This window comes from Pseudomonas sp. 21LCFQ010, assembly GCF_024129905.1.
GTDB lineage: Bacteria > Pseudomonadota > Gammaproteobacteria > Pseudomonadales > Pseudomonadaceae > Aquipseudomonas.
The window spans coordinates 1-115,343 of sequence record NZ_JAMYDZ010000015.1 but is presented as its reverse complement, the minus strand read 5'-3'; the positions used below and the strand labels follow the sequence as shown (position 1 = coordinate 115,343).

Here is a 115,343-nt window from a genome sequence, read left to right as displayed (position 1 = left end):
CCGCTGGCACCGATGCTGCGCGATATCCCGGCGGCACGGCTGTTCGAAGAGTCGCTCAAGCTGTTTCTGTCCGGGCATGGCGAGATCACTTTCGAAATGCTCGTCGACCTTGAGCTGTTCGACCCGCTGTTCCCGGCCACCGCCAAGGCGCTGGAATACAACCCGACCTACACCCATACGCTGATCAGCAAAGCGCTGGCCAACACCGACCTGCGGGTGCGCCAGGAGAAGCCGGTCACCCCGGCCTTCATGTTCGCAGCGCTGCTCTGGCCAGCCTTGCCGGCCCGGGTACTGCGCCTGCAAGAGCGCGGTACGCCGCCGATCACCGCGATGCAGGACGCCGCCCACGAACTGATCGTCGAACAGTGCCGCAGCATTGCCATCCCCAAGCGTTTCACCCTGCCGATCCGCGAGATCTGGGACATGCAGGAACGCTTGCCGCGCCGTTATGGCAAACGCGCCGACCAGTTGCTCGACCATCCGCGCTTTCGCGCCGGTTACGACTTCCTGTTGCTACGTGAAACCGCTGGCGAACAGACCGATGGTCTGGGCCAGTGGTGGACCGATTATCAGGACGCCAACGACAGCCAACGGCGGCACATGATCAGCGATCTGAGCAGCAAGTCCGACGAAACCGGCAACGGCCCGCGCAAGCGCCGCCGCAGCGGTTCGAAACGCAAGCGCGGCAGCGACGATGCAGACCTGTTCAATGACTGAACGCGCCTACATCGGCATGGGCAGCAACCTGGCCGACCCGGCGGCGCAGTTGCGCAACGCCCTTGAAGCCATGGCCCGGCTGCCCGACACCCGGTTGGCTGGGGTATCGTCGTTCTACGTCAGCGACTCATTGCTGCCCGGCCAACCGCGCTACACCAATGCGGTGGCGGCACTGGATACTGATCTGGCGCCCTTGCAATTGCTCGACGCTCTTCAGGCCATAGAACTCGATCAAGGCCGCGAGCGTCTGGAGCGCTGGGGGCCACGTACGCTGGACCTGGATATCCTGTTGTTCGGCAAGCAGTTGATCGACGTGCCGCGCCTGCAGGTGCCGCATTACCACATGCAGGCCCGGGCGTTCGTGCTCTATCCGCTGGCCGAGCTGGACGCCGACCTGCAACTGCCCGACGGCCGCCGCCTCGACCAGATGCTGGCCGCCTGCCCCTTCGAAGGCCTTGAGCGGCTGCCAGCCTTGCAGTAGCAATCCTTTAATGCCCAGAGGGCGCTTATAAAAGAAGTTTTTAGAAGCGTCCTCGTAACGGGTAACACCTCCAATTGACTTCACACTCCCGCCTCACGAAGATAGGCCTCCCGCGCCGGCTTGCTGGCGAATGGGCACAAGACAGGCCTTTGCAAAACACCGCGACACGACGGTGTGCCTGCTTTCCAGGATAAATCCCAAGGATTTACAGCGCCTGGTGATGGAGGAACTCTACATGCCGGTTACAACCGTTACGTCGTTGCAGTCGCTCAAGCAAAAGGGTGAAAAGATCACCATGCTGACGTGCTATGACGCGACTTTCGCCCATGTCGCCAGTGGGGCGGGCGTCGAAGTCCTGCTGGTCGGTGACTCGCTGGGCATGGTCCTGCAGGGCCATGACAGCACCCTGCCTGTTACTGTCGCCGACATGGCGTATCACGTCGCCAGTGTCAGCCGTGGCAATCAAGGCGCGCTGGTGCTCGCTGACCTGCCCTTCATGGCCAACGCCAGCATTGAGCAGACCCTGCTCAACAGCGCCACGCTGATGCGGGCCGGCGCGCACATGGTCAAGGTCGAAGGTGCTGCCTGGCTGGCCGACTCGGTACGCCAGCTCACCGACCGCGGTATTCCGGTGTGCGTACATTTGGGCCTGACCCCGCAAACCGTCAATGTGATGGGCGGCTATAAAGTCCAGGGCCGGCTCGAAGCCCAGGCCCGACAGATGCGGGCCGACGCCATTGCCCTTGAACAGGCCGGCGCAGCGATGATTCTGCTCGAATGCGTGCCCACCGAGCTGGCCCAGGAAATTACCCAGGCCGTCCAGGTGCCGGTCATCGGGATCGGCGCCGGCAGCGGCACCGACGGCCAGGTGCTGGTGCTGCACGACATGCTCGGCCTGTCGATCAGCGGCCGGGTCGCCCGCTTCGTGCGCAATTTCATGGTCGGCCAGCCGGATATCCCGTCGGCCATCAACGCCTATGTAGCCGCAGTCAAAGACCTCAGCTTCCCTGCCCTTGAACACGGATTCCAGGCATGAACACAGTCAACAGCGTTCAGGCACTGCGTGCAGCCATTGCCCAGGCACGTAAAGACGGTAAACGCATTGCGCTGGTGCCGACCATGGGCAATCTGCACAGCGGCCATACCACTCTGGTGGCCCGCGCCGCTGAACACGCTGACTTCGTGGTGGCGAGCATCTTCGTCAACCCGCTGCAGTTCGGCGCCAATGAAGACCTGGCCAGTTACCCGCGCACCCTCACCGCCGACCAGCAAAAGCTCCAGCAGTCTGGCTGCCACCTGTTGTTCAGCCCCGGTGTGGACGAGATGTACCCCAACGGCATGGGCGAGCAGACCCGGGTCAGCGTACCGCTGGTTTCCGAAGGTCTGTGCGGTGCCAGCCGGCCCGGGCATTTTGAAGGCGTGGCCACGGTGGTCAGCAAGCTGTTCAACATGGTTCAGCCGGATGTCGCGGTATTTGGCGAGAAGGACTTCCAGCAGCTGGCGGTGATCCGCGCGATGGTCCGCGACCTGAACATGCCAATCCAGATCATTGGCGAACCCACCGTGCGCGCCGCTGACGGCCTGGCGCTGTCGTCGCGCAATGGTTACCTGAGTGATGAGCAGCGCGCCCAGGCGCCGGCCCTGTACCGGGTACTGCGCTCGATAGCCGATGCCCTGCAAGCCGGTGACACCCGGTTCACAGCCTTGCTCGACAGTGGCCGCGACGAGCTTGCGGCAGCTGGCTTTCGCGTCGATTATCTGGAGATTCGCGAGGCTACCAGCCTGCGCCCGGCCACCGCGGCTGATCGCGATGTGGTGGTGATTGGCGCAGCGTTGCTGGGCAAAACCCGACTGATCGACAACCTGCACCTGAGCCGCTGAGGCGTCATTGGCTACTGCAACGGCGCCCTGCGATGAACTAAGCTGGGACAGCAGTGCCATAGCCCTACAGATTGGCGTGGTAATCGATGGCACCCTGGCGTGAAATGCCCGTACATTGAGCAGCGCCCCCAATGTCGAGCCTGCGCTACACAACGGCCGCCGCAGCTGCGGCCCTGACATGTCCACTGGCAGTTCAAGTTAAAGGAAACCCCAAGCGATGGCGTACTACCGCAATCCTTCCGATGTGACCGCTCTGCCCGCCTGGCAGGCATTGAGCCAACACCGCCAGGCAATGCAAGACTTCAGCATGCGCGATGCATTCGCCGCTGACCCGCAGCGTTTCAGCCAGTTCACCCTGAGCAGCAATGGCCTGTTTCTCGACTACTCGAAAAACCTGATCACCACCGAAACCCGCGAGTTGCTGGTCAATCTGGCCAAGGAAGCGGGCCTCAAGGAAGCCATCAAGGCGCAGTACGACGGCGAGCTGGTCAACGCCTCCGAAGGCCGCCCGGCGCTGCACACCGCGCTGCGACGCCCGGTGGGTGACAAGCTGCTGGTCAACGGCACCAACATCATGCCCGAAGTGCACCGGGTGCTGAGCCAGATGACCGAACTGGTCGGCCGGATCCATGACGGCCTGTGGCGCGGCTACACCGAAAAGCCGATCACCGACGTGGTCAACATCGGCATCGGTGGCTCCTACCTGGGTCCGGAGCTGGTCTCCGAATCGCTGCTGGCCTACACCCACAAGGGCGTACGTTGCCATTACCTGGCCAATATCGACGGCAGTGAATTCCACGAGCTGTCGATGAACATCCGTGCCGAAACCACACTGTTCATCGTCTCGTCGAAATCCTTCAGCACCCTGGAAACCCTCAAGAACGCCCAGGCGGCAAGGGCCTGGTATCTGGCTCAGGGCGGCTCGGAAGCCGAACTGCATCGTCACTTCATTGCCGTGTCGAGCAACAACGCGGCGGCGGTGGCATTCGGTATTCGTGAAGAAAACATCTTCCCGATGTGGGACTGGGTCGGTGGCCGCTATTCGCTGTGGTCGGCCATCGGTCTGCCGATTGCGCTGGCCATCGGCATGTCCAACTTCAAGGAGCTGTTGTCGGGCGCCTACACCATGGACCAGCACTTCCAGAGCGCGCCGTTCGAGCAGAACATGCCGGTGCTGCTGGGCCTGCTCGGGGTGTGGTATGGCAATTTCTGGGGCGCACAGAGCCACGCGATCCTGCCGTACGACCATTACCTGCGCAACATCACCAAGCACCTGCAACAGCTGGACATGGAGTCCAACGGCAAGAGCGTGCGTCAGGACGGCAGCCCGGTATCGACCGACACTGGCCCGGTGATCTGGGGCGGTGTGGGCTGTAACGGCCAGCACGCCTACCATCAGTTGCTGCACCAGGGCACCCAGCTGATTCCGGCCGACTTCATCGTGCCGATCGTCAGCTTCAACCCGGTTGCCGACCATCATCAGTGGCTGTACGCCAACTGCCTGTCGCAGAGCCAGGCGCTGATGCTGGGCAAGACCCGCACCGAGGCCGAAGCCGAACTGCGTGAAAAAGGCGTGCCCGAAGAGCAGATTCAGAAGCTGGCGCCGCACAAGGTGATCCCCGGCAACCGGCCGAGCAATACCCTGGTGGTCGAGCGCATCAGCCCGCGCCGGCTGGGTGCACTGGTCGCCATGTACGAGCACAAAGTGTTCGTGCAAAGCGTGATCTGGGGCATCAACGCCTTCGACCAATGGGGTGTGGAGCTGGGCAAAGAGCTGGGCAAAGGCGTCTACCAGCGCCTGACCGGCGGTATCGAAGAGCCTGCCGAAGATGCCTCTACCCAGGGTCTGATCAACTACTTCCGCGGCCGTCATCGCGGTTGATCCCCTTGTAGGGACGACCCATGCGGGAACGACCTTGGTCGTGAAAGCGGCGTGATATTCACAGCAGATAGTGTGAATGTAACGCCCCCTTCACGAGCGAGCTCGTTCCCACTGAGGTAGCAACTCAGATCTGTGAGAACACCCTCTGTGGGAACGAGCTCAGATCGGTAACACCCGCGCTATGCCTACCGGGATTGAACCCTCCTCCCCCTTGCCGCTCCTATTCTTGTAGAGACCCAAGAACAAGGAGCATGGCATGTTGCAGCTCAGCGATTTCCCTCAAGCCGATGCCGTACGCCGCGCAGCGCGCCTGAGCCCGGATGACTATCAGCGCCTGTATCGGCAGTCTATCGAGCAGCCGGAACAGTTCTGGGCCGAACAGGCCAACGCGTTTCTCGACTGGGATGCACCCTGGACCCAGGTCTGCCAGGCCGACCTGCACACCGGCCAGGCGCAGTGGTTCAAGGGCGGCAAACTGAACGTCAGCTACAACTGCATCGACCGCCACCTGGCCAGCCGCGGCGATCAGCCGGCCATAATCTGGGAAGGCGACAACCCCGGCGAGTCCGCCGAAATCACCTACAAGAAGCTCCATCACCATGTGGCACGGCTGGCCAACGTGCTCAAGCAACGTGGCGTGAAAAAAGGCGACCGGGTGTGCATCTACATGCCAATGATCCCCGAAGCCGCCTACGCCATGCTCGCCTGCACGCGCATCGGCGCGGTGCATTCAGTGGTGTTTGGCGGCTTCTCTCCAGAAGCGCTGCGCGACCGGATACTCGATGCCGACTGCCATACCGTGATCACTGCCGATGAGGGCGTGCGCGGCGGCAAGTACATCCCGCTCAAGGCCAACGTCGACAAAGCGCTGCAAAGCTGCCCGGCGGTCACTACCGTACTGGTGGTAGAGCGTACCCAAGGCGAGATCAACTGGGTCGAAGGCCGGGATATCTGGTATCACCTGGCGCTCAAAGGGGTCGATGACCATTGCCCGCCCGAGGCGATGGACGCCGAGGACCCGCTGTTTATCCTCTACACCTCCGGCAGCACCGGTAAACCCAAGGGCGTGTTGCACACCACCGGCGGCTACCTGTTGCACGCGGCGCTGACTCACAAGCTGGTGTTCGACTACCAGGATGGCGAAGTCTACTGGTGCACGGCGGATGTCGGCTGGGTCACCGGCCACAGCTACATCGTCTACGGCCCATTGGCCAACGGCGCGACCACCCTGATCTTTGAAGGCGTGCCTAACTACCCGGACAGTTCGCGCTTCTGGCAAGTGATCGACAAGCATCAGGTGAACATCTTCTACACCGCACCAACCGCACTGCGCGCCCTGATGCGCGAGGGTTCCGGTCCCTTGCAGAGCACTTCGCGCAGCAGCCTGCGGGTGCTGGGCAGTGTCGGCGAGCCGATCAACCCCGAAGCCTGGGACTGGTACTTCCGCCAGGTCGGCCAGGCGCGCTGCCCCATCGTCGATACCTGGTGGCAGACCGAGACCGGCGGCATCATGCTCAGCCCACTGGTGGGTGAGGCGCGGATCAAACCCGGTTGTGCCAGCCGGCCGTTGTTTGGCGTGCAGCCGGTGTTACTCGATGACAAAGGCCAGCCAATCGAAGGCGCGGGCAGTGGCTTGCTGGCGATCAAGGCCAGTTGGCCAGGGCAGATCCGCAGTGTGTACGGTGACCCGCAGCGGATGATCGACACCTATTTCAAGCCTTACCCCGGCTATTACTTCACGGGTGATGGTGCGCGCCGCGACGAGGACGGTGATTACTGGATTACCGGGCGGGTCGATGATGTGATCAATGTGTCCGGGCACCGGATCGGCACGGCGGAGGTCGAGAGCGCGATTGTGCTGCATGACAGCATTGCCGAGGCGGCCGTGGTCGGTTATCCGCATGAGGTCAAAGGCATGGCGATCTATGCCTTTGTGACCCCGGTCAAGGGCGTGGAACCCTCTGATACGCTGAAGCAGGAGTTGCTGACGCGGGTCAGTGGCGAGATCGGCAGCTTTGCCAAGCCTGAGCTGATCCAGTGGACGCCAGCGTTGCCCAAGACCCGTTCGGGCAAGATCATGCGACGGATCCTGCGCAAGATTGCCTGTAACGAGCTCGACAGCCTGGGGGACACCTCGACCCTGGCCGATCCGGCGGTGGTGGATGAGCTGATCGACAAACGGATGAACCGTTGAGAGGGTTTATCCGTTAAATGCGACCCGGCGCTTGAGCATCAAGGCGCTTAGCCTTCATTATTCGCGAGCAAGTTCGCTCGGGGTTATGCTCCGGCCCGTGGATCAGCCTTAGGCGTTATATGGAATTCATTCGCCGTCGTATCGAAACGCAGGTTCTGAGCCTGACCGGCCTGGCGCTCGGTCAGCTCGACCTGGAGAACCCCAAGGGTGACCCTGGCCTGTTCGGCCCGCAGGCGGTGTGCTGGCGGGTCAATGGGGATTTCACCAGTATGCTGATCGGCGGTATCAGCGCGCTGATGCTGCAGACCCTGCATCCACTGGCATTGTCCGGGGTCTGGGATCATTCGAGCTTTCGTCAGGACATGCTCGGTCGCCTGCGCCGCACCGGGCAGTTCATCTCAGGGACCACCTATGGCTCGACGCAGGATGCCCAGTGGCTGATCGACAAGGTACGGCGTATTCACCTGCAGATCACCGGCACTGCACCGGACGGCCGGATTTATGCGGCCAGCGATCCGGCCTTGCTGACCTGGGTGCATGTCGCGGAGGTCAGTTGCTTCATGGCCGCGCACCTGCGTTACCTCAACCCGCAGCTGTCGCCAGCCGAGCAGGACGCCTATTTTGCCGAAACCGCCCTGGTCGCGGAGCAACTGGGTGCCCGCAACGTCCCGCGCTCACGCCAGGCGATTGCCGAGTATCTGGACAATATCCGCAGCGAACTGGTCTGCGACCAGCGCAGTCATGAAGTGATCCGCCTGCTGCTGGCGGAGCCGGCGCCCAATCGGCTGGTCAAACCGTTCGGCGCGCTGATGATGCAGGCCGGTATCGAGCTGTTGCCCAACTGGGCCAGCACCATGCTCAGCCGCCAGCAGAGCGCGCCCAAGCGCGCCCTGATCCGCACCGCCGTGCGCAGCGTGGCGCCGGTATTGCGCTGGGCAGTGCGCAACGGCTCGGTGCACCGCGCGCGGCGGCGCATGGGGGTGCAATAACCTGATCGCGCTGCACAAATCTTCTAGATAGCCAGCGGCCCGGAAGGACGATAATGGCGGCGCGAATGAACCTGCGGGCACCCTTGACCGATCATGCCGACCACTAGCTGGATCACCCTCAAACTGGATGCCGAAACCGGGATCGAGACCATTCGGGCGCACTTTACCGGCCATGCCTACGACCCGCACTGGCACGACTGTTATCTGGTGGGCATTACCGAGCAGGGTGTGCAGCAATTCAACTGCCGGCGCCAGTTGCACAGCAGCACGCCAGGCCAGGCGTTTTTGCTGGAGCCCGGCGAAGTTCATGACGGCAATGCGCCGCTGAGCGGTGGTTTTACCTATTCGACCCTGTACCTGCAACCGCATTGGCTTGAAACCCAGATGCAGGCATTGTTCGGCGACGCCCCGGCCAACAGCCTGCCCGGCTTTCGTCAGACCCTGGCCCACGAGCCGGCGCTGGTACAGCGCATCGCCCAGGCCTTTGTCGCGCTGCATCACCAGGATCTGCGGATTGTTCGCCACGCGGCGCTGGATGCTTTGCTGGAAACCCTGAGCGCCACCCTGCACTGGCGTCAGGCCGAACCGGGCAGCGCGCGGCTGCCGCAGGTGGCTATCCGCGCACGCGAATACCTGCACGCCCACGTCGAGCAGGATATCGGCCTGGATGAGCTGGCGCGGGCCAGCGGCGTCGACCGCTTTCGCCTGTCACGGGCGTTCAAGGCGGCTTATGGGCTGGCGCCGCATGCCTATCTGGTGCAACTGCGCCTGAGCCTGGCACGCAGGCTGCTGCATCAGGGTTCGACGCCTGCCGATGTCGCCGCCGCGCTGGGCTTTGCCGACCAGAGCCATCTGGGCCGCTGGTTCCGCCGCGCCTACGGCCTGAGCCCGGCCGCCTACCGCAAGCACTGCACAAACCTTCCAGACCGCTGAGCGACAGGTACGGACAATCGGCAGCTCCAAGGAGCTAGCCATGACCCACTATCTGCCCTTCATCCTGTTCGCCTTCGTTGCCTCGATCACACCCGGCCCGACCAATATTCTGGTGCTGAGCAACAGCGCCCTGCACGGCCTGGGCGTCGCGCTGCGCATTGCGTTGGGTGCCAGTGCCGGTGCGGCGCTGATTGTGTTACTCACCGGGCTGGGCCTGGGCGAGTTTCTCCAGCGCCTGCCCTGGTTGCAACAGCTGATGGGCTGGCTGGGTGTGGCCTGGATCAGCCTGCTGGCCTGGCAACTGTGGCGTGCGCCCGCCAGCGTGCTGACAGCCGACAGCCAGAGCAAAGCCATGGGCGCCTGGGCCGGCGCAGGCCTGCAACTGATCAACCCCAAAACCTGGCTGATGGCCCTGGCGGTGGTCAGCGTGTTTACCGGCGCACAGGCAAGCGCAGGCGATTACGGGCTGTATGCCGCGATCTTCTTTATGATCGCCACTCCCTGCCTGCTGGTCTGGGCGTTGCTGGGGCGCGGGGCGGCTAGTCTGCTGACAACCGCGCAAGCCATGCAGCGCTTCAATCGCGGCATGGCCTTGCTGTTGTTGGGGTCAGCCTGGGGCGGGCTATTCGTTTGAGCTTTGCAAACCTCTGTGGTCGCGAAAGGACCAGTACATTCGCCGCAGGTGCTGTGACTTCATAGGCCTCTTCACGAGCAAGCTCGTTCCCACCGTATTTCAAGGCTGAGTTGAGGTGGGAGCAAGCCAAGCGCCGGTCCAAGCCAACAGTCCTGGTTTCAGGTCTTTTCCTGAGCCTGTGCAATGACATTCTCGGGCTGCTCATGCCGCCCGGCAACGAAGATGCCGATCAGCGAGATGGCCAGCGCCAGGCAGATGGTCGAGGTGATTTCCGCGCGGTGATCCGGGGTGATCATCATCACCACCAGCGCGGCCGAGATAAACAGGATCACCGCATAGGTCAGCCACGGGAACAGCCACATCGGCAAGGCAATCTCGACTTTCTGCCGGGTCAGCTTGCGGCGCATGCGCAGTTGCGAGATGGCGATCACCAGGTACACCAGCAACGCGATGGCGCCGGAACTGGCCAGCAGGAATTCAAACAGCCCGGACGGCGCGAAGTAACTGACGACGGTGATAATGGCACCGAGCACGACACTGGCGTACACCGCCATGCGCGGCACACCGACCTTTGATGTCTTGCGTACTGCAGCCGGTGCTTCGCCGCGCTTGCCCAACGAGTAGAGCATGCGCGAGGAGATATAGATCGACGAGTTCATGCAGCTACCCACCGCGACCAGCACCACCACATCGACCATGAACTTGGCGAACGGGATGTCCATGATCTCCAGCGCCCGCTGGTAAGAGCCCACCACGGTCAGTTGCGGGTCGTTCCATGGCACCACGGAAATGATCACGAACACCGACAGGATGTAGAACACGCCAATGCGCCAGATCACCGAGCGGGTGGCCCTGGCGATGTTGCGTGCGGGGCTGGCGGACTCAGCAGCAGCGATGGTCACCGCTTCAGTACCGATAAAGCTGAACATCACCGTGATGAAGGCCCCGACCACTGTCGACCAGCCGTTGGGGGCAAAGCCGCCATGATTGGCCATCAGGGTGGTCAGGCCGCTGGCCTCGCGGCCCGGCACCCAACCGAACAACACCGCAAAACCGAGGCTGATGAAACCGATGATTGCGGCAACCTTGAACAGCGCGAACCAGAACTCGAACTCGCCGTACTTGGCCACGCTGAACAGGTTGGTCGCGGCCAGCAGCACGATCGACAGCAAGGCGAACAACCAGGCATCGACCTGCGGGAACCACTGATGCAGCACATGGCCGGCGGCCAGCGCTTCGATGGGGATGACCAGCACCCAGAACCACCAGTACAGCCAGCCGATGGTGAAACCGGCCCATGGCCCGATGGCCTGGTCGGCGTAGGTGGAAAACGAACCGGTGTCCGGGTTGGCCACAGCCATTTCGCCGAGCATGCGCATCACCAGCACGACCAGCAAACCGGAACACAGGTAGGAGAGGATGGTGGCCGGGCCGGCGGCGGCGATGGCGTGGCCGGAGCCAACGAACAGGCCGGCGCCAATAATGCCGGCAATCGATAACATCGTGACATGACGCGGCTTGAAACCTTGCGCCAGTTGACCACTGGAGTCGGGGCTGATCATGGTGCTTGTTCTTCTCTTTTTTGTGTCGACGGGTACAGGCTGGCTACCCTGGAAACGGCGCACCTTACACGCTGAGGCACATCGGGAGTAACTACAACGCACGCCAATGAAAATGCCCCGCCACCTTACCCTTGGGCTGCATGGGGTCTATTACCCGATTGCGCCCCGACCAAAGCCAATCACGACATGGGTGTCGCAACCACGACAGCGCTGCGCCGGGCGGTCGCAGGCACGCCGTCAGGGACGTTTTTTGATCAAACGGCAGGCGAAAAAAATGGCCGCGGCACAGGCTGCGACCATCAAAAGAGGAGGTTAAAGCGATAAAGCAGAATCAGGCGAACACGAAATACTTGCGCACGGTTTCAACCACTTCCCAAGTGCCCTTCATGCCGACTTCAACAATGAACTTGTCACCGGCCTTCAGATGAATCGGCTCCTGGCCATCGGGGGTGATGATGCAATAGCCTTCCTGGAAGTCGCAGTATTCCCACTTCACATACTCCACGCGCCATTTGCCCGGCGTGCAGACCCAGGTGCCCATGATCTTCGAGCCGTCCTCGGAGGTGTAGGCATTGAGGTTGACGGTGTGCGGCTCACCTTCGATGCGCTCCCATTTGCAGGCATCGACAACGGGCAAGGGAGTGGTGTCGCGCAGGACGGTGATCGGTTTCTGGCTCATCGGAGGACGCCTGGGTGGTTGAGAAAGACACCGCAGGGTACGGGGGTGGGGCGGGGGGTAATTGTCTGGATGAGACGTTGGGTTTGCTGATTGCGCATCAAATAAATGAAAAAGCCCACGACCAGCGTGGGCTTATTGCATCTGAAATTTCAGTTGGGCTGAAAGATCCGCACTTATGACAACATCAAGCAAATTTGCCTCAGTTGCAAAGTTTCGGGGTAGCAGTGGTACAAGTACCAGTCACAGCCCAAGTTGTGCCCGAATCGGTAACAGTTGGGGTGAGAACATAAGTGCGCTCATCAACAGCTGTAGTTCCGGTCGCAGTAATGGCGCCGTCAGTTGCCGTCAAGGAAGCTAGAACACCTTGTGCTGCTGCTGGTGCAGCAGGGATACCATTAGTACCGGTTGCGCAACCAGTCTTGGTGCCCAACGCCTGGATGCACAAGCCAACTGCCGTCTTGTAACCATTGGCGATCGAAATCACCTCAGTAAAGCGCGATTTCTTGGTGTAGTTCTGGTAAGCGGGTAGTGCAACTGCGGAAAGGATACCGATGATCGCCACTACGATCATCAGCTCGATCAGGGTAAAACCTTTTTGTGCATTCATCTGCGCATCTCCAGGCGTCAAGGAAAAGGTGCCTGACTGGGTCAAAGCACAGGGCATGCCAAAGTGACAGCCATCACAATTTCGGCGCAAAAACGCCAGCTGAGCGCAGCAAAGCCTCCAACAATCCGCACAAACTGACATTTTTTGTCACTCGGCACATCCTCATTTGGCAGTACCGCCTGACTGCGATATAACCGTCACACTGTCTGTGTCTGGTGGTGTTATGTCTGATGTTGTCCTCAGCGGTCTGGCCAAGCAACTGGTCGCTTCCGAGCTGTTAACCGAAAAAGCCGCCCAGCAGGCCTCCCAGCAGGCGCGCCGCGACAAGGTGTCGTTGATCACTTACCTGGTCCAGCACAAGCTGGTGAAAAGCCTGACACTGGCCGAGATGGCTTCCGAGCAGTTCGGTGTGCCGTTCATGGACCTGCACAGCCTCGACAAGGACGGCCAGCCCAAAGGGTTGGTCAGCGAAAAGCTGGTGCGCCAGCATCACGCCCTGCCGCTCTGGCGGCGCGGCAACAAACTGTTCATTGGCGTGTCGGACCCGACCAACCATCAAGCCGTCACCGATATCCAGTTCAGCACCGGCCTGAACACCGAAGCCATTCTGGTTGAAGACGACAAGCTCAGCGATGCCATCGAGCGCCTGTTCGATACCGGTGGGGGCCTTGCAGAAATTGGCGACATTGATCTGAGCGGCGAGGTCGAGCCCACCGAAGCCCTTAAGGAAACGTCGTTAAACGCTGATGTTGATACCGACGACGCGCCGGTGGTGCGCTTCGTCAACAAGATGCTGCTCGACGCCATTCGCCTGGGCTCTTCGGATCTGCACTTCGAGCCCTATGAAAAGAGCTACCGGGTACGCTTTCGCACCGATGGCATCCTGCATGAAGCCGCCAAACCGCCGATTCAGTTGGCCGGTCGGATTGCCGCACGCCTGAAGGTGATGGCCAGCCTGGATATTTCCGAGCGGCGCAAGCCGCAGGACGGGCGGGTCAAGTTGCGCATTTCCAATAACAAGGCCATCGATTTCCGGATGAACACCCTGCCCACCCTGTGGGGCGAGAAGATCGTGATGCGGATTCTCGACTCTGCCAGTGCGAAGATGGGTATCGACGCCCTGGGCTACGAACCGGATCAGAAAGCCCTGTACCTGGAAGCGCTCAAGCAACCGCAAGGCATGATTCTGGTCACCGGCCCGACCGGCTCGGGCAAGACCGTGTCGCTGTACACCGGCCTGAATATTCTCAATACCGTGGGCATCAATATTTCCACCGCCGAAGACCCGGTGGAGATCAACCTCGAAGGCATCAACCAGGTCAACGTCAACCCGCGCCAGGGCATGGACTTCGCCCAGGCCTTGCGGGCGTTTTTGCGTCAGGACCCGGACGTGATCATGGTCGGCGAGATCCGCGACCTGGAAACCGCCGAAATCGCTATCAAGGCCTCGCAGACCGGCCATATGGTGCTCTCGACCCTGCACACCAACAGCGCGGCAGAAACCCTTACGCGCCTGCACCATATGGGCGTGGCTTCGTTCAACATTGCCACCGCGATCAACCTGATCATTGCCCAGCGGCTGGCCCGCAAGCTGTGCAAGCATTGCCGTAAAGAGATCGAAGTGCCGCACGACACCCTGCTTAAAGAAGGCTTCAGCGAGGCGCAGATCGGCAGCTTTACCCTGTACGCGCCGGTCGGTTGCGAGCAGTGCAATGGCGGCTATAAGGGCCGGGTGGGGATCTATGAGGTGGTGAAGAAAACCCCGGAACTGGAACGGATCATCATGGAAGAAGGCAACGCCCTGCAAATCGCTGCGCAGATGCGCAAGGACGGCTTCAATGACCTGCGCACCTCTGGCCTGGTGAAAGTGATGCAGGGCGTTACCAGCCTGGAAGAAGTCAACCGGGTGACCAAGGACTAAGCATGGCCAAGAAGGCAGTCAAACTCAGTACCTTCAATTGGGAAGGCCTGGACCGCAAAGGCGCCAAGGTGCGTGGCGAGATGGACGGTCACAACCCGGCACTGATCAAGGCCCAGTTGCGCAAGCAGGGCATCAACCCGACCAAGGTGCGCAAGAAATCCACCTCGATCTTTGGCAGCCGGGGCAAAAAGATCAAACCGCTGGATATCGCCTTCTTCTCACGGCAGATGGCGACCATGATGAAAGCCGGCGTGCCGCTGCTGCAGTCGTTCGACATCATTGCCGAAGGCTCGGAAAAACCGGCCATGCGGGTGCTGGTCGAGTCGCTGAAGCAGGACGTGGCAGCCGGTAACAGCTTTGCCACCGCACTGCGCCAGAAGCCGCAGTATTTCGACGAGCTGTATTGCAACCTGGTGGACGCCGGCGAACAGGCCGGTGCCCTTGAAGCGTTGCTGGACCGGGTCGCCACCTACAAGGAAAAAACCGAAGCGCTCAAGGCCAAGATCAAGAAAGCCATGACCTATCCGGCAGCGGTGATGATAGTGGCGGCCATCGTCTCGTCGATTCTGTTGATCAAGGTCGTGCCGCAATTCAAGTCGGTGTTCGAAGGCTTCGGTGCCGAGCTACCGGCCTTTACTCTGATGGTGATTGGCCTTTCCGAAGTGTTTGAACAATGGTGGTACATCATCCTCGGCGGGCTGATCGGCGGGATTTTTCTGTTCCTGCGCAGCTACAACAACTCGCAGAAATTCCGCGATACGGTTGACCGTTTTCTGCTCAAGCTACCGCTGGTAGGCCCGCTGATCTACAAGTCCTCCGTGGCGCGCTATGCCCGTACTCTGGCCACGACCTTTGCCGCCGGCGTGCCGCTGGTCGAAGCGCTGGACTCGGTGGCCGGTGCGACCGGCAACGTGGTGTTCAAGAATGCGGTATACAAGGTCAAGCAGGACGTGGCGACCGGTATGCAACTGAACTTCTCGATGCGCTCGACCAATGTATTTCCCAGCCTGGCGATCCAGATGACCGCCATCGGCGAAGAATCCGGCGCACTGGACAGCATGCTCGACAAGGTCGCGACCTACTACGAAGACGAAGTGGACAATATGGTCAATAACCTGACCACCCTGATGGAGCCGATGATCATGGCGGTACTGGGGGTGATTGTCGGCGGCCTGGTGATCGCCATGTACCTGCCGATCTTCAAACTGGGGGCGGCGGTCTGACATGTCACTGGCCGAATTTCTGGCCGCCTCCCCGGCGGCCTTTATCGTCTGCACCCTGATTCTTGGCCTGCTGGTCGGCAGCTTCCTGAATGTGGTGATCCACCGCCTGCCGAAGATGATGCTGCGCGACTGGCAGACTCAGGCCCGTGAAGTGCTTGAGCTGCCCGCAGAACCGGCCCCGGCGCGCTACAACCTGATCCTGCCGCATTCCGCTTGCCCGCATTGTGAACACCGTATCCGCCCCTGGGAAAACGTGCCGGTCATCAGTTGGTTGCTGCTCAAGGGCCGCTGTTCCAGTTGCCGGGCGCCGATCAGTAAACGCTACCCGTTGGTCGAGCTGGCGTGCGGGGCATTATCGGCCGGCGTCGCCTGGCACTTCGGCTTCGGCTGGCAATGCGCAGCAATGCTGGTGCTGGGCTGGGGTCTGTTGGCCATGAGCCTGATCGACGCCGATCACCAGTTGCTCCCCGACAGCCTGGTGCTGCCGCTGTTGTGGCTGGGCCTGATCGTCAACAGCTTCGGCCTGTTCACGACCCTCGGCGATGCGCTGTGGGGGGCGGTGGCCGGTTACCTGTCGTTGTGGACGGTGTTCTGGCTATTCAAGCTGCTGACCGGCAAGGAAGGCATGGGTTATGGCGACTTCAAGCTATTGGCCATGCTCGGCGCCTGGGGCGGCTGGCAGATCCTGCCGCTGACCATTTTGCTGTCGTCACTGGTCGGCGCGCTGCTGGGCATGATTTTGCTGCGTCTGCGCCGCCATCAGGCGGGCACACCCATGCCTTTTGGTCCTTATCTGGCCATCGCGGGGTGGATCGCTTTGCTATGGGGTGGTCAAATAACCGACTCCTATCTGCAATTTGCCGGTTTTAAATGACCCAACCCGTTAACACCCCCTGGATTCTCGGCCTGACCGGCGGTATCGGCAGCGGCAAGAGCGCTGCGGCGCAGTGTTTTATCGACCTGGGTATCCATACCGTCGACGCTGACCACGCCGCCCGCTGGGTGGTCGAACCCGGCCGCCCGGCGCTGGCAAAAATCGTCGAACACTTCGGCCCGCAGGTGCTGCAAGCCAGTGGCGAGCTGGACCGTACTGCATTGCGCCGTTTGATATTCAGCGACCCCGAACAACGCCGCTGGCTCGAAGCACTGCTGCACCCGTTGGTGCGCGAAGAGATCGCCAGCTACCTGAGCCGCGCCGAATCGCCCTATGCCATTCTGGTGTCGCCGCTGCTGATCGAGTCCGGGCAATACCAGACCACCCAGCGCGTGCTGGTGATCGATGCGCCCGTCGAGCTGCAGATCGCCCGCACCATGCAGCGTGATGCCAGCAGCGCCGAACAGGTGCAGGCCATTGTCAAGGTTCAGGCCCAGCGCGAGGAGCGCTTGCGCCATGCTGACGATGTACTGGTCAACGACCGCGACCCGGCCTGGCTGAAAAGCGAGGTCGAGCGCCTGCATCACTTTTATCTGACCCTGACAGGAGGCCACTGATGAGCCAACCCATGACCGTACAGTGCCCCACCTGCGGCGCCCCCGTTGAATGGAGCGCCGCCAGCCCGACCCGGCCATTTTGTTCGGAGCGCTGCAAGCTGATCGATCTGGGCGCCTGGGCGGCTGAAGAGCACGCCATCCCGGTGGCACCGGATGCCGAAGACGAACTGTTCTCTGCCGACCTGGAAAGGCCGTTTCGCGAACATTGATGGTGAGGTGTCCGTAGGCTTTAGCGCGGCAAATCCCGTAGGAGCGGCTTCAGCCGCGAAGCTTTAGCGGCGAAGCCTTCGCCGCTAGCTTTCGCCGCTAAAGCGGCTCCTACGGGCATCAGTGTATGGGCTGTTCCAATGCCTTGCGCAGCGCCTGGGCATCACTGAACTGCTGCTGGCTGAGCAGCTTGCCGTCACGCAATTGCAGCCACAGGACTTTATCCTCGTCACCGGCATAGCGCGGCACGATCTGTGATTCGCGGTCCAGCATCACCCGGTAGGAGTAGTCGCGCATCTTCGGGATGGCGAACATTTTGGCGATGATGGCCGGCATTTTCTGAATGTCAGCGACAAACACCGTGTTACGCGCCTCCAGATAGCCCTTGGGCTTGCCCTCCAGCGCCGCATTGACCAGTTTGGCGGCGTCCATGCTGCGCGCCACCAGCAGGGTCTGGGCCTGGTCGGTCAAGGTATAGGGCTGATCGTATTGGTCGAGCAGCGTCCAGGGTTGCAGACGCTCGCCAACTTCGACGGCCTGAGCAGCCAGAGGCAACAGGGCCAGCAGCAGGATGGGCAGGATTTTCAAGGCGTTATCCTCAAGGCAATGAATGACGGCGATTGTGCGCCTGTCTGGCGCATGGCAGGCTACAGGCATACGCGATACTGCACCACCGACCGACTCACTTTTTCAGCCACCTCGACGCGACGGCTATGGATGACTCAGATTACCTGCGCCTGCTGACCAGCCAGGCCGAACAAGCCAATGCGTTTCTGTCCAACGCACGCAAATGGGAGCGTGAGCGCTGGGTCTGCCAGCGCCTGCTGCAAGGCCTGAATATCCCCTATCGCCACGAAGACTTTCTGCCAGCCGAACAGGAGCCGCCGGATGTGCTGTTCTTCGATGCGCGCTTTGAGGTGTTTTTCGTGCTCGACGAAGGCCGGCGTCTGAACGATGAATGGCGCGAAGAACTGCAACGTCGCCGCAGTGCTTTCTCGCTCAGCCAGCTGGTGCGCCGCGAGACCAAGCCCAAACGGGTGCCGGCCCCTGCCCTGCTGCGCCGGCTGGCCCCGACCCTGCTCAAAAAGGCCAGCAACTACCAGGAACGCGGTCTGGACCTGGGCGCGCTGGACATCATTGCCTTTGCCAGCCTCAAGCGCGAAGCGCTGGACCTCAATAGCCACTTTCCGCCGCCCACCGAATACCTGCGCCAGGGCTGGCGTTCGCTGTCGCTGGTCGGCCCCAATTTTGCCAGGGTGCTGTTCGCGCACCCTGGCGCACCGGACTTTCTGCGTACCAACCTGGGCCGCACGGTGGTTTTCGACGTAGGAATCAGCCTGTGATCAGCCCATTGCAGCAATTATTGGCCGAGGTGCCGCAAACCGGCCAGGTCCGCTGGATCGGGGTACGCCCGCAGGCCCGTGGTGCCATGCTGGAACTGGACGCTGTCGAAGCACGTCGAGAGGCTGGCCTGACCGGCGATCACGCGCGCCCCGGCCCGCGCAATGCCCGCCAGGTGACGCTGATTCAGTGGGAACATCTGGCCGTCATCAGCGCCCTGCTGGGACGCCCTGCGGACCGACCGATCCTGCCCCAGGACCTGCGCCGCAACCTGGTGATCAGCGGCATCAACCTGTTCAGCCTCAAAGGCCGTCGCTTCCGGGTGGGCCAGGCGATTCTGGAAACCACCGGCTGGTGCCAGCCATGCGCACGGCTGGAGCAGAATCTGGGCGTTGGCACCTTTCAGGCAGTGCGCGGGCATGGCGGAATCACTGCGCGAGTGATACAAAGCGGAATCATTCGCTTATGCGACGATCTGCAGGTCGAGCCATTGAGCTGATCCACTCTGTGGCCTATCGAGCCGAGGCGTCGTCCATGAACCACTTGTTATCCGAGCAGTCTCAATTGTCCAGTGTGTCAGCACAGCCTCCGTATCCGGTAGAGCGCCAGCCTCGCAAGGCTTCGGCAGCTCCCGTGCGGCTATCTGTGGCTTGCCGCCTGACTGCTCTGGATGTTCGATCCGCCGCTCTGAGCCGCGCTGCGCTCGCGAAGATCGTGATCACCGATTTCCTTAACCTTCCGAGTAATCCCTATGACTCATCGTATTGTTATCGTCGGCGGCGGCGCCGGCGGTCTCGAACTGGCTACCCGCCTGGGTAAAACCCTGGGCAAGAAAGGCACCGCCAGCGTAACCCTGGTAGACGCCAACCTGACCCACATCTGGAAACCGCTGCTGCATGAAGTGGCGGCCGGCTCGTTGAACTCTTACGAGGACGAGCTGAACTACGTGGCTCAGGCCAAGTGGAACCACTTTCAGTTCCAGCTCGGGCGCATGAGCGGCCTGGACCGCGCCAACCGCAAGATCCACCTGGCGGCTACGCAGGATGAGCACGGTGAAGTGCTGGTGCCCGCACGCAGCCTGGACTACGACACCCTGGTGTTGGCGGTGGGCAGCACCACCAATGATTTCGGCACCCTGGGGGCAGCCGAGCATTGCCTGTTCCTCGACACCCGCAAGCAGGCCGAGCGCTTTCACCAGCAATTGCTCAACCTCTATTTGCGCGCCCACGCCGGCCAGGCAGACAGCGCCCAGGAGATTAGCGTGGCCATCGTCGGCGCTGGCGCCACGGGAGTAGAGCTGGCTGCCGAGCTGCATAACGCCGCCCATGAATTGGCTGCCTACGGCCTGGGCCAGATCAAACCGGAAAACCTGCGCATTACCGTGATCGAGGCAGGCCCACGCGTACTGCCGGCCCTGCCCGAACGTATCGGCGGCCCGGTACACCAGACCCTGGAAAAACTCGGGGTTACCGTGCTGACCAACTCGGCAGTCAGTGAAGTGACTGCCGATAGCCTGGTGACCAGTAGCGGCCAGGTGATTCCGGCAACACTCAAGGTCTGGGCGGCGGGCATTCGCGCACCGGGCTTTTTGCAGGACATCGACGGCCTGGAAACCAACCGCATCAATCAACTGCAAGTGCTGGCGACCCTGCAGACCACCCGCGACGAAAACATCTTCGCCTTCGGCGACTGCGCCGCCTGCCCGCAAAAAGGCACTGATCGCAACGTCCCGCCACGCGCCCAGGCCGCCCATCAGCAAGCCTCACTGCTGGTCAAATCGCTGCGCCTGCGCATTGAGGGCAAGGCGTTGCCGGAGTACAGCTACAAGGACTATGGCTCGCTGATCTCGCTGTCGCGCTTCTCGGCGGTAGGCAACCTGATGGGCAACCTGACCGGCAGCGTCATGCTTGAAGGCTGGCTGGCGCGGATGTTCTACATCTCGCTGTACCGCATGCACCAGATGGCCCTGTATGGCACGTTCCGCACCTTGATGCTGATGCTCGGCAGCCGGATCGGCAAAGGCACCGAGCCACGAATGAAACTGCATTGATGCCTTCGCAACCCTAGCCACCGGGAACGACTGCAGGACCGGCTGGGCAACAGCCCAGCCGCAATTTTCTTGAATCAACGCCTTGAGCCATCTGTCACATCTGTTGAAGCCCGGATAACCGGTATGTTCATCAAGTGAGGTGTTGCATGGATTTGGCTATCAAGGGGCGGGTCGCACTGATCAGCGGCGCCAGCGGTGGGATCGGGCTGGCCACGGCCCGGTTGTTGAGCGAGGAAGGCGTTCATCTGGTGCTCACCGACAAAGACACGGACGAGTTGCACAAAGCCTGTGCCGGCCTGCCGGGTGAACCGTTGCTGTGGGCCGCCGATATGACCAACCAGAAGCAGGTCGATCAGCTGGTGCAACACGCCATCGCCCGGTTTGGCCAGGTGGATATCGTGGTCCATACCGCAGGGGTTACCGGCGCTAAAGGCGATCCGCTGGAACTGTCCGATGACGACTACCTAGAAGCCTGGGAAACCGATTTTTTCTCGGCGGTGCGGGTCGCCCGCGCCACCATCCCGGCCATGCGCAGCCGCAACTGGGGGCGTTTTGTCTGCATCACGTCCGAGAACGCCGTGCAGCCCTATTGGGAAGAGGCGGTCTATAACACCGCCAAGGCGGCACTGGCGGCGTTCATGAAGAATCTTTCGTACCAGGAAGCCAAGGACGGCGTGCTGTGCAACACCGTAGCACCGGCCTTTATCGAAACCGGCATGACCGACGGCATGATGGAAAAACGCGCTGAAGAACTCGGCGTGTCGTTTGAAGAAGCGGTCGAGAGTTTTCTGGAAGAGGAACGGCCAGGCATCGTACAGAAACGCCGGGGCCAGCCTCAGGAAGTGGCAGCAGCCATTGCCTGGCTGGTGTCGGACCGGGCCAGCTTTGTGAACGGCAGCAATCTGCGGGTCGATGGCGGATCAGTACAAGCGGTGCAGAATTGACCGAAGATTTTTAACCTGAAATAAAAAAAGGCGTCCTTTGCAGGACGCCTTTTTCAAATATGGTCGGGGTGAGGGGATTCGAACTCCTGACATCCTGCTCCCAAAGCAGGCGCGCTACCGGGCTGCGCTACACCCCGAGGTGACACAGAAAAACGCCCGTTAGGACGTTTTTCGAGGATGATGCAACTGGCATCATCTCCCTAAGATTTGACCCAGTGTAGCAAGGTCAAAAATGGTGGGTCGTGTAGGATTCGAACCTACGACCAATTGGTTAAAAGCCAACTGCTCTACCAACTGAGCTAACGACCCAAATATGGTCGGGGTAAGGGGATTCGAACTCCTGACATCCTGCTCCCAAAGCAGGCGCGCTACCGGACTGCGCTATACCCCGACATGTACAACGTGTATTTGAATCTGGCTCCACGACCTGGACTCGAACCAGGGACCCAGTGATTAACAGTCACTTGCTCTACCAACTGAGCTATCGCGGATCGCATTCAGATTCAGCTACGGCGTTGATTCTAAACAAGTTTTTGTTTCGAATCAACCTCTTTGATTTGATCGTTTCGCGATTTGCGCTACGTTCGCGTCTCTGAGGCGCGCCATTCTACAAGAATAAAAGACCCTGTCAACACCCTAAATTGCTTTTACTACAATGATTTGCAGTTTTTTTGCGAAGTTGTTGTTCGGGCTCGAAAAAACACTGGTTTGCCGCCAAAAAAGCAGGGCTCCGTTAATGGAGCCCTGCTTTACAACCCCATAGCGACATCAGGCAAAAACGATTTCGTCGCCTTCCAGCGTGGCATTGATCACCTCGCCCGGCACGAAACGCCCGGACAGAATCAATTGCGCCAACGGGTTTTCGATCCAGCGCTGAATCGCCCGCTTGAGCGGCCGTGCGCCGTACACCGGGTCGTACCCTACCGCAATCAGCTTGTCCAATGCCTCGGGGCTGAGGGTCAGGCTCAGCTCGCGTTCAGCCAGGCGGCTGAGCAGGCGGCTCAATTGAATCTGGGTAATACCTGCGATCTGCTCACGACCCAGCGGCTCGAAGATCACCACTTCGTCGATCCGGTTGATGAACTCGGGCCGGAAATGGGCGCCCACCGCATCCATCACCGCTGCACGCTGCGCCTCGCGATCACCGGACAACTCCTGGATCTGCGCCGAGCCCAGGTTGGAGGTCATGACGATCACCGTATTACGGAAATCCACGGTACGCCCGTGGCTATCGGTCAGGCGGCCATCTTCCAGCACCTGCAACAGAATGTTGAATACATCGGTGTGGGCCTTCTCGACCTCATCAAGCAGGATCACCGAGTACGGTTTGCGCCGCACGGCCTCGGTCAGGTAGCCGCCCTCTTCGTAACCGACGTAGCCTGGCGGCGCGCCGATCAGGCGAGCCACGGAGTGTTTCTCCATGAACTCGGACATATCGATCCGCACCATGGCCTCGTCGGTATCGAACAGGAACTCGGCCAGCGCCTTGCACAGCTCGGTTTTGCCGACCCCGGTCGGGCCGAGGAACATGAACGAGCCGCTGGGGCGGTTGGGGTCAGACAAGCCGGCCCGCGAGCGCCGCACCGCGTTGGCGACCGCCACCACGGCTTCGTTCTGGCCAATCACCCGCTCGTGCAGCAGGCTTTCCATCTTCAGCAGTTTTTCACGCTCGCCTTCGAGCATCTTGGCCACCGGAATACCGGTCCACTTGGACACCACTTCGGCAATTTCTTCTTCGGTCACCCGGCTGCGCAGCAGCTGGTTCTCGGGTTTGCCGTGCTGGTCGACCATCTGCAGGCTGCGCTCCAGGTCCGGGATGATCCCATACTGCAATTCAGCCATGCGATTGAGGTCACCGCGGCGGCGCGCCGCTTCCAGCTCCTGGCGCGACTGTTCGATCTTTTGCTGGATTTGCGCAGAACCTGTGACTTCAGCTTTTTCCGACGTCCAGACTTCTTCCAGGTCGGAATACTCCCGCTCCAGCCGCTCAATCTCGATCTGCAGTTTTTCCAGACGCTTGAGGGTCGCTTCGTCGTTCTCTTTCTTCAACGCCTGCGCTTCAACCTTGAGCTGAATCAGGCGACGTTCCAGCCGGTCGAGCACTTCGGGCTTGGAGTCGATTTCCATGCGAATCCGGCTGGCCGCTTCGTCAATCAGGTCGATGGCTTTGTCGGGCAACTGCCGGTCAGTGATGTAGCGATGGCTCAACTTGGCGGCAGCGATGATCGCACCGTCGGTGATTGCCACCTTATGGTGAACCTCATAGCGCTCTTTCAAGCCACGCAGGATGGCGATGGTGTCTTCTTCACTCGGCTCGTCCACCAGCACTTTCTGGAAACGCCGCTCAAGCGCCGCGTCCTTCTCTATATATTGCCGGTACTCATTGAGCGTCGTGGCACCCACGCAATGCAGCTCGCCGCGCGCCAGGGCCGGCTTGAGCATATTGCCAGCGTCCATTGCGCCCTCGCCTTTGCCGGCGCCGACCATGGTGTGCAGCTCATCGATAAACAGGATGATCTGGCCTTCCTGCTTGGCCAGCTCGTTGAGCAACGACTTGAGGCGTTCCTCGAACTCGCCACGGAACTTGGCACCGGCAATCAACGCGCCCATGTCCAGCGACAACAGCCGCTTGCTCTTCAGGCCATCGGGCACTTCACCGTTGATGATGCGCTGGGCCAGGCCCTCGGCAATCGCGGTCTTGCCCACCCCGGGCTCGCCGATCAGCACCGGGTTGTTCTTGGTCCGGCGTTGCAGCACCTGGATGGTCCGGCGAATCTCGTCGTCACGGCCAATCACCGGGTCGAGCTTGCCCTCTTCGGCACGCTTGGTCAGGTCGATGGTGTACTTGTCCAGTGCCTGACGCGACTCCTCGACGTTGGGGTCATTGATCGCGTTGCCGCCGCGCAGGTTGTTCACTGCGTTTTCCAGGGCTTTCTTGCTGACGCCCTGGCCAAGCAGCAGCTTGCCGATCTTGGTGTTTTCATCCAGCGCCGCAAGCAGCACCAGCTCGCTGGAAATGAACTGATCACCCTTCTGCTGGGCCAGCCGGTCGGCCTGATTGAGCAGGCGCGCCAGATCCTGAGACAGGTTCACGTCGCCGGTGGGGTTCTGGATTTTCGGCAAGGTGTCGAGCTCTTTGCCCAACTCCTTGCGCAGGCTGTTGATATCAAAACCGACCTGCATCAGCAGTGGTTTGATCGAGCCGCCTTGCTGTTCCAGCAGAGCATGCAGCAGATGCACAGGCTCGATGGCCGGATGATCGAAACCGACCGCCAACGACTGGGCATCGGATAACGCTAACTGAAGCTTGCTGGTCAATCTGTCGATACGCATTAGTCACCTTCCTTCTGAGCAGGCCGGAGTAATGGACACACCTGTAAAGAAAACCTGCCGGATTACCCGTTAGATGCGGACGATTCTGCAGGTTTCAAGGTAGTACAGATTGATGCGGGTCAGTCTTGGGACAGCCAGACCAGAGAGGCAAAACGACCGGTGCGGGCGCCACGGCGGTAGGAGAAGAAACGCTCATCGGTAAAGGTGTCGAGCCCACCGCCATACACCTGGGTGATTCCCTGAGCCGCCAGACGCAAACGCGCCAGGGCATAGATATCGGCCATGAAGCGGCCATCGTTGACGCTGGGTATGAAGGCAGCAGCGGTTTGCCGATGGCTGGCGACAAATGCCTCACGCACCTCGCCGCCCACCTCAAACGACGGCTGACCGATGGCCGGGCCCAGCCAGACCAGAATCTCGTCAGGTGCCGTCTGCAAGCTGTCGGCAGTGGCTTCCAGTACACCGGCCGCCAGCCCGCGCCAGCCGGCATGGGCTGCCGCTACGCGGGTGCCGGCACGGTTGCAGAACAACGCGGGCAGGCAATCGGCAGTCATGATGGTACAGGCCACACCGGGTGTGGCCGTCCAGCTGGCGTCTGCCTCATCGACCCGCAACGGATCAGCATGGGCGACGGCAATGCCGTGAACCTGTTGCAGCCAGGCGGGCTCGACGCCCAACGCTGTGGTCAGGCGCAGACGATTGGTGGCCACTGCCTGTGGCTCGTCTTGCACATGATCACCGAGGTTGAAGCTGTCGAATGGCGCCTGACTGACGCCGCCGGCCCGTGTGGTCACACAGGCTCGCACATTGGCGGGCGCGGGCCAGTCAGGCAGCAGCCAGTCGTTGCTCACCCGATGAACGCCTCGCGGTCCTGCTTGAGCAGCGACAGCATCCACACCAGGTCTTCAGGCAACGGCGACTCCCAACGCATGCGTACGCCGGTGGTCGGGTGATCCAGCTCCAGGAACCGAGCATGCAGCGCCTGGCGCGGGAAAGTCTTGAGCGACTCGACCAGAGTTACGCTGGCCGCTGGCGGAATACGGAACCGGCCGCCGTAGACCGGGTCACCGATCAGCGGGAAGCCGACGTGAGCCATGTGCACGCGAATCTGGTGGGTACGGCCGGTTTCCAGCTTGACCCGCACATGGGTGTGCGAGCGGAAGCGCTCCAGCACCCGGTAATGGCTGACCGCAGGCTTGCCGTTGTCCATCACCGCCATCCGCTGACGCTGCTGGCCGTGACGACCGATGGCGGCGTCGATCTTGCCGCCTGCGGTCACCACACCCAGCACGATGCATTCATAGATACGGCTGACCGTGCGGCTCTGCAACTGGTTGACCAGTTGGGTCTGGGCCTGCAGGGTCTTGGCCACCACCATCAGACCGGTGGTGTCCTTGTCGAGGCGGTGGACAATACCGGCGCGCGGCACGTTGACGATGTCCGGCACATGGTGCAACAGGGCGTTGAGCAAGGTGCCGTCGGCGTGCCCGGCGGCCGGATGAACCACCAGCCCGGCAGGCTTGTTGATGACCAGGATCTGGTCGTCTTCGTAGACGATATCCAGTTCGATATCCTGGGCCACCCACTCGCCCTGGGCTTCCTGCTCGGCAGTAAGGTGCAAAACGGAGCCGCCGTGGACGATGTCGCGCGGACGCAAGACGGCACCATCCACCGTCAGGCGGCCGTCCTTGATCCAGGTGACAAGGCGTGAACGCGAGTATTCGGCGAACAATTGGGCGGCGACCTGATCGAGGCGTTGACCGCCGGATTCTGACGGTACCTCTGCGCTGAGTTCTATATTTTCGGACATGGCCAGACTGGAAGGCGGCTAGCCTTTGGTTTCGGCTGCGCGCTTGTGGTTAAATACGGCGTCTTTTGTCCCGCATGTTAGCGGGGCGCTCATCATAACAGGACGGCCCCGCCCAAGACAGCAGGCCGTTATAGGGACGCAAGCCGCCATGCAAGTGAAACACCTGCTGCTGATCGCCATCCTCGCAACGACCGCGGCCTGCTCGTCGAAAGAAGTCATCGACGAGAACCTGAGCGAAGTCGAGCTGTACCAGCAGGCGCAGAACGACCTGAGCAATAACAGCTACAACAGTGCCACCGAAAAACTCAAGGCACTGGAGTCGCGTTACCCGTTCGGCCGTTATGCCGACCAGGCCCAGCTCGAACTGATCTACGCGAACTACAAAAATGGTGAGCCGGAAGCGGCAAAATCGGCTGCCGAGCGGTTCATTCGCCTGCATCCGCAGCACCCTAATGTCGACTATGCGTACTATATGCGCGGCCTGACCTCCTTCGACCAGGACGTCGGCCTGCTGGCGCGCTTCCTGCCGCTGGACCAGACCAAGCGTGACCCTGGCGCTGCGCGCGACTCGTTCAACGAATTCGCCCAGCTGACCAGCCGCTACCCCAACAGCCGCTACGCCCCCGACGCCAAGCAGCGCATGATCTACCTGCGCAACCTGCTGGCCTCCTATGAAATCCACGTGGCCGACTACTACCTGACCCGTCAGGCGTATGTAGCCGCCGCCAACCGTGGCCGCTATGTCGTGGAAAACTTCCAGGAAACCCCGGCAGTCGGCGACGGCCTGGCGGTCATGGTCGAGTCGTACCAGCGCCTGCACCTGGACGACCTGGCAGCCACCAGCCTGGAAGTACTCAAAGCCAACTACCCGGACCACCCGCAACTGGCCGGTGGCGAGTTCACCCCGCGTCAGGCCGAGGCTGATAACCGTCCATGGCTGTCCAAGGCCACGCTTGGCCTGATCGGTAATAGCGCGCCGCTGCCACCGGGCGAGACCCGTGCCAACCAGGACATCCAGCGCCAATATCAGGAAGCCAAAGACGGCATTCCGAAAGAACTGTTGCCGGAGAATCAGGCCGAGCTCGACAAGCAGGCGGCCGAAGAGGCAGCAGCCAAGGGCGAGAAAAAACGCTCCTGGTTCAGCTACGCAACTTTCGGTCTGTTCGATTAAGACCGGTAGTTGAGCAAAGAGGCCTGCGGGCCTCTTTTTTATTGCCTGCGCCATGGGCCGCACCTAAAAACTACCTGCGTAGCCACCGCCGCTTGGCTACACTGCGCCATTAACACACCTTCAATCGGTCCATCATGATTCGCATTCTTTTGTGGGCAGCGCTGATCTTCGCCGCTGTCTGGTTCATCAAGCGCTTGCTCAACCCGCCGGCCCGCAAGCCCGCCCAGGACAAAAAGGCAGAAGATGCCGCCGCGCCGATGGTGCGTTGCGCTCACTGCGGCGTCCATCTGCCGCAAGATCGCGCCCTCAACCAGCAACAACAATGGTACTGCAGCGAGGATCACAGGCTGCTGGGCCCCGCCTCACGTGATCGCTGAGCCGCTGGCCCTCGGCAGCGCCCTGGCGCAGCGGATCCTGCGCCTGTACCACCTCTATCGGCTGATCATCGGTGTCATGCTGGTGCTGCTGGTCTCCAGCGACCTGGATGCCGAACTGCTGGAAATGGCCAACCCGAGCCTGTTCCGCGCTGGCTGCTGGATCTATCTGGTTTTCAACATCCTGATCGTCGTGCTGCTGGAGCGGCCGCGCTACAAAGCGCTGATGTTCAGCCTGGCACTGAGCGACACGCTGTTGTTGTCGAGCCTGTTCTATGCCGGCGGCGGCCCGGCCAGCGGCATCGGCAACCTGCTGATTGCCTCGGTGGCGATCAGCAACATCCTGCTGCGCGGACGCATCGGCTTGCTGATCGCTGCGGTGTCGGCTATCGGCATCATTTATCTGACCTTCTATCTGAGCATCGCTAACCCGAAGACCTCCAGCGACTATGTCCAGGCTGGCGGCCTTGGCGCCTTGTGCTTTGCCGTGGCTTTGCTGATGCAGGCGCTGACCGCCCGTTTGCGCTTCAGCGAGGTGCTGGCCGAGCAACGCGCCGTGGACGTCGATAACCTTGAAGAGCTCAACGGTCTGATCCTGCAACGCATGCACACCGGCATACTGGTGCTCGACGCCGGTCGTCGGGTGTTGCTGATCAACCAGAGCGCGCTGAACCTGTTGGGCCATGAAGTCTTGCTGGGGCGGGTTATCGATGATTACTGCCCGCACCTGGTCGAACGCCTGCGCCATTGGCGCATGAACCCGATAAGAACCGCCGACAGCTTCAAGAACTCGCCCGCAGGCCCGGCCCTGCAAGCCAGCTTCGCCACCCTCAACCGTCACGAGCAACGTCAGACCCTGGTATTTATCGAGGATCTGTCGCAAGTCGCCCTGCAAGCCCAGCAACTCAAGCTGGCCGCACTCGGGCGCCTGACCGCCGGCATCGCTCACGAAGTGCGCAACCCGCTGGGCGCGATCAGCCACGCCGTACAGTTGCTTGAAGAGTCAGAAGAGCTGACGCCCCCTGACCGGCGGCTGGCGCAGATCATTCACGAGCAGTCCCGGCGCATCAATGTGGTCATCGAGAACGTTCTGCAACTTTCACGGCGCCGTGAGGCCGAGCCTGAGCTGCTGAACCTTGCCGTATGGCTTGAAGAGTTCGTCAGCCAGTGGCGCTACAGCGCAGCGCCCCGGCATCAGTTGCATTGCGAGACCGGCAGCGGAGTGCTCAGTACCCGGGTCGATCCGGACCAGTTGACCCAGGTCCTTGCCAATCTGGTGCAGAACGGCCTGCGCCACAGCGGCCAGGCGCACGACCAGGCGCAGGTCTGGCTACGGTTGTATCACCATCCCCAGAGCAACCTGCCGACCCTCGACGTGCTGGACGACGGCGCCGGAGTGTCCGAGCAACATCTGGGCAAGATGTTCGAGCCCTTTTTCACCACGCAAACCAAAGGCACGGGACTCGGGCTTTACCTGTCCCGTGAGCTGTGTGCAAGCAACCAGGCCCACCTGGAATATTCCAGGCGACCTGAAGGTGGCAGTTGCCTGCGCATTACCTTCGCCCACCCGTTCAAATTGAGTTGAGCATGACTTCAAGGCAGAAGATCCTGATCGTTGACGATGAGCCGGATATCCGTGAACTCCTGGAAATCACCCTGGGACGGATGAAGCTCGACACCCGCGCCGCGCGCAATGTTGCCGAGGCCTATGACTGGCTCAGGCGCGAAGCCTTCGATCTGTGCCTGACTGACATGCGTCTGCCCGACGGTAACGGCATGGAGCTGGTGCAGCACATTCAGCAGCAGTACCCGCAGACACCGGTGGCGATGATTACTGCCCACGGCAACCTCGACCTGGCGATCGGCGCCCTCAAGGCCGGAGCTTTCGACTTTTTGACCAAGCCGGTGGACCTGCCGCGCCTGCGCGAGCTGGTCGGCAGCGCCCTGCGCCTGCGCAACGGCAGCGAGCAGGACCAGAGCATCGACAGCCGCCTGCTGGGCGATGCGCCGCCGATGCGCACCTTGCGCAAACAGATCAGCAAGCTGGCCCGCAGTCAGGCGCCGATCTACATCAGTGGCGAATCGGGCAGCGGTAAAGAACTGGTTGCCCGGCTGATCCACGAACAAGGTCCACGGGCCGATAAAGCCTTCGTGCCGGTCAACTGCGGCGCGATCGCCTCTGAGCTGATGGAGAGTGAGTTCTTCGGTCATCGCAAAGGCAGTTTTACCGGCGCCCACGAAGACAAACCGGGGCTGTTCCAGGTCGCCGATGGCGGCACCCTGTTTCTCGATGAAGTCGCCGACCTGCCGCTGGCCATGCAGGTGAAACTGCTGCGCGCTATTCAGGAGAAGGCTGTGCGCTGCATTGGCGGGCAACAGGAACAGGTCGTGGACGTGCGCATCCTGTGCGCAACCCACAAGGATCTGGCCCAGGAAGTCAGTGCCGGGCGGTTCCGCCAGGACCTGTATTACCGGCTCAATGTCATTGAGTTGCGCGTACCGCCATTGCGCGAGCGTCGCGAAGATATCGAGCTGCTGGCCGAAAGCATGTTGCAGCGCCTGGCGGTCAGTTACGCCCAACCGCTGGCCCGGCTCCATCCGCAGGCGCTGGAAATCCTCAAGAACTACCGTTTTCCCGGCAACGTCCGGGAGCTTGAGAATATGCTGGAGCGCGCCTACACCCTGTGCGAGAACGATCAGGTACTCGCCTCGGACCTGCGCCTGAACGACAGCGCACCCACTCAGGACAGTAATGCCCCGAGCCTGGCCAATATCGAAAACCTTGAGGATTATCTGGAGAGCATCGAGCGCCAGCTGATTCTTCAGGCGCTGGAAGAGACCCGCTGGAACCGCACAGCGGCAGCGCAGCGCCTGAACCTGTCGTTTCGCTCGATGCGCTACCGGCTGAAAAAGCTGGGGCTCGATTAAGCCAGGCGGCCTGCCGGCGCATAAGGCGCAGGATCGATCACCGGTTGCTGGTCCAATAACAGGTCGGCCAGCAACTGGCAGGAAGCCGGGGCCAGCACCAGCCCGTTGCGAAAGTGCCCGCAGTTAAGCCACAACCCGGCAAAGCCAGGCAGTTCACCGATAAACGGAATGCCTTGCGGCGAGCCGGGCCGCAAACCGGCCCAGTGGCCGACCACCTCGGCATCGGCCAAAGCAGGCAGCAACTCGATGGCCGACGCCTTGAGACTGTCCAGCGCCGAGCCGGTCGGGGTTTTGTCGAACCCCTCATATTCCAGGGTACTGCCGACCAGAATATGCCCGTCACGTCGGGGTATCGCATAACGCCCCTTGGCCAGCACCATGCTCGGCAAGAAATCCGCCGCGCACTTGAACAGAATCATCTGGCCCTTGACCGGCTCCACTGGCAGCTCGACACCCAGCGGCTTGAGCAACTCGCCGCTCCAGGCACCGGCGGTCAGCACGACACGATCACTGTGGATAACGCCGTCGGCAGTCGCAACGCCGCTGATTCGGCCCTGCTCATGCAGCAACCCGCTCACCTGGCAGTGCTCGCGAATTTGCACCTGAGGCATCGCCTGCAAGGCCGCCCTGAGGGATTTGACCAGCCGGGGATTGCGCACGTTGGCCACGCCACTCATATATATGGCGCGGCGATAACCTGGCCCGAGCACCGGCACGGCATCGTAGACCGCCGACATGTCGGCGCGGCTCAGGGGGCGCTGCTCACGCTGCGCCCAGTCCAGCGCCTGCTGTTCATCGTCCAGATCCAGCCAGTACAGGCCGGTCTCGTGAACCTCAGGGTCCAGGCCGGTCTGTTCGAACAAGCGGGCGGCCAGTTGTGGATAAAAGTCCTGCGACCAGTGCGCCAGTGCGGTGACCGCCTGGCTGTAGCGCCAGGGATAGAGCGGCGAAACAATACCGCCCCCGGCCCAAGAGGACTCGCGGCCCACCTCGGCACGCTCAAGCAGCAGTACCGACTGCCCGGCCTGCGCCAGATTGAAGGCCGTCAACAGGCCTATGACACCACCACCGACCACCACCACTTGCTGGGACATGTTGTTCTCTGATTATTGTGAACGGAGCCGTCAGCGGCTCCAGCATTCCTTGGGTGTTGCCCCGCCGGTTGCGCCGGGATTGGTCCGCGCCCCGGTGTTGGTCAAGGTAAAGACGCCACACTTGTCGTTGGCCATCATGCCTTTGCCAGTGGCAGCCAGGGTGAAATCCTGAGCGTTGAGAGCGGCGGCAATGGTGTAGTAATCATTGCCGGCCGACACGCTGGGCGGTGAACCGGCCACCGTGTAGGCACCGTTTTTCGAGTAATACCGTTCAAGCGCCTGGGCCTGCTCCGACAACAGCGTGGCAATCGCCGAGCGCTGGGTACGCTTCACGTACTCGGTGTAACTGGGGTAAGCAATGGCCGCCAGAATACCGACAATCGCCACGACAATCATGAGTTCAATCAAGGTAAAGCCGTTATCTCTTGAGCGCATGAGTCACCTTCTCTACTGAATCTGTCGCCACATGATGCGTTGGAATACGTTGGCCGGGCCACCGCCAAGCGCGTCATTGCGGACCATGCCGCTGCTGTCAGTGGTTACCATAGCGTCGTTACCACCTGCTGTGCTCGATAGCAACGCATTGACAATCGGGATCCCGCTGCCGACCGCCAGACCACCCACCATGGCATCGGCGCTGGTAATCATCCCGTCACCTGTGGTGTCGAGCACCGGATAGTTGAACATGCCGCCGCTGGCGGCATCGAGCACGAACACCCGGCCGGTACCGGTACTTTCACAAGGATCGGTTGAGTTCACGGCTGCCGTGCTGAAGATGATCCTGCTGCGGCTGCTCTGCGCAGGAAAGATGACCCGTTCCCCCAGATAGGGGGCAGCCGTGGCCAGCGGCAGATACCAGCCTTTGCGGGTCGACCAGTCGACGTTATTTCTGCTGACACTGAAATAGGTCGCGTTGCTGCCAGTCACCGTGCCGGTGATGTTCTGCACCTGCAGGTTGGCCTGGACAAAATTGCCGGTGCCACCGCTGGCATCCCAGATGGCATAGAACGCCTGTTGCGCGGTGGTTTGCTTGTCAGTGGTCTCGCTGAATTTGCCGGTGCCGAAATAGATCAGCTTGCCGTTCTGCGGATGATCAAGAATCAGCGGCTGCACGGTAATAGGCTGGGCAGCCCCTAACGGCGCAGTGAACAGCGGCTGACCGCCAAAAGCCAGGCTCCAGCTGGAGGGGTTGGCAGCGCTCAGGTCGAACTTCCACATACGGCCTTTGAGGTCGCCAGCATAAGCGGCCTGCACCACATTCTGGGCGTTGACCACCAGCTTGACCGACGACAGGCCGTTATCGGTCTCGTTATTCAACTGCGGGGTCTGGATTTCAGCGATGAACGCACCGGTATTGGCGTTGATCACATACAGCGAGGCGCGCTCGGTGAAGCTGCCGTAGCCATTGCCGACCACCATGATGCCCGTGCCATCGGCCATCCGTGCCACCTCAGGCCGGGAATAGGCGTAGCCCAGGTTGTTGAAGCGGTTGCTGGGTGTGGAGGTGTCAGGGGCCTTGACCTCCCAGAGTGCGCTGATGGCGTTGCTGATGCCCTCGAACAGCTTGACTGCAAAATAACCTTTGCCACCGGCCCCGGTACCACCGTAGGCCACGGTGCGCCAGGAACCACCGGCCTGGGTATCGAATACCGCCACCTGACCGTCAACCGTGAACTTGTGCACGCCCGAACCATAGGACGTCGAGGCGATGGTCGACAGTGAAGGCAGCACCGTCGAAGGCATGAACGCATAACGGCGCTGGCCCGAACCGGCATCGAGCACGTTGAAAAAACCGTCGTTGGCATTGACCAGCACGCTGCTGCTCATGTTGGCTGACTTGAGTTGCAGGTAGGCCGTATACGAGGTATCGCCGAGCAGGTCACTGGCGGTCTTGTCACCGGGCAACGCCACCGCCAGCGTGGAGTTGACGATATCGCCCAACAGCAGGCTGCGACTGCGCAACGACGCATTGGCCGTACCCTTGGCCCAGTTGATCAGGTTGGCGCCCGTCACGCCGCTGGGCAGGTTGGCGTTGAGCACCGCCTGTTGCGCCGGCGAGAAGTTGGCGTAATCCAGGCTGATCCGCGCCGGCGTTGTACCGGTACTCCATGACTCAAAGGTCGTCGCGGCGGTGCTGCCGGTCATGGTGGTGTCGGTGGTCCAGATCTGCGAGCCCCGTGCCCCGGTGGTGGCATTGAGGTTGTAGGCGCGCACGGTGCCGTGCCAGTCGGTCGGGTCATAGAATGTCTGGTAGAAGCGGGTGCCGGCCTGCAGTACCGCTGAGTTGGCCGAGGCGCCGCCGCCCGAGCCGACCTTGGCATAGATATCGCCCAGCGCCAGACTCAGGGCGCTGTTCAGGCCAGCGCTGTCATTGGCCTGGAAGTATTTGCCGCGCCCGTGGTTCTCGTCAGCGGCATCGATCAGCATCTGGTTATCCAGGGTAAAGCCAATCGTATAGGTGCTCATGTTCTGCACCGGGAAGCCGCCGGTGTCCCAGCTCTTGCCGGTCAGGTCGCCACCGGGGGTGCGTGAGTCGCGGCGCATGTCGATGTCATAGGCAAACTTGGCGATGTCATCGAGGTACAGGGTATCGCCCTCGTCATCCCCGGTCAGGTTCGGCCCGTCGTTGCTGATCCGGTCCCAGTTGGGCAGCCAGCCACTGGGGTCATCAGGATCGTTGCTCGGGAAGGTCCGGTCGTAGGTGGGCAAGCCATCAGTGATGACCACGCCATAGTTTTTCTGGCAGCGGTACTGGATGGGGCTGGTGAAGGTCGTTGGCGCCCCACTGTAAGACGGCGAAGGCGACAGGCCGCGCATGTAGCGGGTGACCTGATAATAGGTTTCGGCCAATGGGGTGTTGGCCTCGGCGCGCAGGGCGCCGATCGCATTGCGCAAGTTGTTGTAGTTGGTGTCGGCAGTCTGTTGGCTCACCGCGCTCTGGTAGGCCGTGGCCGGCACCGCTGACAAGTCGGCCACCGATTGCTTGATACTGCCGCCAGGGCCGGGGTCGCCGCTGATGGGCGGGTTGTAACCGGCCAGGCCGATGCGCAGGGCACGGTTGTTCTGCACCAGCCCCTGGGCCACGGAAATCGCGCTATTGAGGCGGCTCTGGGTCGGGATGCCGGAAACGCTGCGGCCGGCGTTAAGCTCCGACACCAGATACGACAAGTAGGTGATCGGATAACGGGTATTGCCCGACCCTGCCGGGTCAGCCAAGGTGATGCAATGGATGGAGTTGGCATTACGGTAGAACGCGTAGGCCCCACCGCTGCAACCGGTTCTGCTCAGGTTGCCGACAAACACGTAATCGGCAGTGCCGTTACTGATCGGGTTGCCCTGGCTGTAGCCGCAGAAAATCAGAAAGCAGCTGTACACCGGTGGGTAGACCGGCCCCCATGTTGCCGAGGGGTTGTAGCCGGACGCCGTGATAATGGTGTCCATACTGCCCGAATTGTCGACCTGAAGCATGACGTTCGGGGTGACCGCTGGCGCACTGAGCAGCGGTACCTGAGCCGGGTTGAATGCATAGGCCGGGGCAGCAACGTATAACCCCAACAGCAGGCCCGCCAGGTACTTACCGGCGCGCGACACCGCCTCAACAATTGGCATAGATACTCTCCAGCACGGTTCGCGAAGCGCCCTGAATGACCACCGCAGTGACCCGGTACATGGTTACCGAACTGCCAGCCTGGCAGGTCGGCGGGCGACTGATCGGTGTGGTGGTATTACCCAGGTTCTGAATACCGTAGAAGCCACCACCGGCCGCCACCCACAGCACCCCCGATGCGCCCGTGCCGGCAGTGGTCAGGCTGGTTGACTCGGCTGGCGGCAGACAATTGGCGGGCGAGTTGCACTTGGCCATGCTGAAGTTGCTGGCCATGATCGCCGTCTCCCCCAAGCGCAGCACCGCCTCGGCGGTCTGGAACGAAGTATTGCGCAGGGTGACACTGCCGGCCATCTTCTCCTGCAGGGTGGCGCTTTGCATGGAGGCAATGCCCAGCATCGTCAGCAATAGCAAAAAGATCAGGCTGACCAGCAAGGCCATGCCGTGCTGGCGCTGGATAAACCGGGGCATGCGCTGCAAGCGGTTGGTGTTCATCGCATCCCCTCTCAGAACCGGTTACGCAAGTAGGCGACAGCGCTGTAAGTCTGGTCTTCGACCCGCGCCTCAGAATCTCTAAGGGTCAGTTTCAAGCGCACGCTGCGAATGTTGGCGGAACTGCCCGCGCTGATGGTGTTGGTGTAGGTCATGGGGCTGCCGGTCATGCCGAACGATACCTCGAAAGCCACAATATTCTGCAGCAAGGGCTGGGCAGGTTGGGTAGAGGCAGTACCGGCCTTGATGCTCAAGGTGCCGTTATTGGCACTGTAGCTGTAGACCAGTTGCCGCAACGGGAATGCTGTCTGGCCGGCAGCCGGCGCCCTGGAACCGGCGTAAAGCTCGGACGAGGTCTGGCAATTGGAAAGGATGGTCCAGTTCGGCGCGACCCCGGCTGTACCGATGTCGGCGGTGACAATGGTCAGGGTGTTGGTGGTGTTGTTCCAGAGGATCGGGGTGTTAAGCGCCGTCGGCCACTCAATCGCTGGCGGTACCGGGATGTAACTGCCAAAGCTCAGGCAGCCGTACATGCCGGTCATGCGCAGTTCCTGGATCATCTTGCTCAGCACGAAGCGGGCGTCTTCCTGCAGGCGGGCTGCCGAGTTCTGACTGGAAAAGGTCGTGCGCGCGGCAATGAAAATCTGCACCACCCCGAAACTGACCACCAGCCCGAGCGCCAGCGCCACCATGATTTCGATCAGGCCAAAACCCCGGGAGTGGTGCTTCATGGTGAGGTGACCCCGATCCGCGATTTGAGTTCGAAGCTGCGCGCTGTGGCCGATGAGGAGGCTGCGCCGCTGGCCAGGTCTTCAGGCTGCTGGGCGCGGCGGTCATTCCAGTAGATGGTGATAGTGACCTCCTGGCCCTCAATGGCAATCTTGCTTTGCGCGCCATCTGTGCCAGCAAAGTCGGTGATATTGTTCTTGAAATCAGCGAGGTCCACAGAGCGCACATCGTTTCCGGGCGCTGGCGCCGCCGACAGGCTCGACAACTCATAGCTGGCGAGCACATTGGCGGTGCCATTGGAGGTGGCGTTGCCGATCACGTTGGCCCGGATGCGATCCATCATGTCATAGGCAATGAAGCTGGCCTGGCTGGTCATCGCGGCACTGTCGGTGTACTTGAGCGCATTGAGCTGAATAGCAGCGGCGCCCAGCAGACCGATGGCCAGAATCAGCACCGAGATCAGCACCTCGATCAGGGTCATGCCCGCCTGGGCAGCGCGACAGGTCTTGGTCATCCGCAGCTTCCATTCAAAACGATTCTTCCGGTCAGGCAGACATACAACGCCTTGCTGATCGTGCCGCGAGTGTAGGTCATGGTCACCTGGCTGGCCGGTGTCGCCACCCCGCCGAGGTTGTTGAATTCGATGGCTGCCACATTGCCGGTGGCCAGCGCCGCACCGGCACTCATGCCGCTCAGGGTCCTGAGGGTGGTCGGGTTGGTTTTTGTGTCAGTGATTCGCAGGTCGGCGGTCCAGTCGGCGCCGCTGACCGGCGCGATGCGGATCGTCATGCCACGGTTGATCGCCTCCAGCCGCGCATAATTGAGCGCCCGCTGCAGGTCGCTGACTTCAGTCTCGGCGCGGTTGTTCTGGATCATGCTGCTGAACCCCGGGATGGCAACGGCCGCCAGAATTCCCACCAGAGACACAGTGACTAACAATTCGATCAGGCTGAATCCCTTGGCGGAACGAGGCATTAAGTGTCTCCTTGACGATACGACTATAAAGCGGCTGCAACACCGAACAACCGTTACAAGGATATACGGTCATTTACGACTGACGAGTGTCAGCTTTTCTTCCAGGGAGGGAAGATCGATGAAACAGAGCGGTTTCACGCTATTGGAGCTACTGATTGCCCTGATTGTTCTGAGCATTCTGAGCGGGCTGGCAGCGCCGGGCCTGAGCGACCTGTGGCAAGCGCAACAACGGCTGGTGGCGGCCCGCGAGCTGGCCGGCGGTATACGCGCCGCAAGGGTCGCGGCAATCACCCGCCATCAGCAGGTCAGTATTCAGGCACTTGGGGAGGACTGGAGCCAGGGCTGGCAGATCATCGCCGAGCACAATCAACAACGCCCGGATGGGCCGGTGCTGCTGGAGCGGGTGCTCAATGGCAAGCTGCGGATTGTGGGCAATAGCAAGGTCGCACAGAAGCTCACATTCAGCGAGCTGGGCGGTTTGCGCGGCGGCGGCAACGGCACCATCCACGTGTGCCTCAGAGACCAGCCGGTCAGCCACTACCGGGTGGTGGTGGCGATTACCGGGCATGTGAGGGTGGTGGAGCGGCAAACCGCTCAGCCGCTATGCGGCTGAGCTGTACTTTGAGGGCAGACCTTGAGGGCGTATCAGGTCACCGACTTGACCCGCAGCTCTTTAGGCATCGAGAAGGTGATGTTTTCCGGGCGGCCATCGAGTTCCTGAGCGCTGCTGGCGCCCCACTCCTGCAACTGCTGGATCACACCGCGCACCAGCACTTCCGGCGCCGACGCGCCAGCAGTAATACCGATGTTGTGCACCCCGTCGAACCAGCTGCGCTGCATGTCTTCGGCGCCATCGATCAGATAGGCCGGGGTCGCCATGCGTTCGGCCAGCTCGCGCAGACGGTTGGAGTTGGAGCTGTTGGGGCTGCCTACAACCAGCACCACATCGCATTCGTCAGCCAGTTGCTTGACCGCATCCTGGCGGTTCTGGGTGGCGTAGCAGATGTCATCCTTGCGCGGTCCGCCGATGGCCGGAAAACGCGCCCGCAGGGCGTCGATCACCCGGCTGGTGTCATCCATCGACAGCGTGGTCTGGGTCACAAATGCCAGGCGCTCGGGGTTGCTGACCTCAAGCCTGGCGACATCCTGCTCATCTTCCACCAGGTAGATGGCCCCGCCATTGCTGGCATCGTACTGGCCCATGGTGCCTTCGACTTCCGGATGGCCGGCGTGGCCGATCAGGATGCACTCACGGCCATCGCGGCTGTACTTGGCCACCTCGATGTGCACCTTGGTGACCAGCGGGCAGGTGGCATCAAAGACCTTCAGGCCGCGGTTGGCCGCCTCGCTACGCACAGCCTGGGATACACCGTGGGCACTGAAGATGACGATGACGTTATCCGGAACCTGGTCCAGTTCCTCGACGAAAATGGCCCCACGCGAGCGCAGGTCCTCGACGACGAACTTGTTGTGGACCACTTCGTGGCGCACATAGATCGGCGGCCCGAACACTTCCAGGGCCCGGTTGACGATTTCGATCGCACGGTCCACACCGGCACAAAAGCCGCGGGGGTTGGCGAGTCTGATTTGCATGTTGGCCTCGGCAGCCTTTGGCTGTATAGGGTGCGCAGCTTTTGCCGCTCCCGCAGGAGCGGCTTCAGCCGCGAAAAACGTTACGAATCCAGCGCCACGACTTCGAAGATCTGCACTTCGAAATCAAGGGTCTTGCCGGCCAGCGGATGGTTGAAATCGATGGTCACCTGCTGCTCATCGAAGTCTTTCACCACACCCGGCAACTCGGTATTGGCGGCATCGTTGAAAATCACCAGCAGCCCTTCGGACAGTTCCATGCCCTCGAACTGCGAGCGTGGCATGATTTGCACGTTTTGCGGGTTGTGCTGACCAAAGGCACCTTCGGGCGGGATGCGCACGCTTTTGTGATCACCGGCCTTGAAGCCGAAGATCGCCGCTTCAAAGCCTGGCAGCAAGTTGCCGTCGCCGACCTTGAAGGTCGCTGGCGACTTGTCGAAGGTGCTGTCCACGGTGTCGCCGTTTTCCAGGCGCAAGGCAAAGTGCAGCGTCACCTGGGTGTTCTGGCCGATACGGATATCGCCCGCTGATGATTGTTCAGTCATGAACAGCCTCTTCACTTTTCTTGCTCTTGAACATATCCAGCGCCAGCATCACCGCGCCGACGCTGATCGCGCTGTCGGCCACGTTGAACGCCGGGAAGTACCAGCGGTTCTGCCAGTGCACCAGAATGAAGTCGATCACATGGCCCAGCACGACGCGGTCGTAGAGGTTGCCGATGGCGCCGCCCAGCACCAGTGCCAGGGCGACCGCCAGCCAGGTCTCATCGCGCCCCAGGCGCTTGAGCCAGACCACCAGCACCGCGCTGACCACCAGCGCAATCACGGCGAACAACCAGCGCTGCCAGCCGGCGCCGTCCGCCAGGAAGCTGAACGCTGCGCCGGTGTTATATGCCAGGGTCCAGCTGAAGTAATCCGGAATCACGATGATCTGTTGGTACAGGTTCAACGAGTTCTCGAAGTAGTACTTGCTGACCTGGTCAACGACCAGAACCAGCAGGCTCAGCCACAACCAGGACAGCCGGCCGAACCGGCCGGTGCCCTTATCCAGCCCCGAGTCAGGCATAGTGACGCACCTCGCCGGCACCGCTGATGTTGTCTACGCAGCGGTTGCAGATTTCCGGATGCTCGGCGTGGCTGCCCACGTCTTCGCGGTGATGCCAGCAACGGGCGCACTTGGCATGCCCGGACTTGACCACTTTGAGCTTGAGCCCTTCGACTTCGGTCACTACCGCATCGGCCGGCGCCGAAACGAACGGCGCGACGGTGGCAGTCGAGGTGATCAGGACGAACCGCAGTTCGTTGCCGAGTTTGGCCAGATCGGCACTCAGCGCCTCTTCGGCGTACAGGGTCACTTCGGCCTGCAGGTTGCCGCCGATGGCTTTGGCAGCACGCAGGTTTTCCATTTCCTTGTTGACCGCAACCTTCACCGCCATGACCCGCTCCCAATAGGCGCGGTCCAGCTCGAAACCGGCTGGCAGCTCGCTCAGGCCCTGATACCAGGTGTTGAGCATCACCGACTCGTTGCGCTCGCCCGGCAGGAACTGCCACAGCTCGTCGGCAGTGAACGACAGGATCGGCGCGATCCAGCGTACCAGCGCTTCAGAGATGTGGAACAGAGCGGTCTGGCAGGAACGCCGCGCGACGCTGTTGGCGCCCGTGGTGTACTGACGGTCCTTGATGATGTCGAGGTAGAAACCGCCCAGCTCCTGCACGCAGAAGTTGTGGATCTTCGAGTAGACGTTCCAGAAGCGGTATTCGCCGTAGTGCTCTTCGAGCTCGCGCTGCAGCAGCAGGGTGCGATCCACCGCCCAACGGTCCAGCGCCAGCATGTCTTCAGCCGGCAGCAGGTCGGTGGCCGGGTTGAAGCCGGACAGGTTCGACAGCAGGAAGCGCGCGGTATTGCGGATCCGCCGGTAGGCGTCGGCACTGCGCTGCAGGATCTGCTCGGAAACGGCCATTTCGCCGGAGTAGTCGGTGGCCGAAACCCACAGACGCAGGATATCGGCGCCCAGCGTGTCGGTGACCTTCTGCGGCTCGATGGTATTGCCCAGCGACTTGGACATCTTGCGGCCGTTCTCGTCGACCGTGAAGCCGTGAGTCAGCAGCTCGCGGTACGGCGCATGCCCGTCGATGGCGCAACCGGTCAGCAACGAGGAGTGGAACCAGCCGCGGTGCTGGTCGGAGCCTTCCAGGTACAGGTCGGCGCGCGGGCCGCTGTCGTGGCCGATATTGTGCGAGCCACGCAGCACATGCCAGTGCGTGGTGCCGGAGTCGAACCACACGTCGAGGGTGTCGTTGATCTTGTCGTAGCTGGCCGCTTCGTCACCGAGCAGCTCGGCAGCATCGAGCTTGAACCAGGCCTCGATGCCTTGCTGCTCGACGCGCTGGGCGACCTGCTCCATCAGCTCGACAGTGCGCGGGTGCAGTTCGCCGGTTTGCTTGTGCAGGAAGAACGGAATCGGCACGCCCCAGTTGCGCTGGCGCGAGATGCACCAGTCAGGCCGGTTGGCGATCATCGAATGCAGACGCGCCTGGCCCCAGGCCGGGACGAATTTGGTCTGGTCGATGGCCTTGAGCGAACGCTCGCGCAGGTTGGCACCGGCAGCCGGCTGCTTGTCCATGCCGACGAACCACTGTGCCGTGGCACGGTAGATCAGCGGGGTCTTGTGCCGCCAGCAATGCATGTAGCTATGGCTGATGGTCTCGGTGTGCATCAGGTTGCCGACTTCAGCCAGCTTGTCGACGATGTTCTGGTTGGCCTTGAAGATGAACTGGCCACCGAAGAACTCCAGCGACTCGACATACACGCCGTTGCTCTGCACGGGACTGAGGATGTCATCGTTGCTCATGCCGTAGTGCTTGCACGAGTTGAAGTCGTCCACGCCGTAAGCCGGGGCACTGTGTACCACACCGGTGCCGGCACCCAGCTCGACGTACTCGGCCAGGTACAGCGGCGACAGACGGTCGTAGAACGGATGGCGGAAATTGATCAGCTCAAGCGCTTTGCCGGTGGCAGTGGCGATCACCGAACCTTCGAGCTTGTAGCGCGCCAGGCACGCCTCGACCAGTTCTTCAGCCAGCACCAGCAGGCGCTCGCCGGTGTCGACCAGCGCATAGCTGAATTCAGGGTGAACGTTCAGTGCCTGGTTGGCCGGGATGGTCCACGGGGTGGTGGTCCAGATCACGATCGCGGCGGGCTTGGGCAGCGCCGCAAGGCCGAAAGCGGCAGCCAGTTTCGCGTCGTCGGCAATCGGGAAGGCAACGTCGATGGTCGGCGACTTCTTGTCCTGATACTCGACTTCCGCTTCAGCCAGGGCCGAGCCGCAGTCGAAACACCAGTTGACCGGCTTGAGGCCCTTGAATACGAAGCCGCCCTTGACCATTTCGGCCAGTGCACGGATTTCTCCGGCTTCGTTGGCGAAGTTCATGGTCAGGTAGGGATTGTCCCACTCGCCCAGCACACCCAGGCGGATGAACTCGGCCTTCTGGCCCTCGACCTGCTCGGCCGCATAGGCACGGCACAGCTCACGGGTCTTGTCGGCCGACAGGTTCTTGCCGTGGGTGACCTCGACCTTGTGCTCGATCGGCAGGCCGTGGCAGTCCCAGCCGGGCACGTAAGGCGCGTCAAAACCGGCCAGGGTCTTGGAACGCACGATCATGTCCTTGAGGATCTTGTTCAGTGCATGACCGATGTGAATCTTGCCGTTGGCATAGGGCGGACCGTCGTGCAGGACGAACTTGGGACGGTCCTTGCCAATTTCGCGCAGCTTCTGGTACAGGCCAATGCTGTCCCAGCGCTGCAGGGTTTGCGGTTCGCGCTGGGGCAGGCCGGCCTTCATCGGGAAGGCGGTGTCCGGAAGATTTAGCGTGGCTTTGTAGTCGGTCATTTCAGGCTCTTGGTTAGCGGTTGGCCATGCCAATGGGCACGGGCGGCGGCGACATCCGCATTGATCGCCGTCTTGAGCGCCTCCAGTGAGGCAAAGCGCTGCTCATCACGCAGCTTTTGGTGGAAAACCACCGTCAAACGCCGGCCATAGAGATCACCGGCAAAATCCAGAAGATGCACCTCGAGGTGGGCACTGCCATCGCCGGCCACGGTCGGACGCACGCCGATATTGGCAACCCCCGGCCAGACCTGGCCGTCAATCAGGGTGCTGGTCAGATAGACCCCGCTCAGCGGCACGCGGCGGCGCTTGAGCTGCACATTGGCGGTCGGCGTACCGAGCTGGCGGGCCAGCTTCTGGCCATGCAGGACGCGCCCGGAAATCGCGAACGGGCGGCCCAGCAGTTGTTCGGCAAGGTCGAAGTCGGCGCTGGCCAGCGCCTTGCGTACCTTGGTGCTACTGACCCGCAGGCCATCGATCTCGACGGTCTGCGCCGCTTCGACAGTAAACCCGTGGGCGGCGCCGGCACGTTGCAGGAAATCGAAATCACCGGAACGGTCATGGCCAAAACGAAAATCGTCACCCACTTCAAGGTGCTTCACACCGAGGCCATCAAGAACAATGGTCTCGACGAACTCGGTGGCGCTGAGTTGGCTGAAGCGCTGATTGAATGACAGGCACAGGACCCGGTCAACGCCCTCTGCGCGCAACAGCTCGACTTTGTCGCGCAACCGCGCCAGGCGCGGCGGCGCGGTGTCGGGGGCAAAGAACTCGCGCGGCTGTGGCTCGAAGATCACCACGCAGCTGGGCAGCTCCAGTTCGGCGGCGCGCTCACGCAGGCGCGCCAGGATAGCCTGGTGGCCGCGGTGTACACCGTCGAAGTTGCCAATCGTGGCGACGCAACCCCGGTGCTGGGGGCGCAGGTTGTGAAGGCCTCTAACCAGCTGCATAACGCACATCTTGCTCATAAAGTGGCCGATTATACCTACAGAGGGACAAGGACGACAGGCACGTTACGTGTTGATCGCCTTGCGGGCAAAATCCTTCAGGCGAAAGCCCAGCAACAGCAGCATGGCAAAGTAGGCCACGACCCCGGCCGCAACCAGAATCCCCAGACGAACGAAGCGCTCGAGCATACCGCCCTCTGCCCAGGCCGGCATCAACTGCATCACCCCCAGCAGCACGCCGGCCATGACAGCGACCGCCACGCACAGTTTGAGCAGGAACAGCGGCCAGCCCGGTTGCGGCTGGAACAACTGCTGACGACGCAGTTGCCAGAACAGTAACAAGGCATTGATCGTCGCGCCGACACTGATCGCCAGCGCCAGGCCGGCATGCTGCAAGGGCCCGATAAACGCGAGGTTGAGCAATTGAGTGACGATCAACGTGAAAATCGCGATTTTCACCGGCGTGCGGATATTCTGTTGCGCGTAGAACCCCGGCGCCAGCACCTTGATCAGGATGATCCCCAGCAAGCCAACCGAATAGGCAATCAGCGCATGCTGGGTCATCAGCGCGTCGTGATCATCGAACTTGCCGTACTGGAACAACGCAACCGTCAGCGGCTCGGAAATCAGCCCCAGCGCCAGGGTGCAGGGCAATACCAGCACAAAGCACAGGCGCAGCCCCCAGTCGAGAATCCGCGAATACTCATGACGGTCACGGTCGGCGTAGGTCTTGGCCAGGATCGGCAACAGGATGGTGCCCAGCGCCACACCCAACACGCCGGACGGCAGCTCCATCAGGCGGTCGGCGTAATACATCCATGACACCGAGCCTGCCACCAGAAAAGAGGCGAATATGGTGTTGATGATCAGCGAAATCTGACTGACCGACACGCCGAGAATCGCCGGCAGCATCTGCTTCATCACCCGCCAGACACCCGCATCACGCAGGTTCAGGCGCGGCAGCACCAACATCCCGATGCGTTTGAGGTGCGGCAACTGATAAAGCAGCTGCAGCAGGCCACCGACCAGGACCGCCCAACCGAGCGCCATGATCGGCGGATCGAAGTACGGCACCAGCAACAGTGCAAACACGATCATGCTGACATTGAGCAGGGTCGGCACAAAGGCCGGCACGGCAAAGCGATTCCAGGTATTGAGAATCGCCCCCGCCAGCGAAGACAGCGAAATCAGCAATATATAAGGAAAGGTCACCCGCAGCAGGTCGGAGGTCAGGGCGAACTTTTCCGGCGTGTCGGCAAAGCCCGGCGCTGTCGCCCAGATGATCCAGGGCGCAAACAGCACACCGAGCAGGGTCACCACCGCCAGGGCCAGGGTCAGTAGCCCCGAGACATAAGCGATGAAGGTGCGGGTCGCCTCCTCGCCCTGCTGGTTCTTGTACTCGGCCAGGATCGGCACGAATGCTTGCGAAAACGCCCCCTCGGCAAAGATTCGCCGCAGCAGGTTGGGCAGCTTGAAAGCGATGAAAAACGCATCGGTGGCCATCCCGGCACCGAACGCCCGGGCGATGATGGTATCGCGCACGAACCCCAGAACCCGGGACAACATGGTGATGGAGCTGACCGCAGCCAGTGACTTGAGCAGATTCATTAGCGCAACAATTCGCCTCGAGCAAAGGACGCTGTTTGCTGTCGTCCATTTATGCGATACTCCGCGGCCCAAAAAAGCCCGAAGCCAAAGTCCGCGAGTGTACAGCCCCGGCGCCGGAAATGAATCACCGGCAAGGCGCAAGACCACTCGGCGTAAACTTGTATCCGCCCTTGACATTCATTGGGCACATCGGCATGATTCGCGGCCTTATTTGTTAGCTATTTCATAACAGTCTTTCGAGGAGCTTGACGGTGGCCAACTCACCTTCCGCCAAAAAACGTGCAAAACAGGCTGAGAAGCGTCGCAGCCACAACGCCAGCCTGCGTTCCATGGTTCGTACCTACATCAAGAATGTAGTTAAAGCCATTGACGCAAAAGACGCAGAAAAAGCACAAGTTGCTTACACTCTGGCTGTGCCTGTCATCGACCGTATGGCCGACAAAGGCATCATCCACAAGAACAAGGCTGCTCGTCATAAGAGCCGCCTGAACGGTCACATCAAGGCCCTGAAAGAAGCCGCCTGATTGACCTGTTCTTGAAAAAACCGACCTGAGGGTCGGTTTTTTTATGCCCGCGTTTTCTATCTGCCCTGCATCAACTGTTGCAGCGGCGCGTACTCGGCATGACTGACCGGCGCCAGCCCAGACGCCCCCTGCGACTTCAGAAAGTCGCCCAGCACCGCCCTGTCGCCCAGCATTACCGAGCCAATAGCGCGCTTCAACTCATCACACAGGCTGCCGCTAAAAACGTAGGGGTCGTAGTAAATCGGCTCTGAACGCCACAGCACGCGCAAGCTGTCTTGCTGCATGCGCCCCTCGCGCAGATAGGCATCGGCGCGCACGCTGGCCACGAACACCGCGTCAATGCGCTTGCCCAGCAACGCATCCAGGGATTTGTCATGCGAGCCTGAGTAGCTCACCGAACCGAAAAACTGCGCAAGCGGCAGACCGGTCAGCCGGGCAAACTCGGCGTTAGGGATCAGGCTGCCCGAGGTACTGACCGGATCACTCAAGGCGACCGTCTTGCCACGCAGCGCCTCAAGGCTGTCGAACTCGCTGGCACGCACCAACAACAGCGCCTGATAGTGATGCCCCGGCGGCGTGAAATACCCGCCATCAATGGTCAGGCTGGCAAACGGCTCGATACGCGGGTCACGACCATGCGCCAGGATATAAGAGGCCGGCCCCAGCCAGGCGATATCCACCCCGCCCGAGACGATCGCATCGACAACGCTCTCATAAGAAGAAGACGCGACGATCTCCACCGGCATGCTCAACTTCAGGCTCAACTGATCCAGCAACGGCCGGTACTCATGCAGCAGCACATCCATACCTTTCTTGGGTATGACCGCCACCCGCAAGCTCTTTTGCTGACACTGGGCATAAGCCTGCACAGTGAACAGCCAGAGCAGCAGCAACGTCGACACGACTCTTATTCCACGCATACCTGCTCCGGCTCATCGACTAACGGCACGTACTCACTCAACTGCTGCAACGACAGCGGCCGGCTGAAGTAATAACCCTGGGCGAAATCGCAGCCTACCCGCTTCAGGTAAAGCATCTGCTCGCGGGTCTCCACTCCCTCCGCAACCACCTCAAGTCCCAGGCGCTTGGCCAGGATGAGGGTCGACGACACAATCGGGCTGTCATCCATGACGCCCGACAAGGACGCAATCAGCGCACGATCAAGCTTCAACTTGGTCAATGGCAACGCTTGCAGGTGGGCAAACCCCGCATAACCTTTGCCAAAGTCATCAAGACTGATATTCAAGCCCGCATCACGCAGACGACGAAGATGCTCGACCGCCAGGTTTTCGTCTTCCAGCACGGCCGTTTCGGTAATTTCCAGGTCAAGCCACTCAGGCTTCAGGGCATGCCTGTCGAGTTCATCAAGGACCCTCTGGCTAAAATCGGCCTGACGCAACTGAATGGCCGACACATTGACCGCCAGACGAATCGGCTGCCCTCGCGCACACCACTGCGCCATCATTTCACAGGCAAGACGCAGCACTTCCCAGCCCAGCTCGACGATAAACCCACTGCGCTCGGCCAATGCGATAAACCGGTCCGGATAAAGCAACCCGAGCACCGGATGCTGCCATCGCACCAGCGCCTCGCAACTGCTGAGCGAGATATCATCCAGGCGCATCTGGGGCTGGTAATGAAGAATGAACTGCCGCCCCTGCAGCGCCTCGACGAAAGCCTGCTCCAACGCAAAACTTTCGCCCTCCTCGACATTCAGCGAGGCATCGAAGAACCGGTACTGGCCGCGCCCGGCCCGCTTGGCCAGATACATGGCTGCATCAGCAGCACGAATAAGCTCATCGACCGCCTGCCCATCACGCGGATACAGGCTTACTCCGACGCTAGGGCTGGTACTGAGCATATGCTCAGCCAGGCTGTAGGGTGCCGACAACTTCTGCACCAACGCACGCACCCAGGCATCTATCTGCCGCTCATTACGCTCACCGGCCAGCAGCACGACAAACTCATCACCACCAAAACGCGAGGCTTCGTCTCCAGGCCCAAGCATCCAACTGATCCGCCCGGCGACCGCCTGCAATAGCAAGTCGCCAATCTCGTGACCCAGCGAATCATTGATCGACTTGAAACGGTCCATGTCGATAAACAGCACCGCCATCAACTGCCCCTTGCCCAGCGCCCGCATGGCGACCTTGAGCAACTGGCGGCGGTTATGCAAACCACTGAGATGATCAGTGGCGGCCGCATGGCTGCTACGCCGGTGTTCCTCTTCAAGCCGGGCAATCAACGCCTGATTGGCTTGCTGGGCCTGCTCCAAAGCAACAAAGGCGTCCTGGCGCTTGCGCAGCAGGCGCAGCGTCCACAACAGGCAGCCCAGAAGCAGCAGCGTCATGCTCAGGTTCAGCCATAGCCGACCACGAAACGACTCACGCGAGGCGTGCAGGATTTCGTCGACACCCTGGCTGACCACCACGGTAAAGCCGCGCTCCGGCAGGCGCACATACAGACTTTGGTAGTGGCTTGGGCCAGCCTGCTGCAGCAACTGCCCGGAAAGCTCCTGCACAGCGGCAAAGCCCGGCTCAAGCGCGCCGCCACCCACCACCACCCCACTGCTGTTGATGCGCAGCAACTCCTGACCCGCACCATCGAGCAAGCGCATCATGCCGCTGCGCCCCAGATCAATACGCTCGAACAGTGCAGCCAGATAACCGATATCCAGCTGCACGACCAGAATGCGATTGAGCGTACCGCTTGCAGAGTCGACCAACGGCAACATGAATGGTAAGCGCCAACTGGGCAGCGAAGGCGCATCCTGCGCGCGAGCAACGAGCGGCAACAGCGGCTTGAGCCCGTATTGCATGGAATGGTCGGCCAATTGCTCAAGCCACAGCACCGGTAAGCGACTCGGTTCATCCATGTGACTGGCAGACAGCAGCCGCCCATCCAGGCCATACAGGCTCATGCGCTTGAACACCGGGTCTTCGGCAAGCATGCGCACCAGCCCCTGCCGGCTATTGGCCGTGCCACCGAAATCGTCACGCACGACCTCACCAATGACCTGGGCCCGATCGACCAGCTGGCGCAGATTCTGCCCGGCTATTGCAGCCAGATTCAGATGCTCTGCCGCCTTGGCAGCCAGCGCTTCATCAGCAGAGGAGGCTTGATGCTGAAAGTGCCGCACCCAGAGAAATGCCAGGGTCACAGCACAAAATGCCAGCAACAACAGCTGCAGAGAGCTGAGCGAGGAAAATGACCTCCGGATCACTGCAAAACATCCATGCCCTGTAATACCGGCAATTTACTACTACGGCATTGCCAAATAATGACGGTTTTGCAGAGTCCGGAGATTGCCGGTCAGGTCAGGTACAGCCTGCTAAGGCTTTTCAGCCTCACGCCACGGCAGGATCGGAATCGCAGTCACCGCATTTTGCGGGCTGCCTTCGATAAGGCGGTCGCTGTAGACCAGATACACCAGCGTATTGCGCTTCTCGTCCAAAAAGCGCACCACCTGCATGGTCTTGAACACCAGCGAGGTACGCTCCTTGAACACCTCTTCACCATCCTTGAGCGGCAACTCGAAGCGGATCGGCCCGACCTGACGACAGGCAATCGACGCCTCGGCGCGGTCCTCTGCCAGCCCCAGACTGCCTTTGACCCCACCGGTCTTGGCCCGCGACAGGTAGCAGGTCACGCCCTCGACCTTGGGATCGTCGAATGCCTCGACCACAATCCGGTCGTTGGCGCCGAGCAGTTTAAAAACCGTCGACACCTGGCCAATCTCTTCAGCAGCAGCCTGCAAGGACCAGCCCAGCAGCGGCCAGGCCAGCAACAATCCGATTCCCAGCCTGAACACGCGCATGAACCACCTCACACCAGAATCAGATTGTCGCGATGCACCAGCTCAGGCTCAGCCATGTAGCCCAACACCCGAACGATGGCATCAGACGATTGACCGATGATCTTCTGCGCCTCGACGGCGCTGTAGTTGCTCAGCCCACGCGCCACTTCACGACCATCCGGCGCCACACAGACAACCATCTCGCCACGCCGGAAACTGCCCTGGACCAGCTTGACACCGACCGGCAGCAAGCTCTTGTTATCCGAGACCAGCGCGCTGACCGCGCCATCATCGAGCACCAGCGTGCCACGGGTCTGCAGATGCCCGGCCAGCCACTGCTTGCGCGCCGCAAGCATTTCGCGCTCCGGCGACAACAGGGTGCCGAGTTGCTCGCCGGCCTTGAGCCGCGCCAGCACCTGCTCGATACGCCCACCGACGATCACGGTGTGCGCACCGGAACGCGCCGCCAGACGCGCAGCGCGCAGTTTGGTCTGCATACCGCCACGCCCCAGCGCACCGCCTGTGCCACCGGCAACGGCGTCCAGCGCCGGATCATCGGCACGCGCCTCAAGAATCAGTTGGGCATCAGGGTTATTACGCGGGTCGGCATCGAACATGCCGTCACGATCCGTCAGGATGACCAGCAGATCGGCCTCGACCAGGTTTGCCACCAACGCCGCCAGGGTGTCGTTGTCACCGAAGCGGATCTCATCGGTGACCACCGTGTCGTTCTCGTTGATGACCGGCACCACCCCCAGCTCGACCAGCGCACGCAAGGTGCTGCGGGCGTTGAGATAACGCTTGCGGTCCGACAGGTCGTCGTGGGTCAGAAGAATCTGCGCAGTGTGCCGGTCATGCTCGGCAAAGCTCGACTCCCAGGCCTGTACCAGCCCCATCTGGCCGATAGCCGCTGCCGCCTGCAGCTCATGCATGGCACTCGGTCGGGTCGTCCAGCCCAGACGGCTCATCCCGGCCGCCACCGCCCCGGAGGACACCAGCACCAGTTCGACGCCCGCCTCATGCAGCGCCACCATCTGTTCAACCCAGACACTCATTGCCGAGCGATCCAGGCCCTTGCCATCAGCAGTCAGCAAAGCACTGCCAATCTTCACGACCCAGCGCCGGGCACCCGTCACTTTGCTGCGCATCATCATCCAACCTTAGCCAGAGAGTTTTTCAATTCGGCTTTCAGGGCACGAAAACGCCGCTCGAAAGCGGCGTTAGTTTACTGCAAGTTACGACCCGCCATCAGTCACGGACATAAATGATTTCCGGGCCGTCTTCGTCGTCCAGATCATCGCCCCAATCGTCGTCATCACTGACATCGTCGACGCTCTTCACGCCGCTGCGGCGCAGGGCACGCTTGTCGTCCAGCGCCTGCAACTGGGCACGCGCCTCATCTTCGATGCGCTGATCCAGTTCAGCCAGCTCTTCGGCATAGGCCGGGTCATGGGCCAGGCGATCAGCACGGTCTTCGAGGTAACGCATGATGTCGCGCGACAGACGCTCGGTGCCTTCGTGGGCAATGGCCGAGATCACATAAACCGGGCCGGTCCAGCCCAGCCGCTCGACGATTTCACGCTTGCGCTGCTCCTGCTCATCTTCGAGCAACTGGTCGCACTTGTTCAGCACCAGCCAGCGGTCGCGATCAGCCAGCGCCGGACTGAAGCGGATCAGCTCATTGATGATCACCTCGGCCGAGTCGGCCGGGCTGGTTTCATCCATCGGCGCCATGTCCACCAGGTGCAGCAACAGACGGGTACGCGCCAAGTGCTTGAGGAAACGAATCCCCAGGCCCGCGCCGTCCGAAGCACCTTCGATCAGCCCCGGAATGTCCGCGATGACGAAGCTCTTCCAGCGGTCGACACTGACCACCCCAAGGTTCGGCACCAGCGTGGTGAACGGATAATCCGCCACCTTTGGCTTGGCGGCCGATACCGAGCGAATGAAGGTGCTCTTGCCAGCATTCGGCAGGCCCAGCAGGCCGACGTCAGCCAGCACCTTGAGCTCCAGCTTCAGGTCACGCTGGTCGCCCGGTTTGCCCGGAGTGGTCTGGCGTGGCGCACGGTTGGTGCTGGACTTGAAACGGGTGTTGCCCAGGCCGTGCCAGCCGCCCTGAGCGACCATCAGCTTCTGACCGGCCTTGGTCAGGTCGCCGATGACCTCCTGGGTACCGGCGTCGATCACCGTGGTGCCGACCGGCACGCGCAGGAACAGGTCTTCACCCTTGGCACCGGTGCAGTCCGTGCTGCCACCGTTGGAACCGCGCTGAGCATCGAAATGCCGCGTGTAGCGGTAATCCACCAGGGTATTGAGGTTTTCGTCAGCGACCATGTACACCGAGCCACCGTCACCACCGTCACCGCCGTTGGGACCGCCGTTCTCGATGAATTTTTCACGCCGGAAGCTCATGCAACCGTTGCCGCCGTCACCGGCCTTTACCCGAATCGATACTTCATCAACAAATTTCATAACGCCTGCTCCCGCCACAAGGACGAGCCGAACCACATGAATTCATAAGCCTCTTGCAAAAATAGCACTGCGACACCGATCAGAAAACGGCGAGCCGAAAGGCCCGTATCACAAGCGCCTGCAAAAACCGTTTTGCAAGAGACTCACCACCACCAAAACGAAAAAGCCCCGTCGCAGGACGGGGCTTTTCATGCAACTGCGTGATTACGCTACCGAGGCTTCAGCCTTCGGAACGATGCTCACGTAACGACGACCGAAGGCGCCTTTGACTTCGAACTTCACAGTGCCTTCCACTTTCGCGAACAGGGTGTGGTCCTTGCCAATGCCAACGCCGTAGCCAGCGTGGAACTCGGTGCCGCGCTGACGAACGATGATGTTGCCCGGAATGATTGCCTGGCCGCCGTAGATTTTAACGCCAAGACGTTTACTTTCTGAGTCGCGACCGTTGCGGGTACTACCGCCGGCTTTTTTGTGTGCCATGAGTCAATTCTCCAAATGAGGATTAGGCTGGATTACGCCTGAATACCGGTGATTTTGATCTCGGTGTACCACTGACGGTGGCCCTGGCGCTTCATGTGGTGCTTACGACGACGGAACTTGATGATACGAACCTTGTCGTGACGACCTTGCGAAACCACTTCGGCTACAACGGTAGCGCCAGCAACAACTGGAGCACCGATGGTGACGTCGTCACCGTTGCCGACCAGCAGAACGCGGTCGAAAGTAACGGATTCGCCAGTGGCGATTTCCAGTTTTTCAACTTTCAGGTATTCACCTGGGGCGACTTTGTACTGCTTGCCGCCGGTAACAATAACTGCGTAAGACATGGTGTCTCTCCGAAAATCCTGCTCACCCAGCTCTTTATAGGAATAGTGTCGGCTGGCATGGCTGCATCAGGCTGGAGACCTCGATGCAATTGCGTAAGGCAGGTAATGCCCAAGAAAGTAAGGGTGCGCGATTGTACGCAAGCGGTGATTACCTTGCAAGGGCCGGGCTTGCATACCTTGACACACCTGTACCCGCAACCTAGCATGCGGCGCAACCTATGTGGAGCACCTGTCGCTGATGCAACCCCAAGCCTTCTACCGCGCGGTGGCGGACGACTTTACTGCCGTTGACCTGATCATCAAGAAGCAACTGACGTCGCGTGTACCGCTGGTCTCGAAGATCGGCGACTATATTACCTCCGCCGGGGGCAAACGGCTGCGTCCGTTGCTGGTGTTGCTGGGCGGCAAAGCCCTGGGCCATCAAGGCGACGACCTGCGCCTGCTGGCCGCCACCATCGAATTTCTGCACACCGCCACCCTGCTGCATGACGACGTGGTCGACATGTCCGGCATGCGCCGTGGCCGCTCGACAGCCAATGCCCTGTGGGGCAACGCGCCGAGCGTGCTGGTCGGTGACTTCCTGTATTCGCGCTCGTTCGAAATGATGGTCGAACTGGGTTCGATGCCGGTCATGCAGATTCTCTCCAGAGCCACTCGGGTGATTGCCGAAGGTGAAGTGCTGCAGCTGTCGAAAGTACGCGACGCCAGCACCACTGAAGAAATCTACATGGAAGTGATCCGCGGCAAGACCGCCATGCTGTTCGAAGCATCGACCCACAGTGCAGCAGCCCTGTGCGGCGCCAGTGCCGAACAGAGTGAAGCGCTGCGCACCTTCGGCGACCATCTGGGCGTGGCGTTCCAACTGGTGGACGACCTGCTCGACTACCGTGGCGACGCCGAAACCCTGGGCAAGAACGTTGGCGACGACCTCGCTGAAGGCAAGCCGACCCTGCCGCTGATCTACACCATGCGTGAAGGCACCGCCGAACAGGCAGCCCTGGTTCGCCAGGCCATTCAGAAAGGCGGCCTGGAAGACCTCGAAAGCATCCGTAATGCCGTAGAAAGCGCAGGCGCCCTGGACTACACCGCGCAACTGGCGCGCGACTACGCAGCCCGCGCCATCGCCTGCCTGGAAGCCTTGCCGCCCAGCGAGTACCGCGATGCGCTGGTTGAACTCAGCGAGTTCGCTGTCGCGCGTACCCACTGACCGTCAGCACGCACCACCAAGAGCCCGTCCTTGTGACGGGCTTTTTATTGCCCGGCGTCAACCGCTCGACAGAAAATGCGAATTAATCTCAATAGAGGCTTGCTATTATCGTAATAGGAATTATTCTCACCTCATCGGAACAGGAGATGGAATATGACTTATTTGATCGATGCATGGCTGGATCGCCCGCACCCTTACCTGCGGATTCTTCATCGCGAGACAGGTGAAGTCTGCGCCGTACTGGAACAGGACGCTCTGGAAGAGTTACGTGAACAAGGTGATCTGGACGTCAATGTCCTCAACTCCAGCGAGCCGGTGGTGCTCAAGGAGCTGGTGCGAAACCTGTTTCTGTTTTGCTATGCGCGAGCGTTGCGCCCGATGGGTGAGTTTGGAACGGCGTGATGAAACTTGACACGCCTGACTGCTGAACGAGCCGCAACGGCGCGTTCAGCAGACTCGGCAACGGCTTACAGAACAGCCAGCAGCTCGACGTCGAACACCAGCACGCTGTGCGGCGGGATGCTGCCCACGCCTTGCGCGCCGTAGGCCAGTTCGCTCGGCACGTACAGGCGCCATTTGCTGCCGGTACCCATCAGTTGCAGGGCCTCGGTCCAGCCAGCGATCACGCCGCCCACCGGGAATTCGGCCGGCTCACCACGATCGTAGGAGCTGTCGAATACAGTGCCGTCGATCAGGGTGCCGTGGTAGTGCGTACGCACCTGGTCTTCACGGGTCGGCTTGGCGCCATCACCCGCTGTCAGCACTTCGAATTGCAGGCCCGACGCCAGAGTGGTCACGCCTTCACGCTTGGCGTTCTCGGCCAGGTAGGCGACGCCAGCGGCAGCGGCTTTTTCGGCCTTGGCAGCCGCTTCAGCCTGCATGACTTCACGAATCGCCTTGAACGCCGAGGACAGCTCTTCCTGACCCACACGGCTTGGCTGGTTGTTGAAGGCGTCGGTCAGGCCGGTGATGATGGCTTGCAGATCCACACCTGGCGGCGGGTTGTCGCGCAGTTGATCGCCCAACTGGCGGCCAATGCCGTAGCTGACGCGGGTTTCGTCGGTAGACAGATTGACTTCGGACATGATGCTGCTCCGCATGTGGAACGTCCGACTGACCGGCAGGCCACTCGAACACCCCGGATAAAAGGGCGAGCAGCCTAGCATAGTTGCGCCGCCAGCCCCTATCGCTGCCAGCGCAACCCTGTCATTAATGCTTGGTGAGCTTGTCCAGATAGCCCATGGCAAATGCCGAAATCACGAAGGTCATGTGAATGATCACGTACCATTTCAGGTGTTCGGTCTCGATATTGCTGGCATCCATGAACACCCGCAGCAGGTGAATGGACGAAATGGCCACGATGGATGCCGCGACTTTCATCTTCAGCGAAGAGGAGTCCATGGTGCCGAGCCAGTTGAGCTTCTCCTTGTGCTCATCGATATCCAGTTGCGAAACGAAGTTTTCGTAGCCGGAAATCATCACCATGACCAGCAGGCCACCCACCAGTGCCATATCGATCAGCGACAGCAGGACCAGGATCAGATCGGCTTCAGCCAGGGAGAAGACATTGGGCAGAACGTGGAAGATCTCCTGGAAGAACTTCAGGCCCAACGCCAGCAAGCCAAGCGACAGGCCGAAATAGATCGGTGCCAGCAGCCAGCGCGACGCATACATGGCATTTTCAAAAAAACGTTCCATTGAAACTCGCAAGGTGTGGGAGAAGACGCGCGAGTATATCAGCGAGAAGTGATGGCTCTTGGCTCGCGACAAAATGTCGCAGCAAACGCCACTGCCCGGCGGCTGCACCGGCCCATCAAGGGCGGCGCCACACTAGAACAACGAGGAGTGCTGGCAGTGCGACGGATCGGTATTGAGCCGGCGCAGTTCGCCCTGCAGATGCAGGCTCCAGATCGGGATATCGTCAGAACACTGATAGCCGTTCAACGCCAGACTGTCGGCAATCGCCTGCAGCACGGACTCGGCAGCACGCGCGCCCTGGAAAGGCCCTTGAGCCTTGATGGCCGAAGGTTGTTCACCGGACATGCCCGCCGCGAACAGCAGGGTCCACAGGCCGTTATCGCCCAGTGGCCGGATCACGCATTCGATCCGGGTCACCAGGCCCAGACACTGGCGGGTCAGGCAGAGACGTCGCACCATGGCGAGTTCCTCCTCTTCAAGCTGATTGCCAGCTGCAACGGTGCAGCGGCCTGCCAATCCATTTGGCGACTGTATTGATCCAACAGCATAGAAGAAAAACCCCACGGTAAGCGAGGGATGGATGAACGGATGCCGGAGAATGCGAACTTCGTCCGGCATCACAGCCCATAGGGTCAAGCCTTGAGTTCAGGCTGCAGTTGCGCAGGCTCCTTTTCGAGTTCTTCACTTAGCTCTTCAGCGCTGAGCATCTCGGCGATATCACGCAGCCGCTGAACCACACGGGCGTTGACACTGCCCTCCGGGAACTGGCCATTGTCGTCTGGCGCACCGGCCGGCTCACCGACCAGCAGGCTCAGAGCCTCATCGGCCTGGCTGACGGCGTAGATGTGGAACTGCCCGGCCTTCACAGCCTGCAAGACCCGCTCATCAAGCATCAGGGTCGCGACGTTGGAACGCGGAATGATCGCGCCCTGCTCGCCGGTCAGGCCGCGTGCCTCGCACAGCCGGAAGAAGCCTTCGATCTTCTCGTTGACCCCACCGACCGCCTGCACTTCGCCAAACTGGTTGATCGAACCGGTAATCGCGAAGCACTGCTTGAGCGGGGTGCGCGACAACGCCGAGATCAGGGTGCAGACCTCGCCCAATGAGGCGCTGTCACCATCGACATAACCGTAAGACTGCTCCAGGGCGATGCTGGCTGAAATCGCCAGCGGGAATTCCTGGGCATAGCGGCTGCCCAGGTAACCGGTGAGGATCATCACCCCCTTGGAGTGGATCGGCTGGCCAAGGTTGACCTCCCGCTCGATATCCACAATACCGCTGCCACCGGGATACACCGTGGCCGAGATCCGGGCCGGCACGCCGAACGCCGAGTCACCCACTTCCAGCACGGTCAGGCCATTGCATTTGCCTACCGCAGCACCATCGGTGTCGATCAGGATGACCCCGGCCAGCATGTCGTCGAGAATCCGCGCCGAGACCCGCCCGGTGCGGGTGGCCTTGGCCTTGAGGGCCCGTTCGATATGCCCGGCATCGGTGAACTCTTCATTGGCCAGGTGGCGAATGAAGTCGGCTTCGCTGACCAGCTGGAACAGGTCGCCGATCTTCGCCGACAAGCGCCCCTGATGCTCGGCCAGCCGTGCGCTGTAGGTGGCCAGACGGGCAACCGCATCAGCGGTCAACGGCGCCATGCCCTCCTCTGTGGTGCGGGTCTTGAGCAACTGGGCGAACTGCTCCAGGGTCTCGTCAACCATCGGGATCTCTTCGTCGAAGTCCACCAGCACCCGGAACATCTCCTGAAAATCCGGATCCAGGTCCTGCAAGGTGTAGTACAGCGAGCGCGAACCGATGATGACGATCTTGACGCTCCAGGGAATGACCTGAGGGGTAAGGGTAACGGTCGCCACACGGCCCAATTCGCCCAGTGGCGACTCCATCTTCAGCTTGCGCGTCTGCAGGGTACGTTTAAGCGCATCCCAGACGAACGGCTCGCCCAGCAGCTTTTCCGCCTCCAGAATCAGGAAACCGCCGTTGGCGCGGTGCAAGGCGCCGGGGCGCAACTGCCGGTAGCTGGTGTAAAGCGCCCCCTGATCAGTGCTGTACTCGATGCGGCCGAACAGGTTGTCGTAGGTCGGGTGCGACTCGAACACCACCGGTGCACCACCATCATGGGTATGGCCCACCACCAGACTGGGGCTGTACTGCTCTTCGAGCATTTTGCGCGCCTGGGCGTCGGTCTTGGCATCGTCAACCAGTTCCTCGACCAGGGTTTTGATCAGGTTGACCTGCAGCGCTTGCAGATAGGCGCACACCGCCGCTGTCTCGGCATACTTCTGCGACAACGGCGCCAGCAATGGCTGCAGGGCCAGAATGATGGTTTCGTCGTTGAGCTGGCGCAGCTGATTGTTGGACTCGCGCTTCCATTGCGGCAGGCTCGACAACTCTTCGTTCAGGCGCTCTTCCAGGTCGGCGATGTCCTCATGGAAACGCTCGCGCTCAGCCTCCGGCAGTTGGGAAAACTCGGCTTCATCCAGTGCCTTGCCGTCGGTCATGGGCGTGAAGGCGATGTTGGAGCTGTCGCGGTACAGGGCAATGCTCTTTTCCAGCGCCAGACGCTCGATCACATCCAGAGCGCGGTCATAGCGCTGGTTGAAGGCGCGGTCGATGGCGCTTTTTTTCTGCTGGTAGGTCGGGTGCTCGAACACCGCCGGAAAGGTTGCCAGCAGGTTATCGATCAACCCGGCGATGTCGGCGATGAACGCCTGCGCACTGCCGGCCGCCAGCTCCACGGCACGCGGCTCGCGGGGTTCGTCGAAGTTATTGACATAGACCCAGTCGGAGGGGGTCTGCAAACGCTTGGCTTCGGCCTTGAGGTAGCGTTTGACGAACGAAAACCGGCCGGTGCCAGGCTCGCCCATGACATACACGTTGTAACCGGGTCGCGGCATCGCCACGCCAAACTGCAGGGCCTCTACGGCACGTTCCTGGCCGAGTACGCCGCGAAAGGGTTCCAGATCATTGGTGGTCTTGAAAGCGAACTGTTCAGCAGAGAATGGACGGGTCAGCGCTTGTGGCGCCAGACGCAGGCTGGCAGCAACGGAATCGGGCATCAGTGTTCCTTACATCAGGCGGGGCAGATGCGGGCATTCTGGCGCTCGCCGGACACCACTTGCAAGACAGTTGCACGCTACCCGCTGCCCATTGCCACGCTCAATAGGCTGACGGATGTCAAAACCTCCCAATAAACCGTAATAAATCACGGAACCCCGCTACGCCGCCTAGACTCCAACCTGCGCATACTGGCCAGTATGGCCTTTTTGCACTAATGCAATGACGCATGCACCCGACCACTCAGGTTGACCAGAAAGAGAATAAAGCTATGAAACGGATTCTTCTTGGAACGCTCTTCGCCGCTGCATCTTTCAACGCCATGGCCCAAGCGCCAGGCGGCCCGGACTGCGGCTGGGGCAACATGCTGTTTGAAGGCCAGCGCGGCACTCCTGCTCACTTCCTGGCGTCCACCACCAACGGCACCTCCGGTAACGCCACCTTCGGCATGACCAGCGGTACCAACGGCTGTTCCACCAATGGCGCGCTGACCTACGGCGGCAAATCCTGGATTGCCATGAACGGCATGATGGACGAGCTGAGCAAGGACATGGCCATGGGTCAGGGTGAAGCACTGACCACCTACGCGGTGGTTCTGGGTGTTGCGCCACAAGACCGTGCGCGTTTCGCGGCTGTCACTCACGACAACTTCTCGAAGATCTTCAACAAAGCTGACGTCACCGCCGAGGACGTTCACGCCAACACCCTCGATGTGCTGAAAAACGACGCGACCCTGGCCAAGTACGCGACTCAGGCCTGATGCTCGTACCGCTCCCCGGCTCACGGGGAGCGGTTTCCCACTTTTCGAACAGTTGCCCGCCCATGCTCAAACGTCTCGCCTGCCTGACGCTGTTTGTCTGCGCCCCGCTGTGCGCAACCCCGCAAGTGGCCCCACAAGTCAATAACGAACGTTTGCAGCAACTGGCCAGCGACCCGTTCTGGCTGTCTCTGGGCCACTATGAAAAAACCCGTCTGAGTGGCTGGCGCAGCCACGTCGACGACCCGAAATTCTTTCTTGCCGCCAATGGTGCGCATGACCCATATGCCGAACTGAGTGCAACCCTGGCGGCGATCCGGGCTCCCGAGCTCGATCAGCAGCCCCATGCGCAATGCACTTACCCGGCCCGCACCCGCTGGCTGCGCAATCAGTTGCAGTTGCGCGACCTGCCAGTGGTGGACTGCAAGGAATTCAACGAGTGGTTCAAGGATGTCTCGCCCGACAGCACCACGCTGGTGTTCCCGGCGGCCTACCTGAACAGCCCGTCATCGATGTTCGGCCATACCCTGCTGCGTATCGACCCGGCCAGTGCACGATCCAACAACACCACCCTGCTCAGCTATGCAATCAACTTCGGTGCATACATCGAGGGCTCGGACAACAGCATCCTGTACGCCTGGAAAGGCCTGGCAGGCGGCTATCCGGGCCTGTTCGCGCTGGTGCCCTATCAGGAAAAGCTCGCCGAATACCGCAGCCTGGAAAACCGCGACCTGTGGGAATACCGGCTGAACCTGAGCAAGGAAGAAACCGAGCGCATGGTCGAGCATGTCTGGGAGTTGAAGCAAATTCGCTTCAGCTACTACTTTTTTGACGAAAACTGCTCCTATCGCTTGCTGGAATTGCTGCAGATCGCCCGGCCCGGCCTGCAACTGACTGATCAGTTCGAACTGACCGCGATCCCCACCGACACCGTCAAAGCGGTCAAGGCCGCCGGGCTGGTGGACAAGATCGACTACCGCCCGTCGCGTGAGCGCGAGTTGCTCAGCCGCGCCGAGCCACTCGACCACACCGAGCAACAGTGGGTGCTGGCCGTCAGCGCCGACCCGGCGCAACTGCAAAGTGCCGATTACCTGGCCCAGCCAGCCGAGCGGCGAGCCTTGATCCAGGACGCCGCTTACCGTCTGGAGCGCTACCGTGCCAACGGCCAGGAACGTGACCGTAACAGCGCCCAACGCAGCTTCGAGCTGCTGCGCGCGATCAACCAGAATCCGCCACCGATGCTGCAGATCGACCAGCCGGGCCTGCCCGAAGAAGGCCATCAGTCACGCACCTGGCAATTGGGCGTGGGCAGTCATGCTGACAAGGCGTTTGCCGAGTACGGGCTGCGCATGGCCTATCACGACCTCAACGATAACGCCTACGGCTTCCCGCTCGGTGCGCAAATCGAAATCCTGCAGCTCAAACTGCGCCAGTACGAGGGCAACGACTGGAAACTGCAGCGCCTGGACCTGGCGACCATTCGCTCGCTGACGCCGCGCAATGAATTGCTCAAACCCTGGTCATGGCAGGTCTCCGGCGGTCTGGAGCGCGTGCCGGGCAAGCATGGCGAACAGACGCTGGTCAGCCACGTCAACGGCGGCGGCGGCGCGACCTGGCAACTGAGCGACAACCTGCTGGGCTTCGCCCTGGGTACCGCACGGCTGGAGCACAACAATGACTTCAGCGCCTTTGTCGCGCCCGCCGCCGGCTTCAATACCGGAGTGCTGTGGCGAAACCCGCTGGGCAACCTGAGTGTGGAGGCCAAGGGCGACTATTTCACCAATGGCGAAGTGCGGCGCAGCATCAGCCTGAACCAACAGTGGGAGGTGTCGCGCAATCTGGGCCTGCGCCTGACCGCCCAGCGCGACTTCACTCATCTGGGCGATGCGCAGAACGAGGTGATGCTGCAATTACGCTGGTATCACTACTGAACACTTTTTCGACGAACTGTTGACCGGCTGCGTACCTGGCATTGACTAGACTTTCCTCAGTAACCGAGGAATTCGATCATGAACATGCGTATAGCGTTGTTGGGCCTGATCGTAGTGCTTGCAGGATGCCAGTCGACCCACGAGCAATTGTTGGCCGAGGGTTATCCACCGGCATTCGCCGATGGTTTTCAGGATGGTTGCGGCAGTGGACGACAGGCGGCAGGCTCGATTGGCGGGCAATACCGCAAAAACGTGCCTCGCTACCTCAAAGAAAAGCTGTATGCCCAAGGCTGGGACGATGGTTTGCGTCAGTGCCAGGCGATGCAGGAAAGCCGCGACCGGGAAAGTAACGGCTGGAGCAGTGACCGGGACCGTGCCTGGGAACAGCAGAAGACCCGCGACAAGGCCAGGGCTTATCGTCCCGACTGAGACGAGAAGCACCGCCAGGGGGTCGCAAACGGACATCCACAACACTCACTCGCAGCGCATGCTGAGTCTTGTCCGGGCATTCCCGAGCGCTGCGCCCGCAGTCATGCAAACCTGTTTCGCCCGGTCATGCCGAGGGTCTGTTGACGTTTCAGCGCAGGCCGCAGGGCCGTGGCTTGGCGCACGCATTCCGACAGAGTGAAGCCTATGCAGGCCGACAAAACAGACCGCGGCGCGGTTGTGATGAAACGTCAACAGCCCCTAACCTTGCATCTACGGGAGGAAAATCATGAGTCGTGCGTTCGTCAACGAAGACAGCAATGCCGAACAGACCAGCCAGCCGGTAGAGCGGCTGGTCAGCGAGAGCCCCAATTACGTCACCGCCCATGGGCTGGTGCAGTTGCAAAACCAGGTTCGTGAGCTGCAGGGGCAGCACCGCCAGCAGACCGAACTGGGCGAGAAGGCTGACAAACAGCGACTGGTGGATATCGAGCGCGACCTGCGCTACTACACCCAGCGCCAGCAGAGCGCCCTGGTGGTAACCCCGGCGTTATCCACTGAAAAGGTGCAGATCGGCAGTTGGGTGACCTATGCCGATGAACACGACCATCGCCAGCGCGTGCAACTGGTCGGCGAGGACCAGGCCGATGCCGCTCATGGCCTGATCAACTGGGGCTCACCACTGGGCCGTGCCCTGCTCGGTGCGCAACCCGGTGATGAAGTGCTGTGCAAGCGCCCGGCCGGGGATCAACTGATCGAAATACTGGAAATCGAGGCTGACGCAGGCCCGTGACAGCAATACCGGTCAGTCATGGACAACGCGGTCACTGTGGGAGGAGCCAGAGCCACTTAACTGATCGGCATTAGCCCCATACTGTCCACTTAGGTACTGCATGCCCCCGGTGGGAGCGACCTTGGTCGCGAAGAGGCCAGTAAAAACACTACATCTGCTGTGAATGTACCGCCGTCTTCGTCGGCAAGCCGACTCCCACCGGATAAGTTCTGCATGCGTCTGTAGTCGCGAAGAGGCCAGCAAACTCGCTGCATCTGCTGTGAATGTACCGGCCTCTTCGTCGGATTACCGCCCAGACCAAGCTCGCTCCTACCGGAGTACCTAAAGCACTTAACCGAACAGTATTGGCATCAGTCCATGAAAGGCTGAATCAGACCACGCCTTGCGCCAGCATGGCATCGGCGACCTTGACGAAGCCTGCGATGTTGGCACCTTTGACGTAGTTCACGCTGCCGTCAGCTTGCTGGCCGTAATGCACACAGGCATTGTGGATCGACTGCATGATGCCATGCAGCTTGCTGTCCACTTCACCGGCGCTCCACAACAGGCGCATGGCGTTCTGCGACATTTCCAGACCACTGACCGCGACACCGCCGGCGTTGGAGGCTTTGCCCGGCGCGAACAGCGTCCTGGCCTCGATGAACAGGTCAACGGCATCGAGGGTGGTTGGCATGTTCGCGCCTTCAGCCACGCAAATGCAGCCATTGCGCAGCAGGGTCCGGGCGTCTTCGCCGGTCAGTTCGTTCTGGGTGGCGCACGGCAGGGCGATATCGCAGGCCAGGTTCCATGGCGTCTGGCCTTTGCGGAACTCCAGGCCAAAGCGTTCGGCCAGTTCACTGATGCGCCCACGTTTGACGTTTTTCAGCTCCATCAGCGCATCCCACTGCTGATCGTTCAGACCCGCCTCGATGTACAGGGTGCCTTCGGAGTCGGACAACGAGATAACCTTGCCGCCCAGGTCCATGACCTTGCGTGCAGCGTACTGGGCCACGTTGCCAGAACCGGAAATCGCCACCCGGCGACCGTCGATGGCCTTGCCGTCACGCTTGAGCATTTCTTCGGCGAAATACACGCAACCGTAGCCGGTGGCCTCTGGGCGAATCAGGCTGCCGCCGTAGGTCATGCCCTTACCGGTCAGCACCGACGTGAACTGGTTGGCCAGACGCTTGTACTGACCGAACATGAAGCCGATCTCGCGCGCGCCCACGCCAATGTCGCCGGCCGGCACGTCGAGGTCAGCACCGATGTGGCGGTACAGCTCACTCATGAATGCCTGGCAGAAGCGCATGACTTCGGCGTCGCTCTTGCCCTTTGGATCGAAGTCCGAGCCGCCTTTGCCGCCGCCCATGGGCAGCGAGGTCAGGGAGTTCTTCAATACCTGTTCGAAGGCCAGGAATTTGAGCACGCTCAGATCCACCGAGGGGTGGAAACGCAGGCCGCCTTTATAAGGGCCGATGGCGCTGCTCATCTGGATGCGATAGCCGCGGTTGACCTGAACCTTGCCCTGATCGTCGACCCACGACACGCGAAACAGCACCGCACGCTCCGGCTCGACCATACGTTCGATGATGCCGGCCTCAAGGTAATGCGGGTTGGCTTCCAGAAACGGCCAGAGGGTTCGCAGCACCTCTTCCACTGCCTGATGAAACTCGGGCTGGGCAGGATCGCGTTGCTTCAGACGAGCGAGGAAAACATCGACGGATTCGGTCATTGGAACGTCTCGACAGAGTGGCTATTTGTAGGAATTTTCCCGGACTCTACCAATTCAAAACGCACTTAAAAAGTGCGAAATGTCGTTTTTATGAATTTTTCTGGTGCAAATATATAAATAACCGCTGTGAAGAACGGAAATCCGAGCACAAAAATGGGGCCATAAAGGCCCCATTCCTGTGCAGCTACAGCCGGCTTATTGGGCCAGCTTCTTGTGCCGGACCCGATGCGGCTGGGTGGCAGCATCGCCCAGGCGCTTCTTGCGATCGGCTTCGTACTCGGTGTAGTTGCCTTCGAAGAACACAATGTTCGAATCGTCTTCGTAAGCCAGGATGTGAGTTGCCACGCGGTCCAGGAACCACCGATCGTGGGAAATCACAATCGCTGCGCCCGGGAAGTCCAGCAGGGCCTCTTCCAGGGAGCGCAGGGTTTCGACGTCGAGGTCGTTGGACGGTTCGTCGAGCAGCAGGACGTTACCGCCCTCCTTCAGGGTCAGGGCCAGGTGCAAACGGCCACGCTCACCACCGGACAGATCCTTGACGAACTTCTGCTGATCGCCACCCTTGAAGTTAAAGCGCCCCACATAGGTACGCGACGGAATCTCGTAGTTGCCGATGCGGATCTGGTCGGAACCGTCGGAGATCTGCTGGAACACGGTCTTGCCGCCATCGAGGTCGTCACGCGCCTGGTCGACACACGCCAGTTGCACGGTTTCGCCGATCGCGATGCTGCCCGAGTCTGGCTGCTCCTTGCCCATGATCATGCGGAACAGGGTCGATTTACCTGCGCCGTTACCACCGATAACGCCGACGATCGCGCCTTTTGGCATGGTGAACGACAGGTTATCAATCAGCACCCGATCACCGTAGCTCTTGGTGACATTCTTGAACTCGATCACGTTGTCGCCCAGCCGCGGACCGGCCGGAATGTAGATCTCGTTGGTCTCGCTGCGCTTCTGGAATTCCTGCGATTGCATTTCTTCGAAGCGTGCCAGACGGGCCTTGGATTTGGACTGGCGGGCTTTGGCGCCTTTGCGCACCCACTCCAGCTCTTCCTTCATGGCTTTTTCGTGTGCGCTCTGTTGCTTGGACTCCTGCTCCAGACGCGCCGACTTGGTCTCCAGCCAGCCCGAGTAGTTACCTTCGTACGGGATGCCTGCGCCGCGGTCGAGTTCAAGGATCCAGCCAGCGACGTTATCCAGGAAGTAACGGTCGTGGGTAATGGCCACCACGGTGCCCGGGAAGTCGTGCAGGAAGCGCTCCAGCCAGGCCACCGAGTCGGCGTCCAGGTGGTTGGTCGGCTCGTCAAGCAGCAGCATGTCCGGGGCGGACAGCAGCAAGCGGCACAGGGCAACACGGCGTTTTTCACCACCGGACAGCACCGCCACCTTGGCGTCCCAGGCCGGCAGGCGCAGCGCATCGGCGGCGACTTCCAGCTGACGCTCCAGGTTGTGACCATCGGCAGCCTGCAAAATGGCTTCGAGCTTGGCCTGTTCGGCGGCCAGCTTGTCAAAGTCAGCGTCCGGCTCGGCATAGGCGGCATAGACTTCGTCGAGGCGCGCCTGGGCGTCCTTGATCACGCTGACCGCTTCTTCAACCACTTCGCGGACGGTCTTTTCCGGGTCCAGTTGCGGCTCCTGTGGCAGATAGCCGACATTCAGCTCAGGCATCGGACGGGCTTCACCGTCGAACTCGGTGTCGACGCCAGCCATGATTTTCAGCAGGGTGGATTTACCCGAGCCGTTGAGGCCCAGCACGCCGATCTTGGCGCCCGGGAAGAACGACAGGGAGATGTTTTTGAGAATTTCCCGCTTCGGCGGCACTACTTTGCTCAGCCGATGCATGGTGTAGACGTATTGAGCCAAAACCTGGACCTCGCTCGAAAACGTGATTGAAAGCCTTGCCTGGCAAGCAAAGCCATAAAGAAACAATTATTCAGATTCAGAGCAGCAAAATTGCGCGGGCCGCGCGACGCGGTCGGAACACCGGCCAGGCTGCATTGCGTACGACAAACAAGCGCCACTCAACTGCGCTCAGGGTCGGCAAGCTTAACCCAAGTCGGCGGACGCTGGCAGGGGGGCTGCCCGGCGACAGCCCGAAATCCGCCGTTACGCCGCTGGCAGATACCGCCCTGGCGATACGACTAAAAAAGGTGCAGAAAAACCCTTGAACAATGCCAGATCCGGCTTAATTCTTTGCCGGTCCTTGCCGAGTAACAGTTACGCGCCTTGAATTGATCAAATGCGAAGTGAAATACGGCAAATACCACCAACCGAACGGGCCGGCAAACAGGCGTTACCACCAATAAACGCTGGCACTTAGCCACAACTAAAGGCATGCTAGCCGCCATTTGGGCGCCCGGCTTATAGTGCAGGCTGCATTCGCTGCTTCAGTCCAGTAGTCAGGAACATCGACTTGCCCACACCAACGGCTTCTACATCATCGCGTAGCGTCAAGAATTCCAGTCAACTGCCTGTGCGTGGTTCACTGAAAGGCGCGTTGGCCGCTCTGGTGTTGGTGATGCTCGCCCTGTTGCTGTGGCAATCCTTCGAGCAGTTTCAACAGACTCAAGAGCGTCAGCGCCAGCGCAGCCTGGACTACAGCATGCAACTGGCAGACCGCCTGAGCCTGAACCTGACGCTCAGCGCCCAGGTCAGCGTGAGCCTGCTGGATGAGGCGGTCAGCGTCGGTCAGTCGCTGGAGCAGCCCTCGACCCTGGACAACCTGCGCCAGGCGCTGCCGGCCCTGCAAAGCGTGGCCTGGCTCAGCCCCGCCGGCGATATCATCAAAGACAGTGCAATGGGCACCGGTGACGCAGCCTTTCTCAAAGAGCAACTGCGCAAAGCCCAAGGCAAGCCGTACTACTACACCAACGCCAGCGACGGCCGGCTGGTTTACCTGTTGGTCCGTCAGGCAGGCGGCATTACCGGTGACTACTGGGCATTGCGTCTGGGCCGGGAGGCACTCAAGCCGCTGACCCAGCAACCGTCCCACGACTTCATGCACCTGTGGCGCCTGGAAAATCGTGAACAGTCGCAGATTATCGCCCGTGACGGGCATCGCAGTAATGGCAACCTGCAAACGGTGCTGCTGCAACCGATCAGCAACAGCGACTGGCAACTGCATGGTCTGTTCGATGCCCGGCAAGAGCGCAAGGCGCTAGTGTTGCCACTGATTTTCAAGTGCGTGCTGGCCATGATGTTTGCCATCCTGCCCTTGGTCACCCTGTTTGGCTTGCGTCGCCGCCAGACCCAACTGGTTGAAAGCCGCCGCCGTTATCAGGGCATTTTCGAGGGGGCAGGCGTCGCCATCTGCGTGCTCGACATGTCTGCGCTGTTTGCCTTGCTCGACAGCTTGCAAGTGCGCAATACCGAGGATCTGGACAAGCTGATCAAACACCAGCCCAGCCAGTTCAAACGGCTGCTCCAGCAATTGCACATCACAGAAGTCAATCAGTTCGCGCTGGACCTGCTGGGTATCGAGAACAGTCAGCAGGCCTGGGACTCGCTGATCGACGCAAACCCGAGAAACCCCGCAGGCCCGGGAACACGGATCATCCGCGCGGTCCTGGCCAACGAGCCGAGCCTGGAGCTGGAAATTCGCCTGACCCGTGACGCTGGTGAAGACCAGCATCTCTGGCTGGTCATGCGCCTGCCCGAAGAGCAGAACGACTACGACTCGGTGATTCTCAGCATTGGCGACATCACCAGCCGCAAGCAGATGGAACTGTCGTTGCTGGACCGCGAAAGTTTCTGGTCCGACGTGGTTCGGACCGTGCCCGATCACCTGTACGTGCAAGACGTGCCCAGCCAGCGGATGATCTACAGCAACCACCATCTGGGGCAGACGCTGGGTTACAGCAAGACCGAACTGCAAAGCATGGGTGAGTTTTTCTGGGAGTTGCTGCTGCACCCCGACGATGCCAGCAATTACCGGGACATGCGCCTGCGCCAACGCCATCATGGGCACAACGAACTGCTGCAATGCGTACTGCGCTTTCGTGACTGCCAACAGAGCTGGCGCCATTTCGATATCCGCGAACAGGCAATGGCCTGGGACAAGGATGACCAGGTCACGCGGATCATCGGTATTGCCAAAGACATCACCCACCAGGTGACCGCCAGCCAGTCGCTGCGCGACAGCGAGCAGCGCTACCGGATGCTTGCCGAAAGCATCAGCGACGTTATCTTCTCCACTGACCGGGGCCTGGAACTCAACTACGTCAGCCCGTCAGTCGAAACGGTACTGGGCTACAGCGCCGACTGGATTGTCCGCAATGGCTGGAGCGCGGCGCTGGCTAACCCGCAGCAACTGACCGGCATCTATAGCCTGATCGTTCGTATCCGCAAAGTGTTGAACAAGCCGCACGACCTGGAGCGGCTGCGCAACGAAGTGCCGACCCGTCAGTTCGTCTTCGATTGCCTGCGCGCCGATGGCCGCAAGATTCCTATTGAACTGCGCCTGGTGCTGGTCTGGGACGAGCATGGCAGTTTCGAAGGCATCCTGGGCGTCGCCCGCGACGTCAGCCAGCAACGCCGCGCTGAAAAAGACCTGCGCATGGCGGCTACGGTTTTCGAGCACTCGACTTCCGCGATCCTGATCACCGACCCGGCCGGTTACATCGTGCAGGCCAATGATGCCTTCACCCGGGTCAGTGGCTACGAGGTCCACCAGATCCTGGACCAGTTGCCGACCCTGCTGACTGTCGAGCACGAAGAGGCGCACCTGCACCAGGTGCTGCGGCACCTTAACCAGCGCGGCAACTGGGAAGGCGAGGTTCAGCTCAAACGCCGCAACGGCGAGCAATACCCGGCCTGGGTCGGGATCACCGCAGTGCTTGATGATGAAGGCGACCTGGCCAGCTATGTGTGCTTCTTCAGCGACATCAGCGAGCGCAAGGCCAGCGAGCAGCGCATTCATCGCCTGGCCTACTACGACGCACTGACCCACCTGCCCAACCGCACCCTGTTCCAGGACCGCCTGCATTCGGCATTGCAGCAGGCCGAGCGCCAGAGCGCCTGGGTGGTGCTGATGTTCCTCGACCTCGACCGTTTCAAACCGATCAACGACTCGCTCGGCCATGCCGCCGGCGACCGCATGCTCAAGGAAATGGCTAGTCGGCTGCTGGCCTGCGTGACTGATGACGATACCGTGGCACGCATGGGCGGCGACGAATTCACCCTGCTGCTGCACTCCGGCGCGACCCGTGAGGTTGCCCTGAACCGCGCCATTCATGTGGCCGAACAGATTCTCAACAGCCTGGTCACGCCGTTTGTTCTGGAGGGCCGCGAGTTCTTCGTCACTGCCAGTATCGGCATTGCCCTGAGTCCGCAGGATGGCCATGAACTGAGCCAGTTGATGAAGAACGCCGACACGGCGATGTATCACGCCAAAGAGCGCGGCAAGAACAACTTCCAGTTTTACCAGGCCGACATGAACGCGACCGCGCTGGAACGCCTGGAGCTGGAAAGCGATCTGCGCCACGCGCTGGAACAGCAAGAGTTCGTGCTTTACTACCAACCGCAGTTCAGCGGCGACGGCAAGCGCCTGACCGGCGCCGAGGCGCTGCTGCGCTGGCGCCATCCACGACGCGGGCTGGTGCCACCGAACGACTTCATTCCAGTGCTCGAAGAGCTTGGCCTGGTCATGGAAGTTGGCGACTGGGTGCTGGCCGAGGCCTGCCGCCAGCTCAAGAGCTGGCACCAGGAACGGGTTCGGGTGCCGAAGGTGTCGGTCAATATTTCTGCCCGTCAGTTTGGCGACGGGCAACTGGGCGAACGCATCGCTGCCACCCTCAGGGACACCGGGCTGCCACCGGCCTGCCTGGAGCTGGAACTGACCGAAAGCATCCTGATGCGTGAAGTCGGCGAAGCCATGCAGACCCTGGCCGGCCTCAAGAATCTCGGCTTGAGCATCGCGGTTGACGACTTTGGCACCGGCTACTCATCGCTCAACTACCTCAAGCAGTTCCCGATCGATGTGCTCAAGATCGACCGCTCTTTCGTCGATGGTTTGCCCTCGGGCGAGCAGGATGCACAGATTGCCCGGGCGATCATCGCCATGGCGCACAGCCTGAACCTGTCGGTGATCGCCGAAGGCGTGGAAACCCACGAGCAACTGGACTTCCTGCGCGAGCATGGCTGCGACGAAGTACAAGGCTACCTGTTCGGCCGCCCGATGCCGGCCGGGCAGTTCGAGGCCCAGTTCAGCAATGACGCGCTGTTCATGCTCGATTGAAGCAGCGGCAGGCGGCTTCAGCCGCGATGGGGTCAGGCCAGGCACAGCAGAGGTGTCGCCTGGTCAATGTTCGCGGATGAATCCGCTCCTACGAGCTTGCAGCTGCTTCACCCGACGGATGAGGCCCTTTCATATGCCAGAGATTCTCCGATGGGGTAGAATGCCCCCCTTTTCCGCTCCAAGCCCTCGAGGACAGCCATGTTCAGCCGTGATTTGACTATCGCCAAGTTCGACCCCGATCTTTTTGCCGCCATGGAACAAGAAGCCGTGCGCCAGGAAGAGCACATCGAGCTGATCGCTTCGGAAAACTACACAAGCCCCGCAGTGATGGAAGCTCAGGGCTCGGCGCTGACCAACAAGTACGCCGAAGGTTACCCGGGCAAGCGTTACTACGGTGGTTGCGAGTACGTCGACATCGTTGAACAACTGGCCATCGACCGCGCCAAAGAGCTGTTCGGTGCCGACTACGCCAACGTCCAGCCGCACGCTGGCTCCCAGGCCAACGCCGCTGTCTACCTGGCGCTGCTGCAGGCCGGCGACACCATCCTGGGCATGAGCCTGGCTCACGGTGGTCACCTGACCCACGGCGCCAGCGTCAGCTCGTCGGGCAAGCTGTACAACGCCATTCAATACGGCATCGATGCCAACGGCCTGATCGACTACAACGAAGTCGAGCGCCTGGCTGTCGAGCACAAACCCAAGATGATCGTTGCCGGTTTCTCTGCCTACTCGCAGGTTCTGGACTTCGCTCGTTTCCGCGAAATCGCTGACAAGGTCGGCGCACTGCTGTTCGTCGATATGGCTCACGTCGCCGGTCTGGTCGCCGCTGGTGTCTACCCGAACCCGGTTCCGTTCGCTGACGTGGTCACCACCACGACTCACAAGACCCTGCGCGGTCCACGTGGCGGCCTGATCCTGGCCCGTGCCAACGCCGAGATCGAGAAGAAGCTCAACAGCGCAGTATTCCCGGGCGCCCAGGGCGGCCCACTGGAGCACGTGATCGCAGCCAAGGCGGTGTGCTTCAAGGAAGCCCTGCAACCTGAGTTCAAGGCGTACCAGCAGCAAGTGGTGAAGAACGCCCAGGCCATGGCCAGCGTGTTCATCGAGCGTGGCTTCGACGTCGTTTCCGGCGGCACCCAGAACCACCTGTTCCTGCTGTCGCTGATCAAGCAGGACATTTCCGGTAAAGATGCAGACGCCGCTCTGGGCCGTGCCTACATCACCGTCAACAAGAACTCGGTACCTAACGACCCGCGTTCGCCGTTCGTCACTTCGGGCCTGCGTTTCGGCACCCCGGCGGTGACCACTCGTGGTTTCAAGGAAACCGAGTGCAAGGAACTGGCTGGCTGGATCTGCGACATCCTGGCTGACCTGAACAACGAAGCCGTGATTGATGCGGTACGCGAGAAGGTCAAGGCGATCTGTGCACGTCTGCCGGTTTACGGCGCGTAATCGCGTAGCCTGCTGCATGAAAAAGCCCGGCCTTGGCGCCGGGCTTTTTTGTGGCCGCCGAACGGATTAGTTGTAAGCACCGCAGGAGCGGCTTTAGCCGCAATACTGTTCAGTTAAATGCTTTATGTACCCGGTAGGAGCGACTTTGGTCGCGAAGAGGCCAGTAAAGACACTACATCTGCTGTGAACGTGCCGCCGTCTTCGTCAGCAGAGCTGCCTCCCACCGAGAGTTGTGTACTTAACCGAACAACATTGGCTTTAGCCGCGAATGGGTCTTTAGACCGCTGGAAAATCCTTCATCGCGCTGCCTGAACTGCAGGTTTCGCCCTGCTGGGCGAGTGACTTTGGGGCGCCAAAGTCACCAAAGCGCTTGCTCCGGTCTTGGCCCCCTGCGGGGGTCCCCTCACTCCGGTGCCGATTTGGCGGTCGGCGCGATGGGCGTCCTGCCCAGCGCACCTAAAACCGGCTTGCGTGCCGGTTTTCCCACCAAATCGACACCTCCAATCGGCCAGCGCCAATCGTCGCGTCTGGCGTCGTCAGTGCCATCTCGGCTCGAAGATCAAAATCAACGGTTCACAACTTACCGCTTGTAGCTTGTAGCTTAAGCTCCAACCAGCTCGGCAAACCCTGCGCGGATCTTCTCTTCGGGCAATTCATCGGCAATGAACACGATCACGCTTTCACGCGCTTCGTCTTCGGCCCATTCGGTGTCCCAGTCAAAACCGTACAGTTTCAGCACGCCCTGAAACACCAGGCGGCGTGGTTCGCCGGCGATGTTGAGCACGCCCTTGTAGCGCAGCAATTGCTTGCCGTGATCTTCCAGCAGGGTGTTCATGAACTCGCTGAGCCGATCGATATCCAGCGGCCGGTCAGTGCGCAGTACCAGGCTGGAGATGCGGTCGCCGTTATTGCCGGCCGGTGCCACGGGACGCAAGGTGATGCCACCGCCCAGGTCGGCATTGAGGTTGAAGCCACGCACGTCCAGTAACTCGGCCAGGTCAATACGTCCGTGATCGACGGTACGGATTGGCGCACGACGGTTGATCCGCGCCAGACGGGCACTGAGCGCCTCGAATGTTTCGTCATCGACCAGATCACGTTTGCTGACCAGCAGCCGGTCGGCGAAGCCGATCTGGGCCTGGGCGATGGTCTGGGTCAGGTGCACATCGGCATGCGCCGCGTCGACCAGGGTGATGATGCCGTCGAGGATGTAGCGCTCGCGCAGTTCCTCGTCGATGAAAAAAGTCTGCGCCACCGGCGCCGGGTCGGCCAGGCCGGTGCATTCGATCACCAGCCGGTCGAAAGCGATTTCGCCGCTGTCCAGGCGCTCCAGCAGCAGGTACAGCGCTTTGGTCAGGTCGGTGTGGATGGTGCAGCACACGCAGCCATTGGACAGGGTCATGACCTGGACCGGCTCGTCGCCGAGCAACTGGCTGTCGATGCCGGCGTCGCTGAATTCGTTTTCGATCACCGCAATCTTCAGGCCGTGCTCGGCCTTGAGCAGGTGGCGCAGCAAGGTGGTCTTGCCCGCGCCCAGAAAGCCGGTCAGTACGGTAACGGGGATGGGTTGCAACTCGCTCATGGAGGCTCCTTGGCAGAGGCTTGCACTAAAAACAAAACGCGCCACAGGCAGGAACCTGTGGCGCGTCGGGTCAAACAGTCATGTCAGAGGTTCAACAACACTTCGGACCACTCTTGCCACCGTAACGGGCTTCCTGGCGTTCCCGGAAGAACTCCTCGTAGCTCATTACCGGTTTGTCCGGGTGCTTGTTCTGCATATGTTCCACATAGTTGTCGTAGTCGGGCATTCCCACCATCAGGCGTGCAGCCTGACCGAGGTATTTGCCCAGGCGACCCAGGTCATTGAACATTGGCAGATCCTCGCATGACGCTCATCACACTTGTGCCCCTGGTGGCATTTCCTGATACGGCGACTCTTTGTCGCTGCGCTCAGGTTTGCTCCAGGCCTGGCTACCCACTTTCAGGGAGTAGAACAGGATACTGCCGACCACGAACAGGAACAGCACACTCAGGCCTGCGTTGGTGTAGGCGTTCATGATCACGTGCTGCATCTGGTCCATGTTCTTGGCCGGAGCCAGCAGCTGGCCGGCTTCGGCTGCGGTGCTGTACTTCTTGGCCAGGGCCAGGAAGCCTACCGCAGGGTTGGAGTCGAACAGCTTGATCATGCTGGCTGTGACGGTGCAGATCAGCAGCCAGGCGGCCGGTACGGCGGTGACCCAGACGTAGCGCTGACGCTTCATCTTGATCAGCACGACGCTGGCGAGCATCAGGGCGATACCGGCGAGCATCTGGTTGGAGATGCCGAACAGCGGCCACAGGGTATTGATGCCACCCAACGGATCGATCACGCCCTGGTACAGCAGGTAACCCCACAGCGCCACGCAACCACCGGTGCCGATGATGTTGGCCGTCCACGACTCGGTGCGTTTGAGGGCTGGAACGAAGCTGCCCAGCAGGTCCTGGAGCATGAACCGGCCGGCACGGGTACCGGCGTCCACTGCGGTCAGGATGAACAGCGCCTCGAACAGAATCGCGAAGTGGTACCAGAAGGCCATGGTGTTTTCACCCGGCAGTACCTGGTGAAGGATCTGCGCGATACCCACCGCCAGGGTCGGCGCACCCCCGGCACGGGCCAGAATGGTGTGCTCGCCGATGTCGGCCGCGGTGGCGGTCAGTTGTTCAGGGGTAATCAGGAAGCCCCACTCACTGACCTTGGCAGCCACCGACACGACGTCGCTGCCGACAATCGCCGCCGGGCTGTTCATGGCGAAGTACACGCCTGGCTCGATGACCGATGCAGCGACCATGGCCATGATTGCCACGAACGACTCCATCAGCATGCCGCCGTAGCCGATGTAACGGGCGTTGACTTCGTTATCCAGCAGCTTGGGGGTGGTGCCCGAAGAGATCAGCGCATGGAAGCCCGATACCGCACCGCAGGCAATGGTGATGAACAGGAACGGGAACAGGCTGCCTTTCCAGACCGGACCGGTGCCGTCGGTGAACTGGGTCAGGGCCGGCATTTTCAGCTCAGGTGCCAGAATCAGGATACCGATGGCCAGGCCGACGATGGTGCCGATCTTGAGGAAGGTCGACAGGTAGTCACGTGGCGCCAGCAACAACCAGACCGGCAGCATGGCCGCGACGAAACCGTAGCCGACCAGCATCCAGGTGATCTGCACACCGGTGAAGGTAAAGCGCGGGCCCCAGACCGGATCGGCGGCAACCAGGCCGCCGAACCAGATCGATGCCAGCAGCAGCACGACACCGATGATCGAGATTTCACCGATGCGACCCGGGCGGATGTAACGCATGTACACGCCCATGAATATCGCAATCGGTATCGTCGCGATCACCGTGAACATGCCCCACGGGCTTTCGGCCAGGGCCTTGACCACGATCAGCGCCAGCACCGCAAGGATGATGATCATGATCAGGAAGCAGCCGAACAAGGCGATGGTGCCGGGGATACGGCCCATTTCCTCGCGGACCATGTCGCCCAGCGAGCGGCCGTTACGGCGCGTCGACAGGAACAGGATCATGAAGTCCTGCACGGCACCGGCCAGCACCACACCGGCGATCAGCCAGAGCGTACCGGGCAGATAGCCCATTTGCGCCGCCAGCACAGGGCCGACCAGCGGGCCGGCACCGGCGATGGCCGCGAAGTGGTGGCCGAACAGGATGTGTTTGTTGGTAGGAACGTAATCCAGACCATCGTTATTGACGACAGCCGGCGTCGCGCGACGCGGGTCCAGCTGCATGACGTGGTTGGCGATGAACAGACTGTAGTAACGGAAAGCGACCAGGTAGATGGCAACCGCTGCCACTACGATCCACAAGGCGTTGATTGCTTCGCCGCGGCGTAGCGCGACGACCCCCAGGGCACAGGCCCCAATGATCGCCAGTAGCACCCAAGGCACATGGCGCATCAAGCTGTTGTTATTTTTCATATTGTTATTCCAGCAAAAGTGACTAGAAACCAGCAGTGCGAGTGTAGCGCTGTCGCAGCGAAAGGCCACCCCCAACCAAGGTATAGACACAAATTAATCAAAACGTAAAAAACCGCGGCCTAGAGCGTCCGGATCACGACTGACGGGCCTGTCGGCCAGCGCCTGCGGTGCAGGTAGAACTGGTCGGCGCTGCACTTCGGGTTTATCTTGATTGCACACGCGGTCTGTTACCCAGACCTGCCCGCTGACCCGCTCAGCCCGAGGAGTGCACGTGATGACCGATTCCCCCGCAGATCGCCGGCGCTTCAAACGTATTGCCTTCGATGCCAGGACCAGCCTGAGCCAGGATGAGCGGACCTGGGCAGTGCAGTTGCTCGACCTGTCACTCAAGGGGTTACTGATCGAGCGCCCCGAAGCCTGGGACGGCGACACCCGCCGTAACTTTCTGGTCGACATCCACCTGAGCGCCGATGCGACGGTGCGCATGGAAGTTCAGCAAACCCACGACGACAGCCAGCACCTGGGCTTTGTCTGCCAACATATCGGGCTGGAGTCGATCAGCCACCTCAGACGCCTGGTAGAGCTGAATCTGGCGGACCATGACGAGCTCGACCGCGAGCTGGCGGCGCTGATCGAAATCTGAACGGTTTATTCGAACAAGGCATCCAGGGCCTGTTCAAGGCGGGTGACGGCGACGACCTGCAAGCCGGCAAATCCCTCTTTGGGCGCATTGCCCTTGGGTACGATGGCACGCTTGAAGCCGTGCTTGGCTGCCTCCTTCAGACGCTCCTGGCCACTGGGCACCGGGCGCACCTCCCCTGACAACCCAACCTCGCCGAACACCAGCAGGTCATGGGGCAACGGCCGGTTGCGCAGGCTGGACATCACCGCCGCCATCAGCGCCAGGTCGGACGCGGTTTCCAGCACCTTGACCCCACCCACCACGTTGAGGAACACATCCTGATCGTGGGTCGGGATGCCGCCATGGCGATGCAGCACCGCCAGCAGCATGGCCAGGCGATTCTGATCCAGCCCCAGAGTAACCCGGCGCGGGTTGGCCATATGGCTGTCATCGACCAGTGCCTGCACCTCGACCAGCATCGGCCGGGTCCCCTCCCAAGTGGCCATCACTACACTGCCAGACACTTCTTCCTGGGCGCGGCTGAGGAAAATCGCCGACGGGTTGGAGACCTCCTTGAGGCCCCGGTCAGTCATGCCGAACACCCCCAATTCGTTGACCGCGCCGAACCGGTTCTTCACCGCCCGCAGCAGGCGCAGGCGGCCATCGGCTTCACCCTCGAAGTACAACACGGTATCGACCATATGCTCCAACACGCGCGGGCCGGCCAGCGCGCCCTCTTTGGTGACATGGCCGACCAGAAAGATCGCCGTACCGCTTTGCTTGGCATAGCGCACCAGCAGCGCGGTGCTTTCGCGAACCTGAGCCACACCACCGGGCGCCGATTGCAGCTGTTCGGTAAAGATGGTCTGGATCGAGTCGATGACCATGACCTTGGGTTGCTCGACCCTGGCAGTGGCAATGATCGACTCGATGCTGGTCTCGGTCATCACCCGCAGCTTGTCTTGCGGCAGCCCCAGACGCCGGGCGCGCATGGCCACCTGTTGTTGCGATTCCTCACCGGTGACATACAGGGCCGGCATGCTCTCGGCCAGATGACACAAGGTTTGCAGCAGAATGGTGGATTTGCCGATGCCGGGATCGCCGCCGATCAGGATCACCGAGCCATCGACCATCCCGCCGCCCAGCACCCGGTCCAGTTCGGTGGAGCGGGTAGAAAAACGCGGAATTTCTTCAACACTGACTTCGGCCAGGGTCTTGATCTGGGTCTGCGCCCCGGTCCAGCCACTACGCCCGCTGGGCGCCGCGGCTGCGCCGCTCTCCAGCACGGTTTCGACCAGAGTGTTCCACGCACCGCAGTCGGCACATTGCCCGGCCCATTTGGGAAAAGTCGCACCGCATTCAGTGCAACCGTACAAGCGCTTGGCTTTGGCCATGCAGCAAACCCCGCTGGCAAAAGCCGACATCATAACGCAGCCGGCCAGCAATACAGTTGGCCCGCCCGCCGGTGTTTTTGCACAGTTGGATAAAACTTGTCCGCTCGTGCCCGGTCGATTGCAGGTGCGGGGGGCAGACTGTCCCATGCTCTATTACACTGGAGCCGATCTTCTCATCTGTAACAAGGAATGACCCATGAGCATCGTTAACGAATTCAAAGCCTTCGCCGTCAAAGGCAATGTGGTCGATATGGCCGTGGGTATCATCATCGGAGCCGCGTTCGGCAAGATCGTCTCGTCGTTCGTCGGCGACGTGATCATGCCGCCGTTGGGCCTGCTGATTGGTGGTGTGGACTTCAGCGATCTGGGCGTCACCCTGCGTGCGGCGCAAGGCGATGCACCCGCCGTGGTCCTGGCCTACGGTAAATTCATCCAGACCGTGATCGACTTCCTGATTGTCGCCTTTGCGATCTTCATGGGCGTCAAGGCGATCAATCGCCTTAAACGCGAAGAAGCCAAGGCGCCGACAGTCAACAAGCAGGAGGTGCTGCTGAGCGAGATCCGTGATCTGCTCAAGGAGCAGAACAAACCTGCCGCCCCGGTGACCGTCGATCCGAACAAGCCGTTTTGACATCCTCCCCGTCCTAAAGGGCGGGGATTCCCACAACTGGACGCTCATGCCCGAGCGCGAGAATGTTCTTTGCGGCGTTGACGTCGCGGTCGTGGGTGGCACCGCACCCACAACAAGTCCATTCCCTTATTCCAAGCCCTGCGATACCTCTCGGCCTCGAGTCTGGCAATTGCTCGCAGCTCGAACAGGTTTGGGTGGTGTTTCTCTCGCTGACAACCTTGAAAACCGTGCCTGCGTGATCGCATTTGTATTCCAGCATGGTTTTCAATTGGCCCCAGCCGGCGTCCAGCACCGACTTGGCGATCCTGGTTTTCGCAAGTTTCAGTGAGTTCACATCGCCCACCACAATGACGCCACAACGCGCGACCAGCGCGTTGCTGAACTTATGCAGGCAATCCTTGCGGCGGTTCGCAATTTTGGCGTGAATCGCCCGCACACGGGCTTTCTTGCCGGCCCCGTTGGTGTACTTGTGAATGTCGAACGTCGACAGAAAACGACCGTGCTCACGAATCGAGCGACTGCTCAACTCGTTTACGTAGTTCCACACAAAATTCACAGCACGAGAAGTTTCACGCAGCTGCGCTGCGTGCTTGTCTCGCACTCGAACCTTGAGGGTTTTGGTCGCGTTCATTTCAGTCATGAAATACAGAATAGGGGCCGCTTTGCGGTGGCGCTTTCATCCCCCACCTGAAGGAAGGGGCTTTTCGCGCCAGCTTGGTAACCCGGCCGGCCGTGGTTACCAGTAGGTTTCCACGGCCACCTGCCCCGGCCTGCGGCTCAGGCTCAGGCTCATGCCACGCTGCTTGAGCAAGGCGCGGGTCTCGTCGACCATCTCGGGGTTGCCGCACAGCATCACCCGCGAATGCTCAGGCGTCAGCTCAAGCCCTGCGGCAGTTTCCAGGTCGCCGTTTTCGATCAGCGTGGTAATGCGCTCGTTCAGTGCTCCTGGGTGCTGTTCACGGGTCACTACCGGTAGATACAGGAACTTGTGGGCATATTCAGCCAGGTATTCGCGCTGGGTCAGTTCGTCGATCAACGGCTGATAAGCCAGCTCTTTGGCTTCACGCACGCTGTAGACCAGAATGATGCGTTCGAATTTTTCCCAGACTTCGAAATCCTGAAGGATCGACAGGAACGGCGCCACGCCGGTCCCGGTGGCCAGCAGCCACAGATCGCGACCGTCGACGAAGCGATCCAGGGTCAGGTAACCGTATGACTGTTTTTCGACCAGCAGTTGATCGCCTTCGCGCAGACGGCTCAGCTCACTGGTGAACTCACCGTCCGGTACCACGATGGAAAAGTATTCGAGAAACTCGTCATAGGGCGAGGACACCATCGAGTAGGCACGCCACACCGTACTGCCATCAGCCTTGGTGACACCTAGACGGGCAAACTGCCCGGCGCGAAAGCGAAAGCCAGCATCGCGGCTGGCGCGCAGGGTGAAAAGATTGGCGGTCAACGGGGTAACGCGCTGCAGCGTTTGCCGGGTGAACTTGTCTTCGCTGACGGTCATGGTGTGCTTGCGACTCCTGAACATGAATGGCTGGTCCCAAGTGTCCCGCAAATGCATGCCGATAAACACCACCTGTTTGTAGGGTCTGTCGCAGCCAGACAACCTTAGACTGTTTGGTTCTTGCCGCCCCGTCACGACGAGCAGGCCCGATTTCACCCAACTCGATGCAAGCTGAGCAGGCCGCGGCTTCCGCCAGGACACCCTCCTTTGAATACTTAAATAGCCATTACTCCATCCGTCTGGATGGATTTCAGCCCCATGGTTCCCGGGCGCTTTTTCCCTAAACTCAGAGAACCCCCTCACCCGGGATTTGCCAACACAAGCAGGGAGGCGACTATGGAGCCCGCCGCAACCGTATCACCACAACGTTCACCTGCCGTTGTCCTGACGCAGAGAGAAATCGAAATCCTCAAGTGGTCCGCCCAGGGCAAGACAGCCGCCGATATCGCAATCATCCTGCGTTTGAAGGAGCGAACCATCAATTTTCATATTGCCAGTGCCATTCATAAAATGGGTGTCTGCAACAAGACGGCCGCCGCTGTAAAGGCCGCCTTGAGCGGAATGTTCTGACCCGACAACTTTGCACCGCAATGGCAGGTGCCAAGGGTAAAAAGCACGTAGAATCACGCCCCTCAAGCCAGCCTGGGTCAAACCGGTCTAGCGTGACACTTGTCGTTTGCCCAGAGTTTCCTGCCATGCCCGTGCTCACCAGCCCTTTTGCCGAACTTGATCTGATCCGTCAGCCCGAACAACCCAACGAACCGCTGCAGGCGTTCGATGCGGCAGATGAGTACCTGCTCAATCATGTAGCCGAATATGGCCTGACCCTGCAAACCCGGGTCCTGGTGCTCAATGACAGCTTCGGCGCGCTGGCGACGAGCCTGGCGCCACACGCCACGGTATCGAGCAGCACCGACTCGGTTCTCGGTGCACAGGCGCTGGAAATCAACCTGCTGCGCAATGGCCTGAGCGCAGATGCGGTAACCTTGATTCCGGCCAGCGCGCCACTGCAAGGCCCGTTCGACTGGGTGCTGATCCATATCCCCAAGACCCTGGCCCTGCTTGAAGAGCAACTGATCCGCCTGCAAGGCCAGCTAGCGCCCGGTGCCAGGGTCGTGGCAGCGGCGATGGTCAAGCACCTGCCGCGCTCGGCCGGCGAGTTGCTGGAAGAGTATGTCGGCCCGGTCCAGGCCTCACTGGCGGTAAAAAAAGCCAGGTTGCTGTTTGTCACGCCTGAAGACAAAGAGCCCCAGCCTTCGCCCTACCCGACCCGCTACACGCTTGATGAACCCGCGCTGGAGCTGGTTAATCACGCCAATGTGTTCTGCCGCGACGGCCTGGATATCGGCACTCGGGCGTTCCTGCCCTGGCTGCCGAAGAATCTGGGCAAGGCACGGGTGGCCGACCTGGGGTGCGGCAATGGCGTGCTGGCCATCGTCAGTGCACTGAGCAACCCTGAGGCTCAGTACACGCTGGTGGATGAGTCGTACATGGCTATCCAGTCGGCAGCAGAAAACTGGCAAGCGGCGTGCGGTGACAGGCCGGTGACGCTGCGCGCTGCCGACGGTCTGGCGAATCAGGCGCATGATTCGCTGGACGTGGTGCTGTGCAACCCGCCGTTCCACCAGCAGCAGGTGGTGGGAGATTTCCTGGCCTGGCGGATGTTTTTGCAGGCACGTGCGGCGCTGGTGCCGGGCGGGGCGCTGTATATCGTTGGCAACCGTCACTTGGGTTATCACGCCAAGCTGGCGCGGCTGTTCCGCGATGTCGAGCAGGTGGCGGCGACGCCCAAGTTTGTGATTCTCAAGGCGCGGAAGTAGGAGCGGCGGGGCGGCGATCCGCTTTAGTCGCTCACGGGTCTTTAGAGCGATGGAAAATCCTTCATCGCGTTGACTGGGATGCAGGTTTCGCCCTGCGGGCGAACTTCCCTCCGCCCGGCACCCAAGTCGCGATTCGCGTCGTCTGTGCCATCTCGGTTCGAAGATCAAGATCAACGGCAACGGCTTATATGCAGGCAAAAAAAACCCTCCATCACAGCCTGATCAGGAGGGTAAAAAGCCGTGTCCACGAAACACGGGATGGGATAGAGCAATCAGGCAGCAATCAAGGGGTGGTCAGACCCGCTGCGCTCATGAACATGCGCATCAGGCTGGCGACGATGAACAGCGCCAGTACACTGCCGGCCCAGATCCCGGCCAGCCAGGCCAGACGTTGCCAGAGCGGTTTGTTGATGGCCGGGTCGGGATCATGCTGGGGATGTTTATCGGACATGACGGCGCTCCTTTAGTGATAACCGTCTTCTGCGGTCACTTTGCCGCGGAACACGTAGTAGCTCCAGAAGGTGTAGCCCAGGATGAACGGCAGGATGAATAGCGTGCCGACCAGCATAAAGCCCTGGCTTTGCGGCGGCGCGGCGGCTTCCCAGATGCTGATTGATGGCGGCACGATATTCGGCCACAGGCTGATGCCCAGCCCGCTGTAGCCAAGGAAGATCAGCAGCAGGGTAAGCAGGAACGGCGTGTAGTGGGCATTACGCGCCACCGCCCGGAACAGGCCAACCAGAGTGACCACCACCAGAATCGGTACGGGCATAAACCAGAACAGGTTCGGCAGGCTGAACCAGCGCTCGGCAATCTGCGGATGGGCCAGCGGGGTCCACAGGCTGACGATGCCGATCATTGCCAGCACGGCCAGCGCCAGCGGCCGGGCCAGATCATGCATGGCCTGCTGCAGCGGGCCTTCGGTCTTCATGATCAGCCAGGTACAGCCCAATAGCGCATAAGCCACGATCAGCGCCAGGCCACAGAAAATCGGGAACGGTGCCAGCCAGTCCAGCGAGCCGCCAGCGAACTGCCGGTCGACGACGGGCAAGCCCTCAATGAACGCACCCAGTGCCACGCCTTGAAAGAAGGTCGCCGCCAGTGATCCGCAGATGAACGCTTTGTCCCACAGGTGCCGCTTGGCCTCTGAAGCCTTGAAGCGGAACTCGAACGCCACGCCGCGAAAGATCAACCCGATCAGCATCAGGATCAATGGCAGGTACAACGCCGACAGCACCACCGAGTAAGCCAGCGGAAAAGCGCCAAACAGACCGGCCCCGCCCAGCACCAGCCAGGTTTCGTTGCCGTCCCACACCGGGGCGACGGTGTTCATCATCACGTCGCGGTCGCTGCTGTCCTTCATGAACGGGAAGAGAATGCCAATTCCCAGGTCAAAGCCGTCCATCACCACGTACATCATGATGCCGAAGATGATGATGACCGCCCAAAGCAACGCAAGATCGAAGCCCATGACTCAGTTGCTCCTGTTCAGGTTGGCGGATGCAACATCTGGCTGACCGTTTTCATCGGCAGCCGACAGCGGACGTGCCGGGGTACGAGGCTGACCGGGGCCGCCGCTGGGGGCGTGCTCGACATGCGGCTGCGGCCCTTTGCGCACCAGCCGCAGCATGTAGCCCAGACCGGCACCGAACAGCAGGAAGTAAACGACCACGAACAACACCAGGGTGATGCTCATCTGCACCACGCTGTGGTTCGACACCCCGTCAGCGGTGCGCATCAGGCCGTAGACCACCCATGGCTGACGGCCGATTTCGGTGGTGAACCAGCCGGCCAGGATGGCGATCAGGCCCGACGGCCCCATCCACAGGGCCAGGTGCAGAAACGGCCGCGACTGGTACAACGTACCGCGCTTGCGCAGCCACAGACTCCACAGCCCGGTAGCGATCATCAGCATGCCCAGACCGACCATGATCCGGAACGACCAGAACACCACGGTGGAGTTGGGCCGGTCCTCAGGTTTGAACTCCTTGAGCGCCGGCACCTGCTTGTCCAGGCTGTGGGTCAGGATCAGGCTGCCCAGATAGGGAATCTCCACAGCAAAGCGGGTTCGCTCCTGCTGCATGTCCGGCCAGCCGAACAGAATCAGCGGGGTCGGCTCGTCACCGACGTTTTCCCAGTGGCCTTCAATCGCCGCGATCTTGGCCGGCTGATACTTGAGGGTGTTCAGGCCATGAAAGTCGCCGACCACCGCCTGGATCGGCGCCACCAGCAGGGCCATCCACATGGCCATCGACAACATCTTGCGCACCGCCGGGTTATCACGGCCGCGCAGCAGGTGCCAGGCCGCCGAAGCACCGACGAAGAAAGCCGTGGCCACGAATGCAGCAATGGCCATATGCGCCAGCCGGTACGGGAATGACGGGTTGAACACCACGGCAAACCAGTCGGTGGGAATCACCCGGCCATCGACGATTTCGAACCCCTGAGGGGTCTGCATCCAGCTGTTGGAGGACAGGATCCAGAACGTCGAGATCAGGGTGCCGACCGCAACCATTATTGTGGAGAAGAAATGCAGGCCACGGCCGACCCGGTTCCAGCCAAACAACATGACGCCTAGGAACCCGGCCTCCAGGAAGAACGCGGTGAGCACTTCATAGGCCAGCAACGGGCCGGTCACTGCACCGGCAAAATCGGAAAAGCGGCTCCAGTTGGTGCCGAACTGATAGGCCATGACCAACCCGGAAACCACACCCATGCCGAAGTTGACGGCGAAGATCTTCAGCCAGTAGTGGTACAGGTCACGGTAGACGTCGTTGCGCGTCTTCAGCCACAAGCCTTCGAGCACGGCCAGATAGCTGGCCAGACCAATGGTGATGGCAGGAAACAGAATATGGAACGAGATCGTGAACGCGAACTGGATCCGGGCCAGGTCGAGTGACTCCAAACCGAACATAAGACTACCTCTCAGATGCTGCGGCTGTTGGCCTGGGCCAGCAGCGAGAACCCCACGGTCAGGGCGGTTGCTGCGTGCCGGACGGCTTTTGGGGAAGGCTCTCGGCACAAAGGGTCTGACGGGCGACGCACAACTTCGGTTCGATCGTTGTGACGTGCGTCAATCGGTGAGAGAAGATTAGCCCCTTTACGGGCTTTGACCGGCGTGGTGCGTTGTCGCGTGACCGGTTGTCCCATCCCCTTGGCGTTCGGCTTGAAGAGGTGTACGACGAACGGTCAGCCGTTTCGACGCTTGACATGGATGTTTGCGACGGCCCGTCCAAACACCCCTTTCCACCATGATGGCCCTATGCTATTGAGTAACTTGCCAAAGCCACTCCATCCCCCTGAAGTGTCACAGGACGTGCATGCCCATCACTCATAGCCTCTCCGAACTCTTCGTGCAGTCCATCGAGCAGGCTGGCAACAGCGTGGTAGTCAGCGATGCCGACAACTGCGTGGTGCTGTTCAACCAGGCGGCGGAGTTGTTGTGGGGCCTCAAACGCCACGAAGTCATTGGCCAGGATGCCAAGTGTCTATTGCCGCAGCCGGTGCACGGCTATTACCAGCAACAGGAAAACGGTGATGGTGAACTGCTGATCCTGCGCATCCCGCACCGCGATGGCGGCCAGCACTGGGGCTCGTTGTCGATCTCGCGGGTCGCCAGCCATGCACAGACCTACTTCGTCACCTCGATCAAGGACATCACCCGCCAGCACGAGGAGTGCGAGCGGCTGCGGCTGTTGTCGCTGGTAACCGATCACTCTGACAACGCCATTATCATCACCGACGAGAACTGGCGCATCAGCTACGTCAACGCCGGCTTCGAGCGCATGTCCGGTTATCGCTTCGATCAGGTCTGCGGCCAACACCCGACCGCGCTGCTCGCCCCCTATCTGAGCCATGAAGTGATACTTGCCGCTCGCCAGACGTTGAGCAACGGGCAATCGATCAAGACCGATCAATTGACCTGCATCCAAAATGGCGAACGGCTGTGGTGCAGCGTGGTGGTCAACCCGATTCTGGATAATCAGGGCCGGCTTCTCAATGCCGTCGGTATCCTGACCGACATCACCAGCACCAAGATGCACGAGATCCTGCAGCACAGCATGCTCAACGCCATGGTCCGGGAAGAGCCGCTCGAAGACCTGATGCTGCTGGCCTGCCGGGAGATCGAACGTATCGCCCCGGAAGTCACCACCTCGATGCTGCTGGTTGATGAAGAAGGGCTGCTGCATCCACTGGCCACCCACAGCCTGCGGGCCAGCTACTGCCAGAGCATGGAAGGCATCAGAATCGGCGAAGGCGTCGGCACCTGCGGCACTGCCGCGTTCCGCGGCCAGCCGGTGATCACCAAGGATATCGCCAGCGACCCGCTATGGGATGGCTACCGACACGTCGAACTGCCCGAGGGGCTCAAGAGCTGCTGGTCGACGCCGATCATGGGCGCCAATCAGCGAGCCATTGCCACGCTGGCGTTCTATTTCAAGGAAGTCCGCGGGCCGTCGGAATTCCATCAGCGTCTGGTGGACGTCATCGTGCCGCTCTGTGCGTTGGCCATCGAGCGTGAAAAATCCCGGGCTCACATCAGCCAGTTGGCGTTTTACGACAGCCTGACCGAACTGCCCAACCGCAGCCTGCTGCTGGCCAATACCGAGCAGGCGCTGCACGCTGCACAACGCAACAAGACTTCCCTGGCCGTGTTGTTCATCGACGTTGATCGCTTCAAGCAGGTCAACGACTCGTTCGGCCATCCGGCGGGCGATGAACTGTTGCAGGTCATTGCTCGCCGCCTGCAGGAAAATCGCAGCCAGAAGGACATCGTCGGGCGCCTGTCCGGTGACGAGTTCGTCGTGGTACTGCCTGACTGCGATAACCAGCGGGTCACCGAGCTGGTCGAGCAGATGAAGCTGACCATCGCCCAGCCTTGCCAGGTCGGCAACAGCCGGGTCTCGCCGTCAGTCAGTATCGGTGTGAGCATGTTCCCGGAAGACGGCCATGACATGGGCACGCTGATCCACCGGGCGGACATGGCCATGTATCAGGCCAAGAATGCCGGGCGCGGGCGGTTCAGCTTCTTCTGCCATGAACTGAACCAGCTGGCCCAGGAACGCCAGGCCATGGAAAACGCCCTGCAACAGGCCTTGCAGGACGGCGCTCTGGAGCTGCACTACCAGCCGCAGATCAATATTGCCGATGGCCGTCTGTACGGTGCCGAAGCGCTGGCGCGCTGGCACCACCCGCATTGGGGCCAGGTGTCTCCGGCGCGCTTTATTCCCTTGGCAGAAGAATGCGGGCTGATCGTTGAACTGGGCCTGTGGGCGATCCGCGAAGCCTGCCGGCAACTGGCTGACTGGCGAGGCAAAGGGGCCCAGCTGCCGGCCATTTCGGTGAATCTGTCACCCACCAACTTCCATGACCTGGCGCTACCGGCCATGCTTACCCAGTTGCTGGATGAACATCAGCTCAGCCCCGGCGACCTGACCCTGGAGCTGACTGAAAACATCCTGATGGACACCAACCCCAGCACGCTCAAAGTCCTCAACGACGTGCATGCGCTAGGCATTCGCCTGGCCATGGATGACTTTGGGACCGGCTATTCGAGCCTGAGTTATCTGCGGCAGTTGCCGATCCAGGAACTCAAGCTCGACCGCAGCTTTGTGATGGACCTGGAAAACGACGCCACGGCCCGCACCCTCAGTGATGCGGTGATCCATATAGGCAACAGCCTTAACCTGACCGTGGTCGCCGAGGGCATCGAGACCGAAGGTCAGCATGAAATCCTCAGGCAGCAGGGTTATCACGTCGCTCAGGGCTATCTGTTCTCCCGGCCATTGAGCGCACCGGACCTGGAACGCTGGCTGTTGGCGCGCTAAGCCACGATCGTGCTGTTTAGCGGACAATGATCGGCCATCGATCATCGCTGTGCAGCCAGTTGCGCGACTGGCTGGTATGATGCGCGGCTTTTTCCGAACCATAGAAAACCACAGGCGCTCAGAGGGTGTTTACAAAATAGGCGAACGAAGGCAAGACAAGGCGAAATCGGACGAAAAAGCGCAGTGTACATTCAGTACATGAGCATGTGAGGTCGATTTCAACGCAGCATTGTCGAGTGCAGCCATTTTGTAGACACCCTCTCAGCCCGGCCTGTGTTTGGCTATTGGTATCGAATCATTCACGGCACAGGCCAGGTCCTCGGAGCCCGATATGCTGGAAAGGCTGTTTCAACTAAAAGCACACAACACCAACGTGCGCACCGAGATTCTCGCGGGCGTCACGACCTTCCTGGCCATGGCCTATATCCTGTTCGTCAACCCGAGCATTCTCGGCGAGACCGGCATGGACAAGGGCGCACTGTTCGTTGCCACTTGCCTGGCCGCAGCGATTGGCTCGGCAGTGATGGGCCTGGTTGCCAATTACCCGATCGCCCTGGCGCCGGGCATGGGCCTGAACGCGTTTTTCACCTACACCGTGGTCCTGCACATGGGCCATACCTGGCAGGTCGCGCTGGGCGCGGTGTTCATCTCGGCGGTGATGTTCTTCATCCTGTCGATTTTTCGCATTCGCGAGTGGATCATCAACAGTATTCCGCTGGCTCTGCGCTCGGCCATTGCCGCGGGCATCGGCCTGTTCCTGGCGCTGATCGCCCTGCAGAACGCCAAGATCATCACCTCGCACCCGGTCACCATGCTCAGCCTGGGCGATCTGAAAAGCCCGGCGCCGATTCTTGCCACCCTGGGTTTTTTCCTGATCGTCGCCCTGGAGCGGATGCAAGTGCGCGGCGCAGTCCTGATCGGCATCCTGGCGGTCACTCTGGCGTCCATCGTGCTGGGTTTCTCGCCGTTCGGCGGGCTGGTGTCGATGCCGCCATCGCTGGCGCCGACCTTCCTGCAACTGGACATCATGGGCGCGCTGGACGTCGGTCTGGTAAGCATCATCTTTGCCTTTTTGTTCGTCGATATCTTCGATAACTCCGGCACTCTGATCGGCGTCGCCAAACGCGCCGGCCTGATGGGCAAGGACGGCCACCTGCCGAAAATGGGCCGCGCGCTGATCGCCGACAGTACCGCGGCCATGGCCGGTTCGCTGCTGGGCACTTCGACCACCACCAGTTATGTCGAGTCGGCAGCCGGTGTCAGCGCCGGTGGACGGACCGGCCTGACCGCGATCGTGGTCAGCGTGCTGTTTCTGCTGGCGCTGTTTTTCGCGCCACTGGCCGGCAGCGTGCCCGCGTATGCCACCGCCCCGGCGCTGCTGTTCGTGGCCGTGCTGATGGCCTCGGGCCTGGCGGAAATCGACTGGGAGGACATCAGCGTAGCGGCGCCGGTGGTGATTACCGCGCTGGCCATGCCGTTTACCTATTCCATTGCCAACGGCATCGCCTTTGGCTTCATTTCCTGGACGGCAATCAGGCTGTTGTCGGGACGCGCACGCGAGCTCAATGCTGCGCTGCTGATCCTGTCGGTTCTGTTCGTCATCAAGCTGGGCTGGTTCAACGCATGAGTGTTTCCTTCGACCCCGCGAGCTACGAGCTGCAGCTCGCTGAAAAAGCCGCCCGCCTGCAAACGTTGCTGGCGCCTTTCGACGCACCCGCTGCCCAGGTGTTCGACTCGCCCCGCGAGCATTACCGGCTGCGCGCCGAGTTTCGCCTGTGGCTCGAAGGCCAGCAGCGTCACTACGCAATGTTCGCCCCCGGCGACAAGCACACGCCGATCCTGCTCGACGGCCTGCCCATCGCCAGCCAGCGCATCAATGAACTGATGCCGCTGCTGCGTGACGCCTGGCAGACCAGTCAGGCGTTGAGCTACAAGCTGTTTCAGGTGGACTTTCTGACCACGCTGTCTGGCGACTCGATGATCACCCTGTGCTACCACCGTCCGCTGGACGACACCTGGCAGGCGGCCGCCGAACAGCTGGCGGCGCAACTGAAGGTCAAGCTGATTGGCCGTTCTCGTGGTCAGCGGCTGGTGATTGGCCAGGATTACGTGACCGAGCAACTGCAAGTGGCCGGGCGTACCTGGCGCTACCGCCAGCCTGAGGGCGCGTTCACCCAGCCCAACGGCACGGTGAACCAGAAGATGCTCAGTTGGGCACTTGAAGCCATGGGCCAGCGCGACGACGACCTGCTGGAGCTGTACTGCGGCAATGGCAACTTCACCCTGCCGCTGGCGACCCGGGCGCGCAAGGTACTGGCGACCGAAATCAGCAAAACCTCGGTGAATGCCGCACTGGCCAACCTGGCCGACAACGGGGTAGACAACGTGACCCTGGTCCGGCTGTCTGCCGAGGAGCTGACCCAGGCGCTCAACGAGGTGCGGCCGTTCCGGCGACTGCACGGCGTAGACCTGAAAAGCTATGAATTCGGCACCGTGTTCGTCGACCCGCCACGGGCCGGCATGGACCCGGACACCTGCGAGCTGACCCGGCGCTTCGAGCGCATCCTGTACATTTCCTGCAACCCGCAGACCCTGGCGGCCAACATCGCACAATTGCACGACACCCATCGGGTCGAGCGCTGTGCGCTGTTTGACCAGTTCCCGTACACCCACCATATGGAATCCGGGGTTTTGCTGGTACGTCGCTGAGTTTTTTGGAGGGCTTCTGAAGGCGGCCTGAGCCGTATCGATTCTGTAGGAGCAGCTTCAGCTGCGAATCTAAAGCTGCAAATCTTTCGTTCGTAGCAAGGATCTTTGCCGCAGTTGTCTGAGCCTCAGGTTCCGCCCCGACGGGCGGGTTCCTTTGATGCGCCAAAGGAACCAAAGCGCTTGCGACGGCTAGTCCCGCTTCAAGCGGGATTCCCTCGCTCCGGCGCCGATTTGGCGTTCGGCGTCGTCTGTGCCATCTCGGCTCGAAGATCAAAAGCAGAAGCGACAACATCGGCATCGCTAGTGAACTTAACGCTACATCCGCGACCAAGGTCGCGCTTGCTTCAATAGGCAGCTACCTATCATTTGCGGTATAACGCGTACTCGCTTATCTGCCGCGTGTGTGGGTACCTGCCTTGAGTTGCGAATCACCTGCTTCGACTTCCACTTCATCGGGTCTGGCTCGTCAACCCGGATTTCTTGCGTTTCTGTTCGCCCGGTTGCTGGCCATGTTCGCCATGCAGATCCAGGCCGTGGTGGTCGCCTGGCAGGTCTACGACCTGACCCGCGATCCGATGGCGCTGGCCTATGCGGGCCTGGCGCAATTCATTCCCATGCTGCTGTTGTTGATGCCGGCCGGCGACCTGATCGACCGCTATGATCGCAAGCTGATCCTGATTCTGAGCTGGATCGTGCAGGCGCTGTGCGGGGTCATCCTGCTGCTGTTTTCATTCTTTGACCTGCATGACGTGCGCCTGGTCTACGCCGCGCTGGTGCTCTACGGCGCTGCACGGGCCTTTACCGGCCCGACCCTGCAGAGCCTGCTGCCACAAATCGTGCCCCGCGAGCGCCTGGCTTCGGCCATCGCGACCAACAGCGTAATCATGCGCTGCTCCACCGTAGCGGGTCCGCTGATCGGCGGCGCTCTGTATGCCTTGGGCGGCGCGGAGCTGACCTACTCGGCCTGCGTCGCCGCGTTCATCGCCGGCATCCTGCTACTGCCACTGGTGGCCACCCCTTACGCCGAAGCCCGCGCCCCGCTGGAAGGCAGCGGCTGGCAGCGCTTCACTGCCGGGATCGCCTTTATCCGCTCGCGACCGATTATTCTCGGCACCATTTCCCTTGACCTGTTCGCAGTGCTGCTCGGTGGCGTGATTGCGCTGTTGCCGATCTACGCCCATGAGGTGCTGCACCTTGGCCCACAGGGGCTGGGAGCGTTGCGCAGCGCCATGAGCCTGGGTGAGCTGGTCACCGGTGTGTACCTGAGCGTTCGGCCGCTGGACCGTCATGTGGGCCTGACCATGTTCATCGCCGTGGGCATCTTCGGCCTGGCCAATCTGCTGTTCGCACTGTCAACGCTGTTCTGGCTGTCGTTCGTGGCACTGCTGATCGCCGGGGCAGCCGATATGGTCAGTGTCTACATTCGCTCATCGCTGGTGCAGTTCTCAACGCCCGATGCCATGCGCGGGCGGGTCAATGCGGTGAACATGCTGTTCATTGGTTCGTCCAACGAACTGGGTGAATTTCGCGCCGGCACCAGCGCCTCACTGATCGGTGCGATCCCGGCGGCGATCACCGGTAGCCTCTGCACGCTCGGCGTCGTAGGCGCCTGGATGGCCGGTTTCAAGAGCCTGCGCCGGGTCGACCGGTTTGCCGATGCCGCACCACAGCAAACCGCCAGTACCCTGAAGTGACCGACGGGCTGGCGCAGCCCGATTACACCAGCAACACTTGTTTGTCAGGCCGTTCAAAAACGTCAGCAAGGCCGGTTGTTTGTCGAGGGCAGTTGTATGTTGTGGAAAAAAGGCCGACGGAGCGACAACGTGGTCGATGCTCGCAGTGACCGTAGCGGCATGCGGGTCGGCGGCAAGGGGCTTACCCTGGGCGGGGTGGCCCTGATCGTAGTGTTTGGCCTGATCACCGGCCAGGACCCGCTGCAGATTCTTGGCCAGATCACCGGGCAACTGGGGCAACAGAGCGCACCGCTCAGCCCACAGAGTCAATCCACTCTGCCCACTAACGACCCGCAGACCGAATTCGTGCGCGCCGTGCTCGGTGATACCGAAGACAACTGGCAAGCCGTGTTCAGCCAGGCAGGCCGGCAGTATCAGGAGCCCAAGCTGGTGCTGTTCAACGGCCAGGTCAATTCGGCCTGCGGCTATGCCACCTCGGCCACCGGGCCATTCTACTGCCCGGCCGACCGCAAGATTTATCTCGACCTGGATTTCTTCCGGGAAATGTCCCAGCGCTTTTCAGCGGCCGGCGATTTTGCTCAGGCTTATGTGATTGCCCATGAAGTGGGTCATCACGTACAGACCCTACTGGGCATTTCCGCCAAGCTCCAGGCCGCGCGCCAGAGCGGCCGACGCCTTGAAGGCAGCAGTGGCCTGCTGGTGCGCCAGGAGTTGCAGGCCGACTGCCTGGCCGGGGTCTGGGCACACAACGCGCAAAAGCGTTTGAACTGGCTGGAACCGGGTGATATTGAAGAAGCCTTGAATGCGGCCAACGCCATTGGCGATGATCGCCTGCAACGCCAGAGCCGCGGCCATGTGGTGCCCGACTCGTTTACCCACGGAACATCCGAACAACGGGTGCGCTGGTTCAAGACCGGCTTCGCCCAGGGCAACATCAACCAATGCGATACCTTCGCCGCCAAGAGCCTGTGAATAAATGATCAAACCGTTGTTGGCCCTGTTGTTGAGCAGCACTGTTCTGAGCCTGAGCGCCCATGCCGAAACCCCTCCCGCAAAATCCCTGAGCCCGGACCGGCTGGCGATCAACGGCGCGCAGGCCACCCTGGGGTTAAGCCAGGAGTGGGTCCACCCCAAACCACAGATCCAACGGGTGGTGATTGTCATCCATGGCCGCCAGCGTAACGCCCCGACCTACCTGCGCAGCGTCGAGCGCGCCGCCAACCAGTCCAAAGAGCGCAGCCGCACGCTGTTGATCGCCCCGCAGTTTCTGGATGAAAAAGACATCGCAGCCCACCACCTGGCAGACAATATTCTACGCTGGCATGAAGACGACTGGATTTCCGGCAGCCGCTCGGTGGGCAGCAAGGCGGTCAGCTCCTTTACCGTGCTGGATCACATTCTCAAGCGTCTGAGCGACGACAAGCTGTTCCCCAACCTCAAGGAAATCGTGATCGCCGGGCATTCGGGCGGCGCGCAGATGGCCCAGCGTTATGCATTGCTCGGCGGTCGTGAGGAGGCGCGGCTGAAACAGGCGCACATTCGTCTGCGCTACGTGATCGCCACGCCCTCGACCTATGCCTGGTTTGACGCAGAGCGGCCGGTGGCCAACCCGGCAAGCAACTGCCCGGGCTTCAACGACTGGAAATACGGCCTGGAAAAACTGCCGCCCTACGCCGCCAAGGTTGAGCGCGCCAGCCTTGAGAAAGCCTATGTGCAGCGTGACGTAACCTACTTGCTGGCGCTACAGGACAACGACCCGAACCATGTCTCGCTGGACAAGAGCTGCGCTGCCCAGGCCCAGGGCGCTGATCGGCTGACGCGCGGGCATAACTACTTCGATTACCTGACCAAACGCCACCCTACGGGCCTGAACCAGCGCATCGTGCTGGTGCCGAACGTGGCGCACAACGGCGATGCGATCTTTACCTCGCCGGAAGGTCAGGCGGTGCTGTTCAAACCGCTATAAGCCCGGAATCCGTAGGAGCCCTTAGGAGCCCGTAGGAGCCACTTCAGTGGCGAAAACCTTGATCCCTTCGCCACTGAAGTGGCTCCTACGACGCTCATGAATCCAGCATCGCCTGTAACGCTGTGCAATCGGCGGCATGCCAGTCGGTCAGTTCCGGCCAGGGATTGTCCGGTACATGGTCGGGCAGGTTGACCAGCACGGTGTGGGCGCCCGCCGCGCGGCCACAATTGAGGTCGTGAACGTAGTCGCCGACCATCACCATGTTCTGCGGCGCGACATCCCAGGCGCTGGCCAGTTTGAGCAGCCCGGCCGGGTCGGGCTTGGGGGTGGCCTCGTCGCGGCCGAGGACGTCCTGCACGGCAAAACAGTCCGCAATGCCAATCGCCGCCAAAGTGATATGCGCCAGCTCGCGGGCATTGCGGGTCAGGATGCCCAGCCGGTAACCGCGCCCGGCCAGCTCGCGCACCAGCGCCACCGCACCGGGCGCGGCTTTGGAACCTACCGCCAACTCGCGCTCGTGCTCCAGCAGCCAGGCGTGTTTGGCCGCGGCTTCGTCTGCCGGCAGGCTGGCCAGATGGCCGAGAATGTCGGCCTCGGGCGGAATGTCCAGGGCGCGCTTGATGGCCAGGAAATCATGCACCGCCAGTGTCAGGGTGCCGTCCATGTCGAACACCCAATGGCGAATCTCGCTCAGTTTCATGCCCAGTCCTTGCGATGACGAATCAGGCCTTCCTGGCTGACCGAGGCCACCAGTTGTCCGGCACGGTTGTACACGCTGCCACGAGAGAAACCACGGGAGTTGCCGGCCCACGGGCTGTCCATGGCATACAGCAGCCAGTCGTCAGCGCGCAGGTCACTGTGGAACCACAGCGAGTGATCCAGGCTGGCGACCTGCATATCGCGTTGCCACACCGTCTTGCCGTGGGGCAGCAGCGAGGTGGTCAGCAGGTTGAAGTCCGAGGCATAGGCCAACAGGTATTTGTGCAGCGCCGGGACATCCTTGAGGGTGCCATCGGCGCGGAACCAGATGTACTTGACCGGCTCACCCGGCTTGGGATCGTAGGGATCTTCAGCCGTTACCGGACGAAACTCGATGGGCTTGGGGCAGAGGAATTTCTCGCGCATCGCTTCGGGGATCAGATGCGCGCGGCGAGTCAGCAGTTCAAGCTCGCAAGGCAGGTTTTCCGGACCGGCAATCTGTGGCATCGCCGCCTGATGTTCGAAGCCTTGCTCGTCGTACTGGAACGAAGCGCTGCAGGTGAAGATCGGCTTGCCCTTCTGGATGGCGGTGACGCGCCGGGTACTGAAGCTGCCGCCATCGCGTACCCGATCAACGTGATAGACCACCGGCAACTGGGCATCACCTGGGCGCAGGAAGTAACCGTGCAGCGAATGCACGTGGCGGTCATCTTCTACGGTCTGGCTGGCCGCCGACAACGACTGGCCCAGCACCTGGCCGCCGAACAGCTGGCGAAAGCCCAAGTCCTGGCTACGGCCGCGAAACAGGTTTTCTTCGATGGATTCCAGCGTCAGCAGATCGACCAGATCTTCCAGCACTCGGCTCATTCATGACTCCTTGCACACAGAGGTTGCGCGTTCAAACGCGGCTATAGAGCCCAATGATACAAAATCCTTCAGCCTTGCAGGGTCGAAAGCCACTGCTCACGGTTGATGCGGTACAGCACATGGGGTTTGAGCGGATGATTATCGGCCAGCGCCGGATGGTCAAAATCACCCTGCAGGTCGGCGTGCATGCCGATGGCCTGCATGACTTTCTGAGAGGGCAGGTTGCTGCGCGCGGTAAACGACACTACCTGATCCAGCCCCAGCCGCTCAAAGCCACAGCCCAGTGCCGTCCAGGCCGCCTCGCTGGCAAAGCCCAGCCCCCAATGCTCACGCGCCAGCCGCCAGCCAATTTCCACGGCCGGGGTAAACGGCGCCTCGAAGTCCACCACCAGCAAACCGGTAAAACCGATAAACGCACCGGTGTCCTTGCGCTCCAGCGCCCACAGGCCGAACCCCAGCTCGGCAAAGTGCCCGCGCAGGCGGCCAATCATCGCGGCGCACTGCAAGCGGCTCATGGGCTCAGGGAAGTAGCGCATCACCTGCGGGTCGGCACACATGGCGGCAAAGGCCGGCAGGTCGTCGTCGCGCCATTGGCGCATCGTCAATCGCGGGCTATCGAGCGTGAGTATCGGTTCCATCCGTCATGTCTCCGGGCCATCTTCAATCATCGCGGCAGTGTAGTTGCAACTGTGCGATCAGTTAGGTTACTGGCACTATCGCGGTTTGACCCTGATGCTAAAGAAAAATGCCACTGCCGCTGATCTACCACGACGATTACAGCCCGCCCTTCCCGGCCGACCACCGTTTCCCGATGGACAAATTCCGCCTGCTGCGCGATCACCTGGTCGACAGCGGCGTAACCACTGACGCGCAACTGCTACGCCCTGAGCTATGCCCGGCGGATATTCTGGCCCTTGCCCATGAACCGGCCTATATCCAGCGCTTCATGAGCGGCGAGTTGTCCAGAGAGGATCAACGCCGTCTCGGGCTGCCGTGGAGCGAAGCGCTGGCGCGCCGCACAGTACGCGCGGTGGGCGGCTCGCTGCTGACCGCCGAACATGCCTTGCAACACGGCATGGCCTGTCATCTGGCCGGCGGCACGCATCATGCCCACTACGATTACCCGGCAGGTTTCTGCATCTTCAATGACCTGGCGATCATCAGCCATTACCTGCTCGGCAGCGGTCGGGTGGGCAGAGTGCTGATCTTCGATTGCGACGTGCATCAGGGTGACGGTACGGCCCGGCTGCTGGCCGATACCGATGATGCGATTACCGTGTCGCTGCACTGCGAGAAGAACTTCCCGGCGCGCAAGGCACAGAGCGACTGGGATATTCCACTGCCCATGGGCATGGGCGATATGGACTATCTGAAGGTGGTGGACGACACGCTCAATTACCTGCTGCCGTTCTACCAGCCTGACCTGGTGCTTTATGACGCCGGGGTCGATGTTCATGAGGACGACGCGCTGGGGTATCTGAAGCTCACCGATCAGGGGCTGGCGGCCCGTGACGAGGCCGTGCTGCACCATTGTCTGGGCCGCGATATCCCGGTAATGGGGGTGATCGGCGGCGGCTACAGCAAGGATCGCCATGCCCTGGCAAAGCGGCACGGCATCCTGCATCACAGCGCCCGCAAGGTATGGGACGAGCGCGGCCTGGGTTAATCAACTACGGCAGGGTCAGTGGCGGCTCAGATAACTCTCGATGATCGCGGAAAAATCCCGCCCGCCTTCGCCCCGCTGGCTCATGGCCTGAAACAACTGCTGGGCCAGCGCCCCGAGCAATACCGGCTGATGGGCAAGCCGCGCCGCTTCGGTGGCCAGGCCCAGATCCTTGAGCATCAGGTCGGCGGCAAAGCCACCGGTATAGCCTCGTGAAGCCGGTGCGGTCTCGACGATACCCGGCCAGGGGTTGTAGCTCTGCGAACTCCAGCAACTGCCGGTGGAGCTGTTGATGACCCCGGCCAGCACCTGAGTATCGATACCCAGTGCGTTACCCAGGGCCATGGCTTCGCTGACGCCGATCATCGAAATACCCAACAGCAGGTTATTGCACAGCTTGGCGATTTGCCCGGTACCCACCTCACCGCAATGCACGATATTACGGCCCATCTGCGCCAGAACAGGCTTGACCCGCTCGTAGTGCTGAATCGAGCCGCCGACCATGAACGTCAGCGTCGCGGCATTGGCCCCTGCCGTACCGCCGGATACCGGAGCATCACCCACTACCACGCCCTGGCTGGCGGCAATCGTGGCGATGTCGCGGATGCTCTGCGGGTCAATGGTGCTGCAGTCGAGCGCCGGGGTCCCGGTAGCGATACCGGCCAAGATACCGTTCTCGCCCAGAAACGCGCTGCCTACATGCGCCGCCGCCGGCAGCATGGTGATCACCAGGTCACTGCCTTGCGCCGCGTGCCTGGCAGAGTCTTTGATGTGCCCGCCCTGGGCTGCCAGCTCAGCCAGGGCGTTAGTGTCGAGATCGAACAGATGCAAATGATGCCCGGCCTTGAGCAGGTTACGGGCCATGGGCGCGCCCATGTTACCCAGGCCGATGAATGCGATTTTCATTGTTGTTCTCCATTGGCGTGCACAGCAGCAAGGCTTGCTCATCGAGCTACTGCGGGCAGCAATTGTGCCTTCCCTTCGAATACTAGCTCACCGCCTTGATGCGCAAGGCTTGCCGCCAGCCTGTGGATAACCCTGTGGATGATTTGTTGGAAAGCTGTATACGCAAGAGCGGAGAGGGACGCAAAGAACTGCGCAGTGCGGTGCTTAAGGATGCGCGATTTTTGCTTGAAAATACGCCAGAAAGCTTCCAATAAAAAATTAAGACATTGATTTATAAGCAATTTAAACGAAAGGCACGCTTCTTGACTTGTGCATCAGGTGGCCTCGCCGAATGACTCGGCGGGCACTTGAGCCTGCAAGGAGAACCTCCATGGCTACACCGGCCTATATGTCCATCACCGGCAGTAAACAAGGGCACATCACCAAAGGCGCTTCCACCGCTGACTCGGTGGGCAACAACTATCAGGAAGAACATGAAGACCAAGTGCTGGTCCAGGCCTTCAGCCACAAGATCAGCCTGCCCACCGACCCTCAGTCCGGACAGCCCGCCGGGCAGCGGGTCCATGATGCGGTGTGCATCACCAAGGTGTTCGACAGGGCTTCACCCTTATTGCTGGAAGCCCTGACCAAGGGCGAGCTGCTGCCCGAGGTTGAAATCGAGTGGTACCGCACCTCCAAGTCCGGAACCCAGGAGCATTACTACACCACCCATCTGGTGGACGCGATCATCGTCGAGATCCGCGACTACATGCACAACTGCCAGGACCCTGGCAGTGCCCACTTCACTCACCTGCAAGATGTCTACATGACTTACCGCAAGATCAGCTGGACCCACAAAGTCAGCGGCACCTCCGGCTCGGATGACTGGCGCAAACAGAAGACCGACTGATCGGCAGGCTCATCGGCCCGTCGTGCGGGCCGATGCACCTCAGGCAGGCAATCGGGCGCGTAGCGCCTGGGCCTGCTCACCCAGATCCCAGAACAACCCGGCCGCCGCCTTGAGCCCTTGCTCAACGATGCTTTCCAGCAAATGCTCGTCCGGCGCGTGCTGCTTGCAGGAGGGATAAGAGTGCGGCAGCCATACCGTCGGCAAGCCCAGTACATCAGCGAAGCAATGGTTGGGGATGGTCCCGCCCAGATTCGGCAGAATACTCACCGGCTCGCCCAGGCTGGTGCTGACTGAGCGGCTGACGAAGCCGACCCAAGGGTGCGCCGGGTCGAGCCGGGTCGCCGCATAGCCGCCATCGATCTGCACCTGCACCTCGGTAAAACCTTGCTCATCAAGATGGCGACGCAGGTTATCCGCCAGCCCCTGCCAGTCGGTGCCCTGGACAAAACGTAACTGGCAGACCATTTCCGCCCGGCCAGGAATCGCGCCAATCACCTTGACGGTACTGCCCGCAGACATCCCCACCACTTCCAGGGTATTACAGCCGAACAACTTCTCGCCCACGCTCAAACCGGGTTCACCCCACTGCAGATTGAGCTGCGGGTCGAAGCTTTCACCACCGACCGGCAGATCACGCACCAGCGCCGAGACCGACTCACTGATCGGTGCCGGGCGCAGAAAGTCGGCCTGCAATTGCCCGCTGGCCGATACCAGGCTCGCCAGCACATGGCCCATGACAATCGCCGGGTTGGTGATGATCCCGCCCCAGTTGCCCGAATGACGACTGCCATTGCCGGTGTCCAGGCTCAGACGGAACTGGCACACCCCACGCGAGCCGAGAAACAGCGTCGGCAGGTCATGACGCACCCGCGGTCCGTCAGAGGCCAGGAACAGATCCGCAGACAACGCCTCGGCATGCTCACGGCACGCTTGCTCCAGCCCTGGCGAGCCCACTTCTTCGCTCATTTCGAAGATGACTTTCAGGTTGAACCCCAACTGTCCCTGGCGGACCTGCAGCACCGCATCCAGCGCGGCCAGGTTGATACTGTGCTGGCCCTTGTTGTCGGCCGTTCCACGCCCATAAATGCGTCCGTCCTTGATGCTCGTGCGCCATGGCGCAGTGCCTTGCTGCCAAAGCTCATCCTGGCCACTGGTGACGTCACCATGGCCGTAGCTGAGCAAGGTCAGCAAAGCCGGGTCTTCAATACGCTCAGCCAGCAATAGCGGCGGTTTGCCGGCCTGCGGGTTGTCGATGATCCGGCAACTGAAGCCCATGCCCAACAGCACCGGCTGCAATTCGTCGTGCAGATAGGCGTGCAGTGCTGCGCTGCAATCAGGGTTCTGGCTTTCGGTACGCTGGGCGACACGGCGGTCAAGGATTTGCAGGAACGCACCACTGCTGTAGTGCCGTGCGGCCAGTTCCAGAGCATGTTCACGTGAGCAGGCAGAAGAGATCGACATATCAGGTTCCTTGCTATCAGGCATTGGTCGTCGGGCGCGACCAGCAAGCCCTCGACCGAACAGTGCCGCAGAGGTTAACGTGGCAGCCTGAGTTGCAACAATTATCAAGTTCTCAATTCAACCTTGTCTTTTTTGCAAGCCAGCCTTGCACTTGCCTGAAGCATCAATGGAGCCGCGCCATGCATGACCTGCCCTTGCGTTACTTCCACAGCGTGGCCAGGACCGGCTCGCTCTCGGCTGCTGCCGAGGAGCTGCACGTGGCCGTTTCGGCGGTCAGCCGACAGATCAGCAACCTGGAAGAAAACCTCGGGCTGCAATTGTTCGAGCGCAAACCGCGAGGCATGCAACTGACCGAGCCAGGCGAAGTGCTGCTGGCCTACGCCAACCGCAATCAGTTGGAAGTGCGCAACGTGATTGCCGAGATGCGCGGCCTCAACACCCTGCAACAGCACACCATCACCCTCGCCTGCCCGGAAGGCATGGCCTGGGAATTTCTGCCACGGGTGTGCGCGCAGTTCCGGGCCTTTCATCCCGGAGCGAGTTTCGATTTACAGGTGGTGGACGCCGCAAGGGCCTCGCAACTGGTCAAGGACGGCGTAGCCGACATCGCGCTGACCTTCAGCCTGACGCCGACCCTGGGGGTGGAGATTTCGCTCAGTTGCGACTCGCCGATCAGCGCGCTGATGCCTGTCAGTCACCCGCTGGCGAGCAGCGAGTCATTGACCGTGCAGGAACTGGCGCAGTATCCACTGGCCCTGCCGCATGCCGGGTCGACCATCCGCTATCTGTTCGACATCGCCTGCAACCTGCACAGCATGAACATTGTGCCGGCCTACGCCAGCCACTCTCTGGGCGCGATCTATAACGCGGTTCGTCACTCCACGGACGTGATTGCCTTGTGCGGCGCCGCCACCGTCAGCGGCACCGCCGCGCGTGACAACCTGCTGCTGGTGCCGATGAGCGACCCGCAATTGCGCCAGCGTAGCCTGCAGGTGCAGATCATGGCCGGGCGCAAGCTGCCGGTGCTGATCCGTTATTTCCTGAGTTTTCTGGAGGAACAATTGGTCAGCGTCAGCCAGCCCCCCGAGCCGGACACGCCTACCAGAAGTTCACGGAGTAAGTCAGGGCCAAGCGGTTTTCTTCGTAACGCGAGGATTCGCGCACGTTGACCCCGATGTTCATCCAGTTGGCCCCGAACCCCTTGAGCGGCCCGCTCTGCACCACGTAACTGAGCACTGAGGTGCGTTCGGTCTCGTGGCTCTGCTGGCCCAGATCAATGTCGTTGCCCTCCATCCAGCGCGCCATCCACTTCAAGCCCGGCACGCCCACGGCGGCAAAGTCATAGTCATAGCGCAGTTGCCAGGAACGTTCGCCAGGCTTGACGAAGCCCAGCGCCGACCAGTTGATCAGAAACGGCGCCGGCGCGTAGTTGTTAAAGGTCGGGAACGTGTCCAGGCCCAGCATGCGCTGGTAACCGGCACCCAAGGTGTGGCCGTTTTTGCTCAGGCTGAACATCAGCCCATAGGTGCGATTATCCACCCGGCCAGACAACGCTTGGCCCTGCTCGCGGGTGTTGTAGTAGCGCACATCGGTCTTGAGCGTGAAACCGCCGCCCAACGCAGCCTTGTGCACCAGCCCCAGGTAATGCTGGCGGTAGATGTCCTGCAGTTGTGCGTAGAAATACGAGCCGGACAACTGCGGGGTGAACGCATAGGTGGCGCCAGCGAAATCCAGACCGTCGCTGGCTTGCGCCGGGGTATCGCCCCACAGGTACAGGTCTTCGCGTTCGGAAGACTCACGGCCGGTGATGCTCCAGAGCCGCCCGGCTGTCAGGGTCAGGTCTTTGACCTCCCGCGACTCAAGCACCGCGCCCTCGTAGCGGGTCACCAGTTGCCGGGTCGGGTCGTAGGACACCACTGGCAAGTTCGGCCGCTGGTCACCGATGCGCAGTTCGCTCTTTGAATAGCGCAACTTCACCGCCAGGTTGGCCCGCCCGTAATCCTTGACCGGGCTGCCATCGGTGCTGACCGGCAGCACACCATCGGGCGAGCGGCCTTTGCCGCCATCGAGCCGATAGGCAAAGTCGGCGCCCAGGTCCAGACCGAACTGGATCGGTGTGTCGGTGTAACCGGACTTGAACTGCAAGTCAAAGCCCTGCGACCAACTGCCGGTGCGTGACTTGGGCGCATTGGCCTGTTTGAAATCGCGGTCGACGTAGAAATTGCGCAGCCCCAGGGTCAGGTGGCTGTCATCGAGCAGGTCGGCCCGGGCAGGGCCTGCGACGCACAGGCCGACGCTGGTGAGCAGTGCACAGGTAAGGCGCAAATCAGACATGGTCCACTCCAGAATCTTCAGGTGATTGGCGGCAATCAGCGAATCGTTGGCGTGCGAGCCCTCGCCCGTCACGACCATGGCGGGGCAAGAACAGGCAGGAGGTGGGGTGGCCCGGCCAAACGCCGGGCCAGCTGGCGATCAGTTGCGTTTGAGCTGCCGGGTAATGGCCAGCAAGGTGATCAGGCTGAGCAGACCGGTGACCAGCAGGTAGAAGCTCGGTGCAAGCTTGTTGCCGCTGGCGCCAATCAGCCAGGCAACAAAGAACGGTGTGAAGCTGCCGAAGATTGTGGTGCCGATGTTGTAACTCAGCGCCATACCGGTGGCCCGAACCCGGGTCGGGAACAGCTCAGCCATCAGCGCGGGCAGACCGCCGAAATACACAGCCTTCAGGACGCTCATCCAGAACAGCACCGCCAGCAACGCCATCAGGGTCGGCTGCGCTGCCAGCCAGGAGAACGCCGGGTAGATACTGGCGATGAACACCAGCGCGGCCCAGAACATGATGCGGGTGCGGCCAAACACATCGGAAAGGTGACCGATGAAGGGCGTCAGCACGGTCAGCACCAGGCCACTGAGCAGCGTACCGGCAAAACCGATCGAGGCGGTCAGGCCCAGTTGCTTTACCGCATAAGTGGGCATGTAGATGATCACGTAGCTGACCGAGGTCGACAGCACCAACGCGCCAATGGCGAGCAGCATGCGGTACTTGTGCTGCCTGAACAGCGTACCGGCCGGTGCGTGCTCGGCTTCGCTCTGCTTGAACTCGCCGGCTTCTTCAATATGCCGCCGGATGTACAGCCCCACCGGGCCGATCAGCAGGCCGAACAGAAACGGAATACGCCAGCCCCAGGACTCCAGTTGGTCGACGGTCAAGGTCGAGCTGAGCAGCAGACCGAAGCCCGATGCCAGCAGGCCGCTGATGCCCTGGCTGGCAAACATGAAGCTGGAGATCAGCCCTTTGCGCTCTGGCGCATGCTCGACCAGCAGCGCCGTGGCACTGCCGAATTCGCCACCGGCAGAAAACCCCTGGATCAACCGCGCGGTAAAAATACCGATGGGGGCCAGGATACCGATGGTGGCATAAGTGGGCATGATCGCGATCAGCAAGGTGCCGAGCATCATCAGCCAGATGGACACCAGCATCGCAGCTTTGCGTCCGACCCGGTCGGCGTAGGAGCCCAGCACGATCGCGCCCAGTGGGCGAATCAGGTAAGACACGGCAAAGGTGCCCAAGGCCAGCAGCAATGACACGGTTTCATCGGCGGCAGGGAAGAACAGCTTGGAAATGGTCATGGCAAAGAAGCCATAAACGATCAGGTCAAACCACTCCAGGGCGTTGCCGATGGAGGAAGCGATGACCAACTTGTACAGCTTGCTACGGGGCATGCGGCCGGCCAGCGGTTGGGTCGTCATCTGCGCAGTTGTCATTATTCGAAGCTCCAGCAGGTAGTCGGTGACGTGGCGGGAGGAAGGGGGCGTCATCCTTGAAAATCGATGGTAGGGACCTGCCAGGTTTCCCACAATTATGCATTTCAGAAGCAAACGTTGCGCTCAAGGCAAAACGCATCTGCTACATTTTGGCCGCTTGAGCGATATTAGTGCCCACAGGCCAGCGAGCGGCCGCAAAGGCCCGAACTGAACGCCCCGGCAATCAGCAGGCCGGCAAGAAGAGGCCAGGGCGCACAGCGCATGCACCCTGGTTTGGCGGGGTTATAGCTCCAGCATCAAGCCGCTCAAACGCTTGACCTTGCGTTGCAGGGCCTGCTCAAAAACACCCTGGCGTGGCTCGATCAGGCTGAACCATTTACGCGCACGGGTGATGCCGGTGTAGATCAGTTCTTTGGTCAGCACCGGGTTCAAGGCATCGGGCAGGATCAGCGCGGTGTGGGCGAATTCCGAGCCCTGGGACTTGTGCACGGTCATGGCATACACCGTCTCGACATCGTTGAGCCGGCTAGGCAACACAAACCGCACACCGCCGCTGCCGTCGTTGCGCGGGAAAGCCACCCGCAATACCTGACGCGTCTCACCTTCGCGCTCCGGTACCCGCAAGGTGATGCCGATATCGCCGTTCATCAAGCCCAGGCCATAATCGTTGCGGGTCATCAGCACCGGGCGGCCTTCATACCACAGCTCGTCGTCGATCAGGCCGGCACTGAACAAGGCTTGGGTAATACGCTGATTGAGCCCTTCGACACCCCACGGGCCTTTGCGTACCGCGCAAAGCAACTGGAATTCATCGAACGCCTGCAACACCGAGCGTGCCCATACTGTCCAGCACTCATCGAGCAGATCGGCGCCCTCTGTCGGTCTCTCGATTGCCAGCACGTTCAGGTAATGCCGGTAACCTTGCGGGCTGTCAGCGCCTTCGCCGAGTCCTTCCAGTGCCAGGCGCTCAAAACTGCGATCCTGCTCGTTCTTCAACAAGCGCACATGCAGGTCGGAATGGCTGTTGGCTGCCAGCAGCTCGCGCGCCCTGGCATGTTCCTGCCGATTGACCAGCCGAGCCAGTTGGCCAATGCCGCTGCCCTGGCCGAAGCGTCGTGAGTGCCGCAGCATCACCACCTGCTGGGCTAACGGATGCTGCTGCCCATCGCCTTCCTGCAGGCCACTGCTGGCCAGGCTTTCACCGCTGACCGACTCCAGCCAGGCGCGGGTATGCGGACTGTACAGGCCAATTTCGGCGTCGCGACACAAATCGCCCAATACCGCACCCGCTTCTACCGAAGCCAATTGGTCCTTGTCACCGAGCAGCACCATTCGTGCGTGTGGCGGCAAGGCATCGAGCAGGTTGGCCATCATTTCCAGGTCGATCATCGACGCTTCGTCCACCACCAGTACATCCAGCGGTAGCGGATTACCGGCATGGTGACGAAAATGCCGGGTGCCGGGGCGGCTGCCCAGCAGGCGGTGGACGGTGGTGACCTCACTGGGGATCTTCTCACGCACTGCCTCATCGACCTTGAGCTGTTGCACTTGCTGGCTGATCGACTCGGTGAGCCGCGCCGCGGCCTTGCCGGTCGGCGCGGCGAGCCGGATGCGCAGCGGCTGACCACTGGCCACTGCCGGCGCCTGAAGCAGCGCCAGCAGGCGTACCACCGTGGTGGTCTTGCCGGTGCCTGGGCCGCCGGTGATGATGCTGAACGCCTTGCGGGTTGCCAACGCGCAGGCCAGTTTCTGCCAGTCGATCTGCTCGCCGGCCTGACCAAACAGCGCATCCAGGCGCGTGCGCAGGTCGGCCGGCGTCGCCTCCTGCTCAGCCAGCCGCTGGTGCAACACCGCATCGATACGCCGTTCGTAGTTCCAATAGCGGCGCAGGTACAGACGCCGCCCGGCCAGCACCAGCGGCCGCTGCCGGTCTTCACCTGGTGCCAGAGCGACCAGTGCGCTGTGTTCCAGAACCTGACACCAGGCGGCGCCGTCCAGGCCGGCCAGCAGTTGTGACGGCAGCAGCGTCGGGCCGCTCTGCACGTCACCTTCCGGCGGCAGCGACAGGGCGAAGTCAGGCGCCTTGAGGGTCTCGAACAGGTCCAGGCACACATGACCATGACCTAACTGGTGACTGGTCAAGGCTGCCGCCAGCAGTACCCGCGGGTCGGCGTGCGGATCAAGGCTGGCCAGAAACGCAACGAATGCCCGGTCCAGCGAGCGCAGCCAGCCACGCTCGCTCCAGCGGTCAAGCAGCATCAGCAGGTGATCGACCCGCGCCAGCGGCGCCAGGCCAGTCAGGCTGTCAGCCTGCAGCGGGGTGGGCAGTAACTGGGCAAGGGTACGGCTCATGCGGGCTCTCCTGACTCAGCCGGGATGGGTAACAGGCCCTGAAACAGCAAGTCGAGGCTCTCGATCAACTCGCGGGGTGGGCGGGTGAAATACACGCCCTGCCCCGGCGCCCGGTTACCGCGCAAGAACAGATACAGAGCACCGCCCATGTGCTGGTCATAGTCGTAGTCGGCCAGGCGCGCCTTGAGCTGACGATGCAGCGCCAGCAGGTACAGCACGTATTGCAAGTCGTAACGGTGTTCAAGCATCGCCGTCTCCATGGCCGCCGGTGTGTAGGCGTCGTCATCGGCACCGAGCCAGTTGGATTTGTAGTCGGCCACGTAGTAGCGCCCTTCATGCTCAAAGGTCAGGTCGATAAAGCCTTTGAACATGCCATTGAGCGCGGCAGGCTGCAGCGGCGCACGAGGCAGGTTGCGGTGGGTATGGCGGCGTACCAGCTCATCCAGCCGCAGCACATCGACCTGACGACTGGCGAACCAGAACTCCATCTCGATCCGGTACTGATTGGGTTGCTCAAGGCCGCTCAACGAGGCATTGCCCGGCAACGGCAATGGCATCTGTAACAGGTCCAGCAGCCAGTCGCTGAGCGGTTTGATCCAGCTGTCCCAGCCGCGCCGGCTACAACGCCGCGCCACGGTGTCGCGTACGCCTTCGGGATCACTGGCCGTCAGTGCAAAGCCCTCTTTACCGGCCCATTCCAGCAGGCCATGGAGAAAGGTGCCCGGATTCGGCCCGCGCGGGAAGCGATGAATGTCGGTAGCACCCGGTACTGCTTCACGGGCCGCTTGCGGGTCAGGACGGTCGTCGTCGAACAGCTTCTGGGCCAGCGCCGTGTCTGGTGCGCTGTCGCTGCCAGTGAGCATGCCATCACCAATGCGCAGCGCACTGTAGGAGGCAATCCACCAGTTTTCAGCCGCCTTGCGCCGAGGCGTCAGCGGCTTGAGCAGCGCGGCCTGATTACGTGGCGCGCTAAAGCGCTCTGCGCAAGGCTCAGGGAGTGGCTCCAGCAACATGGCCGGGCTGTCCTTGACCAGCGCATTGAGCCATTCACCCAGTTGCGCGCTATCGCTCAGTGCAGCACCACCACCGAGCAGGTAGCCCAGCGCCGAGCGATGCAGTTGCGAGTTTTTCCCGGCGCCGCGCTTGAGGTCGGCGACGCCCAGCCAGCACGCGTGCTCAGAGCGGGTCAGCGCCACATAAAGCAAGCGCAGGTCTTCAGCCAGGCGTTCGTCGTCGGCGCACTCGATCAGCTCTGCGGTCGGTTGCAGGCTGATCCGCGCCAAGCCGTCATCATCGTGAAACTGTAGCGGCAGGCGACTGCCATCCACCGGTTTGCTGGAGCAGATGAACGGCAGAAATACCAACGGGTACTGCAAGCCCTTGGATTTGTGGATGGTCACCACCTTGACCAGTTGCTCGTCGCTTTCCAGACGCAGGATCTGCTCTTCACCGGCCTGGCCGCTGAGCATCAACTGCTCGCCCAGATGGCGAATCAGCGCCTGCTCGCCATCCAGTTCAGCGGCGGCCTGTTGCAGCAACTCGGACAAATGCAACAGGTTGGTCAGCACCCGCTCGCCATCACTGCGGGCGATCAGGGTCTGCGGCAACTGGAAGTCATGCAGCAGGCGACGCAGCATCGGCAGTACGCCCTGATAGCGCCAGACGTTGCGATAGCCACGAAACTGCATCACCCGCCGCTCCCAGGCCAGTTCGTCCTGATTCAGCCGTTCCAGTTCGGTCAGTGGCAGGCCGAGGGTGATGCTCGCCAGTGCGCCACGCAGGGTCCGTTCGGCATCCGGTTCGGCACAGGCCTTGAGCCAGGCAAGCACATCATGGGCCTCTTGGGCGGCGAACACCGAGTCTTTATCCGACAGGTACACGCTGCGCACCCCACGGGCGGCCAGCTCGCCGCGCACCGCCTGGGCCTCTTTGCCATCGCGTACCAGGATCGCAATGTCTGCTGGCAACAGCGCGCGCAGCGCCTCGCCGGGGCGGACAAAACCGGCTTCCCCGCGCTGACCGGCATTGAGCAAGCGGACGATCTCACTGGCACAGGTCGCCGCCAGTTGCTGTCGATAGGTTGCACCGGAGACGGGCTGATCGTCACAGAGTTGCCAGATGGTCAGTGCCGTGAGCGGCTGGCCGGCAAGCTCCAGACGCTCTTTGCGCCCCTGAGCCAGCGCCGGGGCAAAGGGCACCGGGTTGTCATTGCCGTGGCGAAACAGGAACGCACCGCGCCCGCTGTCTCGCTGCTCGGCGCGCATGAACACCTGGTTGGCCGCCTCGACCATGGCGACACTGGAGCGAAAATTGGTGTCCAGTGTATGCCAACGGCCCGCAGTGGCTTTGCGGGCGCGCAGGTAGGTGTAGATATCAGCACCGCGAAAGGCGTAGATCGCCTGCTTGGGGTCGCCGATCAGGAACAGACCGGTGCTTTCGTCGTTTTGCTCCAGACGATAGATGCTGTCGAAGATCCGGTACTGCACCGGATCGGTGTCCTGGAATTCATCAATCAGGGCCACCGGGAACTGCTCACGGATCAGGGTCGCCAGGCGGTCGCCGCCACTGGCATTCAACGCAGCATCGAGGCGCAACAACATGTCGTCGAAGCCCATTTCGGCACGGCGGCGTTTTTCGCTTTCAAAACGCAGGCTGACCCAGCGAGCGGCATGCTGCAATAACTGCGCATCGGGGGTCGGCAGGTCGTCCAACTGACGCTTGAGAGTCAGCATGGCATCAAGTGCCGGGTGCGTCGGCGGGTTACTCTTCCAGGATTCAGCAACGCCGTCAGGCGTCAGACGGGTAAAGCCGGTACCCAGATCAAGGTCGACCTGATCCTCGTCCTGCGCCCAAGTAGTGAGTTTGTCGAACCAGGGCTTGAAGTAACGCTCTTGAATCTGTCGGCCATTGACCTGCTTGGCCGCCACCGCCTGGGTGAAGATCGTATCCAGTTCCTGTGCCCAGGCTGCCCAGGGTGCCTTGAGTGCCCGCAGCGCGGCACGGCGCCGCTCCAGTGTCTCAGCGATCAACTGCGCAGGCTCTTGTTCCACCACCGGGTAATCACGACCGAACAGGCCGCGCACCCGTGATAACAGCGCATTCGGCCCGCCCCAGTGGTCCCGCACCCAGTCCAGTGCAACGCCATCCATGGGGTAACAAAAACATCGCCAGTAATCGCGCAGCACTTCGCCGAGCAATTCACTGTGGTCGGTTTCCAGACTCTGGGTAAACAGGCTGCCGCTGTCGAAGGCGTGCTCACGCAGCATGCGCTGGCACCAGCTGTGAATGGTCGAAACAGCCGCTTCGTCCATCCATTGCGCGGCGATATCCAGCCGGCTCGCGCAGCCGGGCCATTGCTCAGGCTCGAAGTCGCTGCGCAGTTCGGCGATCAAGGCATCGGGGGCCGGGATCTCGTCGCGGAAAAAACGTGCCGCTTCAGCCAAACGGGTACGAATCCGGTCACGCAGTTCCTTGGTCGCGGCGTCGGTGAAGGTCACCACCAGAATCTGCGGCGGCAACAACTCACGGCCAAAGCCGGTCAACTCGTCACCATGGCCCAGTACCAGGCGCAGGTAGAGCGCCGAAATGGTGAACGTCTTGCCGGTGCCGGCGCTGGCTTCGATCAGTTGGCTGCCACGCAGCGGAAAGCGCAGCGCCAAGGGGCGCGAGGTCAGGGAGCTATTCATTGACCGGCCTCCTCGCCCTGCCAGGGCGCATCGAACAAGGGTTTGTACAGCGACTCACACCAGCCGGAAAAGAGCTCGCTGTCTTGCAGAGCGGCAAAATCCGGGTATTGGCGCAACAGTGCCGTGCTTTCGGCGCGTTCGCCGTTAGTGTTCTGACCATCGCCTTCATAAGCTTTACGCGCCGCAGCTTCAGCCTTGAGATCGTCGCCGGCCTGAGCCAGCCAGGCAAACGCCGTCTTGGCGGCGACCGGTAACGGATGCTGCATACCGTTGAGCCAGCCGCTCAACAGATAACCCAGGCACTCACGGGCGGCGTCTACCTCCAGAGGCGGCAACAGCAGGGTTTCATCGCTGGCCACCAAGGCGGTGGTGAGGCTCAGGTCACAAGCCGAAGCCGCCAGGTGATTGACCCATGGACGGATCAGACGATGCCATTTGCGGGTCTTTTGCGAGCCGATGGCATTGGGCACCACGGTGACCGCCAGCAACTGACCTTGAGCATTGCGATGCAAGCCGCCCAGCCAGCCTTCAAGACGAACCTGGCGGTACTCGAAGCTGACCGGCAAAGCGCTATGGACCGGCTCAGGCCAGCGGCTGAGCAATGATTGATAACGTTGCAGTACATCCGGTAACGGCGCGATCAGTTCGGCCTGCATTGAGGTGCCGAACCCGGCCATCGGCAACAGACCGCTGCCCTGCAAGCGTTGCGCCTGGGACTGCATGGCCTGGTCGCTGTTATCCAGGTCGAGCAGCGCCGCAGCCAGCAGGCTTTCACTGAGCCCATAGCGTTGCAGCGCATCAAGCACGAACGGCTCTTCATCAGCCAGTGGTGCCTGGGCCTGATCGAAGAAAATTTTCAACCGCTGGGTATAGAAATGCTTGACCGGATTACGCAAGAAATCCTGCAACAGCGCCAGCGTCAGCGGCTCTTGTGGATCATGGGCAGACAATTGGGTCTGCTCCAGAGGCGCGGCGTCGCCGCTGTGCAGCGCCTGCCACTCACGGGCAAAACTGAAGTAGCCATAACCTTCATGAAAATACCGGGCACTGAACGGCTGTAGCGGATGGGCCAGGGTCAGCGCGTTGAGCAGAGCTTCACCGCTCGTCAGGTCAGACTCGTCCTGCGCGAGTCGCCAACCACTGGCCAGGTGATCACGCAGTTGGCCGATCAGCACCGAAGAGGGCCGCTCGCTGTTGTCCCGGATGCTGTGGCCGACCCAACTGATATACAGCTGGTCACGGGCCGACAACACGGCTTCAAGCAACAGATAACGATCATCCTCGCGACGTGAGCGGTCACCGGGGCGGTAATCACTGCCCATCAGGTCGAAGTCCAGCGGCGGCTGCGCGCGCGGATAGTCACCGTCGTTCATGCCCAGCAGGCAGACCACCTTGAACGGAATGGCACGCATCGGCATCAGTGTGCAGAAGTTGACCGAGCCGGCGAGGAAACGCTGCGACAGACGCCCTTGATCGAGACCGGCCAGCCAGGCTTCGCGTACCACCGTCAGCGGCAATGGATCGAGCAAACCGACTGACTCACAGGTCTGTAGCCAGTCCTCATGGAGGTTCTCCAACTGCACCAGCAGGTAGTCATCGTGTTCGCTCTGCGCCTGGAAAAACACCTGAATGAGGTTCTGCAGACGCACACCCCAGTCCTGCGCAGTGGCCTGCGTGGAAAGCTCGGCATGCGCCACATCCAGCGCATCAATCAAGGCCACCAGCGGGCCGATCAGCGCGGCGTCCAGGCCGCCGATTTCATCGTAAGGTTCGATGTCCTGAAACGCGGCGCCGGAGCCTACTGCATACCCCAAGAGCATGCGCTGTAAGCCAAATTGCCAGCTATTCTGCTCCAGCGCCTCGGGCAATCCGAGACCTTCGCGCTGACTGGCATCCAGCCCCCAGCGCACACCGGCGCCTTCGATCCAGCGATGCAGGGTCGGCAGGTCACGCTCCTTGATCCCAAAGCGGGCACGCAGCGCCGGGACATCCAGCAGGTCAAGGATTTCACTGACCGGAAAACGGCTGTCGGGCAGCTTGAGCAAATGCTCCACCGCGATCAGCAGCGGCTCGCGACCACGCTGACCCTGGTCTGCCAGGGTGAAGGGGATGAAGCGTTTGTCGTCGCGCTCAAGCTGGCCGAACACTGCGCGGATGTGTGGCGCATAGCTGTCGATGTCCGGGACCATGACGATCACATCGCGGGGGCGTAACTGAGGATCTTTGCTGAACCGGGCGAGCAACTGATCATGGAGAATCTCCACCTCACGCTGGGCACTGTGGGCCACATGAAAGCGGATCGAGCGGTCTTGCAGGGTATCGACTGCGGGCCATAGCTCACGGGTTTCGTCCAGCGGGCGCAGTTCCAGAATATCGTCCTGCAACTGGCTGAGCATGTGGTGTGGCTCGCCCTCGCTGAACAGGTCAATGCGCTCGTCCTTGAAGCAGAAACGATAGCTGTGCGGGTTGTCGTGACTGTCCAGCAGGTTGATGTAATCACGGCCTTGCTTGCCCCAGGCTGCGAGCAACGGGTGCGCGTGCTGATGCAAAGTCTGTGGATCAAGCACCTGAGGCGTACCGGGTTTACGTGCCTGGCGCTTGTATTGGTGACGCAGCAGGTCTTTGTCAGCGACGATATCGGCCCAGTGGTGCCGACACGGGTTATGCACACACAGCAGCACCTGACTGAACCTGGCCAGACCGGCCAAAGCCTCCAGCGCCTGGGCCGGCAACGATGAAATACCAAAGACGATGACCCGTGGCGGTAACCCCGGCACCGCATCGGTCATGGTCTGAACCCGCTCGATGAAACGCTGATGCACTCCGGCACGGCTCTGGGCCATACCGGCAACACCGACATCGTGCAGCAGGGCGCGCCACAGTTCGGCCTGCCAGATATTGGCCGGGTTCAATGGCTTGATTTCGCCGCGCACCGAACGTAACTGATGGCGACCGGCAGCCCAGTCTTCCAGCCAGTCGGCGCGATACACCTGATACTGGTCAAAGAGGTCAGCGAGACGCTCGGACAATTGATAACGCTTGCGCAGGTCGGTGTCTGCGGTCAAGAACCGTTGCAGCGGCTCGAAGTGTGGCTGATTGATCAACTCCGGTAACAACCGCATCAGCCGCCAGGTCAGGGGCGCCTTGTCCAACAGAGAGGTCTGCGGGATCTCATCGCGGCCCAGTACGGCGCGGTAAAGCTGCCACATGAAACTGCCCGGCAGTTGCACATCGATAGCGGCGGCAATGCCGCAACCGCCGAGGTCGTCATCCTCGGTATCTTCGGCCAGGGCAAGCTTGAGCCATTGCGCGATCCCGTTGCTCTGTACCAAGGCAATTTCATTCTCCAGCGGCGCCAGAGGGTAACGCCGCATCCAGGACACCACCAGGCTGCGCAACTCATCCAGTCGATTGCCATGAACCACCATGAAACCGGCGTTCAGTGAGGTAGTGTGTGGCATGCGCATCCCTGACCTGTTGGAAAAATAGCCAAGCGCGCACCATAAGGGCTAAGAGGGGCAGCGTCCAGTTGCAACAGCTTCGCGAGCAAGCTCGCTCCCCCATGCATACGGCATGTTTTCCGCGCGCAAAGCAAAACCCCCGATCGCAGAGCGATCAGGGGTTCTGTGTTTGAATCTTGACGATGACCTACTCTCACATGGGGAAGCCCCACACTACCATCGGCGATGTATCGTTTCACTACTGAGTTCGGGATGGGATCAGGTGGTTCCAACACTC

Annotated in this window: 98 protein-coding genes, 4 tRNA genes and 1 rRNA gene (1 of these 103 running past the window's edge); 46 read left to right on the top strand and 57 right to left on the bottom strand. The window is 61.1% G+C overall.

The window, feature by feature from the left end; translation table 11 throughout:
- From NJC38_RS17825 to NJC38_RS17785, 9 genes are all read left to right on the top strand, one after another.
- Nucleotides 1-717 carry the 3' portion of a polynucleotide adenylyltransferase PcnB gene (locus NJC38_RS17825; RefSeq protein ID WP_253116258.1) on the top strand. It extends 687 nt beyond the left edge of the window, so 717 of the gene's 1,404 nt are visible here — the last part of the coding sequence; the start codon falls outside the window, past its left edge; the stop codon is at nt 715-717.
- Nucleotides 710-1,198: a 2-amino-4-hydroxy-6-hydroxymethyldihydropteridine diphosphokinase gene (folK, locus tag NJC38_RS17820; RefSeq protein ID WP_253116256.1), complete on the top strand. Its 489-nt coding sequence runs from the start codon at nt 710-712 to the stop codon at nt 1,196-1,198. The genes NJC38_RS17825 and folK overlap by 8 nt, the downstream gene beginning before the upstream one ends.
- 235 nt (nt 1,199-1,433) lie before the next feature.
- On the top strand, nt 1,434-2,234 hold the full coding sequence (gene panB, locus NJC38_RS17815) for a 3-methyl-2-oxobutanoate hydroxymethyltransferase (protein ID WP_253116254.1): 801 nt from the start codon (nt 1,434-1,436) through the stop codon (nt 2,232-2,234).
- Entirely contained in the window at nt 2,231-3,079 is an 849-nt protein-coding gene (panC, locus tag NJC38_RS17810; RefSeq protein ID WP_253116252.1) for a pantoate--beta-alanine ligase, read from the top strand. Before panB ends, panC begins: the two co-directional genes overlap by 4 nt.
- A 217-nt stretch (nt 3,080-3,296) precedes the next feature.
- Nucleotides 3,297-4,961 (top strand): glucose-6-phosphate isomerase, encoded by a 1,665-nt coding sequence (gene pgi, locus NJC38_RS17805; RefSeq protein WP_045483564.1) that lies wholly within the window; start codon nt 3,297-3,299, stop codon nt 4,959-4,961.
- A 256-nt stretch (nt 4,962-5,217) separates the two neighbouring features.
- Nucleotides 5,218-7,155, top strand: a complete 1,938-nt coding sequence (gene acs / locus NJC38_RS17800) for an acetate--CoA ligase (RefSeq protein ID WP_253116250.1) — start codon at nt 5,218-5,220, stop codon at nt 7,153-7,155.
- Nucleotides 7,156-7,274: 119 nt separating this feature from the next.
- Nucleotides 7,275-8,144: an oxygenase MpaB family protein gene (locus NJC38_RS17795; RefSeq protein WP_045483570.1), complete on the top strand. Its 870-nt coding sequence runs from the start codon at nt 7,275-7,277 to the stop codon at nt 8,142-8,144.
- 93 nt (nt 8,145-8,237) lie between these two features.
- A complete protein-coding gene (locus NJC38_RS17790; RefSeq protein ID WP_045483572.1) occupies nt 8,238-9,077 on the top strand; it encodes an AraC family transcriptional regulator in 840 nt (279 codons plus the stop codon).
- A gap of 40 nt (nt 9,078-9,117) precedes the next feature.
- Nucleotides 9,118-9,711, top strand: a complete 594-nt coding sequence (locus NJC38_RS17785; protein ID WP_253116248.1) for a LysE family translocator — start codon at nt 9,118-9,120, stop codon at nt 9,709-9,711.
- Between the two features lie 158 nt (nt 9,712-9,869).
- Here NJC38_RS17785 and NJC38_RS17780 read toward each other — a convergent pair whose 3' ends face one another.
- The 3 genes from NJC38_RS17780 to NJC38_RS17770 form a co-directional block, all read right to left on the bottom strand.
- Nucleotides 9,870-11,273 carry an amino acid permease gene (locus NJC38_RS17780; RefSeq protein WP_253116246.1) on the bottom strand — a complete coding sequence of 468 codons (1,404 nt, stop codon included), beginning with the start codon at nt 11,271-11,273 and terminating at the stop codon, nt 9,870-9,872.
- A 331-nt stretch (nt 11,274-11,604) separates the two neighbouring features.
- On the bottom strand, nt 11,605-11,952 hold the full coding sequence (locus NJC38_RS17775) for a cupin domain-containing protein (RefSeq protein ID WP_253116244.1): 348 nt from the start codon (nt 11,950-11,952) through the stop codon (nt 11,605-11,607).
- 199 nt (nt 11,953-12,151) lie between these two features.
- The gene (locus NJC38_RS17770) at nt 12,152-12,559 is read right to left on the bottom strand and encodes a prepilin-type N-terminal cleavage/methylation domain-containing protein (RefSeq protein WP_253116242.1); all 408 of its coding nucleotides are present in this window, start codon (nt 12,557-12,559) and stop codon (nt 12,152-12,154) included.
- A 223-nt stretch (nt 12,560-12,782) separates the two neighbouring features.
- Here NJC38_RS17770 and pilB point away from each other — a divergent pair, with 223 nt between their 5' ends.
- The 5 genes from pilB to yacG are packed head-to-tail and all read left to right on the top strand — an operon-like array spanning nt 12,783 to nt 17,403.
- Nucleotides 12,783-14,480 (top strand): type IV-A pilus assembly ATPase PilB, encoded by a 1,698-nt coding sequence (gene pilB / locus NJC38_RS17765; RefSeq protein ID WP_253116240.1) that lies wholly within the window; start codon nt 12,783-12,785, stop codon nt 14,478-14,480.
- A gap of 2 nt (nt 14,481-14,482) precedes the next feature.
- Nucleotides 14,483-15,703 (top strand): type II secretion system F family protein, encoded by a 1,221-nt coding sequence (locus tag NJC38_RS17760; RefSeq protein WP_045483602.1) that lies wholly within the window; start codon nt 14,483-14,485, stop codon nt 15,701-15,703.
- Between the two features lies 1 nt (nt 15,704).
- The gene (locus tag NJC38_RS17755) at nt 15,705-16,577 is read left to right on the top strand and encodes an A24 family peptidase (RefSeq protein WP_253116239.1); all 873 of its coding nucleotides are present in this window, start codon (nt 15,705-15,707) and stop codon (nt 16,575-16,577) included.
- Nucleotides 16,574-17,194 carry a dephospho-CoA kinase gene (coaE, locus tag NJC38_RS17750; protein ID WP_253116237.1) on the top strand — a complete coding sequence of 207 codons (621 nt, stop codon included), beginning with the start codon at nt 16,574-16,576 and terminating at the stop codon, nt 17,192-17,194. Before NJC38_RS17755 ends, coaE begins: the two co-directional genes overlap by 4 nt.
- A complete protein-coding gene (gene yacG, locus NJC38_RS17745; protein ID WP_045483612.1) occupies nt 17,194-17,403 on the top strand; it encodes a DNA gyrase inhibitor YacG in 210 nt (69 codons plus the stop codon). The genes coaE and yacG overlap by 1 nt, the downstream gene beginning before the upstream one ends.
- 118 nt (nt 17,404-17,521) lie before the next feature.
- Here yacG and NJC38_RS17740 read toward each other — a convergent pair whose 3' ends face one another.
- The gene (locus NJC38_RS17740) at nt 17,522-17,989 is read right to left on the bottom strand and encodes a hypothetical protein (RefSeq protein WP_253116235.1); all 468 of its coding nucleotides are present in this window, start codon (nt 17,987-17,989) and stop codon (nt 17,522-17,524) included.
- Nucleotides 17,990-18,114: 125 nt separating this feature from the next.
- Between NJC38_RS17740 and NJC38_RS17735 the strand changes: the two genes are divergently transcribed.
- From NJC38_RS17735 to NJC38_RS17720, 4 genes are all read left to right on the top strand, one after another.
- Complete coding sequence (locus tag NJC38_RS17735; protein ID WP_045483618.1) at nt 18,115-18,744, top strand: DUF1780 domain-containing protein; 630 nt, start codon at nt 18,115-18,117, stop codon at nt 18,742-18,744.
- Nucleotides 18,744-19,241 (top strand): MOSC domain-containing protein, encoded by a 498-nt coding sequence (locus tag NJC38_RS17730; RefSeq protein ID WP_253116286.1) that lies wholly within the window; start codon nt 18,744-18,746, stop codon nt 19,239-19,241. Before NJC38_RS17735 ends, NJC38_RS17730 begins: the two co-directional genes overlap by 1 nt.
- A gap of 252 nt (nt 19,242-19,493) precedes the next feature.
- Complete coding sequence (locus NJC38_RS17725; protein WP_253116233.1) at nt 19,494-20,792, top strand: NAD(P)/FAD-dependent oxidoreductase; 1,299 nt, start codon at nt 19,494-19,496, stop codon at nt 20,790-20,792.
- Between the two features lie 146 nt (nt 20,793-20,938).
- Nucleotides 20,939-21,736: an SDR family oxidoreductase gene (locus tag NJC38_RS17720; protein ID WP_253116230.1), complete on the top strand. Its 798-nt coding sequence runs from the start codon at nt 20,939-20,941 to the stop codon at nt 21,734-21,736.
- Nucleotides 21,737-21,796: 60 nt separating this feature from the next.
- On the opposite strand, the gene NJC38_RS17715 is transcribed toward NJC38_RS17720, so the two are convergent.
- The 7 genes from NJC38_RS17715 to rluD all read right to left on the bottom strand — a co-directional run bounded on the left by NJC38_RS17715 (nt 21,797) and on the right by rluD (nt 26,879).
- A tRNA-Pro gene (locus tag NJC38_RS17715) sits at nt 21,797-21,873 on the bottom strand.
- A gap of 96 nt (nt 21,874-21,969) precedes the next feature.
- A tRNA-Lys gene (locus tag NJC38_RS17710) sits at nt 21,970-22,045 on the bottom strand.
- Nucleotides 22,046-22,050: 5 nt separating this feature from the next.
- Nucleotides 22,051-22,127 (bottom strand) — tRNA-Pro (locus NJC38_RS17705).
- 24 nt (nt 22,128-22,151) lie between these two features.
- Nucleotides 22,152-22,227, bottom strand: a tRNA-Asn gene (locus tag NJC38_RS17700).
- A 277-nt stretch (nt 22,228-22,504) separates the two neighbouring features.
- On the bottom strand, nt 22,505-25,069 hold the full coding sequence (gene clpB, locus NJC38_RS17695) for an ATP-dependent chaperone ClpB (protein WP_045483627.1): 2,565 nt from the start codon (nt 25,067-25,069) through the stop codon (nt 22,505-22,507).
- A 119-nt stretch (nt 25,070-25,188) separates the two neighbouring features.
- Nucleotides 25,189-25,920 (bottom strand): peptidoglycan editing factor PgeF, encoded by a 732-nt coding sequence (gene pgeF / locus NJC38_RS17690; protein ID WP_253116228.1) that lies wholly within the window; start codon nt 25,918-25,920, stop codon nt 25,189-25,191.
- A complete protein-coding gene (rluD, locus tag NJC38_RS17685) occupies nt 25,917-26,879 on the bottom strand; it encodes a 23S rRNA pseudouridine(1911/1915/1917) synthase RluD (protein ID WP_045483632.1) in 963 nt (320 codons plus the stop codon). Before rluD ends, pgeF begins: the two co-directional genes overlap by 4 nt.
- A gap of 148 nt (nt 26,880-27,027) precedes the next feature.
- Between rluD and NJC38_RS17680 the strand changes: the two genes are divergently transcribed.
- From NJC38_RS17680 to NJC38_RS17665, 4 genes are all read left to right on the top strand, one after another.
- Nucleotides 27,028-28,050: an outer membrane protein assembly factor BamD gene (locus NJC38_RS17680; RefSeq protein WP_045483635.1), complete on the top strand. Its 1,023-nt coding sequence runs from the start codon at nt 27,028-27,030 to the stop codon at nt 28,048-28,050.
- 134 nt (nt 28,051-28,184) lie between these two features.
- Complete coding sequence (locus NJC38_RS17675; RefSeq protein WP_253116226.1) at nt 28,185-28,427, top strand: PP0621 family protein; 243 nt, start codon at nt 28,185-28,187, stop codon at nt 28,425-28,427.
- Nucleotides 28,417-30,009 (top strand): ATP-binding protein, encoded by a 1,593-nt coding sequence (locus NJC38_RS17670; RefSeq protein ID WP_253116225.1) that lies wholly within the window; start codon nt 28,417-28,419, stop codon nt 30,007-30,009. Before NJC38_RS17675 ends, NJC38_RS17670 begins: the two co-directional genes overlap by 11 nt.
- A gap of 2 nt (nt 30,010-30,011) precedes the next feature.
- The gene (locus tag NJC38_RS17665; RefSeq protein ID WP_045483644.1) at nt 30,012-31,352 is read left to right on the top strand and encodes a sigma-54 dependent transcriptional regulator; all 1,341 of its coding nucleotides are present in this window, start codon (nt 30,012-30,014) and stop codon (nt 31,350-31,352) included.
- Here the strand turns inward: NJC38_RS17665 and thiO are convergent.
- The 7 genes from thiO to NJC38_RS17630 are packed head-to-tail and all read right to left on the bottom strand — an operon-like array spanning nt 31,349 to nt 38,246.
- Complete coding sequence (gene thiO, locus NJC38_RS17660; RefSeq protein ID WP_253116222.1) at nt 31,349-32,446, bottom strand: glycine oxidase ThiO; 1,098 nt, start codon at nt 32,444-32,446, stop codon at nt 31,349-31,351. The genes NJC38_RS17665 and thiO overlap by 4 nt on opposite strands.
- Nucleotides 32,447-32,476: 30 nt before the next feature.
- On the bottom strand, nt 32,477-32,881 hold the full coding sequence (locus NJC38_RS17655) for a type IV pilin protein (protein ID WP_253116221.1): 405 nt from the start codon (nt 32,879-32,881) through the stop codon (nt 32,477-32,479).
- Nucleotides 32,882-32,893: 12 nt separating this feature from the next.
- Complete coding sequence (locus tag NJC38_RS17650) at nt 32,894-36,055, bottom strand: PilC/PilY family type IV pilus protein (protein ID WP_253116219.1); 3,162 nt, start codon at nt 36,053-36,055, stop codon at nt 32,894-32,896.
- Nucleotides 36,042-36,545 carry a PilX N-terminal domain-containing pilus assembly protein gene (locus NJC38_RS17645; RefSeq protein ID WP_253116217.1) on the bottom strand — a complete coding sequence of 168 codons (504 nt, stop codon included), beginning with the start codon at nt 36,543-36,545 and terminating at the stop codon, nt 36,042-36,044. The genes NJC38_RS17650 and NJC38_RS17645 overlap by 14 nt, the downstream gene beginning before the upstream one ends.
- Nucleotides 36,546-36,556: 11 nt before the next feature.
- Nucleotides 36,557-37,273: a prepilin-type N-terminal cleavage/methylation domain-containing protein gene (locus tag NJC38_RS17640; RefSeq protein WP_253116214.1), complete on the bottom strand. Its 717-nt coding sequence runs from the start codon at nt 37,271-37,273 to the stop codon at nt 36,557-36,559.
- The gene (pilV, locus tag NJC38_RS17635) at nt 37,270-37,785 is read right to left on the bottom strand and encodes a type IV pilus modification protein PilV (RefSeq protein WP_253116212.1); all 516 of its coding nucleotides are present in this window, start codon (nt 37,783-37,785) and stop codon (nt 37,270-37,272) included. The genes NJC38_RS17640 and pilV overlap by 4 nt, the downstream gene beginning before the upstream one ends.
- Nucleotides 37,782-38,246 (bottom strand): GspH/FimT family pseudopilin, encoded by a 465-nt coding sequence (locus tag NJC38_RS17630; RefSeq protein ID WP_045483664.1) that lies wholly within the window; start codon nt 38,244-38,246, stop codon nt 37,782-37,784. The genes pilV and NJC38_RS17630 overlap by 4 nt, the downstream gene beginning before the upstream one ends.
- Before the next feature lie 118 nt (nt 38,247-38,364).
- Here NJC38_RS17630 and NJC38_RS17625 point away from each other — a divergent pair, with 118 nt between their 5' ends.
- Complete coding sequence (locus NJC38_RS17625; protein ID WP_253116210.1) at nt 38,365-38,859, top strand: GspH/FimT family pseudopilin; 495 nt, start codon at nt 38,365-38,367, stop codon at nt 38,857-38,859.
- A 32-nt stretch (nt 38,860-38,891) separates the two neighbouring features.
- On the opposite strand, the gene ispH is transcribed toward NJC38_RS17625, so the two are convergent.
- The 6 genes from ispH to murJ all read right to left on the bottom strand — a co-directional run bounded on the left by ispH (nt 38,892) and on the right by murJ (nt 46,277).
- On the bottom strand, nt 38,892-39,839 hold the full coding sequence (ispH, locus tag NJC38_RS17620; protein WP_045483668.1) for a 4-hydroxy-3-methylbut-2-enyl diphosphate reductase: 948 nt from the start codon (nt 39,837-39,839) through the stop codon (nt 38,892-38,894).
- 80 nt (nt 39,840-39,919) lie between these two features.
- A complete protein-coding gene (locus NJC38_RS17615) occupies nt 39,920-40,381 on the bottom strand; it encodes a peptidylprolyl isomerase (protein ID WP_045483670.1) in 462 nt (153 codons plus the stop codon).
- Nucleotides 40,374-40,901, bottom strand: a complete 528-nt coding sequence (gene lspA, locus NJC38_RS17610; RefSeq protein WP_045483672.1) for a signal peptidase II — start codon at nt 40,899-40,901, stop codon at nt 40,374-40,376. The genes NJC38_RS17615 and lspA overlap by 8 nt, the downstream gene beginning before the upstream one ends.
- Nucleotides 40,894-43,725, bottom strand: coding sequence for an isoleucine--tRNA ligase (gene ileS, locus NJC38_RS17605; RefSeq protein ID WP_253116208.1), 2,832 nt, complete (start codon nt 43,723-43,725; stop codon nt 40,894-40,896). The genes lspA and ileS overlap by 8 nt, the downstream gene beginning before the upstream one ends.
- Nucleotides 43,722-44,672, bottom strand: coding sequence for a bifunctional riboflavin kinase/FAD synthetase (gene ribF / locus NJC38_RS17600; protein ID WP_253116206.1), 951 nt, complete (start codon nt 44,670-44,672; stop codon nt 43,722-43,724). The genes ileS and ribF overlap by 4 nt, the downstream gene beginning before the upstream one ends.
- Nucleotides 44,673-44,735: 63 nt before the next feature.
- The gene (gene murJ / locus NJC38_RS17595) at nt 44,736-46,277 is read right to left on the bottom strand and encodes a murein biosynthesis integral membrane protein MurJ (protein ID WP_253116204.1); all 1,542 of its coding nucleotides are present in this window, start codon (nt 46,275-46,277) and stop codon (nt 44,736-44,738) included.
- A 251-nt stretch (nt 46,278-46,528) separates the two neighbouring features.
- On the opposite strand from murJ, the gene rpsT reads away from it, so the two are divergent.
- On the top strand, nt 46,529-46,801 hold the full coding sequence (rpsT, locus tag NJC38_RS17590; protein WP_045483684.1) for a 30S ribosomal protein S20: 273 nt from the start codon (nt 46,529-46,531) through the stop codon (nt 46,799-46,801).
- 56 nt (nt 46,802-46,857) lie between these two features.
- On the opposite strand, the gene NJC38_RS17585 is transcribed toward rpsT, so the two are convergent.
- The 7 genes from NJC38_RS17585 to rplU all read right to left on the bottom strand — a co-directional run bounded on the left by NJC38_RS17585 (nt 46,858) and on the right by rplU (nt 53,896).
- The gene (locus tag NJC38_RS17585) at nt 46,858-47,721 is read right to left on the bottom strand and encodes a phosphate/phosphite/phosphonate ABC transporter substrate-binding protein (RefSeq protein ID WP_052483354.1); all 864 of its coding nucleotides are present in this window, start codon (nt 47,719-47,721) and stop codon (nt 46,858-46,860) included.
- Complete coding sequence (locus tag NJC38_RS17580) at nt 47,709-50,024, bottom strand: EAL domain-containing protein (RefSeq protein ID WP_253116202.1); 2,316 nt, start codon at nt 50,022-50,024, stop codon at nt 47,709-47,711. Before NJC38_RS17580 ends, NJC38_RS17585 begins: the two co-directional genes overlap by 13 nt.
- Before the next feature lie 108 nt (nt 50,025-50,132).
- Nucleotides 50,133-50,618: a CreA family protein gene (locus NJC38_RS17575; RefSeq protein WP_045483688.1), complete on the bottom strand. Its 486-nt coding sequence runs from the start codon at nt 50,616-50,618 to the stop codon at nt 50,133-50,135.
- An 8-nt stretch (nt 50,619-50,626) separates the two neighbouring features.
- Nucleotides 50,627-51,745: a glutamate 5-kinase gene (proB, locus tag NJC38_RS17570; RefSeq protein ID WP_253116283.1), complete on the bottom strand. Its 1,119-nt coding sequence runs from the start codon at nt 51,743-51,745 to the stop codon at nt 50,627-50,629.
- 100 nt (nt 51,746-51,845) lie between these two features.
- Nucleotides 51,846-53,069, bottom strand: coding sequence for an Obg family GTPase CgtA (gene cgtA / locus NJC38_RS17565; protein ID WP_253116200.1), 1,224 nt, complete (start codon nt 53,067-53,069; stop codon nt 51,846-51,848).
- A gap of 204 nt (nt 53,070-53,273) precedes the next feature.
- Complete coding sequence (gene rpmA / locus NJC38_RS17560) at nt 53,274-53,549, bottom strand: 50S ribosomal protein L27 (RefSeq protein WP_045483692.1); 276 nt, start codon at nt 53,547-53,549, stop codon at nt 53,274-53,276.
- 32 nt (nt 53,550-53,581) lie between these two features.
- Complete coding sequence (gene rplU / locus NJC38_RS17555) at nt 53,582-53,896, bottom strand: 50S ribosomal protein L21 (protein ID WP_045483694.1); 315 nt, start codon at nt 53,894-53,896, stop codon at nt 53,582-53,584.
- Nucleotides 53,897-54,134: 238 nt separating this feature from the next.
- Here rplU and NJC38_RS17550 point away from each other — a divergent pair, with 238 nt between their 5' ends.
- Together NJC38_RS17550 and NJC38_RS17545 are read left to right on the top strand one after the other, a co-directional pair.
- On the top strand, nt 54,135-55,103 hold the full coding sequence (locus NJC38_RS17550) for a polyprenyl synthetase family protein (protein ID WP_045493863.1): 969 nt from the start codon (nt 54,135-54,137) through the stop codon (nt 55,101-55,103).
- Between the two features lie 153 nt (nt 55,104-55,256).
- Nucleotides 55,257-55,505, top strand: a complete 249-nt coding sequence (locus tag NJC38_RS17545) for a hypothetical protein (RefSeq protein ID WP_045483697.1) — start codon at nt 55,257-55,259, stop codon at nt 55,503-55,505.
- Nucleotides 55,506-55,570: 65 nt separating this feature from the next.
- Here NJC38_RS17545 and NJC38_RS17540 read toward each other — a convergent pair whose 3' ends face one another.
- The 4 genes from NJC38_RS17540 to NJC38_RS17525 all read right to left on the bottom strand — a co-directional run bounded on the left by NJC38_RS17540 (nt 55,571) and on the right by NJC38_RS17525 (nt 59,869).
- Nucleotides 55,571-56,188 carry an FKBP-type peptidyl-prolyl cis-trans isomerase gene (locus NJC38_RS17540; protein ID WP_045483700.1) on the bottom strand — a complete coding sequence of 206 codons (618 nt, stop codon included), beginning with the start codon at nt 56,186-56,188 and terminating at the stop codon, nt 55,571-55,573.
- A 124-nt stretch (nt 56,189-56,312) separates the two neighbouring features.
- Nucleotides 56,313-56,801 carry a TIGR00645 family protein gene (locus NJC38_RS17535; RefSeq protein WP_045483703.1) on the bottom strand — a complete coding sequence of 163 codons (489 nt, stop codon included), beginning with the start codon at nt 56,799-56,801 and terminating at the stop codon, nt 56,313-56,315.
- Between the two features lie 132 nt (nt 56,802-56,933).
- Nucleotides 56,934-57,260, bottom strand: a complete 327-nt coding sequence (locus tag NJC38_RS17530) for a hypothetical protein (RefSeq protein WP_045483706.1) — start codon at nt 57,258-57,260, stop codon at nt 56,934-56,936.
- A gap of 173 nt (nt 57,261-57,433) precedes the next feature.
- On the bottom strand, nt 57,434-59,869 hold the full coding sequence (locus NJC38_RS17525; RefSeq protein ID WP_253116198.1) for a Lon protease family protein: 2,436 nt from the start codon (nt 59,867-59,869) through the stop codon (nt 57,434-57,436).
- Between the two features lie 269 nt (nt 59,870-60,138).
- Here NJC38_RS17525 and NJC38_RS17520 point away from each other — a divergent pair, with 269 nt between their 5' ends.
- The 4 genes from NJC38_RS17520 to NJC38_RS17505 all read left to right on the top strand — a co-directional run bounded on the left by NJC38_RS17520 (nt 60,139) and on the right by NJC38_RS17505 (nt 63,774).
- Nucleotides 60,139-60,627 carry a DUF3015 domain-containing protein gene (locus NJC38_RS17520; RefSeq protein ID WP_045483712.1) on the top strand — a complete coding sequence of 163 codons (489 nt, stop codon included), beginning with the start codon at nt 60,139-60,141 and terminating at the stop codon, nt 60,625-60,627.
- Between the two features lie 62 nt (nt 60,628-60,689).
- Nucleotides 60,690-62,555 (top strand): DUF4105 domain-containing protein, encoded by a 1,866-nt coding sequence (locus NJC38_RS17515; RefSeq protein ID WP_253116196.1) that lies wholly within the window; start codon nt 60,690-60,692, stop codon nt 62,553-62,555.
- A gap of 78 nt (nt 62,556-62,633) precedes the next feature.
- On the top strand, nt 62,634-62,984 hold the full coding sequence (locus NJC38_RS17510; RefSeq protein WP_253116194.1) for a hypothetical protein: 351 nt from the start codon (nt 62,634-62,636) through the stop codon (nt 62,982-62,984).
- Between the two features lie 286 nt (nt 62,985-63,270).
- On the top strand, nt 63,271-63,774 hold the full coding sequence (locus NJC38_RS17505; RefSeq protein WP_253116192.1) for a GreA/GreB family elongation factor: 504 nt from the start codon (nt 63,271-63,273) through the stop codon (nt 63,772-63,774).
- A gap of 370 nt (nt 63,775-64,144) precedes the next feature.
- Here the strand turns inward: NJC38_RS17505 and gdhA are convergent, their stop codons facing one another.
- Nucleotides 64,145-65,485, bottom strand: coding sequence for an NADP-specific glutamate dehydrogenase (gdhA, locus tag NJC38_RS17500; RefSeq protein ID WP_253116190.1), 1,341 nt, complete (start codon nt 65,483-65,485; stop codon nt 64,145-64,147).
- Between the two features lie 195 nt (nt 65,486-65,680).
- A complete protein-coding gene (gene ettA / locus NJC38_RS17495; protein ID WP_253116187.1) occupies nt 65,681-67,348 on the bottom strand; it encodes an energy-dependent translational throttle protein EttA in 1,668 nt (555 codons plus the stop codon).
- Nucleotides 67,349-67,374: 26 nt separating this feature from the next.
- Between ettA and NJC38_RS17490 the strand changes: the two genes are divergently transcribed.
- The 3 genes from NJC38_RS17490 (at nt 67,375) to glyA (ending at nt 73,172) form a co-directional block, all read left to right on the top strand.
- A complete protein-coding gene (locus NJC38_RS17490) occupies nt 67,375-67,653 on the top strand; it encodes a hypothetical protein (protein ID WP_253116186.1) in 279 nt (92 codons plus the stop codon).
- A gap of 350 nt (nt 67,654-68,003) precedes the next feature.
- Nucleotides 68,004-71,720: an EAL domain-containing protein gene (locus tag NJC38_RS17485; protein ID WP_253116281.1), complete on the top strand. Its 3,717-nt coding sequence runs from the start codon at nt 68,004-68,006 to the stop codon at nt 71,718-71,720.
- Between the two features lie 198 nt (nt 71,721-71,918).
- The gene (gene glyA / locus NJC38_RS17480) at nt 71,919-73,172 is read left to right on the top strand and encodes a serine hydroxymethyltransferase (protein ID WP_253116184.1); all 1,254 of its coding nucleotides are present in this window, start codon (nt 71,919-71,921) and stop codon (nt 73,170-73,172) included.
- A 601-nt stretch (nt 73,173-73,773) separates the two neighbouring features.
- Here the strand turns inward: glyA and yjiA are convergent.
- The 3 genes from yjiA to NJC38_RS17465 all read right to left on the bottom strand — a co-directional run bounded on the left by yjiA (nt 73,774) and on the right by NJC38_RS17465 (nt 77,143).
- Nucleotides 73,774-74,754, bottom strand: a complete 981-nt coding sequence (yjiA, locus tag NJC38_RS17475) for a GTPase (RefSeq protein WP_253116182.1) — start codon at nt 74,752-74,754, stop codon at nt 73,774-73,776.
- 91 nt (nt 74,755-74,845) lie between these two features.
- A complete protein-coding gene (locus NJC38_RS17470; protein WP_045483739.1) occupies nt 74,846-75,043 on the bottom strand; it encodes a YbdD/YjiX family protein in 198 nt (65 codons plus the stop codon).
- A 24-nt stretch (nt 75,044-75,067) separates the two neighbouring features.
- Entirely contained in the window at nt 75,068-77,143 is a 2,076-nt protein-coding gene (locus tag NJC38_RS17465) for a carbon starvation CstA family protein (protein ID WP_253116179.1), read from the bottom strand.
- Nucleotides 77,144-77,417: 274 nt separating this feature from the next.
- On the opposite strand from NJC38_RS17465, the gene NJC38_RS17460 reads away from it, so the two are divergent.
- Nucleotides 77,418-77,786, top strand: coding sequence for a PilZ domain-containing protein (locus NJC38_RS17460; RefSeq protein ID WP_253116177.1), 369 nt, complete (start codon nt 77,418-77,420; stop codon nt 77,784-77,786).
- Between the two features lie 5 nt (nt 77,787-77,791).
- Here the strand turns inward: NJC38_RS17460 and radA are convergent, their stop codons facing one another.
- The gene (gene radA / locus NJC38_RS17455; protein ID WP_045493866.1) at nt 77,792-79,159 is read right to left on the bottom strand and encodes a DNA repair protein RadA; all 1,368 of its coding nucleotides are present in this window, start codon (nt 79,157-79,159) and stop codon (nt 77,792-77,794) included.
- A gap of 196 nt (nt 79,160-79,355) precedes the next feature.
- Between radA and mscL the strand changes: the two genes are divergently transcribed.
- A complete protein-coding gene (gene mscL, locus NJC38_RS17450; RefSeq protein ID WP_045483748.1) occupies nt 79,356-79,790 on the top strand; it encodes a large-conductance mechanosensitive channel protein MscL in 435 nt (144 codons plus the stop codon).
- Nucleotides 79,791-79,803: 13 nt separating this feature from the next.
- Here mscL and NJC38_RS17445 read toward each other — a convergent pair whose 3' ends face one another.
- Complete coding sequence (locus NJC38_RS17445) at nt 79,804-80,421, bottom strand: transposase (protein WP_253116175.1); 618 nt, start codon at nt 80,419-80,421, stop codon at nt 79,804-79,806.
- A gap of 105 nt (nt 80,422-80,526) precedes the next feature.
- Nucleotides 80,527-81,303 (bottom strand): ferredoxin--NADP reductase, encoded by a 777-nt coding sequence (locus NJC38_RS17440; protein WP_253116173.1) that lies wholly within the window; start codon nt 81,301-81,303, stop codon nt 80,527-80,529.
- Between the two features lie 336 nt (nt 81,304-81,639).
- Between NJC38_RS17440 and NJC38_RS17435 the strand changes: the two genes are divergently transcribed.
- Together NJC38_RS17435 and NJC38_RS17430 are read left to right on the top strand one after the other, a co-directional pair.
- Nucleotides 81,640-81,873, top strand: a complete 234-nt coding sequence (locus NJC38_RS17435; protein WP_253116171.1) for a helix-turn-helix transcriptional regulator — start codon at nt 81,640-81,642, stop codon at nt 81,871-81,873.
- 125 nt (nt 81,874-81,998) lie between these two features.
- Nucleotides 81,999-83,123 (top strand): class I SAM-dependent methyltransferase, encoded by a 1,125-nt coding sequence (locus NJC38_RS17430; protein ID WP_253116169.1) that lies wholly within the window; start codon nt 81,999-82,001, stop codon nt 83,121-83,123.
- 283 nt (nt 83,124-83,406) lie between these two features.
- Here the strand turns inward: NJC38_RS17430 and NJC38_RS17425 are convergent, their stop codons facing one another.
- From NJC38_RS17425 to NJC38_RS17415, 3 genes are read right to left on the bottom strand one after another with little or no spacing between them, the layout of a single operon-like run.
- Nucleotides 83,407-83,574 carry a DUF2474 domain-containing protein gene (locus tag NJC38_RS17425; RefSeq protein WP_084709853.1) on the bottom strand — a complete coding sequence of 56 codons (168 nt, stop codon included), beginning with the start codon at nt 83,572-83,574 and terminating at the stop codon, nt 83,407-83,409.
- A gap of 12 nt (nt 83,575-83,586) precedes the next feature.
- On the bottom strand, nt 83,587-84,594 hold the full coding sequence (cydB, locus tag NJC38_RS17420; protein WP_045483757.1) for a cytochrome d ubiquinol oxidase subunit II: 1,008 nt from the start codon (nt 84,592-84,594) through the stop codon (nt 83,587-83,589).
- Between the two features lie 3 nt (nt 84,595-84,597).
- The gene (locus tag NJC38_RS17415; protein WP_253116168.1) at nt 84,598-86,037 is read right to left on the bottom strand and encodes a cytochrome ubiquinol oxidase subunit I; all 1,440 of its coding nucleotides are present in this window, start codon (nt 86,035-86,037) and stop codon (nt 84,598-84,600) included.
- Between the two features lie 406 nt (nt 86,038-86,443).
- Between NJC38_RS17415 and NJC38_RS17410 the strand changes: the two genes are divergently transcribed.
- From NJC38_RS17410 to NJC38_RS17385, 6 genes are all read left to right on the top strand, one after another.
- Nucleotides 86,444-88,951, top strand: a complete 2,508-nt coding sequence (locus NJC38_RS17410) for an EAL domain-containing protein (RefSeq protein ID WP_253116166.1) — start codon at nt 86,444-86,446, stop codon at nt 88,949-88,951.
- 331 nt (nt 88,952-89,282) lie between these two features.
- Nucleotides 89,283-90,578, top strand: coding sequence for an NCS2 family permease (locus NJC38_RS17405; protein ID WP_253116164.1), 1,296 nt, complete (start codon nt 89,283-89,285; stop codon nt 90,576-90,578).
- Entirely contained in the window at nt 90,575-91,660 is a 1,086-nt protein-coding gene (gene trmA, locus NJC38_RS17400) for a tRNA (uridine(54)-C5)-methyltransferase TrmA (RefSeq protein ID WP_045483770.1), read from the top strand. Before NJC38_RS17405 ends, trmA begins: the two co-directional genes overlap by 4 nt.
- 416 nt (nt 91,661-92,076) lie before the next feature.
- On the top strand, nt 92,077-93,354 hold the full coding sequence (locus NJC38_RS17395; RefSeq protein ID WP_045483773.1) for an MFS transporter: 1,278 nt from the start codon (nt 92,077-92,079) through the stop codon (nt 93,352-93,354).
- 96 nt (nt 93,355-93,450) lie between these two features.
- Nucleotides 93,451-94,326, top strand: coding sequence for a neutral zinc metallopeptidase (locus NJC38_RS17390; RefSeq protein ID WP_253116162.1), 876 nt, complete (start codon nt 93,451-93,453; stop codon nt 94,324-94,326).
- 4 nt (nt 94,327-94,330) lie between these two features.
- Nucleotides 94,331-95,320, top strand: coding sequence for a hypothetical protein (locus tag NJC38_RS17385; protein ID WP_045483776.1), 990 nt, complete (start codon nt 94,331-94,333; stop codon nt 95,318-95,320).
- Between the two features lie 94 nt (nt 95,321-95,414).
- On the opposite strand, the gene NJC38_RS17380 is transcribed toward NJC38_RS17385, so the two are convergent.
- From NJC38_RS17380 to NJC38_RS17370, 3 genes are all read right to left on the bottom strand, one after another.
- A complete protein-coding gene (locus NJC38_RS17380) occupies nt 95,415-96,020 on the bottom strand; it encodes an HAD family hydrolase (RefSeq protein ID WP_045483779.1) in 606 nt (201 codons plus the stop codon).
- The gene (tesB, locus tag NJC38_RS17375) at nt 96,017-96,886 is read right to left on the bottom strand and encodes an acyl-CoA thioesterase II (RefSeq protein WP_045483782.1); all 870 of its coding nucleotides are present in this window, start codon (nt 96,884-96,886) and stop codon (nt 96,017-96,019) included. Before tesB ends, NJC38_RS17380 begins: the two co-directional genes overlap by 4 nt.
- A 68-nt stretch (nt 96,887-96,954) precedes the next feature.
- Nucleotides 96,955-97,524, bottom strand: coding sequence for a GNAT family N-acetyltransferase (locus NJC38_RS17370; RefSeq protein ID WP_045483785.1), 570 nt, complete (start codon nt 97,522-97,524; stop codon nt 96,955-96,957).
- A 107-nt stretch (nt 97,525-97,631) separates the two neighbouring features.
- On the opposite strand from NJC38_RS17370, the gene NJC38_RS17365 reads away from it, so the two are divergent.
- The gene (locus NJC38_RS17365; RefSeq protein WP_253116160.1) at nt 97,632-98,552 is read left to right on the top strand and encodes a histone deacetylase; all 921 of its coding nucleotides are present in this window, start codon (nt 97,632-97,634) and stop codon (nt 98,550-98,552) included.
- 15 nt (nt 98,553-98,567) lie between these two features.
- On the opposite strand, the gene mmsB is transcribed toward NJC38_RS17365, so the two are convergent.
- Nucleotides 98,568-99,455, bottom strand: a complete 888-nt coding sequence (gene mmsB / locus NJC38_RS17360; RefSeq protein WP_253116157.1) for a 3-hydroxyisobutyrate dehydrogenase — start codon at nt 99,453-99,455, stop codon at nt 98,568-98,570.
- 370 nt (nt 99,456-99,825) lie between these two features.
- Between mmsB and NJC38_RS17355 the strand changes: the two genes are divergently transcribed.
- Nucleotides 99,826-100,344 carry an Hcp family type VI secretion system effector gene (locus NJC38_RS17355; protein WP_045483794.1) on the top strand — a complete coding sequence of 173 codons (519 nt, stop codon included), beginning with the start codon at nt 99,826-99,828 and terminating at the stop codon, nt 100,342-100,344.
- A 39-nt stretch (nt 100,345-100,383) separates the two neighbouring features.
- Here the strand turns inward: NJC38_RS17355 and NJC38_RS17350 are convergent, their stop codons facing one another.
- Nucleotides 100,384-101,805 carry a M20 family metallopeptidase gene (locus tag NJC38_RS17350; protein ID WP_045483797.1) on the bottom strand — a complete coding sequence of 474 codons (1,422 nt, stop codon included), beginning with the start codon at nt 101,803-101,805 and terminating at the stop codon, nt 100,384-100,386.
- A 179-nt stretch (nt 101,806-101,984) separates the two neighbouring features.
- Here NJC38_RS17350 and NJC38_RS17345 point away from each other — a divergent pair, with 179 nt between their 5' ends.
- On the top strand, nt 101,985-102,974 hold the full coding sequence (locus tag NJC38_RS17345) for a LysR family transcriptional regulator (RefSeq protein WP_084709856.1): 990 nt from the start codon (nt 101,985-101,987) through the stop codon (nt 102,972-102,974).
- Here the strand turns inward: NJC38_RS17345 and NJC38_RS17340 are convergent.
- The 6 genes from NJC38_RS17340 to rrf form a co-directional block, all read right to left on the bottom strand.
- Entirely contained in the window at nt 102,904-104,139 is a 1,236-nt protein-coding gene (locus NJC38_RS17340; RefSeq protein ID WP_253116155.1) for an OprD family porin, read from the bottom strand. The genes NJC38_RS17345 and NJC38_RS17340 overlap by 71 nt on opposite strands.
- Before the next feature lie 138 nt (nt 104,140-104,277).
- Complete coding sequence (locus NJC38_RS17335) at nt 104,278-105,567, bottom strand: MFS transporter (protein ID WP_045483800.1); 1,290 nt, start codon at nt 105,565-105,567, stop codon at nt 104,278-104,280.
- A gap of 282 nt (nt 105,568-105,849) precedes the next feature.
- Nucleotides 105,850-107,919 carry an exodeoxyribonuclease V subunit alpha gene (recD, locus tag NJC38_RS17330; RefSeq protein WP_253116153.1) on the bottom strand — a complete coding sequence of 690 codons (2,070 nt, stop codon included), beginning with the start codon at nt 107,917-107,919 and terminating at the stop codon, nt 105,850-105,852.
- Nucleotides 107,916-111,605, bottom strand: coding sequence for an exodeoxyribonuclease V subunit beta (gene recB, locus NJC38_RS17325; RefSeq protein ID WP_253116151.1), 3,690 nt, complete (start codon nt 111,603-111,605; stop codon nt 107,916-107,918). Before recB ends, recD begins: the two co-directional genes overlap by 4 nt.
- Nucleotides 111,602-115,066, bottom strand: a complete 3,465-nt coding sequence (gene recC, locus NJC38_RS17320) for an exodeoxyribonuclease V subunit gamma (protein ID WP_253116148.1) — start codon at nt 115,064-115,066, stop codon at nt 111,602-111,604. The genes recB and recC overlap by 4 nt, the downstream gene beginning before the upstream one ends.
- A 174-nt stretch (nt 115,067-115,240) precedes the next feature.
- Nucleotides 115,241-115,343: ribosomal RNA gene (gene rrf / locus NJC38_RS17315) — 5S ribosomal RNA — on the bottom strand; the annotation flags it as partial.

Bases quoted from the DNA above. Each gene is read 5' to 3' on its own strand.
- acs (WP_253116250.1), top strand. From the start codon at position 5,218: ATGTTGCAGCTCAGCGATTTCCCTCAAGCCGATGCCGTACGCCGCGCA.
- NJC38_RS17775 (WP_253116244.1), bottom strand. From the start codon at position 11,952: ATGAGCCAGAAACCGATCACCGTCCTGCGCGACACCACTCCCTTGCCC.
- NJC38_RS17760 (WP_045483602.1), top strand. From the start codon at position 14,483: ATGGCCAAGAAGGCAGTCAAACTCAGTACCTTCAATTGGGAAGGCCTG.
- NJC38_RS17370 (WP_045483785.1), bottom strand. From the start codon at position 97,524: ATGGAACCGATACTCACGCTCGATAGCCCGCGATTGACGATGCGCCAA.
- trmA (WP_045483770.1), top strand. From the start codon at position 90,575: ATGAGTGTTTCCTTCGACCCCGCGAGCTACGAGCTGCAGCTCGCTGAA.
- thiO (WP_253116222.1), bottom strand. From the start codon at position 32,446: ATGTCCCAGCAAGTGGTGGTGGTCGGTGGTGGTGTCATAGGCCTGTTG.
- mmsB (WP_253116157.1), bottom strand. From the start codon at position 99,455: ATGAAAATCGCATTCATCGGCCTGGGTAACATGGGCGCGCCCATGGCC.
- NJC38_RS17725 (WP_253116233.1), top strand. From the start codon at position 19,494: ATGACTCATCGTATTGTTATCGTCGGCGGCGGCGCCGGCGGTCTCGAA.
- murJ (WP_253116204.1), bottom strand. From the start codon at position 46,277: ATGAATCTGCTCAAGTCACTGGCTGCGGTCAGCTCCATCACCATGTTG.
- clpB (WP_045483627.1), bottom strand. From the start codon at position 25,069: ATGCGTATCGACAGATTGACCAGCAAGCTTCAGTTAGCGTTATCCGAT.
- NJC38_RS17780 (WP_253116246.1), bottom strand. From the start codon at position 11,273: ATGATCAGCCCCGACTCCAGTGGTCAACTGGCGCAAGGTTTCAAGCCG.
- NJC38_RS17575 (WP_045483688.1), bottom strand. From the start codon at position 50,618: ATGCGCGTGTTCAGGCTGGGAATCGGATTGTTGCTGGCCTGGCCGCTG.
- NJC38_RS17680 (WP_045483635.1), top strand. From the start codon at position 27,028: ATGCAAGTGAAACACCTGCTGCTGATCGCCATCCTCGCAACGACCGCG.
- yacG (WP_045483612.1), top strand. From the start codon at position 17,194: ATGAGCCAACCCATGACCGTACAGTGCCCCACCTGCGGCGCCCCCGTT.
- NJC38_RS17515 (WP_253116196.1), top strand. From the start codon at position 60,690: ATGCTCAAACGTCTCGCCTGCCTGACGCTGTTTGTCTGCGCCCCGCTG.
- rluD (WP_045483632.1), bottom strand. From the start codon at position 26,879: ATGTCCGAAAATATAGAACTCAGCGCAGAGGTACCGTCAGAATCCGGC.
- NJC38_RS17520 (WP_045483712.1), top strand. From the start codon at position 60,139: ATGAAACGGATTCTTCTTGGAACGCTCTTCGCCGCTGCATCTTTCAAC.
- NJC38_RS17550 (WP_045493863.1), top strand. From the start codon at position 54,135: ATGCAACCCCAAGCCTTCTACCGCGCGGTGGCGGACGACTTTACTGCC.
- glyA (WP_253116184.1), top strand. From the start codon at position 71,919: ATGTTCAGCCGTGATTTGACTATCGCCAAGTTCGACCCCGATCTTTTT.
- NJC38_RS17585 (WP_052483354.1), bottom strand. From the start codon at position 47,721: ATGCGTGGAATAAGAGTCGTGTCGACGTTGCTGCTGCTCTGGCTGTTC.
- NJC38_RS17615 (WP_045483670.1), bottom strand. From the start codon at position 40,381: ATGACTGAACAATCATCAGCGGGCGATATCCGTATCGGCCAGAACACC.
- pilB (WP_253116240.1), top strand. From the start codon at position 12,783: ATGTCTGATGTTGTCCTCAGCGGTCTGGCCAAGCAACTGGTCGCTTCC.
- NJC38_RS17435 (WP_253116171.1), top strand. From the start codon at position 81,640: ATGGAGCCCGCCGCAACCGTATCACCACAACGTTCACCTGCCGTTGTC.
- yjiA (WP_253116182.1), bottom strand. From the start codon at position 74,754: ATGAGCGAGTTGCAACCCATCCCCGTTACCGTACTGACCGGCTTTCTG.
- NJC38_RS17645 (WP_253116217.1), bottom strand. From the start codon at position 36,545: ATGAACACCAACCGCTTGCAGCGCATGCCCCGGTTTATCCAGCGCCAG.
- cydB (WP_045483757.1), bottom strand. From the start codon at position 84,594: ATGGGCTTCGATCTTGCGTTGCTTTGGGCGGTCATCATCATCTTCGGC.
- NJC38_RS17390 (WP_253116162.1), top strand. From the start codon at position 93,451: ATGTTGTGGAAAAAAGGCCGACGGAGCGACAACGTGGTCGATGCTCGC.
- NJC38_RS17445 (WP_253116175.1), bottom strand. From the start codon at position 80,421: ATGAACGCGACCAAAACCCTCAAGGTTCGAGTGCGAGACAAGCACGCA.
- ileS (WP_253116208.1), bottom strand. From the start codon at position 43,725: ATGACCGACTACAAAGCCACGCTAAATCTTCCGGACACCGCCTTCCCG.
- NJC38_RS17655 (WP_253116221.1), bottom strand. From the start codon at position 32,881: ATGCGCTCAAGAGATAACGGCTTTACCTTGATTGAACTCATGATTGTC.
- NJC38_RS17465 (WP_253116179.1), bottom strand. From the start codon at position 77,143: ATGAAAAATAACAACAGCTTGATGCGCCATGTGCCTTGGGTGCTACTG.
- coaE (WP_253116237.1), top strand. From the start codon at position 16,574: ATGACCCAACCCGTTAACACCCCCTGGATTCTCGGCCTGACCGGCGGT.
- proB (WP_253116283.1), bottom strand. From the start codon at position 51,745: ATGCGCAGCAAAGTGACGGGTGCCCGGCGCTGGGTCGTGAAGATTGGC.
- NJC38_RS17415 (WP_253116168.1), bottom strand. From the start codon at position 86,037: ATGTTCGGTTTGGAGTCACTCGACCTGGCCCGGATCCAGTTCGCGTTC.
- NJC38_RS17535 (WP_045483703.1), bottom strand. From the start codon at position 56,801: ATGGAACGTTTTTTTGAAAATGCCATGTATGCGTCGCGCTGGCTGCTG.
- radA (WP_045493866.1), bottom strand. From the start codon at position 79,159: ATGGCCAAAGCCAAGCGCTTGTACGGTTGCACTGAATGCGGTGCGACT.
- NJC38_RS17385 (WP_045483776.1), top strand. From the start codon at position 94,331: ATGATCAAACCGTTGTTGGCCCTGTTGTTGAGCAGCACTGTTCTGAGC.
- NJC38_RS17410 (WP_253116166.1), top strand. From the start codon at position 86,444: ATGCCCATCACTCATAGCCTCTCCGAACTCTTCGTGCAGTCCATCGAG.
- lspA (WP_045483672.1), bottom strand. From the start codon at position 40,901: ATGCCTGACTCGGGGCTGGATAAGGGCACCGGCCGGTTCGGCCGGCTG.
- NJC38_RS17650 (WP_253116219.1), bottom strand. From the start codon at position 36,055: ATGCCAATTGTTGAGGCGGTGTCGCGCGCCGGTAAGTACCTGGCGGGC.
- NJC38_RS17485 (WP_253116281.1), top strand. From the start codon at position 68,004: ATGCTCGCCCTGTTGCTGTGGCAATCCTTCGAGCAGTTTCAACAGACT.
- NJC38_RS17665 (WP_045483644.1), top strand. From the start codon at position 30,012: ATGACTTCAAGGCAGAAGATCCTGATCGTTGACGATGAGCCGGATATC.
- NJC38_RS17770 (WP_253116242.1), bottom strand. From the start codon at position 12,559: ATGAATGCACAAAAAGGTTTTACCCTGATCGAGCTGATGATCGTAGTG.
- ispH (WP_045483668.1), bottom strand. From the start codon at position 39,839: ATGCAAATCAGACTCGCCAACCCCCGCGGCTTTTGTGCCGGTGTGGAC.
- NJC38_RS17335 (WP_045483800.1), bottom strand. From the start codon at position 105,567: ATGACAACTGCGCAGATGACGACCCAACCGCTGGCCGGCCGCATGCCC.
- pgi (WP_045483564.1), top strand. From the start codon at position 3,297: ATGGCGTACTACCGCAATCCTTCCGATGTGACCGCTCTGCCCGCCTGG.
- NJC38_RS17630 (WP_045483664.1), bottom strand. From the start codon at position 38,246: ATGCCTCGTTCCGCCAAGGGATTCAGCCTGATCGAATTGTTAGTCACT.
- rpmA (WP_045483692.1), bottom strand. From the start codon at position 53,549: ATGGCACACAAAAAAGCCGGCGGTAGTACCCGCAACGGTCGCGACTCA.
- panC (WP_253116252.1), top strand. From the start codon at position 2,231: ATGAACACAGTCAACAGCGTTCAGGCACTGCGTGCAGCCATTGCCCAG.
- NJC38_RS17505 (WP_253116192.1), top strand. From the start codon at position 63,271: ATGAGTCGTGCGTTCGTCAACGAAGACAGCAATGCCGAACAGACCAGC.
- tesB (WP_045483782.1), bottom strand. From the start codon at position 96,886: ATGAGCCGAGTGCTGGAAGATCTGGTCGATCTGCTGACGCTGGAATCC.
- NJC38_RS17470 (WP_045483739.1), bottom strand. From the start codon at position 75,043: ATGTTCAATGACCTGGGTCGCCTGGGCAAATACCTCGGTCAGGCTGCA.
- NJC38_RS17530 (WP_045483706.1), bottom strand. From the start codon at position 57,260: ATGGTGCGACGTCTCTGCCTGACCCGCCAGTGTCTGGGCCTGGTGACC.
- NJC38_RS17785 (WP_253116248.1), top strand. From the start codon at position 9,118: ATGACCCACTATCTGCCCTTCATCCTGTTCGCCTTCGTTGCCTCGATC.
- NJC38_RS17545 (WP_045483697.1), top strand. From the start codon at position 55,257: ATGACTTATTTGATCGATGCATGGCTGGATCGCCCGCACCCTTACCTG.
- NJC38_RS17795 (WP_045483570.1), top strand. From the start codon at position 7,275: ATGGAATTCATTCGCCGTCGTATCGAAACGCAGGTTCTGAGCCTGACC.
- NJC38_RS17425 (WP_084709853.1), bottom strand. From the start codon at position 83,574: ATGTCCGATAAACATCCCCAGCATGATCCCGACCCGGCCATCAACAAA.
- NJC38_RS17405 (WP_253116164.1), top strand. From the start codon at position 89,283: ATGCTGGAAAGGCTGTTTCAACTAAAAGCACACAACACCAACGTGCGC.
- NJC38_RS17510 (WP_253116194.1), top strand. From the start codon at position 62,634: ATGAACATGCGTATAGCGTTGTTGGGCCTGATCGTAGTGCTTGCAGGA.
- NJC38_RS17735 (WP_045483618.1), top strand. From the start codon at position 18,115: ATGGATGACTCAGATTACCTGCGCCTGCTGACCAGCCAGGCCGAACAA.
- recC (WP_253116148.1), bottom strand. From the start codon at position 115,066: ATGCCACACACTACCTCACTGAACGCCGGTTTCATGGTGGTTCATGGC.
- NJC38_RS17380 (WP_045483779.1), bottom strand. From the start codon at position 96,020: ATGAAACTGAGCGAGATTCGCCATTGGGTGTTCGACATGGACGGCACC.
- recB (WP_253116151.1), bottom strand. From the start codon at position 111,605: ATGAATAGCTCCCTGACCTCGCGCCCCTTGGCGCTGCGCTTTCCGCTG.
- panB (WP_253116254.1), top strand. From the start codon at position 1,434: ATGCCGGTTACAACCGTTACGTCGTTGCAGTCGCTCAAGCAAAAGGGT.
- NJC38_RS17460 (WP_253116177.1), top strand. From the start codon at position 77,418: ATGACCGATTCCCCCGCAGATCGCCGGCGCTTCAAACGTATTGCCTTC.
- NJC38_RS17365 (WP_253116160.1), top strand. From the start codon at position 97,632: ATGCCACTGCCGCTGATCTACCACGACGATTACAGCCCGCCCTTCCCG.
- NJC38_RS17355 (WP_045483794.1), top strand. From the start codon at position 99,826: ATGGCTACACCGGCCTATATGTCCATCACCGGCAGTAAACAAGGGCAC.
- NJC38_RS17525 (WP_253116198.1), bottom strand. From the start codon at position 59,869: ATGCCCGATTCCGTTGCTGCCAGCCTGCGTCTGGCGCCACAAGCGCTG.
- NJC38_RS17350 (WP_045483797.1), bottom strand. From the start codon at position 101,805: ATGTCGATCTCTTCTGCCTGCTCACGTGAACATGCTCTGGAACTGGCC.
- NJC38_RS17345 (WP_084709856.1), top strand. From the start codon at position 101,985: ATGCATGACCTGCCCTTGCGTTACTTCCACAGCGTGGCCAGGACCGGC.
- mscL (WP_045483748.1), top strand. From the start codon at position 79,356: ATGAGCATCGTTAACGAATTCAAAGCCTTCGCCGTCAAAGGCAATGTG.
- NJC38_RS17440 (WP_253116173.1), bottom strand. From the start codon at position 81,303: ATGACCGTCAGCGAAGACAAGTTCACCCGGCAAACGCTGCAGCGCGTT.
- NJC38_RS17625 (WP_253116210.1), top strand. From the start codon at position 38,365: ATGAAACAGAGCGGTTTCACGCTATTGGAGCTACTGATTGCCCTGATT.
- pilV (WP_253116212.1), bottom strand. From the start codon at position 37,785: ATGACCAAGACCTGTCGCGCTGCCCAGGCGGGCATGACCCTGATCGAG.
- NJC38_RS17790 (WP_045483572.1), top strand. From the start codon at position 8,238: ATGCCGACCACTAGCTGGATCACCCTCAAACTGGATGCCGAAACCGGG.
- gdhA (WP_253116190.1), bottom strand. From the start codon at position 65,485: ATGACCGAATCCGTCGATGTTTTCCTCGCTCGTCTGAAGCAACGCGAT.
- NJC38_RS17640 (WP_253116214.1), bottom strand. From the start codon at position 37,273: ATGAAGCACCACTCCCGGGGTTTTGGCCTGATCGAAATCATGGTGGCG.
- NJC38_RS17430 (WP_253116169.1), top strand. From the start codon at position 81,999: ATGCCCGTGCTCACCAGCCCTTTTGCCGAACTTGATCTGATCCGTCAG.
- NJC38_RS17675 (WP_253116226.1), top strand. From the start codon at position 28,185: ATGATTCGCATTCTTTTGTGGGCAGCGCTGATCTTCGCCGCTGTCTGG.
- folK (WP_253116256.1), top strand. From the start codon at position 710: ATGACTGAACGCGCCTACATCGGCATGGGCAGCAACCTGGCCGACCCG.
- ribF (WP_253116206.1), bottom strand. From the start codon at position 44,672: ATGCAGCTGGTTAGAGGCCTTCACAACCTGCGCCCCCAGCACCGGGGT.
- rplU (WP_045483694.1), bottom strand. From the start codon at position 53,896: ATGTCTTACGCAGTTATTGTTACCGGCGGCAAGCAGTACAAAGTCGCC.
- cgtA (WP_253116200.1), bottom strand. From the start codon at position 53,069: ATGAAATTTGTTGATGAAGTATCGATTCGGGTAAAGGCCGGTGACGGC.
- NJC38_RS17540 (WP_045483700.1), bottom strand. From the start codon at position 56,188: ATGTCCGAAGTCAATCTGTCTACCGACGAAACCCGCGTCAGCTACGGC.
- NJC38_RS17340 (WP_253116155.1), bottom strand. From the start codon at position 104,139: ATGTCTGATTTGCGCCTTACCTGTGCACTGCTCACCAGCGTCGGCCTG.
- NJC38_RS17720 (WP_253116230.1), top strand. From the start codon at position 20,939: ATGGATTTGGCTATCAAGGGGCGGGTCGCACTGATCAGCGGCGCCAGC.
- recD (WP_253116153.1), bottom strand. From the start codon at position 107,919: ATGAGCCGTACCCTTGCCCAGTTACTGCCCACCCCGCTGCAGGCTGAC.
- NJC38_RS17755 (WP_253116239.1), top strand. From the start codon at position 15,705: ATGTCACTGGCCGAATTTCTGGCCGCCTCCCCGGCGGCCTTTATCGTC.